This window comes from Klebsiella sp. Lac1, assembly GCF_009825425.1.
GTDB lineage: Bacteria > Pseudomonadota > Gammaproteobacteria > Enterobacterales > Enterobacteriaceae > Klebsiella > Klebsiella electrica.
Genome location: NZ_VJZJ01000001.1, coordinates 2,223,978 through 2,338,280 on the forward strand (window position 1 = coordinate 2,223,978; position 114,303 = coordinate 2,338,280).

Genomic DNA, 114,303 nt, shown 5'->3' on the forward strand with positions numbered 1-114,303 from the left:
GACCAGGAACCGTCCGGCTTAATTAAGCGAGAGGTAGACTGCCTCAGGCACACAAGCTGGCATGATGGACATGCAGATGGATACTATTTCTGTTCGGACTGCATGAGAATCATACAGCCCGCGGCATTACTAAGCCGAAGTTGCGGTCATCGCGGACATACGTCCGAACCATCCTGGTTAGTCCATTTTGATATAGTGCAATAAGTTCAAAGTATATCCTGGTGACCATTATACCTGCATAGAATAGTACTTCCCTTCATATGATTCCGGCACAGCCCCCTAAAATAGCATCCTCTAATTTTTTAATGATATATATCATATAACTATACATTATTGTAAAGCCAGATATAAGATTGCTACAATTAATTAGACCCTGATCTTAACAGGGGTACGACCTACAACGGGGCTATAAATCACTCAGAGTCTTTAACACCCTGAGGATGATAAATACTTCGGTAGTATCGTAACCTTTCCAGATAAAAATCGAATTTATCTGACGGTACATCGTCAGGTATGATATCGCTGGATATCAGCAGCCCCATATACTCTTTAAATGCCTGAGTACTTGCGAGAAAATCAACAGTTATCTCAATGACATGAGGAACTGTCTCCCCTAATTTAGCCATTTACCCTCCCCGCTTATGTCTGTAATTAGCAGAAAAAAAATTCAGCGCGTCATTCTGCCTTTCATCCTCATCACTTTATGCATGAATCGTATCATCCTGAAAAATCGTGGAAACCTTAACAATTTTCCGGGTATTTACTGCTGACTATTCCATAAACGCATGTGTCAGGGATACGCAGTAACGCCGATAAATTACTGGTCAATGGTTTCGAACATTCCAGCGAGAAATTCTTCGCGTGAACGGAACGACTAGTGGGAAAGATGGTGGATATCCACCGACTATGACGGCCTTCAAAAACGTTATAAAAATCAGAAACCATCGTATATGGATTGCAAAAATCCAGATCCACTTAAACCATTATTGTGGTACAGAGTATATGCCGTGAACACAAAAAAGGAAACCAGAAAGTTTCCATGCCATTATAATTTATTAGCTATTTAAGAGTATGTCCATGAAAGAAAAGGTCAATTATTCCCTTCTTCCGAAAAAACTTCAGATCAGTGCCAAAACATGACCTTGACCCAAAATCCTGCGCCATTCAGAAACAGAATTCCGGCATGATAATGGCTACTCTGAGCGAAGGTTGCGCCGATGAAAAAGTCACGATTCACCGAAGAGCAGTTTCACAGCGCGGAGCAATCTGTCAGATTAGATTTAGTTCTGTGCCATAGCTGTGTCAGATCAAATCTGAGCTAATACAACTCGAGATCGGTTTTCCACAGCAGCAGGTAGCGCAGCCGGTTCACTGGCCAGTCCTGGGATATAAAAAGGCCACATTCCCCTTTGTGCAGACGCACCTTCACGTCGCGTATTGAGCCCCAGGTAACTCTACGGACTGGATGCGTTTGAATGTGGGGCGTTACACATCAGGTAAATGGCTACGGCGACGAAGTTGTAAGCATACCGCTAAAACGAACCCTTCACTTTTAGAGTTCTTCCGACATACTGGTTGTGTTCCCGAGGAGATCACCATGCGTAAAGCCTGATTCACTGAGCATCCGATCATCGTTGTTTTGAAGTCTGTTGAAACCGGAAGTACCGTTAAGGATCTCTGCCTCGAAGCAGGAATATCTGTTTTTATCCGCCCGATACCCCGGGCATCCGGAGATCGAACTGGCATCGATGCGGTTACCTGTCGGCATCAGAACTTAACCTGCCGTCATATCATTGAACTGCGGAAAGGTAGTGAGAATAGAGCGGTAATATTGAGCCGGACAATTGGCACTGACAGGAGCTTCTGGTCGTTGTTAGTCTCTTTTCCTGCCGTGCGAGACGCTCCTGCCAACCAGGGGGATTTGTTCTTAAATTGTCTCGTTAAGGCATCCAATTCTGGTTATATAAAAATCGATAAATGAACGGACTTTACTGGCAACAATCTTTTTCCTGGGATACACGAACTGGATGGCGGTTTCATCGCGATAAAGGCTGAACTCCCAGTCAGAGAAAAGACGCATCAGTCGATTTTCACGTAAATCCCCGGTAATAAGCCAATCGGGGAGAATCGCTATCCCGCCCCCCTGCAGACAGGCCTGATAAAGGGCCTCATCATCATTGCAGCTAAATCGAAAGTTTGCAGGCACACGCCTCCAGGCATCGCCGGTATTTTCCCTGCGCGCATACCAGCAGCTTCTGTTGATATGGCTTAGCATCAGCAGTTCCGGCGCATTGGTACCGGTACAATCCATTGTTACCTCAGCGCCTCTACCTGCAATCCAGGCGGGTGCGGCGCAGGCATAACGATGATGAGAAGCGACTCTCCGCGCATGCATGGTGGAGTCAGGTAAGGGGCCAATGCGGATACTCAGGTCGATACTGGATTCAATCAAATCCACCAGCTCATCACTGAACAGGATCTCCAGTGAGATATCAGGATTACCCTGAAGAAATGCATTAACGTGGGGCATTATATGCATCCTGCCGAAGGATGGCGGCATACTGATCCTCAGTAATCCGGCAGGCCGCTCATTGAGCCCGGATGTCAGGCTGCGCGCTTCTTCCCACTGCTCCAACAACGCCACCGCCCGGGGGTAAAACAGCTTACCGGCCTCGGTGAGTGACAGCCCACGTGTCGAGCGGTTAAACAGCGACACACGCAAATCTTGCTCAAGCAAAGCCACATGGCGCGATACCGTCGAAGTTTCAATATTCAATTCCCTTGCCGCTGGACTAAAGCCCTTAAGCTGCACCACACATACGAATGTTCTGATAATCACGAGAAACTTCATTGCTATCGTTTTTTCCCCTAAACAGTGCCGATGAGATAGCGCAATCAGCGGAGCCGAACTGCGGGGCCAGCAACAGAATTCATGCAAAACAGTTTTGCTGGTCCTGATCTAACTGCACCAATAACCACAGAGTTACAGTGTCTTTGCTTTGCCGGGAGGCGCCGAGCGCGACGCTAGCCAACAATCAATTTATCATACAAATAAGCAGAGATGTAATGGCTTCGCACTGGTTGGTGACGTTGTCGTTGACGAGCCGCTTTGTATGGAAACGACTTCTGGATAACAAAATGAAATTCAATGCATTAACAAAAAGAGCTCTACCGATTGCTCTGGATACCATCCTCAGCCATGTCGATGAGTCAGGCCTGGAGAAAATATTTCGCTTAGGTGCCCGGATGACCAAAGATAGTAAGGCCGAACTGATTCAGTTAGCCAATATGTGCCGGGATCGCGACCCTATGGTAAAAGGCTGGATGGGCATTTTACGCTCCCTCAACCCAAGAGCCAGAAAGAAACTCATTACCAATCTGATCTTCAACCACGTTGTTTCCGGCGCGGAGTTGCGAGACATGGCGGGCGAAAAATACTCTACCCACATTCCCTTTCTGGTGCTCATCTCCCCCACCTATGAATGCAACCTCGAATGCAAAGGGTGCTATTCCGCGCTGTACGGAAATCGCTTCCACTACACCGAAGAGGAAATATTCGATCTTATTCAACAGTTTTACGATTTGGGCGTACGCTTTTTTACGTTTACCGGTGGTGAACCCTTTGTCTATCAGCCACTGATGAAGATCTTTTCCCACTTCGACGACTGCTACTTTATGGTCTTTACCAACGGAACCATGTTGACAGAGAGTCGGGTTAAGAAACTGGCAGAGCTAGGGAATGTCGCCGTGACGATTTCAGTTGAGGGATTTAAAGATATGACTGACTGGCGTCGGGGGGAAGGGACCTGGGACAAAATTATTACCGCTTACGAACGGCTTGAGCGCTTCGGGATCATGTGCGGCGCCTCTATTATGGCGACCTCCCAAAACCACGAGCAGATCTGTGGAAATGTCTTCTGGGACTTTATCATCGACACGCTCGGGGTTAAATATGCCTGGATTTTCCAGTATATGCCTATGGGTCGTGATGCTACGATGGACCTGGTTCCTGACGCCAGGCAGCGCTATGAGCGTTTTCATTTCCTCGAAGCGTTACGCAAATCGGGCCGCCTGGGGTTCCTGGCTGACTTCTGGAATCACGGTTTTCTGGTTAACGGCTGCATGTCAGGTGGGGCCAACTACCTGCACATCAATGCTAAAGGAGGTGCTGAGCCCTGTGTCTTCCAGCCGTACGCCACTGATAATGTGCGTGAAAAACGGATTATTGATATCCTGAAAAGTCCCTTTTTTGAGGGCTATAAGCAACAAATTCCCTTCAATAACAACCTGATGCGTCCATGCCCCATTATTGATAACCCCTCCAAATTTCGCGAGCATATCGAAAAACACCATGCCGTCCCCCAGCATGATGGCTCTGACAGTTACTTTACCCTCGCCGCAGAACTGGATAATCTGGCGGAAAACTGGAAGAAATATGCGATAAAAATATGGGATGAAGAGGGTTACGGCCAGGCGTATCATGCCGAACCCAGTCTTTATGCTGCTTCCGGAATAAAAAAATAGAAAAGACTATGCTGTCATGTCCGTCTTCGGTGCTGTCCCATCAATACGACGGTGATGACGGTGATATTGCGGGCCGCTGGCCCGCTGGTCACATCGGACGACTTAATAACAGGGGTGGACAGTGCTGCGCCGCCTCTCCTTCCAAAAACCAGAATCCGACTCCACTTGGACATGACACTTTTCTGCCACACCTGACTTCGTGGCCAGGCTCCGTTGATATTGGTTTTCGCTCGCCCCGAAGACTATATTCTGGCCTCCCTGCGACTGTGTGACAGTCTTCATATGTGTAAAGAAGGTTGTTTTAAAGAATTCGTCTCATTTGTATAGCAGGACGGCAAAGGAAGATATGACAATACCTTCGTCTACGCACTGCTGAAAAAAGAGCGGCTGGTATACCGATAAGGCACTCTCCATCAGCACGTTTATTATGGATGGTAACACCTTAATAGCGTGTTGGCGGTACGCCAAACATCCCGCGAAACGCGAAGGTAAACGAGGCAGGAGTTGCGTAGCCAAGCTCAAGCGCAACCTGAGTCACACTGCGATTGCGTTTTAACATCACCACCGCCTCCAGCATTCGCACCCGTTTTTTCCATTCGCTGAATGCCAGACCGGTTTCCGTTTTGAAGTGACGTGTGAAGGTCCGTACTGACATACCACTTCTGGATGCCCACTCTTCAATACTGTGCGCCTCGCCCGGTGTTTTTTGTATTTTCTGACACACCTTCATCAGCAAAGGCGACTGCGGCCAGGGGACCGACAACCCGGCATCCGGTAATCGCCTGAGTAAGGTCACCAGCACCTGGACCAGTTGTGCCTCTTCACCTTCGGGCTCATACATTTCAGGCACATGTGCCGTGGCGTAGTGAATAAATTCGCGCACAAAATCACTCACGACCACCACTTTACTGCCACTGTGTTCAATGGCAGCAAAATCCGCTTCCACATACAGGCTTTCCAGCAACACGTTGCTACTGGCAAGAATACGATGCGGTATATGGGGTGGGATCCACACGCCGTAAAGGGCAGGAACAATCATCGTCTTACCTTCAATCTCTACACGCATATTCCCTTCCCGCGCATACAGAAATTCGGCAAAAGGATGCTGATGTTGATCCACCCCCGTATCGTCCTGCAAAGGGTAGGTGCGGAAGTAAACTGGTCGTGGCAGAGACAGCAAAACGGGAGCAGGTTGTCCGCTAACAGGCTGGCATGGCGGCGAAACAAGCGTGGGAGACATAAAAACTGACCTCTATTCGATGAAGTTTGTCTTGCTAACGCAGCGCAGGCAATACGGGTTTGCTGAATAATGAACCGAAATTAAGCATGTTTTACCCGGATATGAAGACGTTATCACCCATACAGCCGATCGATAACCTTTTATAGCAAAAGGTTATTCCATTGTATTGATTTACCGCAGTATTGACAGCGCCACACTTTTTCCACACCGGTTGAGCGTAAATGACGAGCAGGTTTTTCGGCTAACAAAAGAAAACATTGAAGGAAAAAAGATGGCTAACGAATGTAACGTCGATGTTATGAGTAAAGAAAGCCATTGGCAACGAATAGCGCAGGAGCTGTTATCGCAGGCCGGCATTATGATTAATGGTACCGCCCCCTGGGATATCCGAGTCCATGACACACGTTTTTTCAGACGCGTATTACAGCAAGGCTCTCTCGGCCTTGGCGAAAGCTATATGGAAGGCTGGTGGGACTGTAAGCGTCTTGACACCTTCTTTGAAAAGCTGTTGCGAGCCGAACTGGACAAGCAGCGTCCAGCTAATCTTGCCGATCTTCTTCGTATTGCATTTGCCCGGCTGACCAATCCTCAGTCCCGCAAACGGGCCTGGCAGGTTGGTGAGGTGCACTACAATCTCGGCAACGATCTGTTTAGCCGTATGCTCGATCCGCAGATGCAATATTCCTGCGGTTACTGGAAAAACACAAAAGACTTGTATCAGGCTCAGGAGAATAAGCTGGCGCTGATTTGCGAAAAACTGCAGCTTAAGCCGGGCATGACGTTACTAGATATTGGCTGCGGTTGGGGTGGACTGGCTCAATATGCCGCTCAACATTATGGCGTAAAAGTCGACGGCATCACCATTTCCGCGGAACAAAAAGCGTATGCCGACGCCCGCAAGGCCGGTATGGATATCACTATCCTGCTTCAGGATTACCGCGACCTGCAAAAGCAATATGACCGCATCGTCTCTGTCGGGATGTTCGAGCACGTTGGTCCTAAAAATTATGCCACCTATTTTAAAGCAGTGGATCGTTGCCTCAAACCTGATGGCCTTTTTTTACTGCATACCATTGGTTCAAATCAAACCCAGCACAATGTCGATCCCTGGATCAATAAATATATTTTTCCGAACGGTTTTCTGCCCTCCGTAAAAAATATCGCCGATACCAGTGAACCTTATTTTGTGATGGAGGACTGGCACAATTTTGGCGCCGATTACGATAAAACTCTGATGGCCTGGTATAGCCGTTTTAACGATGCCTGGTCACAGTTATCAGATAACTACTCACCCGAATTTCGCCGTATGTTTAACTACTACCTCACCGCCTGTGCAGGGGCTTTTCGGGCCAGAAACATTCAGCTCTGGCAGGTCCTTTTTAGCCACGGAGTGACGGGCGGCCTTTGCGTCGCTCGCTGACACGAAAGACGAATATACCAACAGCACGACCCTGCCATTGAATGAAAAAAATATACAATTATCTCTGCTGGAAGCTAAATAATATGAACGTTAATTTTTTTGTTACCTGCATCGGCGACGCGATCAAATCGCGTATGTCCCGAAATAGTGTGCTATTGCTTGAACAACTCGGCTGTAACATTACATTTCCCGAAAAACAGAGTTGCTGCGGGCAACCCGCGATTAACAGCGGCTATATCAACGATGCCGTGCCCGGTATGAAAGCACAAATCGTGGCGTTTGAAGAGAATGACTATCCGATTGTCTCACCTGCGGGCTCCTGCATGAATGCCATTCGCCATTATCCTGACTGGCTGGTTAATGAACCAGAATGGGCTCTACGCGCCGCAAAAGTGGCCAGCAGAATGGTTGATCTGACCTCATTTATCGTCCACCAGCTTGGCGTGACGGACGTGGGTGCCCGTCTACCAGGCCGTGCCGTCTACCATCCTTCGTGCAGCCTGTTTCGCAAACTGGGTGTACGTGATGAACCAATGATGTTGCTGCGCGAGGTCCGGGACCTGGAGATTATCCCCTTCAATGCCCAGGAAACCTGCTGCGGTTTTGGTGGCACCTTTTCCGTCAAAATGGCGGAGATCTCCGGTGAGATGGTGAAGGAAAAGGTCGCACACATCATGGATGCCCGTCCCGATTATTTGATCGGCGCGGATGCCAGTTGTTTACTCAATATCGGTGGACGTCTGCAACGCGAAGACTACAACGTCCAGGTACTCCATATCGCTGATGTTCTGATGAGCCGATAAGGAAATAGTATGTCTCTTAAAACCAGCAATGTCCCCTTCTACGAGCGGATACAACATCAAATTGACGATTCTGTTATGCGTATTGCCGTCGCCAATGCGCAGGATCGCATTGGCCATAATCGGCAAATCATGATTGATGAACTGGAACACTGGGATGACTGGCGCTCCCGTGCCGCTGACATTCGGGCTCATGTTCTCAATAACCTTGATGCGTATCTTTATCAACTCAGCGAAAAGATCGCCGCTAACGGCGGTAAAGTGTTTTTCGCCGATACGCGAGAAGATGCGACCCGCTATATTTTGCAGATTGCCAAAGAGAAACAGGCCCGCAAAGTCGTCAAATCCAAGTCGATGGTGACCGAAGAAATCGGCATGAATGTCGTGCTGGAGGCCGCCGGTATTGAGGTTATCGAAACCGACCTCGGTGAATATATTCTGCAACTGGCCAAAGACGCGCCCTCCCATGTCGTTGTGCCTGCCATCCACAGGGATCGCCATCAGATCCAGCGCATTTTGCAGGAAAAAATGGGCTACGAGGGCCCCGAAACGCCAGAAGCGATGACCCAGTTTATTCGTCAGAAGATCCGCGCCGACTTCCTCAGTGCGGATATTGGCATCACCGGCTGTAACTTTGCTGTCGCGGAGACCGGGACGGTCAGCCTGGTGAGTAATGAAGGCAACGCCCGTCTTTGTACTACCGTACCCAAAACACATATTGCCGTTATGGGTATGGAACGTATCGTGCCCACATTCAATGAACTGGATACCATACTGACCATGCTGGCGCGTAGCGCTGTCGGTGCGCGCCTCACCGGTTATAACACCTGGCTGACAGGCCCAAAAAACAGCATGGAGAGCGACGGACCGGAAGAATTCCATCTGGTGATCATCGATAACGGTCGGTCACAGATACTGGGATCGCCCTTCCAGGATATTTTGCGGTGTATTCGCTGCGGTGCCTGCATGAATACCTGCCCGGCTTACCGTCATATCGGTGGCCACGGATACGGGTCAATTTACCCCGGCCCGGTTGGCGCCGTCCTGACACCCCTACTCGGTGGCTACGAGGACTTCAAAAACCTGCCATATGCCTGCTCGCTGTGCACCGCCTGCGATGATGTCTGCCCAGTGCGTATCCCCCTGTCATCGCTGATCCTTCAGCACCGGCGCACACTGGCTGAAAGCGGGATGACCCCCTCAATGGAAAGGGGCACGGTTAAGCTCTTCAACTATGCCAACCGTCATCACGGATTGTGGAAGATCGGTATGGTGGCGGGTGCACGCACAGCGAAGATGATGATCCGTAACGGTAAGTTGCCCATAAATATCTCTGCCATCGGTAAGTGGAGTGAAGCACGGGATCTGCCTGACGCTGACGGTGAAAGTTTCCGCAGCTGGTTTAAAAAACATCAACAACAGAGCAAAAAAGGAGAAAAGGCATAATGGAAAACCGTGATGCTTTTCTGCAAAAACTGGCCGGGAAACTGGGTCGTGAACCGCGCCTGGTTCCTGAACCGCTCCCGTTTAACGGACAGCCTCCGCTTAAAAGTCGGGTTGCCGGACACATTCAGCAGCATCCCTGCGAAAGTTTTGTCGAATACGCAACAAAAGTGATGCAAGCCCACTGTGAAGTGGCCCCACTGGCGACCGTTCCCCGGGTAGCTGAACGCCTGTGCCAACATTATGGCGGCGGTCCGTTACTGATTAGCGGCGATGCGCGGCTCAAAGGCACCGGTATCACGACCCATCTGCAGGATAAATTTCAGACAACGTACTGGGAGCCGTCAGACAAGGAAGATAACCTGCGTAAAGCTTCAGAGGCCAACATCGGTGTGGTCTATGCCAGGTATGGTCTGTGTGAAACTGGCGGTGTAGTGCTCTTTTCCTCTGCTTTACAGGGTCGGGCTATTAGCCTGCTCCCGACGACAACGATATTTGTCCTGTATAAAAGCCGGTTACTGCCGGGTGTGACGCAACTGGCTCAGGTTTTGCGCAACCATGTGCAATCAGGAGAGGCATTACCATCCTGTATTAATCTTATTGCCGGGCCAAGTTCGACAGCAGATATCGAGTTGATTAAGGTTGTCGGCGTGCACGGACCGTTAAATGCTGTCTATCTTATCGTTGAAGATTGTTGAATCAGCCAGACATACCCTGTTTTATGGACGGCCCACAACCGTGGACATTTCCTGTCTTCACGACGAGGACTGTACAAAGACCTCCGGACTGACGCCGCCCAGGTGACTGTGGCGGCGGGCGCTATCTGAATTCACAAAATGAATGAAATTCTTTAATCATTCCTTTCATACCTTTCGGTTTCAGTGTAAATGCTTCCGTTTTACCATTGACTGGATTGGTGACATGCACCTGTATGATTTTTTTTACGCTTTCGAGGTTGTGTATTAAGACAAGCGTATTATGAGTATCATCCGCACGACTCATCATGCCATCAGGAAAAGATTTATTTTCCTTTCTGATCGCTGAGAAACGAACAGGCGTATGTTTATCGACGGAAACATCAATATTTACCGGCGAGTTAACGGCCACGTTAAGATGATTGTCGGGCGATCCATAAGAGATACCATCAGGTTTACCGCTAATGCATTCCAGTGCAATGCTTTTGTACAACTTCCCGCTATCGTCGGCGAGATGTCCTTCGGCCGGTACAATAATGGCGACAGGTCTATCCAGTCTGCTACTCTTATTCCCGAGACTCTTTGCGCCCTGGCCAGACTGAGCAAAAACCATACTACTACAGGAAAACAACATTATAGCCGTTATAGAAATAAGTAATACTTTCATTTGATTATCCTTGCCTTTCTATCTAAAACATCACAAAACTGCAAAATAAACTGCTTATATTTTTAATTAATGACATCTGACACAACTATTTGAACAGGGCGTAAGCGCTATCCCTGCTGGGTTTCCATGAAGTTTTATCATCGTCACCCAGCTAACTTTAGCCTTTTCCCATTGGACTAAAGCGTTCTATAATCCGCTAACAAAACCCTATTTGCTTAGGCGTAATATATATTCATTAAGTGTACGTATAAAAATTACGCCAACTTAACATATACCGATAGCATATTTTGATACTAACGGGATAAATATAAACTGCGCATAAACGAAAGCCAATAAAAAGATTGACACCAGAATGAAAAATTGTCGTTCAGCAGCAGGAGGTTGACGCTTGATAAGCGATATGTTGATAGCCGCCACTGCGATGTTATTCAACACACTCGACATATTAAAAACAACAGAGAATAGTTATCATTCTTCATATATACATCGATGACAACGCTTTATATATGAAAGGTTAATTCAACAGTTATTTTTCCACATAGCACAATATCCATCAAATAATGAAAAAATCCGCATCGCCAAGCAGATAAAATCCACGTTCGCGGCGAGCCTCACCAACAGGTGTTCGAGGCCGGTTGATTTTGCGGCTCATCGCTATTCTCCAGAAACGTCATTCACTCACCGACGCAGGCTATGGCATGATGATTAGCATGATCAAACTCACCAAATGACATACAGGGGTGAAATGAAATCACCAGTCAAAACCCCGACGCTTTCCGATCTGAAAGCCTTTATTGCCGTCGCGGAACAGCGTAGCTTTCGGCGCGCTGCGGATTTTTCCGGCGTCACGCGTTCCACGCTAAGCCATGCTATTCGCGGGCTGGAAGCGCGTCTGGGCGTTCGCCTCCTGCATCGCACCACGCGCAGCGTGGCATTGACCGAGGCAGGAGAAACGCTGCTGCGGCGCATTGCGCCGCACCTGAGCGGGCTGGAGCAAGCGCTGGAAGAGATCGCCGATACCCAGGGACAGGTCGTGGGCACGCTGCGTATTAATGGCGGGGAAGAAGCTATTCATCTGCTGCTGCAGACAATGGTGCCGGACTATATGGCGCGCTATCCCGGAGTGTCGCTGGATCTGGTCGTGGATGGTCGGCTGGTAGATATCGTCGCCGAGGGCTTTGATGCGGGGATCCGACTGGCGGAAGATGTCCCTGCGGATATGGTGGCTGTACGTTTTGGCGAAGATGTGCGTTTTCTGGCGGTGGCATCGCCGTCGTACCTGACCCGGCACCCTGCTCCGGCAAGCCCGGACGATCTGGCCCGCCATCAGTGCATTCGCCAGCGTTTACCCAGCGGTAAACGCTACCGCTGGGAGTTTTCCCGCCACGGTCAAAGCATCCAGCTGGATGTGCCGGGAACGCTGACCCTAAACAGTTCGCCGCTGATGGTGGATGCGGCGATAAAAGGTCTGGGGATCGCTTATGTCGCGGACGTACACGCCCACGCCGCGCTGGCGGATGGCCGACTGGTCAGCGTGCTGGAGCCATGGTGCCCCCCGATTCCGGGTTTGTGCCTCTGGTTTCCGGCCAACCGACATATGCCCGCCAGCCTGCGCGCGCTGATCGATCTCATGAAAGAACGGGGACGATGCTCATTGCCGCGAGGGCAAACGGGCGGTGACCTTGATTTCAAAACGGAAGCCATATAGCCAGGTGACGCCGACGCCGGTTAGCGTCGGCCAGGGGGCTTCTCCCCAGTATTCCGGCAACACCTTCCAGACCGCGTCGATAGTCGATGGCGCATCGACCAGATACACGGTGACATCAACCACATCGGCAAACGTACAGTCTGCGGCGGCCAGCACCGCATTAAGATTATCAAATGCCCGGCGGATCTCCTGCTCCAGTCCGGGTTCCGCTGAACCATCCTCCCGGCTCCCCACCTGGCCGGAAACAAACAGAAAATCGCCGGATTTAATGGCCGGAGAGTAACGGTTTTGCTCATACAGCGCCTGGCGCGCGGCGGGGAATACAATATCTGCGGACTTTCTCATCTTTTCTCCAGTTCTCCAGGGGTTTCAGGGATGATAGGCGCCCGCATTCGCTGCCGCTATGCCCGCAGACTGGCATGAGCCGGTGAATATTATTCACTAGCAGAGGATGACGGTGGCTGATGGCCAGATAAGAGAAAAACCGACGCCAGCCCCCTGCACTTTTTTGTCCGCCATAACAGACAACCGCAACTTAATCCTCGCGCTGCACAAGCATTGCCAGCGGCTTCGTCTCGTCCCCGTGACACAATACGCTCTCTTATTACATCCGGCATTTGCCTCCCCGCAATCCGCTTAACGGATAAGGTAATCGAAAGATGGCGAGCTATTTCTTTTCTCTTCCTGACGTCTATTTTGGTGAAAACGCGATTCAAACCTTACGTCGGCTGAACCATAAAAAGGTGGCGATTGTGACCGACGGCTTTATGGTGACCTCCGGTAAAACACGCGACCTGATTAATGAAATGCCGCAAGCCTGCGTCTCTATTTTCAGCGAGGTGAAACCCGACCCGAGCGTTGAGATCCTGCATGCCGGGGCCGCACAATTTAAACGTTTTAAACCGGACGTCATTATCGCGCTGGGCGGCGGCTCTTCTCTGGATGCCGCTAAAGGGATCAAGGTTACGCTGGAAGAGTTCCTCCCCGACCACGCCATAGAGCTTATCGCCATTCCTACCACCAGCGGTTCCGGTTCAGAGGTCACCGCCTACGCCATCATCTCCGATCCGCAAAACGGCCGAAAATATCCGCTGATTGCCGAGGAACTGATCCCGGACTGCGCCATCCTCGATCCCAACCTGGTTCTATCCGTACCGCGCCAGGTCGCCGTGGATACCGGCATGGATGTCCTGACCCATGCCATTGAGGCGCTGGTGTCGACGGGGGCCAATGATTTTAGCGACGCGCTCGCCGAGAAAGCCATTGGGCTGGTCTGGCAACACCTGCCCGACGTTTTTAGCGATGAGAATAATCTTGTGGCTCGGGGCCATATGCACAACGCCTCTTGCATGGCCGGTATGGCGTTTAATTCGGCAGGATTGGGATTAGTGCACGGCATGGCGCACGCTATCGGCGGAATGTTGCATATCCCGCACGGCAAGATTAACGCCATGCTGCTGCCCTTAGTTATTGAACACAATGCCCGCCACGCCCCGCACGCACGGATGAGATACCTGAAATGCGCCGCCATTATGGGCATCCGGGCGGCAACGCCGGAACAAACCCTGCGCGCGTTGATCGGCAGCATTCGCGATATCAATCATCATTTTGGTATTCCACCAACGCTGCAGGCGCTGGGAAAAGAGCGGGCGGCGGTGGAATCCCTGCGCCAGGCGCTGATCGCGGCAACTTTAGAGGATGGCTGCACGCAAACCAATCCCTGCCAGCCCCGCGCCGCTGATGTAGACCACTTGCTGACCGCTATCGCCGGCTAAATCTGGACAAGATTGTCCTGTGACCGGCGGAGCGTCAAAAAAGTCCTGCGCAACCGCAAAAAGGCCAACGCGGGACTGAATATGCTTGTATCGCTCTTTTCATCACTTTCAGGTTGTTGACGCTATGAATGACACCCAGCAGCAAGCCGAATTAATCGCCCGGGAAATTCTTCAGGAGCTCAGGTCCCGTGGCGCCGGGGCGGTGACCGGTTCCCCCTGCGCCGCGCAGACCTTGCGCATCCCCGTTGGTATCTCTAACCGCCACGTTCATCTGAGCCGGGAAGATATGGACATCCTGTTTGGCTATGGCGCCGCCCTCACCCGCATGAAAGCGGTAAAACAGCCGGGCCAGTATGCCGCCGAAGAGACGGTGACTCTGCGCGGACCAAAAGGGGAACTCACCAGAGTACGTGTTCTTGGCCCGCTGCGCAGCGCCACCCAGGTTGAAATCTCCGTCGCCGACAGCTTTGTCCTCGGTGTCAAGGCGCCATTGAGAATGTCCGGCGACCTACAGGACTCGCCGGGGATCGAGATTATCGGCCCGCGCGGGCGGGTCAGCAAAACGGATGGTGCGATTGTCGCCTGGCGCCATATTCATATTTCGCCCGCCGATGCCGAACGCCACGCCCTGCGCAACGGCATGGAAATTGACGTGCGTATCGACGGCTATCGCGGCGGCATTCTCAGCCACGTGGTGGTTCGGGTAAGTGCGGACGCGGTGCTGGAAATGCATGTTGATGTTGAAGAGGCCAACGGTTTTGGCTTGCGTAACGGCGATTGCGTCCAGCGCGCGTTTGTGGAACGCCGCCATGACTGACAGCACAGCAACCCGGCGACTGAATGCATTGGCGGAGCTGGTCAGCCAGGACGGATTCCGCGCCTGGTCTGGCGCGCTAAAAGTGGGTGTCGATCCGGGCACCGCCAATATCGCCATGGTTGTGCTGGATGAAAACGATAACCCCGTCGCCAGCATCAGCCATCCTTCACGGGCGGTGAAAAACGGCGTGGTGGTGGATTTCCTGACCGCCAGGCTGGTGACGCCGCCTGGCATCGCCATGCGCAGCCGCTGAGGAGAACAACGATGGATGCACAGCGACTCTCACACCGGCTCGACCGCCTCATTGCCGACCTGCTGGCTCAACGTCGGCGGCGCCTGCAAGCCCACGGCAAGGTTATGCGCGTGGTATTAAGCGGGGAGGATCTCGCCACGCTCCCGGCGACGCTGGATTGTCTGACAGCGCTGAACGCCTGCGGCTATCTGCTGGTGATGACCTTTTCCCATAGCGCCATCCAGGCGTCGTTGCACTCCACCTGCCTGGAGGCTCTGGCGCATCGCGATGTTGAGGCGCTGTGCGACGACCGGGATCCCTGCAAGGCAGAAGATGCGTTCAGCGGCCTGTATCTGCCCGCGTTGTCCACTAACAGCCTGAGCAAAATCGCCTTAGGTATACGCGATAACCGGGTGTGCCGTTGGGCTTTTCACGCCCTGAGTCTGAACATCCCCATCATCGTCACGCTCAATGCCGAATGCCGGGACACCGCCGCCAGCCAGCTCCCCCCGGCATTGCAGGCACGGCTGACCCGTTACGTCGCCACCCTCGGGGAGTATGGCATCACGATTATCGGCCACCCCACGGCGAACCCGGCACAGAGGCGGGCAACGCGCGTCGGTAAGCCGCTGATCACCCTCAGCGATGTGCGCCAGCACCCCACAGGCGCGGTACTGTCCGTTGGACCGCGGACGCTCATCACTCCCGCCGCTCGCGATGAAATTCGCGACCGCGGTATTGTCATGGTGCAGGGTCACCAGGAGGAAATATGTATCTGGCAAAAGTAACCGGAGCCCTGGTGTCGACGACCAAGCATGCTTCGCTCAATGGTGCAAAGCTGCTGATTGTCGCCCGCCTGGATGAACACTATCAGCCCACCGGCACGGCACAGGTCGCCGTCGACTTTGTCGGCGCCGGAAACGGGGAAACGGTCATCGTCACCACCGGTAGCTCCGCGCGGATGACCACCAGCAAAGAACACTCGGTGATTGATGCTGCCGTAGTCGGCATTGTCGACTCGCTCGATCTTAACGGCCAGTAAGCGCCACGGAGGAAAGTATGCACGCCACGTTGAATGCTGAACTGGATCGCCGTATCAACGATGCCATTGCGCGTCAGTTAGCGCCGCTTCCGGCCTCGCTGACGCTGACGGATGCGGCATCGCTGGCGCACTATGCCATTGATGCGGCGAACAGCGCGAAGGTGCCCATTGTTTTTAGCCTGGTGGATGCCCACGGTCTGCAGCGCTACTTCTTTAGTCAGGATAACGCCCTGCTTATCAGCCATACGCTGGCCACGCAAAAGGCCTGGACCGCCGTGGCGCTCAGGATGCCGACCCACAGGCTCGCGGCCGACGTATTGCCTGGCGCCAGCCTGTATAGCTTGTCGCATACGCAAGGTCTTTGCTGCTTTGGCGGCGGTCTGCCCTGCTGGTGCGCCGGCGTGCTGCTCGGCGCTATCGGCATCAGCGGCGGGAGCGTCGAGGAAGATATTGCGATCGCCACGCAGACTCTGGCGCGCTTCAGCCGCGAGCGTTTTTCGCTCACACCATGCAATGAGTCTCTCTAAAGAAAACGGATACAGACAGGGGTCATCATGTCGTCAGCATCACTGGTTCTGGTTATTAACTGTGGTTCATCTTCCCTCAAGTTTTCCGTCATCCCGCGCCACCAGGAGACCCCGGTGCTCTGCGGGCTGGCCGAAAAGCTGGGGCTTCGCGACGCCTGCATCACGTTCAACGATGCGCAAGGGAATAAAACCAGCGGATGGCTTAACGGCGGCAGCCATACCTGTGCGCTAAAGGCGCTGTTCGCCCGGCTCGCCGGGCAGGCGCTGCTGCCGCAGGTGTGCGCCATCGGTCATCGGGTGGCGCACGGCGGGAATGACTTCAAACATTCTGTGCGGCTTACGGCGCCGGTTATCGAGCGTATCCGGGAATTATCGGCGCTGGCCCCGCTGCACAATCCCGCCAACCTGATTGGCATTGAAGCCGCCATGGCGCTGTTACCCGAGCTGCCGCAGGTGGCGGTGTTTGATACCGCCTTTCATCAGACGCTACCGCCGGCAGCCTATACCTACGCCATCCCGCTGGAGTATTTACACCAGCATCAGGTCCGACGTTATGGCTTTCATGGCACCTCCCATCGCTTTATCGCCGCTGAAGCCGTCGCACGTCTGGGCCTCAACCCCGCCAACCACGGCATACTGATTGCCCATCTCGGCAATGGCTCGTCGGTCTGCGCGGTGAAAAACGGGCAGAGCGTCGACACCTCGATGGGCATGACGCCGCTTGAAGGGCTGGTGATGGGCACGCGCTGCGGCGATCTGGATTTTGGCGCTGCGGTCTATATTGCCCGCTGTACCGGACAGACGATTGAATCACTTTACAAGATGGTCAATAGCGAGGCGGGATTGTTCGGTCTGTCGGGTCTGTCCAGCGATTGCCGCACCCTGCAAGAGGCGCGCAGCCACGGCGATCCCCGGGCCACTCTCGCGATTGATGTCATGGTACACCGACTGGCCCGCCACCTTGGCGCCCATCTCGCTTCGCTGCATCGCTTTGATGCGCTGATCTTTACCGGCGGCATCGGGGAGAACTCGGCGCTGGTCCGGGAGCTTACCGCCGAACGGCTGGCAATATTTGGCGTGCAGCTCGACACCGCGCGCAATGCGCAAATGGTCGCCGGCCGGGAGGGCATTATCTCACGCCCCGGCTCACCGCTTGTGGCGGTCATTGCCACCAATGAAGAGCGGATGATTGCCGAAGATGCGGCTGCGCTTGCCCCTTTGCTGGAAGGGGCCGCCTGAGCGCGTCCTCAAGGTAGTCATTCGGGGAGGATTTTATTGTCCAGCTGAAAACGGGAAAACAAGAAAGTCTCTCTGCCGGGCAAAACATTTTGTCTCTGGCACCATAACATCGTAGTGCATGAATTTATTAAGTCTATGAACTCAACCTTCGTCGGTTAATTCATAACTTGCTTTTACTCTCACCTGGAAATATTGAGGTCGTTATGCAACAAGAAGCATTAGGTATGGTTGAAACAAAAGGTCTGGTTTCCGCAATCGAAGCCGCAGATACCATGGTGAAATCCGCTAACGTCACGCTGGTGGGTTATGAAAAAATTGGTTCCGGGTTGGTTACCGTGATGGTTCGCGGCGACGTCGGCGCAGTCAAAGCGGCAACGGATGCCGGCTCAGCGGCGGCAGGTAAAGTCGGTGAACTGGTCTCCGTACATGTGATTCCGCGCCCACATATTGAAGTGGAAAAAATCCTGCCGAAAGCTGTCAGTTAATAAAGCCAGAGGATACCGACCATGAGAGATAATCTTGTTGAGCAGATTATATCTGAAGTAATGCACAAACAGACTGATGATCGCGCAAATAATAAAACGCTGGCCAGCTTTATCGGTTGCGGTTTAACTGAATTTGTCGGCACGGCCCTTGGGCATACCATTGGATTAGTTATTGCCAATGTTGATCATCAATTACATGAAGTCATGAATATCGACAAGAAATATCGCTCCATCGGTATTCTTGGCGCCCGGACCGGGGCCGGACCGCATATATTTGCCGCGGATGAGGCCATTAAAGCCACCAACAGTGAAATTCTCTCCATTGAGTTGGCTCGCGATACCGAGGGCGGCGGCGGGCATGGTTGCCTGATCATTTTCGGCGCCGCCGATGTCTCCGATGTGCGCCGCGCGGTTGAAGTCGCGCTGGGCGAAATTCAACGCACCATGGGCGATGTTTATGGCTCCCCGGCCGGTCATCTGGAGTTCCAGTACACCGCCCGCGCCAGCAGCGCGCTCAATAAAGCCTTCGGCGCCCCGCTGGGTAAATCTTTCGGCCTGACCTGCGCTTCCCCGGCGGCGATTGGCGTAGTGGTCGCCGACGCCGCGGCAAAAGCCGCCGTCATCGAACCGGTGGGTTACGCCAGTCCGGCGCACGGCACCAGCTTCAGTAACGAAGTGATCTTCACGTTCGCCGGTGATTCCGGCGCGGTACGCCAGGCGGTCATCGCCGCCAGAGACGTCGGGAAACAGCTGCTGGCGACGCTCGATCCGGCGCCCATCAAATCGACCACGACGCCGTACATTTGATGGTGGCCCCCACGAGCGAAGCGAAGTAAGGAAGATACAGCATGAACGATCTTGATATTACTCAGGCCGTCTCCCGCGTGCTGAGTAAATATACCAAAACGACGGCGCCAGCGCCCGAACAGCACGCGCCGGCAGCCACCACAGCGCTCGATCGCGGCAGCATCGACGCGATTGTCGCCAGCGTACTGGCAAGCCAGACCGCAACCGCTGTCGACGGTAGCGCCGGTGACGGGGTGTTTGCCACCATGGATGCCGCGATTGCGGCGGCGCAGCAGGCATACATCCAGTATCGCCACTGCTCAATGCAGGATCGCGCCCGCTTTGTTGAAGGCATTCGCCAGTTTTTCCTGCAGGAAGAAATTTTGCACACGCTCTCGACCATGGCGGTGGAAGAGACCGGGATGGGAAACTATGCCGATAAGATGGTGAAAAACCGCGTTGCCGCGCAAAAAACCCCAGGGGTTGAAGATCTCATCACCGCGGCAACCAGCGGCGACGGCGGCCTGACGCTGACCGAATACTCCGCCTATGGCGTCATTGGTTCAATCACGCCGACCACCAATCCGACCGAGACCATTATCAACAATACCCTCGGTATGCTGGCCGCAGGCAACGCCGTGGTCTTTAGCCCGCATCCGCGTTCGCGTCAGGTGTCGTTACACTGCATCACGCTCATCAATCAACAGCTGGCCCTGCTTGGCGCCCCCGCCAGTCTGGTCGTCACGGTCGCCAGCCCGTCAATTGACAACACCAATGCCTTAATCGGCGACGCGCGTATCAATATGCTGGTCGCTACCGGCGGGCCGGCGATAGTCAAAACCGTGATGTCGTCCGGTAAGAAAGCGATTGGCGCCGGTGCGGGCAACCCTCCCGTCGTTGTTGATGAAACCGCCAATATCGAGAAAGCCGCCCGCGATATCATCAACGGCTGCAGCTTCGATAACAACCTCCCCTGCGTGGCGGAAAAAGAGGCCATTGTCGTCAATGAGGTGGCGGACTATCTCATCCACTGCATGAAAAAAAGCGGCGCCTGGCTGCTGTGCGACAAGCAACATATTCAGCGCTTACAGGCGCTGGTGCTGAATGAAAAAGGGAACGGTCCGAGTACCGCAATGGTGGGGAAAGATGCGCGCTACATTCTGCAGCAAATCGGTATCAGCGTGCCGGAGGAGATCAAAGTTATTCTGATTGAAACCGAGCGTGACCATCCCTTCGTGGTGCACGAACTGATGATGCCGATTTTGCCGGTGGTCAGAGTGGAAAACGTCGATGAAGCGATCGATCTGGCGGTGAAGGTGGAACATGGTCATCGTCACACGGCGATGATGCACTCTACCAACGTCGATAAACTGACCAAAATGGCGCGGCTGATCCAGACCACTATTTTTGTGAAAAATGGCCCGTCGTATGCCGGGTTAGGCGTCGGCGGCGAAGGACACTCTACATTTACCATCGCCGGTCCGACCGGTGAAGGCCTGACCTCGGCACGCTCCTACGCCAGGCACCGCCGTTGCATAATGGTTGAAGCGCTCAATATTCGTTGACTGAAGCAGGATGGCTGACCCGATCATGAAAAAACGCATTATCAACGCGCCGACGGCGGAAACGCTCGCCATGCTGAAAAGGCGGATGCCTTCGGAAGCTCGCAACCGGCTGGAAAGCATCCGCATTGACGCTATCGGGTTGATGATGTTGCCAGTACCCGATCTGTACTTTTACGCCGATCTGGCAAGTAAAAGCGCACATGTTGCGGTATCGGAGATCTTTGGCAGCTGTCCGCAGCATATCACGACGCTGGCGCTGTTCGGCGAGATCGCCGCAGTGAATGAAGCCATGCGTATTATTGAGGATGATGACAGTACGTTCTGAGAGTTCGCTTATGAAAAGAATTTTGCTACTGGCAGGCGATTTCTCTGAAGACTATGAAGTCATGGTGCCGTGGCAGGCATTAAGCATGTTAGGTTTCAGAGTGGATGTGGTGTGCCCCGGGAAACGCAGCGGGGAATATATCAAGACCGCGATTCATGATTTTGAGGGCGATCAAACCTATAGCGAAAAGCCTGGCCACCTGTTCCGCTTAACCGCCTCTTTTGATGAGGTCAGAGTGCAGGAATATTGTGGGATATATCTTGCCGGCGGCCGCGCTCCGGAATATTTACGCCTCAACCGGATGGTATTAAATATCATCCACTGTGCGAATAATATTGCGCTACCGATTGCCGCGATATGTCATGGACCACAAATTCTGGTTGCCGCCGGGATATTAAAAGGTAAAACGCTGACGGGATATTTCACTTTGAAGCCTGAAGTTGAAATGGCTGGCGGCATATGGGTGAGCGCCGCGGACCACGAGGCGGTACATGACGGCAATCTTGTCACCGCGACGACCTGGATGGCGCACCCGGAAATATTACGTCAATTTATTAGTTTAATCGGCAGCAATACTATTAGCTAGCGTACCCGGCACTACCGTCAGGTAAAAAAACTCAGGTGTGGTAATACCCCACGCTTATATCATTTCGGGAGTTATTGTATGTTAGAGAAAGGCTTTACTCATCCGACCGATCGTGTAGTAAGACTTAAAAATATGATCCTGCATGCTAAACCATATGTAGAATCTGAACGTGCGGTGCTGGCAACCGAGGCATATAAAGAGAATGAACAGCTTCCCGCTATTATGCGTCGGGCAAAAGTCGTTGAGAAAATATTTAACGAACTGCCGGTCACTATTCGCCCTGACGAGTTAATCGTCGGCGCCGTCACGATTAATCCGCGTTCAACAGAAATTTGCCCTGAGTTTTCTTATGAGTGGGTCGAAAATGAGTTCGACACCATGGCGCAACGTGTTGCCGACCCGTTTATTATTGAGAAAAAAACCGCCGATGAGCTCCACCAGGCTTTTAAATACTGGCCGGGTAAAACCACCAGTTCGCTCGCCGCCGCCTATATGTCCGAAGGGACGAAAGAGAGCATGAGCAACGGCGTCTTCACCGTCGGCAACTACTTCTTTGGCGGTGTCGGACACGTCAGCGTCGACTATGGCAAGGTACTGAAAATCGGCTTTCGCGGGATCATCGATGAAGTCACCCGCGCGCTGGAGAATCTCGACCGCCGCACTTCTGATTACATCAAAAAAGAGCAGTTCTACAACGCCGTTATTCTGAGCTATCAGGCGGCAATCAACTTCGCCCATCGCTACGCGCAGGAAGCCTCGCGCCTTGCCCGTGAAGAACGCGACCCTATCCGCCAGCGCGAGCTGGAACAGATTGCCAGCAACTGTACCCGCGTGCCGGAATACGGCGCGACAACCTTCTGGGAAGCCTGCCAGTCCTTCTGGTTTATTCAGAGCATGCTGCAGATTGAATCCAGCGGCCACTCGATTTCCCCCGGTCGTTTCGACCAGTACATGTATCCATATCTGGCGGCGGATACCGCCATCGGCAGCGAATTTGCCCAGGAGCTGGTGGACTGCTGCTGGATCAAGCTTAACGATATCAACAAAACCCGCGATGAGATTTCTGCCCAGGCCTTCGCCGGCTACGCCGTGTTCCAGAACCTGTGCGTGGGCGGTCAGACGGAAGATGGTCGCGACGCCACCAACCCACTAACCTACATGTGTATGGAAGCCACGGCCCACGTGCGCTTACCGCAGCCCTCTTTCTCGATTCGCGTCTGGCAAGGCACGCCGGATGAGTTTCTGTATCGCGCCTGCGAGCTGGTCCGTCTGGGGCTTGGCGTACCGGCCATGTACAACGATGAGGTGATCATCCCGGCGCTGCAAAACCGCGGCGTCTCGCTGCATGACGCCCGCGACTACTGCATCATCGGCTGTGTGGAGCCGCAGGCGCCGCATCGCACCGAAGGCTGGCACGACGCGGCGTTCTTCAACGTCGCGAAGGTCCTGGAGATCACCCTTAATAACGGCCGCTCGGCAGACAAACAACTGGGGCCGATGACCGGCGAAATGACCCAGTACACCGGTATGGACGACTTCTTCGCTGCCTTCAAAAAACAGATGGCGCACTTTGTGCACCAGTTGGTCGAGGCGTGCAACAGCGTCGACATTGCCCACGGCGAACGCTGCCCGCTGCCGTTCCTCTCCGCGCTGGTGGATGACTGCATTGGCCGCGGTAAATCCCTGCAGGAAGGCGGCGCGATTTACAACTTTACCGGCCCGCAGGCGTTCGGCATTGCCGATACCGGCGACTCCGTCTACGCCATCCAAAAACAGGTGTTTGAAGATCGTCGCCTGACGCTTCAGGAACTGAAGGGCGCGCTGGACGCCAACTTCGGCTACCCGGTCGGCGGCACCCCGCATAGCGCGGCGGCAAAATCCTCTCTCGGCGAGCAGGATATTTACGAAGTGGTCAAACGCATTATCGACCGGCACGGTTCGCTGAATCCGGCAGAGATTAAAAACGAAGTCTATCGTCAGCTCGCCAGCACCAGTCCGGCCCCGTCGGCGGCAAATCCGCGTTATGAAGAGATTCGCCATATTCTGGAAAATACGCCGTGTTTTGGTAACGACATCGACGACGTGGATCTTGTCGCCCGCCAGTGCGCGCTGATCTACTGCCAGGAAGTGGAGAAGTACACCAACCCACGCGGCGGACGTTTCCAGGCCGGTATCTATCCGGTGTCGGCGAACGTGCTGTTTGGTAAAGACGTGAGCGCTCTGCCGGACGGTCGCCTGGCGAAAGAACCGCTTGCCGACGGCGTATCGCCGCGCCAGGGGAAAGATACCCTCGGCCCGACCGCCGCCGCCAACTCGGTAGCCAAACTGGATCACTTTATCGCTTCGAACGGCACGCTCTACAACCAGAAATTCCTGCCTTCCTCGCTGGCGGGGGAAAAGGGTCTGCGAAACTTTGGCGGTCTGGTGCGCAACTACTTCGATAAGAAAGGGATGCACGTACAGTTTAACGTTATCGATCGCAACACCTTGCTGGAAGCACAGAAAAATCCGCAGCAGCACCAGGACCTGGTGGTTCGCGTTGCGGGCTATAGCGCGCAGTTCGTGGTGCTGGCGAAAGAAGTCCAGGATGACATCATCAGCCGTACCGAACAGCAATTCTGATTTTGCCTGACCTGCCAGGGCCATACGGCGACGTATGGCCCTTTATCAGACCCGATTTTAGCGGCTGACTTGCTGTTGCCGGTGGTCGCTTTTTTGACGAGTGATGTTATGAACAGAGTCGAATACGATACCGAAGGCGTGTTATTCAATATTCAACGCTACTCCCTGCATGATGGCCCCGGCATCCGCACGATCCCCTTTTTTAAAGGCTGTCCGCTGGCCTGCAAGTGGTGCAGCAACCCGGAATCTCAGCGCCCGCAGCCCGAGTTAATCTATAAAAAAAGCGACTGTATTCGCTGCGGAAAATGCGTGGAGGTCTGTCAACAGCGGGCGCTCTCCCCTGGCAATCCGTTCTTTATCGACCGCGAACGCTGTATTCAGTGCGGCCAATGCACCGCGGTTTGCCCGACCCAGGCGCTGGAAATGAAAGGCAAACGCATGACCGTCAGCGAGGTGATGCGTGAACTGCAGAAAGAGGAAAACTTATTTCGGCGCTCCGGCGGCGGGATTACCCTCTCCGGCGGTGAACCGCTGGCGCAACCGGAGTTTGCCCGCGAGCTTCTGAAAGCCTGTAAAGCCAAGGGCTGGCATACGGCGATGGAAACGACGGGAATGACCCGCAAAGCGGTGATTGAGGAGGTCTTTCCGTGGGTCGATCTGGCATTGACAGATATAAAAGCCGTTAACCCGACGCTTCATCAACTCAATACGGGAGTTGATAACCGTACGATTCTGGAAAACCTGATTCGCATCTCCTTTATCACTCACGTTATTGTGCGCATCCCGGTGATTCCCGGCGTTAACGACAGCCCGGAGGAGATTCGCAGCATTGCTGAATTTGCCCGCCTGATGTCCGGGGTGGACACCATTCATCTCCTGCCTTATCACACCTTTGGCGAAAATAAATATACCCTGCTGGGCCGCATTTATCCCATGGGGGATGTCGGCTCGCACTCCGAAGCCAAAATGGCCGACCTGAAAAAACTCGTTGAATCGATGGGATTTCATTGCCATATCGGCGGCTAATCCTGACAACGCAAAAAATGATTTCGCGCTCTTATCCTTTGTACCCCAATCGTTAAGAGATGGCATAGCGCATCGCTTAATACAGGAAAAAAACTATGAGTGACTCTCGTGAATCAGTAACCGGACAGTGTATTGCAGAATTTCTGGGGACCGGATTGTTTCTGTTTTTCGGCACCAGCGTACTGTGTGCGGCAAAACTGGCTGGCGCCAGCTTCGGTCTTTGGGAAATCTGCATTGTGTGGGGGCTGGGGATTGCGCTGGCGGTGTACCTGACGGCGGGGATTTCCGGGGCTCATCTTAACCCGGCGGTCACCATCGCGTTATGGATGTTCGCCCGCTTTGAGGCGAAAAAAGTCGCGCCTTATATCCTGGCGCAGATGGCTGGCGCATTTTGCGGCGCCGCCCTGACCTATCTGCTGTACCACAATCTGTTCGCTGATTATGAACAGGCCCACCAGATGGTGCGCGGCAGCCAGGACAGTCTGTATCTGGCCAGCATCTTTTCGACCTATCCGGCGGCCAGCATCAGCGTCTGGCTTGCGGCGCTGGTGGAAATTGTCATTACCTCGATGCTGATTGGCTTGATCATGGCGCTGACCGACGATGGCAACGGCGTGCCGAAAGGGCCGCTGGCACCGCTGCTGATCGGCCTGTTGGTGGCGGTCATCGGTGCGGCGACCGCGCCGCTAACCGGATTTGCCATGAACCCGGCTCGTGATTTTGGCCCAAAACTGTTTACCTTTCTGAACGGCTGGGGCTCCGTTGCCATGACCGGCGGCAGAGAACTCCCCTACTTCCTCGTGCCTTTGATTGCGCCGGTCATCGGCGGGATCCTCGGCGCGGCTATCTATCGCTTCGGTATCGGGCGCAACCTCCCTGCCGCCAAAGCCGCCGGGGAGACGGCGAATCATCCGCTGTCCTGATTAACCTGACGCGCCGGCACTCCGCAACGCGCTGCGGAGTGCTCCCCCCTTTTCAGCTCCGCCCCCTCTCCCCTGGCGCCATGCGACGCTTAATTCCGATGGTTCAAACACTACTCGCCCCCTCTCGCCACCGTTTTCCTGATGCGCAACGACAAAAAAGCCACCCGCAGGTGGCTCAACTGAAACGATGGAGGTTAGCGCCGGGGGTTTTTCGCCCGGGTTCGCGCCGTTTTTTTCTCCTCCGGGCTCGTCTGCGCCGCGGGTGCAGGCTGAGGTTCAGCCTCTTTACCCACCGGCTGAACCAGCGCCGGGTCACTCTCCGCCGCGGGTGATTCTGTCGACGCAACCTCCGGGCTCTCCTCGAAGGCCAGGCAGGAGGCGACCTCTGCGCAAGAGGCAACATTGACCACCGCTATCGTCGCATCAGGGCCGTACTCTGCCGCCGGGAGGCATTCGGCGACAGGCGCTGCCGGTTCAGGAAGCACGTCGCACGTTTGCGATGAGGCAACCAGACTGTCGATCCCGGCAACGGTACGCGCAATCACTTTCCAGGCGTAGACCTGCCCGACCCGGCTGGCGGCGGCAACCCCGGCGGACACGGCGGCGTTCATGGCGCCAACCTCACCGGTTAATTTGATGGTCACCAGCCCGCCGCCCTTCGTCAGCTCGTATCCGACCAGTTCGACATTCGCCGATTTTATTGCCGCATCGGCGGCCTCTACCGCCGCCGTTAAGCCAACGGTTTCAATTAAGCCTAAGCTCTGCCCGGACATATCTCTCTCCTGTTATTTTTCATGCAAGGGGGCACACACCGACGCGCGCAGCTGGCCGGCGGCATCGTCACGCAACCGCGGCGCCTTATCCGTGCGTTCCCAGGGGAAGACCTCCCGACCAAAATGGCCGTAGCAGGCCGTCTGGCGATAGCGCGGCGCCAGCAAATCAAGCTGGCGGATAATGCCATACACGCTGATGTCAAAATGATGGTCGACCAGCTGCGTCAGCTGCTTCGCCGACAGGCGGGAAGTCCCAAATGTATTGATGGCCACCGAAACCGGTCGGGAAAGGCCAATGGCCCAGGCCAGCTGGACTTCACATCGCGTGGCGAGCCCCGCCGCAACGATATTTTTCGCCACGTAGCGCGCAGCATAGGCCGCGGAACGATCGACCTTCGAAGGATCTTTACCGGAAAACGCCCCGCCGCCGTGGCGCGCTGCGCCGCCATAGGTATCGACAATAATTTTGCGCCCGGTCAGGCCGCAATCCGCAGCGGGTCCACCGTTGATAAATGGCCCCGCAGGATTAATCAGTAGCCGCGTGGCGGGAGTCAGCCAGCGCGCCGGAATAACCGGTTTAATGACCTCTTCCAGCACCGCTTCACGCAGTGTCGCCAGCGGAAGATCGGCGCGATGCTGCGTGGAAACCACGATGGTGTCAGCATGATCGACCCGTCCGTCACGATAATGCAGCGTCACCTGGCTCTTGGCATCCGGTAATAACCCATCCAGCTGGCGCGTTTTACGCAGCTGCGCCTGACGCGCCATCAGCCGGTGGGCGTAGAGAACGGGAGCAGGCATCAGCTGCGGCGTTTCATCGCAGGCATAGCCGAAGGTGATTCCCTGATCGCCGGCCCCCAGTGAGGCCGGATCGCGGGCGCGGATCCCGTTAGCAATATCAGCAGATTGCCTGCCCAGCAGGCTGATCACCGCACAAGTTGCGGCGTCAAAACCTTTCGACGAGTGGTCGTAGCCGACAGACTTCACCGTCGCCCGCACAATCTGCTCAAGGTCGATACTGGCATCGGTCGATATCTCTCCGGCCACAATCACCGCCCCGGTTTTGACCAGGCACTCGCAGGCCACTTTGGCCCACGGATCGCTGAGTAAACAGGCATCGAGAATGGCGTCAGAAATCTGGTCCGCCATCTTATCCGGGTGCCCTTCGGCAACGGATTCGGAGGTAAAGAGGTATTCATCCATGGCAGGGCCACTGTATAAAGAAGGGTGTTCTATCTTAGCGGCGCGCGGCGCGGCGGCGAGTAAACAATCTTGCCGGGATAGCGGACTTTCTTGCGCTTACGCTGGGGCAAGCGCAAAAAAGACCGGGTGGCGATCAGCCCGCCTCGGGCGAAGCGATGCGGCGATAATCGGATGGCGCAATGCCGGTCTCTTTCTTGAAGATCCGACAAAAATAGTTCGCATCCTGCCAGGAGAGCTCCAGCGCGATGGTGTTCACTTTTAAATCGCTGAATTGCAGAAGAGATTTGGCGATGTTGATTTTGCGGCTGGTAATGTAACTGGAGAACCCGCTACCGGTACTCTTTTTAAACGCCCGGCTCAGATAGCACGGGCTGACGAAGGACTCCGCGGCGATATCATCCAGCGTCATGTTGTTAAGCATGTTTTTTTCAATATGGAAGCGTGCTCTGGCGACAAAATCCATGCCGCCGCTGGCACTTTTAAACAGCAGCTCAAAGATAGCGCGGCTGAGATTTAACAACCCCACCATCACCTGCCAGTAGCGACCGGCGGCCAGACCGTGCTGATGAATGCTCTGAATCAGATCGGTAATCTGATACCGACACGGGGTATATTTATCACCGAGCCCGGCAAGGTACTGCTGGAGCAATTCCAGCACGTTGGTCAGCCTCTTCACTCCTTCGTTATCAGACGTCTGTTGCGCGCAGGCCGCATCCAGAATAGCGAATAACCAGGTGTGCCAGCCGGGATAATCACAATCGCTCATCAGGTCGTTTATCGTCTGCCGCTGCTCCCGCGTCGCGACAGCCCCCTGCTCATCCACCAGCAAGGTTTTACGAATCGTATCGCTGAGAATACTCTGCTTAACCGGTTTTAGCAGATAGTCATCCACTTTCAGGCTCAGCATATGACGCACAATGTCAAAGTCATCATTCGCCGTGGTGACAATGACTTTGGTTTGCGTATTTTTCTGCTTGAGATACTCAATAACCTGATTGCCATTGGGTAACGGAATGTTGATATCCACCAGCATCATATCGATTTGATTAAGTTCATCGATAAGCTGAATGGCCTTTTTCCCCGTCGCCGCTTCATGAATGACAGAGTTCTCCACGCAGCGCGAGACGATGCGCTTGAGCGACTCCGACTCAATATACTCATCTTCGACAATAACAATGCTATACATTCTCACACTCCAGACTCAGCCGGTACCAGCGGAAACCGGAGTTTGACCGTGGTGCCGAGCATCGGCTTATGGGGACTGGCTATCTGCAAACCATAGTGTTCACCAAATAACAGCTGCAGGCGGTTGTTGATATTATTAATGCCGATCCCGCCTTTCTGTCGATTCTGGTTGCCGGAGAGAATATGTTCAATATCCTCGGGTGAAATACCATCCCCGTTATCGGTTATCTCGATAATCACATCTTTACCATCATCGGTAGCACGCAGAATAATGTGACTTTTGGTTTCACGCGGCTCGACAACATAATTAAAAAAGTTCTCCACCAGCGGCTGGAGAATTAAAAAAGGACAAACCGTTTCATTATATTTTTCAGGAATATCGCAAATATAGTCAAAGCGCTCATTCATCCTGACCTTTTGAATTGACATATAGCAATTAACATAATTCATTTCGCGGCCAAGGGTAATCAGACCATTGTTATTCTTACGCAGCAAATAGCGCATCATGTCGGAAAAGTCATGCACCATCGTTTCCGTACGGCTGGCATCTTCGAGAAACGCCAGCCGACCTATTGTATTCAGCACGTTAAACAAAAAGTGAGGGTTAATCTGATAAGAAAGCGCTTTGAACTCGGCCTCATGCAATGAACGTTCGATCGCCACGCGTTTACGCAGTTCGCAGGTTAGCTCCTGCTCTTTTTGCCGCAGCTCACGCTGGATGTTGTTGGCATGGGCCTGCTCGACCAGATAGGAGGCTACGTGCAGCAGCGTGTAGGCCGTCGATTCAAAGCGATCGTAGGGGATGCGCGGCGTATTCTCATGCAGATTGATAAGCCAGGGATTGTCTTGCCACAGGTGGTTATTGTTGAGGATATAGGGAATGGTTTGCTCTTTCTCCGCTTCGACTTTGACCTGCCCGGAGATGAAGGCGCCGAGATAATGATTATTGATCATAATGGGCACGGCAAATTCGACAAAACCACAGTAACAGCGGTAGACCACCGGTTCACCGGCAAGCATCGCCGCCCGCCCTCCGGCGCTGTCGCTGTCATAGCAGTGGCGGGCCAGGGTGGCATTCATTCTCGAGCGGGCGCAAAAATCAGAGAATCCGCTCGCCTGGGTAACCGGAATACCGTCCTGATCGACCACCACCAGCGCAATCATCATTGATTGACTAAAATTGTCCTGTAACGTTTGCAACCGGTCAACATCAAGGAATTCGTGTAATTTGTAGTTATTTTTCATGATATCCACCAGGTCAGATCAAAATGCCGCTAAACCATACCCTGGTTACCGTTTTAAAATGATGAAACCGCTCACAAACAAAAAAATGAGTTGTATGATAAATGTTAATTTAATGACCGTAATGCCTGTGCTTTTTATTATATTAATTAACATTATTTTGGCGAGTGATAATATCATCCAACACCATGATGAATTAATAACACAGAGACGCGCAGTAACCGGTTTCTGTTCTGCCAATTAAATTAAACCGTACAATGAAATTAATCTTTTGCGAATATTCGCTCTCTATGGCCGTAAAAACCCCGCCGTAGGCTTTTATTTGATCCGTCCTGAATAGCGTTGACACGTTCCTGACTTAAATCCGGAGAAGGTGATGATGACTGAGTTCAAACGCCCGCATTGTCTTGCGCAACGCCGCCATCTTCCCTGTTGACTTATTTTGTCAAAGGTTTACTTTTCAGGACATGAAGAAAATACTGATTATCGTCCCCGATGGCGGCATGCTGTTTGAGTCCGCCGGTATTGCCGACATTCTGATGCAGGCAAACCGACTGCATGCCGACGGCGCTCAGGCGCCGCGTTATCGCGTCGCTGTCGCCACCCCCCAGCCTCATCAGGTGATCCACGGTCAGTCCGGGTTGAACCTGCTTGCTGACCACCGCCTTCACGAAGTGGATCCGCGCGAGCCTCTCGATACCATCATCATCACCGGCAAAGGGCAAAACGAGCAGGAAGGCACCGCCGTTGTCGACTGGCTGCGTCTCGCCGCTCCCCACGCACGCCGTATCGCTTCTATCTGCGGCGGCGCGCTTTTGCTGGCGCAAAGCGGCCTGCTCAATGGCCGACGGGCCACCACCCACTGGAAGCTGCTGGAGTCGATGCAGGCGACCTTTCCCGCGATTCGCGTCGAAGGCGGGCCGCTGTATATCCAGGATGGCGCCATCTGGACATCCGGCGGCGTCAGCTCCGGTTTCGACCTGACGCTGGCGCTGGTGGAGGAGGATTACGGCTTTAGCCTCGCCCGCGATATCGCCCAGGATATGGTGATGTATCTGCGTCGCCCCGGCGGCCAGCTGCAGTTTAGCCGCTATAACCTCCAGCAAATCAACGGCCCGGGGCCGCTTGGCGAGCTGCTGAAGTGGATTCTCGACAACCTTACCGGCGACCTGTGCGTGGAGACGCTGGCGGAAAAGGTCGCCATGAGCCCGCGCAATTTCAGCCGCGTGTTTACCCGCGAAACCGGAATCTCTCCGGCGCGCTACGTCGCCGAAGCACGCCTCGCCGCCGCCAGAGAACGGCTCGAACAGAGTAACGACACGCTGGAACGCGTCGCGGAGCAAACGGGATTGGGTAGCGCCATCAACCTGCGACGCATCTTTGAAAAGCAGCTGCACCTGACGCCGGGAGAATATCGCCAGCGCTTTCACTGCCGCAAAATGGCGTAAAGTGATCGTTATTCGTCATTTACGCCAAAATGCCGACCACCTAAAGTACCACCAGAGACAACAAATAAGGAGTTGATCATGGTTAAGGTCGGTATTAATGGTTTCGGCAGAATCGGGCGTAACGTCCTGCGCGCGGCGCTGGGCAATCCGGACATCCAGATTGTGGCAATCAACGATCTGACGGACAGCAAAACGCTGGCCCACCTGTTGAAATATGACTCGCTGCTGGGCACCCTGCCGGTGGCCGTGGAGGCCGCCGACGGAAAACTTAGCGTCGATGGTCAACCGATCATCGTTTACAGCGAACGCGACCCGGCGCGTATTCCGTGGCGAGACGCCGAGGTGGACATCGTTATCGAAGCCACCGGGTTCTTCACCGAACGTGAAAAAGCGGCGGTCCACATTCACAGCGGCGGTGCGAAACGGGTGATCATCTCGGCGCCCGGCAAGAATGATGATTTAACCATCGTGATGGGGGTGAACCACGAGCTTTACGATCCGCAACAGCATGCGGTCGTCAGCAACGGCAGCTGCACCACCAACGGTCTGGCCCCGGCCGCCCAGGTTCTGCATCAGCATTTCGGGATCCAGCATGGCCTGATGAACACCACCCACGCCTACACCAACAGCCAGGCGCTACACGACCAGCCGGAAAAAGATCTGCGCGGCGCCCGGGCGGCAGCGTTATCCATCGTCCCCTACTCCAGCGGCGCGGCCAAAGCGTTGGGTAAAGTGATTCCGGCGCTCGATGGTCGTCTGACCGGCTACTCGCTGCGCGTTCCGGTGCCGGTGGTGTCGATTGTCGACCTTACCGTCACGCTGGAGCGCGCGGTGACGGCGGAAGAGGTGAACGAGGCATTCCGCCAGGCCGCGGCGGCGGGCCCGCTACAGGGTATTCTGGGCTACAGCGACGAGCCGCTGGTCTCCAGCGACTATCAGGGCGACCCGCGATCTTCCATTATCGATGGCCTGTCAACGCTGGTGATTGGCGGCAATATGGTCAAGATCCTCGCGTGGTATGACAACGAATGGGGCTTCTCAAACCGCCTGGTCGATTTGGCGCAGTTTATGGCCCGCCGCGAGCGCTAACCCTGCCCGCGCTGAACGCCCGCCCCACGCGGGCGTTCAGCGTCTACCGTCGGTTGAGGGTCGCCAGCAATACCCGGCGGGCACGCGGCGCAACCTATTCCCCTCTTTGGCAATCCCCCCACCTGCTGCAGATAATTTTCCGCCACTTTCATCGCCACCATTCGCGTTCTTCTCCCTCTTATTCCGGCACTAGTTCTGCATGCCCCAGCGTTTGGTCGTTAGCCTTTCCACGGTCGCAAACACCAGTCCTTCAACCAGCAGGCCAATGGCGGTGACCATCACCAGCCCGGCAAACACCCGGTCGGTATACATCTCATTGCGGTTCTGAAAAATGTACCACCCGAGCCCGCCGCTACCGCTCGACGCGCCAAACACCAGCTCCGCCGCAATCAGCGTCCGCCAGGCAAAGGCCCAGCCGATTTTCAGCCCCGAGAGCAGCGCCGGCAGCGCGGCGGGGATCAGGATCCACAGCACGTAGCGCCATCCTGTTAATCCATAATTACGCCCGGTCATTTTCAGCGTCTCCGGCACGCTCATAAAGCCAGACCAGGTATTCAGCGCCATGGGCCAGATAACCGAATGAACTATCACAAACACCAGGCTGGCGTTGCCCAGGCCAAACCACAGCAGCGACAGCGGCAGCAGCGCGATAGCGGGAAGCGGGTTAAACATCGCCGTCAGAGTGCTGAGTAAATCCCGCCCGATACGCGTCGAGATAGCCAGCGCGCTGATAAGCAGCGCCAGAAGCGTGCCCAGCAGATAGCCTTTTAGCAGCAGGGAGATTGACAACCACGCCCGGTGGAGCAGCTCGCCGCTCGCGATATCCTCCTGCAGGGCGGTAAAGGTTTGCCAGAAACCGGGGAACATCAGGTCATTGTTTTGCCAGCGCGCCGCCCCTTCCCATAGGGCGATCAGCACCAGCAGCAGCAGGGATTTACGCAGCCACGCCTGATTTCCCAGACGCACGAGCAGCGGCAGCGGTTCGACCAGCGTGAAATTCTCCAGCGGCGGCAGCTCGCGCTGATATTCAGGCCGGACAGGAGGTAGGTTGCTCATACTGACTCCCTGAGTGATGATGCTTTGCGCCGACCTCGGGTGATGCCGGGGACGGAAATAACAGATCGTGGATCCGCGCGACGTCGGCCTGGAACCCTTCCCCACCGGCGTCCGCCAGGGTGTACTGATGACAGTTCAGCTCGGCCTTCACCCGCCCGGGATGCGGCGACAGCAGCAGCACCCGGCTGCCGACGATCAGCGCCTCTTCGATGGAATGGGTGACAAAGAGCAGCGTAAACCGCACCTCTTCCCACAGGCTCAACAGCTCCTCCTGCATTTTGCGCCGGGTCAGCGCATCGAGGGCGGCAAAGGGTTCGTCCATCAGCAGAACCTGGGGATGCAGCGCCAGCGCACGCGCAATGGCGACCCGCTGCTTCATCCCTCCGGAAAGCGTATTGGGATAGGCATGGCGAAACGCGCCGAGCCCCACCTTATGCAGAAAGTATTCCGCACGCTCCATCGCCTCCGCTCGCCCCGCCCGACGGCTGGCGATCAGCGGGAAGGCGATGTTTTCTGCCACCGTTTTCCACGGCGGTAGCTGGTCAAACTCCTGAAAAACCATCATCCGGTCGGGGCCGGGACGATTCACCGTTTCTCCCGCCAGGCGGATCGCCCCGGAGACCGGGGGCAAAAACCCGCCGATGGCTTTCAGTAAACTGGATTTGCCGCAGCCGGACGGCCCAAGCAGCACAAACCGGTCCCCTGGCCAGACCTCAAAACTGACGTCATGGGTGGCCTGCACCAGCCGCTCGCGGGTGCGGTATTGCAGATTAACGCCCTCAACGCGCAGCAGAGGCGACGGTAATGCGGCGGATAGTTCAGACATATCAACTCCCCGGCAGGGTATGCGCTTCGCTGAAGAAATAATCTTTCCAGGATTCGGCTTTGTGTTTCAGTATTCCCAGCTGATACAACTTGTCGGCATAGACAAATGTCCGCTGAGGGGTAATGGTAAAGTTATTTTCCGGGTCCGCGATCATTTTCTCGATAAACGCCGCCGGGAGCTTAGACTGCTCCACCCGAATATAGGATTGGGCGGCTCCGGCCTTATCTGCTTTTATGATTTTCTCCGATTCCGCTAAGGCGGCGAAAAAAGCGCGATAGGTTTTGGGATTATCATCATGAAACTTTTGCGTGGTATAGAGCAAATTAAAGGTTCCCGGCCCGCCTAATACATCATAAGAACTTAATATTTTATGAATACCGGCATGTTCAAGCGCCTGATACTGAAAAGGCGGACTGGAGAAATGGGCGCTAATTTCCGATTTTCCGCCGATTAACGCCGCGCTGGCGTCCGGATGCGGGAGACTGACCGTAATAGTATCGAAGCGCTTATAGTCAGCGTTGCCAAACAGTCGCGCGGTCTCTATCTGCAGGGTCCGCGACTGAAAACCCACGCCGGCGGCAGGAACCGCGATACGGTCTTTGCTGCTCAGATCCTTGACGCTGTGCACCGCCGGATTGTTACTCAGCAGGTAATTCGGCATCGATCCCAGAGCCGCAATGGCTTTCACATTCTGCTTGCCGCGGGTGCGGTCCCACAGCGTCAGCGCGGGCGGAACGCCAGCGGCCACCACGTCCAGCGCGCCGGAAAGCAGCCCCTCATTAAGTCCGGTGGCCCCGGAAAGCGTTCGCCACTCGACTTTGATGTCCAGCCCTTGCGCCTTACCCTGCTTTTCGATGAGCTGATTATCTCTCACCACATCGAGAATCAGATAGCCAATGCCATATTGCTGGGCAATACCGATGGTGCCCTCTGCCCTGGCAGCGGTCGCCGCCAGCAGAGTACTGAACAGGAATAAAGCCGTTGCCGACCGTTTCCCTCGATAAGCGTTCCTGCTGCCTTGCCGTAAATTCATTTAAGCTCCCGTCAATAATCAACCCACCGTTCGCCATCTGGTTCTGAGGCGTATTTAAAAAGACGATTTATCCTGCCGTCATTTCCAGGGATTAATAAATTATTTATTGCTATATATTATTCCCGCACGTCTGCTGATAACAGTAAAATGACATTCGACTCTATTTTTATGTCAGGAATTAACACCCGGTTATCACTATGCGTTTTCCAGATATATAAAGTCAGTTTCTGTCGTTATGTTAAGAAATAAACGGCGCTATAGTTTGCCGCTCATATTATTGAGTGGAAAAAACAGGGAGCGGTGATGCCGGTTTTTAATCATGATGAGCTGCGTCGCTATTTACGCCAGCGCCTGCAGGACGCCGGGGTAGCAACAGCGGTTGCCGATGAAGTAGCGGATAATCTTGTCGAGTCGTCGCTGCAAGGCCATGACTCACATGGGGTGACGCTTATTCCCCGCTATATCGAGGCCATTCGCGCCGGAGAACTCGATCCGCAGGCCACCCCGCAGCTGCTGCGCGATGCCGGGCCGGTCATCTCGTTTCACGGCGGCAACGGTTTTGGTCAACTGACCGGTCGACTGGCGATGGAACAGGCCATTTTGCGGGTGCGACAGTTTGGCGTGTGCATTATGGGACTGGCGCAGACCCATCATCTCGGGCGTATCGGCGCCTGGGCGGAACAGGCGGCGGCGGCGGGACTGGTATCCTTACACTTCGCTAACGTCGGCACCCGCTCGGTGGTGCTGCCGTTCAACGGTCGGCGTCCGCGCCTGGGCACCAACCCTTTCTGCGTCGGTATTCCTGTCGCCGGCAGGCCGCCTTTGGTGCTTGATTTCGCGACCAGTACCATTGCCGGCAACAAAGCGCGGATCGCCTGGAACACGGGACGGGAGCTGCCGCCGGGCTGCGCCGTGGATAGCGCTGGCAACCCGACCCGCGATCCGCGCTGGCTGATGCAAGAGCCTCTCGGCGCGCTGCTGGCCTTCGGTGGCCATAAAGGTTCCGGCCTGGCGCTCATTTGCAGCCTGCTCGGCGCGGCGTTGACCGGCGGCGAAAGCGAAAGCGCCCCGCCCCCCGCCGGGCCCGGTATCATCAACAATATGCTGTCGATCGTCTTCGAGCCGTCCCTGCTCGGCGCGGGCGAGCGCTACGCCGAGGCGGTGGCGGACATGCTGGCATGGACCCGCACATCGCGTGACGACGACGAGCTGCTGCTGCCCGGCGAGGCGGAGCAACGGCAGCGGCAATTTCGTCTGCAGCACGGTATTGAAATTGATGAGGTCAGTTGGCAGCAGTTCAAAGCGCTGGAAGGCGCCTTATCTCCACCGCACTCTTGAACCAATAAAGCCGTAGCGCGCGTCGGTGAAGAGGGTGTTCATTACGCGATACAGCAGGAGCGGCCCCGATATTCCTCCTCCTGCGCATCGCCGCGATCGCCAGCGGGCGGAAAATTCGCTATCATCCGCCCCCACCCTTTTCAGACGCCTGCCATGTCCACCATCATCGATACGTTTATTGCACCGCCCTGCCACCAACCTATCGGGATCCTTTATCAGGACGAGCACCTGCTGCTGATCAATAAGCCCGCCGGGCTGCTCAGCCTGTCGGGGAAAAATCCGCAAAATCTCGACTCGGTGCATTATCGGCTGGCGCAGCAATTTCCCGGCTGTACCCTCGTTCACCGCCTCGATTTTGGCACCTCCGGGCTGATGGTGGTGGCAAAAAATAAAGCGATTAATGCAGCGCTGAGCCATCAGTTCAGCCAGCGTTCGGTGACTAAGGTTTACAGCGCCCTGCTGTGCGGGCATCTGCGTGAGGATGAAGGCGAGATCGATGCCCCCATTGCCAAAGATCCGGCTCGCTTTCCGCGGATGACGATTTGCGCCATCAATGGCAAGCCCGCCCGCTCCCGCTACCGGGTGACTGAGCGTCTCTCCCGCGAAGGCGCAGAGGGGACTCTGCTGCCGCTGAGCCGGGTACAGCTGTTCCCGGAAACCGGGCGCACCCATCAGTTGCGTATCCACTGCCAGTTACTGGGGCACCCGATTCTGGGCTGCGATCTCTACGGCGGTCTGACGTGGCCGGGCAGCGCGCATGCACCGCGGCTCATGTTGCATGCCAGCGAACTGCATTTTGTCCATCCTGTTAGCGGCGAGCCCGTCACCGCGCGTAACGACAGTCCGTTCTGAATCTCACGCCGGCGAACGGGGTGCCGCAGGGCCAGCCGCTGCTGGTACAGGCCGGATCATCGGAGGCAGGGTTTGACGGCATTCGCACCGCGCTGCGGATCGGCAACGCACGCGCCGCCTTGTCCGGTCCGGTGTTTCAGAGTTGCGTCACGCCCTGTTGGCGCGCCTCTTCCCGCCACGCCAGCAGCCGGGAATAGGGTTCCCGGGACACCGGGCTGAAACCGCAGATAAACTGCGCCTCGCAGCGCTCCCGATATCGTGCGTCGCTGACCAGCTGTCGCAGCGCCGCGCGCAAACCGGCCAGAGTTTGCGCTGACGTTTGCGGCCCGGTAATCAGCGGCAGCCCCGGCGCCGATGGCGTCTGGCCGATAACGCGCAAGCCGTCGAGCACGGCAGGCTCGTGACGCGCCAGCAGCGCCCAGCTCACGCAATCAATGGCGGCAATATCGCCCGCCCCCTGCTGTAAGCCGATCAGCGACTGCCGGTGGCTGCCGCTAAAATTGACCGCGGCAAAAAAACGTCCCTCGTGAGCCAGCGGCGCCACCATTTTCAGGAAGACGTTGTAGCCGGACTGCGAATCGGGCGCATTGCAGATTGCCCGCCGCCCGCGAAAATCGGCGAGCTGCCGCGCATTATCCGCCGCACGGGCCACCAGCAGGCTACGGTACTCAATCCCTGCGCAACCGGGTGCCGAATAGTGAAAACAGCCAACCGTCTGCACCTGCGGCAGCAAAGTCACCAGCGGATAGCCGCAGGTCTGGCTCAGCAGCAGATCCGGCTGACGCCAGTGCGAGAGTAAGTCCCCCGGCGGCGTCGATGGCGAACTCACGGCAATGCCCCGGGCGAGCAACAGCTCCCGCACCGCGGCTTCTAACGCCTGATTCTCCAGCGAGTGAACCGCATACATCGGCAAATTCACGCTATGACTCATCGCTCTCTCCTGCCTGTGGGGCTTTCCCGATCCCCGGATGAGCATTAACCGCCACCGCGCTAAAGAAAAAGGCGCGCAGCCACTCGCCATAGCCGCGCACCACGAACCCGTGGTTACGCTGCTGGTAGCGTTCCCGCTCCAGCAGATAGATTTTTCTCAGACCGTACCACGGCACGCCGGGCAGATCGTGATGCACGGAGTGGTAGTTAAGATTCAGAAACAGCACTCGCCACAGCAGCCCGGCCTCATTGATCACCGATCGCGCCAGCGGATCGTCAGCGGCCCGATGTTCGAAGAAGGCGCGAATTTTGGTCAGCGCCAGTGCCGGGTAGCTGATGACCACCACGAAATAGAGCGGCGAAAAATCACAGTGCGCCATCCACGTCAGGAGCGCGGCCAGCAACCCGCCGTGCACCAGCCACATGACCATCGCGCTCCCCTGCCGCTGGCGAAAGGCGTTCACCGCGCTGACCAGCGTCTGGACAATATCCAGCAGCGGCGCCAGCAGCAGACGGCCGAAAAACGTATTGCGCAGATGTATCACTTTACGCTGCCAGGGCGAGAAACGGCGCCAGCTTTCGGCGCTAAAATAGTACGATTCGGGGTCATCCACCGGCAGCGTCAGCCGGTCGTTATGGTGGTGCGCCAGGTGCGAGTCGCGATACAGCCCGTAGGGATACCACACCGCCAGCGGTAACGTGCCCAGCAGCTGATTACACCACCGCCAGGGCGTCGGGTGGCCGTGGATCAGCTCATGCTGCAACGACATATACCAGGCGGTAAACCAGATAAGCAGCACGGTCGCCGGAAACAGCCCCAGCGTCCGCCAGTAGGCCAGGGTCATAAACCAGCCGCTGTAAACCGCAATAATGACTAGCCAGGTGGGTAATTCGCTGCGCCACAGCCAGCGGCGGGAAAGCTGGCGAATCAGCTCCCGCTGCTGCTGATGCAGATACTTCGACGAGTGCTGTGTCATCGCTACCGGTACTCTCTCCGCGTCACTTTTTCCTCCAGAAGATGTGAGAAAACGCGGAAAATCACAAAGTATTTAAATCACTTAGCTTTGCCAGAAAATGGCGATGCGGCTATTTTTCCACCCGGCAGAGTCGCGCGAGCTGCCCGCAGGCCCGTGACGGCATGTTCCGCTGCGCGCGGCGGATAAAAACGGCTATCGTCTCATGACATTACAGTATAATGTTAACGGTCGGAGCTCCGTGTGAACGCGCATGAACCGACCGATTGACAGTATCGCCCGGTGGGCGCCTGAAATTGCTCGCGGAGTATAAGACCTGAAGGTCACATAATTAGACTCGCCTGATGCGGTCATTTTACAGGAGTATGTCATGTCATCGTTAAACGTCGCCTTTATCAAAGCCAACTGGCACAGTGACATCGTCAGCCAGGCGCAGAGCGGTTTTCAGCAAGAGCTGGAGCGTCAGCAGGTTGATTATTCACTCGACAGCTGGGATGTCCCTGGCGCATTTGAAATGCCGCTTCTGGCTCAGAAGCTGGCAAAAAGCGGACGCTATGATGCCATCGTGTGCGCCGCGCTGGTGGTCGATGGCGGCATCTATCGCCATGACTTCGTCGCCCAGGCCGTGGTCAGCGGTCTGATGCAAGCCCAGCTGGCGACAGAAGTCCCGATGTTCTCCGTCTCCCTGACGCCGCACAACTTCCAGCCTGCCGACGAGTTCATCGATTTTTACAGCCAGCATTTTGTCAAAAAGGGCCAGGAAGCCGCCAGAGCGGTGCTGCAGATCCACAACTTGCCGCTGGCGAAAGCGTGAATCAGCGCCTTTAAGCGCGTTGTCCGCTAACGATGAGCCCCCGCCGACGCTCTTTTGCATGTCCGCGGCGGGCCTACTTCATCAAGGCCTGAAACTGCGGGTTAAACTCATCGAAGATCGGCAGTGCGGCAGCGCCGAGGGCGGCGGTGTCGGTGCCCGTCATCCCCATTTTCACCCGCATGGCCGGGAGATAGCGCCCGCGCACCGACTGATACAGCGGCGGCAGACGGGCCAGCACTTTCTCCAGCAGCGGCGCGGGCATCATCCCGCCGACCACCACCGTTTGCGCATCGAACACGCACTCCAGCATATTAATGGCCTGGCGCAGCGGCGGTAACGCCGTCTCCACCCAGCTATCGAACAGCGACGCCTCCACCGCCAGCAGATCCTCGGGCAGCGCCCGGTAGGGGTCGAGGCCGCAAAACTCATAGGCCGCCTGTAGGGAAACGTAGCGTTCAAGGCAGCCCTGGTTGCCGCAGTAACAGGGGCGTCCTCCCGGTTGCACCACGATATGCCCGACCTCTCCGGCATTGTGGGCGTGGCCGGTATAAATATGGCCGTCGGCGAAAATCCCGGCGCCGAGCCCGGTGCCGATATACAGATAAACAAACGAATGCAGCTGTCGCGCCACGCCGTGGAAGCGCTCGCCGATAGCCGCTACCGTGGCGTCATTTTCCAGGGTGACCGGCAGACCGCTTATCCGCTCCAGCTCCGACGCCACATCCACCCCTTCCCAGCCGTTGAGAGTGGTCGGCCCGGTCGATGAAATGCCCTCCACGCCAAACGGCCCTGGCATCACTACGCCAATGCCCAGCACCCGGCTCCAGTCGAGCCCGGGTAGCGCTTTCATCTCCTGCACCACCCCGGCAATGCGGGCAAAGGTGGCACCAGGTTGGGGCTTTTGCACCAGAATGAGCCGACGGAAATGGATCTCGCCGGTGAGATCCACCAGCACGATGATTAAGGTTTGATGGTCGAGATGGATCCCGATTGACCATGCGCTGGCGGGGTTAAGACTCACCGGCACCGCCGGCTGACCGCGCCCTGCCGCGCGGCGCGGTTCATGACTGGTGAGCAGCGCCATCTGCTGTAGCTCGGCGACAATATTGGAGACCGTTTGCGGCGTCAGCGCGGTAATTCGCGCCAGCTCCGCCCGGGTCAATGTACCGTGCAGACGCACGGCCTCAATCACCACCCGTCGGTTGTGTACACGCGCATGTTCAAGGTTGGTTCCCGAGGTTTTCATTCCGTCCCTTCCTGGTCGCATCATGCTGCAATTCTAGCCCGCGTCACAATTCTCGCAACGACATTCTCCGCCCGCCTTTCGGGTGGCATAAGCTTTGCTACGCTTAGGCTAAGGGCCACGAATGACGTTTGGGCCGTATTGTCGCCCCGATTAAATCAATCAAATTGATTTAATAAATCATATTCCTCTTTTTAGTACCGCGGAGAGCAACATGAACGACTACAGTGCATTGCGGGTTAAAGCCGGTCTGCTGGCTATGCTGGTCATCAGCGGGAGTGCGGCGGCAGCCACCACTCAGGTTAACGCCCTGTTTATGACCCAGGCGGCGTACAGCGAAAATGACATTCGTGCCATGACCACCGACTTCGAAAAACAAAACCCGGATATCAAAATCAACCTTGAGTTCGTCCCCTACGAAGCGTTGCATGACAAAATCGTTGCTGCGCGTGGCGCCGGCGGCAACGGCTACGACGTGGTGCTGTTCGATGCCATCTGGCCTGCCGAATTTAGCCACTTCGATCTGCTGCAGGATGTCTCGGCACGTATTCCCGCCGCCGAACGGGAGAAAATCTTCCCCGGCGCCATGAATACCGTGGTTTACAAAGGTAAAACGCTGGGCATGCCGTGGATCCTCGACACCAAGTATCTTTACTACAACAAAGCGATGCTGGACAAAGCCGGGATCAAGCAGCTGCCGACCACCTGGCAACAGGTGCTGGATGACGCCAGAATCATCAAGGATAAAGGCATCGTTAAATACCCGCTGGTGTGGAGCTGGTCGCAGGCAGAAGCGCTGGTGTGCGACTACACCACCCTCGTCTCCGGGTTTGGCGGACAGTTTTATCAGAATGGCAAACTGGATTTTTCCACCCCGGCGTCGTTGAAAGCGGTCACGCTGATGAAGAAATCGCTGGATGACGGGTTGAGCAATCCGGCCTCGCGCGAATATCTGGAAGAGGATGTGCGCAAGGCCTTCTCCAACGGCGACGCGGCATTTGCCCTGAACTGGACCTATATGTACAACATGGCCAACGACCCGAAACAAAGTAAGGTCGCGGGCGATGTCGGCATTATGCCGGCACCCGGCGATACGCCGGACAAACCCGGGGCGGTGAACGGGTCAATGGGGTTAGGTATTGCCAAAGCCAGCCAGCATCCGGAGCAGGCGTGGCAGTATATCCACTATCTGACCTCGCAACCGGTGCAGGATAAATACGCGAAGCTGAGCCTGCCGGTGTGGAAATCCTCCTACCAGGACCCGGCCGTGGCGAAAGGTCAGGAGAGCCTGATCGCCGCAGCGGATAAATCGCTGAACGTAATGCTTTCGCGCCCGGAAACCGCGGACTACTCGCGACTCTCCAACGCGTTACAGCAGCAGCTTCAGGCGGTCTTGCAAGGTAAAGCCGCCCCGGACGCCGCGATGCAAGCCGTCGACAAAAGCGCGGCGCGCCTGCGTTAAGGACATTTGATGCTGAGTTTGCAACAACGCGAACAGCGTCAGGCATGGGTGCTGCTGGCACCCATGCTGATCGTGATGTTCCTGCTGACGGCCTGGCCACTGGCGCGCACCCTGTGGCTGAGTTTTACCGACACCGCGCTGGTGGGCAATGGCGATGCGACCAATTACCTCTGGCTGGATAACTATCTGTATGCGTTAACCGACCCGGATTTTCGCGCCGCCTTCGCCCGCACGCTCTATTTCACCGTGGTCTCCGTCGCCATTGAAGGGGTTATCGGCGTGCTGGTGGCGCTGTTGCTCAATCAGCAATTTGTCGGACGCACTCTCCTGCGGGTGCTGGTCATTTTGCCCTGGGCGCTGCCGACTATCGTTAACGCGATGATGTGGCGGCTCAACTTCAACCCGGACTACGGCAGTATTAACGCTTTGCTCAGTCAATGGGGCATTATCGACGGTTATCGCAGCTGGCTGGGGTCGCCGGACTCGGCACTCAATGCGGTGATGCTGGCGGACATCTGGAAGAACTATCCGCTGGTCACCCTGCTGGTGCTGGCCGCGCTGCAATCCATTCCGGAGGATTTATACGAAGCAGCCCGCCTTGACGGCGCTTCGTCGTGGCGGCGGTTTCGCGCCATTACCTTCCCGGCAATCGCCGCCCCGCTCGGCGTGGCCCTGATCCTGCGCACCATCGACGCGTTTAAGGTCTTCGATATTATCTATGTGATGACCCGCGGCGGGCCGCTGGACAGTACCCGCACGCTGAGTTTCTTCGTCTACCAGGAGTCCTTTAGCTATCTGCGGGCGGGCAGCGGCGCGGCGTACGCCATCCTGATGACCCTGATGTGCGCCCTGCTGATCGTCCTGTATCTGTTTATGCTGCTTCGCCAGCGCCGCCGGAGCACTGATTATGAAACGTAAACTGCGTATTCTGCTGCGCTACCTGGCGGCCCTGCTGGTCGCGCTGTCGATACTGGCCCCGATGGCGTGGCTCTTTTTGATGAGCGTCAGCGCCACCGCCGATCTGACACGGGTACCGCTGGAGTGGCTGCCGCGTCAGTGGGACTTCAGCCGCTACGCCCGTCTGCTGTCATTGGAGCCCGGCGAGCCCGGTGCGCTGTTTCTCCCCGCCCTGCGCAACAGCCTGCTGGTTGCCGTCGGCGCGACGCTGGTGTCGCTGCTGCTGGCGGTGCCCGCCGCCTTCAGCTTCTCGCGCTACCCCGGGCGCGACGGCTGGCTGTATGCCGGGCTCGGTATCTATATGGTGCCGCCGGTGGCCTTCGTACTGCCGCTCTATTTTATCCTCGAACACTTCGGGCTGCTGAATACCCGCAGCGGGTTGGTACTGGTTTACTGTTCGCTGATTATGCCGTTTCTCACCTGGATGGTGAAAAATCAGTTCGACGCGCTGCCGCAGGACATTGAGCAGGCCGCCAGGCTCGACGGTCTGCGGGTCTGGCAGGTGCTGCTACGCATCACTCTGCCACTGGTAAAACCGATGCTGGGAGCATCGGCGCTGTTCGGCTGGCTGCTGGCGTGGGATGAGTTTTTCTATGCGCTGCTGTTTACCAGCAACATTGCCGCCCAGACGCTGCCGGTCACCATTGCCGGATTTACCGCCGGGCGCGCCACTGACGATGGACTGGTGGCGGCGGTCGGCATCCTCGCCTCGGTCCCGCCGCTGTTTATCGCCATCTGGCTACAAAAAACGCTGGTCAGCGGCCTCACTCACGGTGGAAGTAAGGGATAACTATGCAAACGCTCACCGCGCCTGTGCTCTATATCGCAGGTAATTACAATATTGACCTCATTATGGGGACCCTTGCGCACTGGCCGGCTCCCGGCACCGAGGTGATGCTGGAACACAGCGCGCTGCGCCCCGGTGGTTCCGCGGGCAACTGCGCGCTGGCGGCCGCGGCCATGCAGATCCCCCACTGCGCCGTCGGCTGCCAGGGAGACGATGCCTTTAGCGCCTGGCTGGCGGCCCGCTTTCCCGGTAGCGCCGAACGCTGGCCGCAGTATCCCTGCGAGACTTCGCTGACGGTGGCGGTGACCCATCCCGACAAAGAACGTTCGTTTCTCAGCAACTACGGACATATCACCCGCCTGTCCGCCGAGGATATTCTGGCTCAGCTCCCGACCAGGGCGACGCCCGGCGATATTCTGCTGCTCTGCGGCACCTTCTTATGCACCGCGCTGCTGCCGGACTATCCGCGTCTGCTGGCGACCCTACGCGAACGCGGTTTTCAGGTGGCGGTAGATACCGGCTGGCCGCCGCACAACTGGGACCGCGCGCTGCGTGAGGCGACCCACCGCTGGCTCGGCGATTGCGACTGGCTGCTGCTCAATGAGGTCGAAACGCTTGGCCTTGCGAACCAGGACGCTCTCCCCGCAGCGGCCCGCAGCCTGGCGGCGCGTCTCAGCGGCCGGGGCGGCTGTATTGTCAAATGCGGCGCCGGGGGCGCCTGGTGGTGGACGGCAGACCAGGGGCATCACGCGCCGGTGAAACCGGTCGAGGTCATCGACACCATCGGCGCCGGAGACAGTTTTAATGCCGGGTTTCTTGCCGGTTTGTTAAACGGCCAGTCGGCCTCACAGGCGTTACGTTGGGGCAACGCCGTGGCCGCGTACGCGATCGGTTCATCCCCGCGTCGCTATCCGGACTGGCGAACCTTGCAACACCACATCGAGGAGGTCGACTATGGCCAGCGTTGAACTGCTAAACGTCGCCAAACAGTACGGTAAACAGACGGTGCTGCATCCGCTGGACTTGACCATTCCGGACGGCAGCTTTACGGTTCTGGTGGGGCCATCCGGTTGCGGGAAATCAACGCTGCTGCGCCTGCTGGCCGGGCTGGAAAGCTTGTCCGCGGGAACGATATTGATGAACAACCGCCCGATCAACGATCTCGATCCCGCGGACCGCGATGTCGCCATGGTTTTTCAGAGCTACGCGCTCTACCCCCATCTGACAGTGGCGGAAAACCTCGCCTTCCATATGCAGGTCAAAAAAGTCGACAAGGCGACGCAGAAAAACAAGGTTCAGCACATCGCCAGTATGCTGGGGATCGATAAGCTGCTCGGCCGCTATCCGCGCGCACTCTCCGGCGGCCAGCGTCAGCGCGTGGCCATGGGTCGGGCGATGGTGCGTAATCCGCAGGTCTTTCTGTTCGATGAGCCGCTCTCCAACCTCGATGCCCAGCTACGTATGGAACTGCGGGCCGAGATCAAATCCCTGCACCAGCGCTTTAACACCACCATGATTTACGTCACCCACGATCAGGTGGAAGCCATGACGCTTGCCGACCAGATAGTGGTGATGCGCGATGGCGTGATCGTGCAGCAGGGGGCGCCGCTGGAGATATACGATAGCCCCTGCAACACCTTCGTGGCGCGTTTTATCGGCTCCCCGCCGATGAATCTGCTGGAGGGGAAGATTCAGCAGCGCGATGGTCAGCCCGGCGTGCAGTGCGGCGAACTGTGGCTGGCCCTGCCTGAACGCTGGTATCCGGCGGTGATGCAGCAGGGTCAGGCGCCGGTGATTGTTGGTCTGCGTCCGCAGGATATTCAGCCTGCTGGCGAAGGGCTGCCGGGGATCGTCAATATTGTCGAGGTCACCGGCGAGTCTACGCTGCTGCATCTCGACTGGCAGGGTTTCCCGATCCACGTCCAGGTCGCCGGGCGTCTCGAGGCGACTCTCCGTCAGCCCTTGCCGCTGGCGGTACGACGCGAGAAAATCCATCTCTTCGATGCCGTCAGCGGCGAACGACTGGCGTCAACGCGCTAAGCCATGCGGGCGGGTTAGTCCGCCCGCATGTTGCGCAAACAGCAGCCGTAGCGTAACCCGGCGATGCCGCTTACCCAGGCGCACGCCATCAGCGCCTCCGCCAGCGATTGCCCCCATCCCACCGCCGCCAGCCCGAGGCCAATCAACACATAATAAGCGAGGCCGAAGATAGCCCCGGCGGTTCCCCGACAGTGACCATAGGCACCCAGCGCCGTGCCGAGCACCAGCGGGATAGCCATGGCGTAGGCGAAGGTGATGCCGATCATCGGCAACAGAAACAGCAGCGTGTCCCGCAGGCAAAACAGCGCGATGCTGCTTATCAACTGTATCAGGCAGGCGAACAGCAATATTGCCGCTTCCGCGACGGCTTTGCGCAGCAGCCAGCGATTGCACAATGCCCCGGCCAACGACCCGACGGCCAGCGCCAGACCGCTGTAGCCAAAAATCACGCTCCCCTGACGCAGTTGCGCGAAGATGAACGGCGCCAGGCTGTAATAGCTGAACAGGCTGACGTTGAAGGCCGTCACCAGCAAAACCGCCAGGGCCAGTTGCTTATCCGTCGCCATCTGGCGTAACAGCGGTAAAAAGGCGGTGTGAACAGGCTGCGGCGGACGAGTTTCCGGCAGCAGCCAACAGCACAGCAGCAGTAACACCGCGGCCAGCAGCGCGAGGGCCGTCAACACGCCGTGCATTCCCCAGCTGGCGACGATGGCTCCGCCGAGGTAAATGCCTGCCGCCGGGCTGACCGACAGCGTGAGGCCCGCCATTGAGAAAAGCGCGGCAAGCTGGCGGCCGTTAAACCGGTCCCGCAGTATCGTCTGGCTCACCACCGATCCCGTTGCCGCACCGAACGCCGACAGCATTCGGGCGGCCAGCAGTAGCGTGAAATCACGCGCCGCCAGCGCCAGCATACAGCCCAGGGCATAGACCGTGAGGCCCGCCAGTAGCGCTGGACGCCGACCATGGCGGTCGCTGAATCGGCCCCAGAACAGCACGCCGACGGCAAAGCCGATAAAGTAAAGCGACAGGGTTTGCGTCGCCTTTGCCGCACTGACGGAAAAATAGCGGCTGATATCGGTCAGCGCCGGACTGTAAATCGTCTCCACGATCTGCGGGAACATCAATAATGCGGTGACCAGCACCATGACCGAACGCCCGAGCATCAGCACCTCCTGAACAAGAAAGAGGCGCTATTGTAGGCGGAGCGTGAATCGTACATTATAAACATAATGACTTTTTATATCGGAAATCGGACATTATGGCCTGGCTCGAAGCGAAAGCGCTCTTCAATCCGGACGCTGTGCATAACAGGGTGATTGGCGTGTGCTCGGCGCTGGGCCAGCATGATTCCGGCAGCCACCGGCACCAGATGGGCCAGCTGCTGTTTACTCGTCAGGGCTGCGTGCGGCTGACTCTCAATAACGGCACGCTGCTGTGCCTGCTGCCGCCTACCCGGGCGGCCTGGATACCGGCCGGTATGGACCATCGTGCGCAGATGAAAAGCATCGTCGACTATCGCTCGGTGTGGTTTCACCCGACCCACTATCCTGCCCTCCCGCGGCATCCGGCGATCCTTAACGTTGGCCCGCTGCTACGCGAACTGCTGGAGCGAATCGCCGCCAGCCCGTGGGAAAGTGACTGGCGGACCGGGACCGGCTGGCACCTCGCCGCGCTTTGCGAGGCGGAAATATGCAGCGCGGCGCAGGAGCCAATGATGCTGGCCCTGCCTCAGGATAAGCGTCTGGCGCCGCTCGCCGACGACGCGCTGCCGCCGATGCTGCAGCAGCTTGCCGCCCGCTGCGGAGCCAGCGAAAAGACCATCAGCCGGATTTTTCGGCGCGATACCGGCATGACTTATCAGCAGTGGCGGCAGCAGTGGCGCCTGATGAAGGCGGTGGAGCTGCTGGCCACCGGGGAGCGCATTACCGCTACCGCGCAGGCGCTGGATTTCGCCAGCGACAGCGCCTTTATCTACTTTTTCCGCACCATGACCGGCATGACGCCGGGGCGCTATTTTTCACCGCTGACCGCACCTGAGCGCTCGCTGCCCGGCGTATAGGGCGGCAGGGTCAGGAATGTGTTTTGCAGCCCTTCCGACCACGCCTTGCGAATGGTATTGAAGTACGGGTCGCTTTCGGTGATGCGATGCTGGCCGGCGCCGCTCAAACTCCCGCTGCGGTACAGCAGCGTGTCCAGCGGCAGGCCAACGGAGAGATTGCTGCGCAGCGTGGAGTCAATCGAGATCAGCGCGCAGCACATCGCCTGCTCCAGCGGCGTCTCCCGGTTGAGCACCCGGTCGATAATCGGCTTGCCGTATTTGCTCTCGCCAATCTGGAAATAAGGGGTATCGTACGAGGCTTCAATAAAATTGCCTTCCGGGTAGATATGGAAAAGGCGATGCGTTTCCCCCGCAATCTGCCCGCCGAGCAGCAGGTTGCAGTTGAAATTGGTGTTGCCGCAGTGCTGCTGATTGCTGCTGTCGCGCTGAATCACCTCCTGCAGCGTTTTACCGATCAGCATCGCCGCGTCATACAACGAGCTGACCTGCATCAGATTAGGCTCCTGCTGAGTCGCAATCCGCGAACTCAGCAGGCTTATGACGCTCTGGGTGGTAGCCAGATTGCCCGCGGACTGCAGCACCATCACGCGCTTCCCCTCCTCGGCGAAGACATGGAGCTTTTTAAAGGTCGCAATATGATCTACTCCCGCGTTGGTACGGGAGTCTGAGGCGAAAACGAGTCCGTCCGCTAAACACATGGCCACACAGTAGGTCATCGTTATTTGTTCCTGCTCTATTGCTGTTGTGCCTGTTGCGAATGGTCGCGCACTTCAGCGTTGGTTAGCATTATTTCCCCGCCGCCGCCCAGCCGGGTACCGCGTACCGGGCAGGCGTCAAGATAGTCCAGCCCGGTCGCCAGCCGCAGATGCTGGTTCAGGTGACGGGTATTATTGGTGATATCAAAAGATTGCCAGCGTCCATTCACCCACACCTCTGCCCATGCGTGCATCGCGACATGCCGGGCATTATCGCTGTAAACATAGCCGCTGACATAGCGTGCCGGGATATCCAGCGCGCGACAGCAGGCGAGGAAGACGTGCGTGTGATCCTGGCAGACGCCTTTTGCCCTGGCAAAGGCGTCTGCGGCGCAGTCCTGCACCTGCGTGGCTCCCGGTGAGTATGGCATTCTCAGCAGCAGGTCCGCCATCAATTGATTCAGGCTCTCCTCCGGTTCGTCGTGGCGATACAGGCGCTGGGCAAACTCGCGGATCCGATCGTCGGCGCGAGTCAGCGGCGTACAGCGTAAATAGACCAGCGGCGAGAGCAGCTCCTCTTCCGCCACATCGCTCTGTTCGCTGTCCTCGGCAATATCCACGATCCCGCTGGCACGGATGGCAATCTCTTTGTGGGGATTGTCGAGCGTTAACACATGCAGGACATTGCCCCACGCGTCGGTGGTCGTCACCGCCGCGCCCTCCGGTAAGGTCAGCGTCCAGGAGGTAATGATTTGCCGCCCGGTGCTACGCGGCGTCAGGCGCAGGTACTGGGTGGAAAACTTCACTTCTTCATCGTAGCCATAGCGGGTCAGGTGATCGATGACCAGTTTCATAGCGCCTCCAGATAAGTTTGTCTGATGCTGTCGGACAGCGCATTAATACGCGCCAGCAGTCCGTTGAGATAACTTTGTAAATCGGCGCCCGCCAGATCGTCGCGGGTGCTGAAACGCAGATCGACATTCAGCTGATGCGCCAGGCGCAGCGGCAGGTGCGAGCGGTCGTTGGCGATGTGCTCCAGTTGACCAACCAGATCGGAGATGCAGGCGCGCAGGGAGCGCGGCACGTCGTTGCGCAAAATCAGCAGTTCCATCACCGTCTCCCGGGTGACCGGCTGGCGAAAAATACTGTTGTAGGCCTCGCGGGCACTGACCGCGTTCAGCAAGGTGTCCAGCCGATAGTATTCGCGTACTGAATCCGGATCGTTACTCAACTGCTGATCCTTGATCAACAGCAGTTGCGTGGTGGCGTAGGCCCGTTCAATCAGGGTGCCGATACCGATAAAACTCAGGGCGTCATTGCGCAGCAGCGTCCCCAGCACCGCGCCGCGAAACAGATGCACCCGCTCCTTCACCCAGTCGAAAAAGCCGTCGGTGCCCAGTTCGCTAATCCCCCGCTGGCGGAGCTGGCGCAGTTCAATCCGCGTGGCGTTGATACACTCCCACACCTCGGCGGACAGGCTGCCGCGAACCGCATGCGCGTTGTTCCAGGCCATCTCCACGCAGCTGTATATGCTGTAGGGATTGTTGCCGTCGAGCGCAAAGAAATTGAGCAAATTGCTCATGGTGAAGCGCGCATGTCGCGCCTGAAACAGTTCGTGGGTTAAGGACAGATTGAGCGGCAAGGCCAGGTCTCGCGACTGCTGGCTGTGCCGCGGAATCATCGACAGTTTCCACGTCACATCAAGCACCCGGGCATAGCTTTCCGCGCGCTCGAGGTAGCGCGCCATCCAGAAAAGTTCACTCGCAGTCCGACTCAGCATGATTCATCATCCTCCATCACCCAGGTATCTTTGGTGCCCCCGCCCTGCGATGAGTTCACCACCAGCGAGCCTTCGGTGAGCGCCACCCGCGTCAGGCCGCCGGGCACCAGGCGAATCTCCTGGCCGGAGAGCACAAACGGACGTAAATCGATATGCCTCGGCGCCAGCCCCCCTTCCACGAAAGTCGGACAGGTTGACAGCGCCAGGGTCTCCTGTCCGATATAGTTAGCCGGATTGGTCAACAGACGCTGGCGAAACATCTCCCGCTCTTCTTTGGTTGAGCGCGGCCCCACCAGCATGCCGTATCCCCCGGCGCCATGAACTTCCTTGACCACCATCCTCTCCAGATTCCCCAACACGTACTGCAAATCCTCCGGCTTGCGACACTGCCAGGTGGGAATGTTGTTCAGTATCGGCTGCTCGCCAAGATAGAAACGGATCATCTCCGGCACGAAGGGGTAGATCGACTTATCGTCCGCCACGCCGGTGCCAATCGCGTTAGCCAGTACCACGCCGCCGGCGCGATACACCGACAGCAGGCCGGGCACGCCGAGCATCGAGTCGGCGCGAAAAGCCAGCGGGTCGAGATAGGCGTCATCAACCCGTCGGTAAATCACATCCACCCGCCGCGGCCCTTCGGTAGTGCGCATGTAGACCGCGCCCGATTTAATAAACAAATCGGCGCTTTCCACCAGCTCAACCCCCATCTGCTGGGCGAGGAAGCTGTGTTCGAAATAGGCGCTGTTGAAACGCCCCGGCGTCATCACCACCACGCAGGGATCGTCCACCGGGGAGCTTTCACGCAGGGTTTGCAGCAGATAGCCCGGATAGCGCTCTACCGGCGCAATATGGTGATTTTCAAACATCTCCGGATAGAGACGCATCATCATTTTGCGGTTTTCCAGCATATACGAGACCCCTGATGGGGTTCGCAGGTTATCCTCCAGCACGTAATACTGGCCGTCGCTGTTGCGCACCATATCGACGCCGGTAATGTGGGCATAGGTATTATTGGGCAGGTTTATTCCCTGCATACAGGGCTGATATTGTTCATTGGCCAGTACCTGCTCCGCCGGAATCAGGCCAGCGCGCAGGATGTTTTGCTCGTGGTAGATATCATACAAAAAAGCGTTCAGCGCTTTGACCCGCTGACGAATACCGCGATCGATCTTTTTCCACTCTCCGCCGGGAATAATGCGCGGGACGCTATCAAACGGAATCAAGCGCTCGGTACCTTCATCTTCCCCATACACATTAAAGGTGATGCCGATGCGGTGAAAAAGCAGCTCCGCCTGCTCTTTCTTTTGCCGGATAGAGAATTGATCGGTGTTGTGAAACCATTGCCACCAGGCGTTATAGTGGTGACGCTGCTGTCCCTGCGCGGTCAGCATCTCGTCATAATAATGCCCGTCAGGAAGCGTTATTTTTATCATGGCCGTCTCCTCCGGTTATACTCACGTTGGGGTAACCCCGCAAAGAGATAAGCATTTATTATGCCAGGTAGCTGATGGCGAGAGACGAGTGCAATTCTGCGCAACGCGCCGCTTTATTGTGCAAAAAAATAATCCCCGCAATAGCCGATGCTACGCCCGGTTTGCACCACCATGAAGCAAATGCCGGGCGCCTGCGCCATCAGGGTTAGATCCCGTCCAGCCAGCGCGCGTAATGCGCCGGCCACTCGACGGTCGGGGTACCGGGGCGCCCCATGGCAAAACCGTGCCCACCGCGGGCATAGCGATAGAGACTAACCGGGACCTGATGCTGCCGACAGGCGGCGGCCATGATCAGGGTGTTATGCGGATCGGACACCGTATCGTCCTCCGCCTGGGCCAGAAAGCAGGGCGGCGTCTGCGAATTGACATAGGTCTGCACCGACCAGGCGCGGTCAACCGCCTGTGAGGCGTGGACTCCCGCCAGCATCCGGTGCGTCGCGGTATGGCTGTAGGGCGACATCAGCGAAATAATCGGATAAATCAGCGCGGCCTTATCGGCTCGCGCCGGGTGGTCATCGAGGGCATCCTGCGGCGAATAAGCAGCAAAATCGGCCCGGCAGGCGGCCATCCCCAGCAGATGCCCGCCGGCGGAAAACCCCAGTACGCTGACCTGTTTCTCCCGCGCGCGAATCAGCCGCAGCGCCCGCTGGGCGTCCTGCAACGGTGCCAGCGCCCCGGCGCCCCACCCTTCGCCGGGAAGCCGGTAGCTCAGGATGTAGGCGGTATAGCCGCGGGCCGTCAGCCAGCGCGCGGCAGGCCAGGCCTCTTTCGCCATTTCGATGCGTCGGTAGCCGCCCCCGGCTGCAATCAGCACGCCATGACCGCGAGGTACCGCCGGTCGCCACACCGCCAGCTGCGGCCGGGCAATATGGCTGAGCGCGCCGCGCGCAGAGCGCCACGGCGCTCCCGAAGGCCCGCCGCCGCCCGGCGGTTCTTCTGGCCATAAACGGAGCACCTCCTCCCGCAGGCCGCTGGCCTCAACACGTGTTGCCGCCCACAGCGATGCCACGCTGAACAGCAGAAAATGACGTCGATTCACCCATCGTTCTCCTCAAACTTTACTCAACCGCGCACCGCGTTAACCTGGCGCTCTCCACGGCTCTTTTATTCGCCTTTGCCTGCCCGTGCAAGCAGGTAAATTGTCTGTTTTCACGCAAAATGTTACCTGCGACACCCCGGATGACGGATATTCGTCTAAGGTTTTCTGATGGTCAAACGCAGTGGCAAGACCGTCTGAAATGATAAGGAGAATTCCCCATGACGAGATCGGTTTCACGTCGCCCCGCAACATTGCCTTACGCTTTACATCTGGCGATCGGCGGCGCGATCTTCGCTTTATCGATGCTGACCGCCCAGGCCGCGGAAACCAGACCCGTGCCGCCATCCCCGGATGTGATGCTCGGCCCGCTGTTTAATGATGTGCAAAGCGCCAGGCTCTTCCCCGACCAGAAAACCTTTGCCGATGCGATCCCCAATAGCGACCCGCTGATGATCCTCGCCGACTATCGCATGCAAAAAAACCAGACCAGCTTCGACCTGCGCCATTTCGTCGAGCTGAACTTCACCCTGCCGCAAGACAACGATCGCTACTTTCCGCCAAAGGGCCAGACGCTGCGTCAGCATATCGACGGCCTGTGGCCGGTGCTGACCCGCAGTACCGTTGAGGTCGAAAAGTGGGACTCTTTGCTGCCGCTGCCCAAACCCTACGTGGTGCCAGGCGGTCGCTTCCGTGAAGTGTATTACTGGGATAGCTACTTCACCATGCTGGGCCTGGCGGAGAGCGGACACTGGGATAAAATTGAGGATATGGTGACCAATTTCGCGGCGGAGATCGATGCCTGGGGCCACATCCCCAATGGCAACCGCAGCTACTATCTCAGCCGCTCGCAGCCGCCGTTTTTCTCGTTTATGGTGGAGCTCCTCGCGACCCATGATGGCGATCGTGTGTTGAAAACCTGGCGGCCGCAGCTGGAAAAAGAGTACCAGTACTGGATGAAAGGCGCCGATACGCTGGAACCGGGAAAAACCAACCAGCGGGTGGTGCGTATGGAAGACGGCGCGCTGCTGAACCGCTACTGGGATGATAACGATACGCCGCGTCCGGAATCGTGGCTCGATGATGTCACCACCGCGAAGAACAACCCAAATCGTCCGGCAACCGAGATCTATCGCGATCTGCGTTCTGCCGCCGCCTCAGGCTGGGATTTCAGCTCGCGCTGGATGGATGATCCGCAAAAACTGGGGACCATCCGCACCACCAGCATCGTACCGGTCGATCTCAACGCCCTGATGTTCCATCTGGAGAAAACCCTCGCGCGCGCCAGCAAAGCCGACGGCGACAACGCCAAAGCGGCGCAGTACGATGCCCTGGCCAACGACCGCCAGAAGGCCATGGAAAAATATCTGTGGAACGATAAAACGGGCTGGTACGCCGATTATGACCTCAAGAGCCATAAGGTGCGTAATCAGCTAACCGCCGCGGCCCTGTTCCCGCTGTATGTCAACGCCGCTTCCCGCGAGCGGGCGGCGAAGGTTGCCAGTGCGGCGCAATCGCAGTTGCTAAAACCCGGAGGATTAACCACCACCACCGTGCACAGCGGTCAGCAGTGGGACGCGCCGAACGGTTGGGCGCCGCTGCAGTGGGTTGCCGCCCAGGGGTTGCAAAACTACGGCCAGCAGAAAATGGCGATGGAGGTGAGCTGGCGCTTTCTCAGCAATGTCCAGCATACCTACGACAGTCAGCAAAAGCTGGTCGAAAAGTATGATGTCAGCTCGACGGGCACCGGCGGCGGCGGCGGTGAATATCCGTTGCAGGACGGTTTCGGCTGGACCAACGGCGTGACGCTGAAAATGCTGGATCTTGTCTGCCCGCAGGAGAAACCGTGCGATTCACTGCCGGCCTCGCGCCCGCTCGACAAGGTGGAAAAACCCGTTGCCACCGTCAGCACCCAGCCAGCCGCCAACGATGCCGTCGCCGGAGCGGATAAAAAAACGGCGCCGTAACGCTCCCCGCGGCGGGCCCACCGCCGCGTTTATTTCTCCCCTCCAGGCCCCAATCGCGTTAGTCTGCTGTTTTCAGGTCGCCCGCGTTGATGGAAGACTCTTATGTTGATTGACGATATCGATTTTGCCCGCCTCTACCAACAGCAGCTTGCTCTGGCGGGGCGAAAAGAGAAACCGCCCGCCCACTGGGATGCCCGGGCGGAACACATCGCCATCGTCGATGCCCCGGTCATCGACAGCTATCTGCGGCAACTGCTGGCAAAAATCGATTTGCACGGCGCCAGCAGCCTGTTTGATATGGGATGCGGGCCGGGTACCGTCGCGCTGGCGCTGGCCAGCCAGCTCAACGAGATCTGCGGCGTCGATTACAGCCAGGGAATGCTCGATGTCGCCGCTCGTCGGGCTACGGCGCAAGGCGTTCGCCACGCGGTCTGGCACCAGCGGGCGTGGGAAGAGAGCTGGGAGGGGCTGCCGCGCTGCGATATCGCCGTGGCCTCCCGTTCCACCCTGGTGGCGGATATGCGCGATGCGATGCAAAAGCTCGATCGTCAGGCGCGACTGCGGGTCTACACCACTCATCTGGTTAACCCTGGGTTTACCTCGTCGACTATCCTGCGCGTGCTGGGACGAGACAGCGCGACGCTGCCGAACTATATGTATGCCGTGAACGTGCTGTATCAAATGGGGATTCATGCCAGCGTCGACTTTATTGATGGTGACCCTCAGGATAACAGCAGCTATCCGCTGTTTGAGCGCAACGTGGTGGCGGCGTTCGGCGCGCTCAGCCCGGCGGAGCGGGAACGTCTCGCACGGTGGTATCCGCAGCAAAACCCGCAGACCATTCAGGTTGATGCCCGGGACTGGGCGCTGATCGGCTGGAGTTGCCGTCGCTGAACATGTTCCCCACCTGAATTCACCGGCGCGGGCTCCCCCTCTTTTCCCCGGGGCGCATAAAGCGCCCATTACGTAGCATCATCCTGATATTTATCATGGTTTTTCCCAGCGGGCGTGACAAAAACCGGCTTGATCTCGAGAAAGCAAACGATAATAATTCGCATTACATTTTTACGAAAGATGACACTTTCGTTTTTACTGCGTAGCGGCGTACAGGAGTACCAGGCTACATCAACTCAGGATTATGTCATGACCGCTCGCGTCATCTGCAAACGCCCGGCGCTGTTATACGCGCTGGCCGCCGCCTTCCCGCTTGCCAGCCTGGCGGAAGAGACGGTTATCGTCACCGCGCAACCCGTCGACTCGGCGGTCTCGCCAACGCAGGGCTATAGCGCCAGAACCTCCACCGGCGCGACAAAAACCGATCGGCCGCTGATTACCACCGCGCAGTCGGTCTCGGTCATCACCCGTCAGCAGATGGCGGATCGGGGAGCCAATACCCTCAGCCAGGCGCTGGAATATACCCCAGGGGTTTACTCCAGCTTCGGCGGCGGCGCAACCCGCTTTGATACGGTGTCGTTGCGCGGCTACCACGGCGGCGATGTTGATAACCTGTTTCTCGACGGCATGCGCCTGATGAGCGATGGCGGTAGCCACAACGTCCTGCAAATCGATCCGTGGTTTATTGAACGGGTTGACGTCATCCGCGGCCCCTCTTCGGCGCTGTACGGTCAGAGCGTGCCGGGCGGGGTGGTGAATATGACGTCGAAACGTCCGCAGTTTGCCCCGGAAGGCCATTTCCGTCTCAGCGGCGGGACGCAGAACACCAAAGGGGCCGCCTTCGATTATACCGATGCCCTCAACGATCAATGGGCTTACCGGGTTATCGGTATGACGCGCACCAGCGACACTCAATACGATAATACCCGCGAAGAGCGCTATGCCATTTCGCCTTCCCTGCTCTGGCAACCGGATACCGATACCTCGCTGCTGCTGCGCGCCTACCTGCAAAAAGATCCGTCGGGCGGTTATCACGGTTCGCTGCCGCTGGACGGCACCCGCTATGCCCACAACGGGCGTAAGCTCGCCACTGGCACCAATGAAGGTGACCCGTCAGACGGGTATCGGCGCCGCGAGCAGATCTACAGCTACGAGTTTACTCATCAGTTCAATGACGTCTGGTCGGCCTACTCCGCCGGGAGCTATACCCACACCAACGTCTCGCTGGATCAGGTGTATCAGGTCGGCTGGATTGACGGCAGCGACAGCCTGGCGCGCGGCTACAGCGGCTCGCGCGGCTCGCTGGATGCCTGGTCTACCGATAACCGCCTGCGCGCCGATTTCACCACCGGCGAGCTGGCCCATACGCTGATCGTCGGCGGGGAGTATCACCGTTTCCGCAACGATCTGTGGACCGGCGCCGGCAGCGCATCACCCCTCGACCCGTTCAGCGGCTATACCGCGCAGAGCGGGCATACCGTGACCTACAGCAATAACAATAACCGCCGCTATGAGCAGACTGGGATCTATCTGCAGGACGAAATGGTCTGGGAACGCTGGCATCTGGATGTGTCCGGTCGGTACGATCGCCTGGTTTCGCAACAGGTCAGCAATACCTTCGGCACCTCCAGCCGCCGCGCCGATGGCCATATCAGCGGCCGGGCATCGCTGCTGTATGCGCTGGAAAATGGCCTTTCGCCGTATCTGAGCTATAGCCAGGCGATTACGCCAGCCATGTTGCCGGGTGCCAACGGAACGCTGCTCAAGCCCACGACCGCAGAGCAGGTGGAAGCGGGGCTGAAATTCCAGCCGCCGGGTACCGCCGATATGTACAGCATTGCCATCTACGATTTGACGCAAAAAGATGTGGCGACGCGCGATCCAAATATTGCTACCGCGACCTTTATTCCGGCTGGAAAAGTCCATTCCCAGGGCGTGGAGCTGGAGATGCGCAACCAGATTACGCCTGAGCTGAGCACCCTTGCCTCCTACACCTGGAACCGCTTGCGCTTCCAGGACACCAAAGATGGCACCAACGCCAACACGCCGCAGCTGACGCCGGATCAGATGGCCTCGTTCTGGGCGCGCTATCAGTTCCCGGCCGGCATTAGTGCAGGGGCTGGCGTACGCTATATCGGCAAGCAGTGGGCAGATGATGCCAATACCGAGCGCCTGCCGTCGGTCACCTTACTGGATGCGATGGTGCGCGCCGACCTCGGCGTCTGGTCGCCATCATTGAAAGGAGCTTTTGTGCAGGTTAATGCCAATAACCTCGGCGATCGGGCGTTTGTCTCCGGCTGCTACGGAACCGGCAACTGTTACTGGGGAGCCGGGCGCAGCGTGATCGCCACCGTCGGCTACGACTTCTGAGAATTGTCTGAAAAGCGTTCCGCTCGCGCTGTGCTCTGCGGATAACACCGGGCGTGTCCCGGTAAACGCAGCGCGAGCGGAGGCGATTACATGGCGTCGAGCGCCTTCTGCAGCTTCCAGATATAGCGTGGGGCCTGCGGAGCCGGATGCTTTTTCACCACGTGCTCGAAGAACTCATCGGCATCCAGAGTGTTGATCTCGTCAATCGCATCCTGACGATTCGCGGAGAAGGTGCGCAGCAGCGCCCCGGCGCCGTTAGCGTAGGAGACCACTACCGCATAGCGCATCACCTGCGGATTTTTAATCCCGGCAAGCGGGCCATTTTCAAGGATACTCAGATAGGCCGCGCCCATCGAAATATTACGTTCGGGATTTTTCAGCTCGCTGACCGATGGTTCACCGCGCCAGCCCATGCGCCGATAGACATCGCGCCCGGATGTCGAGGGTTTCAGCTGCATCAGGCCAACCGCTCCGGATTTACTGATGACCGTCGGGTTGCCGCCGGATTCAATGGCGATAATCGCCGTCACCAGCTGCGGGTCAACGCCCCACGCCACGCCGGCTTTTTCACTGACAGGCATCCACTGCATCGCCCGCTTAACCGGAACTTCAGCGTTCCACGGCGGGTTACGGTAATCCTGTTTTGAGCTACAACCGGCCAACAACACAACGATAAAAACACACCATCTCAATTTCACACATCTATCCTTATTGGCTGAAGTTTGCCGCCTGGAGATGACAATAATCGCTCCAGGCGGCATGATAACCCTTTCATTCTTAGCAAGGAATTGTCATGTCTCAGTTTTATCTGGTCGCCCCTTCAGGTTACTGCGTCAACCAGGAGGCAGCGCACCGCGGCGTTCAACGTCTGCAGGAAGCCGGGCATCAGGTCCTGCACCAGGAGGTCATCCCCCGCCGCCAGCAGCGGTTTGCCGGAACTGAGCATGAGCGCCTGAACGACATAAACCAGCTGGCGACCCTCGAAGGCGCTAATCGCATCGTGATGGCGGTACGCGGCGGCTACGGCGCCAGCCGCCTGCTACCGCACATCGACTGGCAGGCGCTCATTGCGCGCCAGCGGCAAAACCCGCTAATCATTTGCGGACACAGCGATTTTACAGCGATTCAAATGGGCCTGCTGGCCAAGGGTAGCATAATCACCTTTAGCGGTCCGATGCTGGCCGGTAACTTTGGCGCCGAAGTCATGGACCCGTTTACCGAACAGCACTTCTGGCAGGCGCTGCGCAGCCCGGAATTTACCCTCGAGTGGCAGGGCGACGGACCGGATTGCCGGGCCAAGGGGACCCTGTGGGGCGGCAATCTGGCGATGATAACCTCGCTGATTGGCACGCCGTGGCTGCCGCAAATCAGCAACGGTATTCTGCTGCTGGAAGATATTAACGAGCATCCGTTCCGCGTCGAACGGATGCTGTTGCAGCTGCTTAATAGTGGTATCCTCGCCGCTCAGCGCGCCATTGTCCTCGGCAGCTTTACCGGCGCCCGGCCTAACGATTACGACGCGGGCTATGATTTACCGCAGGTCTGCGACTATCTCCGCGCGCAGCTCGCTGTTCCTCTTATCAGCGGGCTGGACTTCGGCCACGAGCAGCGGACCGTGACCCTGCCCCTCGGCGCGAACGCGCTGCTGGTGAACAACGCGGCCACCACCACCTTAACGCTCAGCGGGCATCCGGTACTGACCGAATAAAAACATCGGTTACACATTTTCGGATACTCTGCGGGTTGTTAAAATAATGTCACTTTCATAAAACCTTTACGCCAGTAAGGAGTACGTCAACTTTGGACGCCGGTGCGGTCATTAGTCTGTTTATTCTGGGTTCTGTATTAGTAACCTGTAGCATTTTATTGAGTTCCTTTTCCTCACGCCTTGGCATCCCGATTCTGGTTATTTTCCTCACCATCGGTATGCTGGCTGGCGTCGATGGTATCGGCGGCATCCCTTTTGACAACTACCCGTTCGCCTACATGGTGAGTAACCTGGCGCTGGCGGTAATCCTGCTGGACGGCGGTATGCGCACCCAGGCGAGTTCGTTTCGCGTCGCCCTCTGGCCCGCCCTGTCACTGGCGACCGTTGGCGTGCTGATCACCTCCTGTCTGACCGGGATAATGGCCGCATGGCTGTTCCATCTCAATCTCATCGAAGGGATGTTGATCGGCGCGATTGTCGGCTCCACCGATGCCGCGGCGGTCTTCTCGCTGCTCGGCGGTAAAGGGCTGAACGAGCGCGTGGGCGCCACGCTGGAGATTGAATCCGGCAGCAATGATCCGATGGCGGTATTCCTGACCATTACCCTTATCGGGATGATTCAGCAGCATCAAACCGGCCTGAGCTGGATGTTTGCCGTGCACATCGTGCAGCAGTTCGGTCTCGGCATCGTCATTGGTCTCGGCGGCGGCTATCTGCTGTTGCAGATGATTAACCGCATCGTGCTGCCTGCGGGGCTCTATCCGCTGCTGGCGCTAAGCGGCGGGATTATGATTTTTGCCGTCACCACCTCGCTGGACGGCAGCGGTATTCTGGCGGTGTATCTGTGCGGCTTCCTGCTCGGCAACCGGCCGATTCGCAACCGTCACGGGATCCTGCAGAACTTTGACGGGCTGGCGTGGCTGGCGCAAATCGCCATGTTCCTCGTACTCGGTCTGCTGCTCACGCCATCGGACCTGTGGCCTATCGCCATCCCGGCGCTGCTGCTGTCGATGTGGATGATTTTCGTCGCCCGCCCGCTGTCGGTCTTTGCCGGCCTGCTGCCGTTTCGCGGCTTTACTCTGCGCGAACGGGTGTTTATCAGCTGGGTTGGCCTGCGCGGCGCGGTGCCGATTATTCTCGCCGTCTTCCCGATGATGGCCGGTCTTGATAACGCCCGCCTGTTCTTTAACGTCGCCTTCTTCGTGGTGCTGGTCTCCCTGCTGCTGCAGGGAACCTCCCTCTCGTGGGCGGCGAAAAAAGCCAAAGTGGTGGTTCCGCCGGTGGGCTGGCCCATTTCCCGCGTCGGGCTGGATATCCATCCGGAAAATCCCTGGGAGCAGTTTGTTTACCAGCTGAGCGCCGATAAATGGTGCGTCGGCGCGGCGCTGCGCGATCTGCATATGCCGCCGGAAACCCGCATTGCCGCCCTGTTCCGCGACAATATTCTGCTGCACCCAACCGGCAGCACCCGGCTGCTCGAAGGCGATATTCTCTGCGTGATCGGCCGCGAGCACGACCTGCCGGCGCTGGGCAAAATGTTCAGCCAGTCGCCACCGGTGGCGCTCGACCAGCGCTTCTTCGGCGACTTTATTCTCGACGCCAACGCTAAATTCGCCGATGTGGCGCAAATTTACGGTCTTGACGGCGGGGAAGAGTTTCGCGAACGCCAGCAATCGCTGGGGGATGTGATTCAGGGGCTGCTCGGTGCCGCACCGGTGGTTGGTGACCAGGTGGAGTTTGCCGGAATGCTGTGGACGGTGGCGGAGAAAGAGGAAGACCACGTGCTGAAGGTCGGGGTACGCGTGGCGGAAGATGAGGCGGTGTGATCCGCCTCTGTCCGCTCGCTGACGAAGGATGATGGCACGGTGTTGATGACAGCACCACCTACCACCTGGCGCCTGAATCAGCTTATCAACGGCGTATCAGCGGCCCTGAAGGCCATTGATACGCCGTTCTTGCCTCAGGCGGTGAGCCATTTGCGGGTTAACGGTTTTTCGACCTCCACAATCAGGAACATCACAAAGCCGATAACAAAAGTGATCACCCAATAGCGGAACGGCAGCGCGGTGGTGCCAAACAGCATTTGCATAAACGGCGCGTAGATGATCAGCAGCTGCAGCGCCAGCAGAACGCCGCTGACGATCCAGATGCCTCTGTTCGCCAGTAAGCCTTTACTCAGCGAAAAGCCGTCGGAGACGCGGCAGTTGAGCATGTAAAACCACTGGGCGGTCACCAGCGTTTGCAGCAGGACGGTACGGATAAACTCCGGCGAATAGCCGCGCGGCTGGAGCCAGGCCTCCAGAACAAAGGCGCTTACGGCGATCATCGAGCCAACAAAAACCACCCGCCAGATGGCGAAACCATCCATAACATGCAGTTTAGGATCGCGCGGCGGTCGCGCCATGATGTTCTTCTCGCCAGCCTCAAACGCCAGACCAAACGACAGCGTGGCGGAGGTCGCCATGTTCATCCATAAGATGAGTACCGGGGTCAAAGGAATTAAGTTCCCCGCCAGCAGCGCGATAATGATTAATAGCCCCTGCGCCAGGTTGGTCGGCATAATGAAAAGGATGGTTTTCTTCAGGTTATCGTACACCCGCCGCCCTTCTCTGACCGCGCTGGCAATGGTGGCGAAGTTATCATCCGTCAGCACCATGTCGGCCGCCTCTTTGGTCACCTCGGTTCCCTTGATGCCCATCGCGATCCCGACATCAGCCTGCTTCAGCGCCGGAGCATCGTTCACCCCGTCACCGGTCATCCCCACGACCTCTTTTTTACTCTGCAGCGCCTGCACCAGACGGAATTTATCTTCCGGGCTGGTACGGGCGAAAATATCAAACTTCTGCGCGGCTTCGCTGAGCTGCTGGTCGTCCATCACCTCCAGCTCGCGCCCGGTAATGGCCGTGCTGGCGTTGCCGATGCCCAGCATTTTGCCGATACTCATCGCCGTTTGCGGGTGATCGCCGGTGATCATCTTCACGCGAATCCCCGCCTGCAGGCAGTCGCCAATCGCCGTAATCGCTTCCGGACGCGGCGGATCCATCATCCCGGCAATACCGAGGAGAATGACGCCCTGCTGCAGATCCTGATGGGTCAGCTCGCTTTGTCCGCTGGCCGCAGGCTTCCACGCCGCCGCGACCATTCGCAACCCTTCCCGCGCGTACTCTTCAATTTTTGCTTCCCAGTAGGGCTGATTCAGCGGCTGCAGGCCCTCCTCCGTCTGCTGCTGCTGACAAAGCCGGAACAGCACATCCGGAGCGCCGGTGATTAAGATCATCTCTTCATTACCGATCCGATAGAGCGTCGACATATATTTATATTGCGAATCGAAAGGGATCTTGCTGCGCAATTCGGTTGCCACCGTCGGCAGCGCGACTTTCGCCGCCAGCACCTTCAGCGCCCCTTCCGTCGGGCCGCCGGTAATTTTCCATAACCCGCTTTCATCCTTGATAAGCTGGCTGTCATTACATAAATCAATGGTCCTCAAATAGCGCTCAAGCAGCGTACCGGGCGCCACCACAACCGGCCCGGCCCCGTCGACCGGGTGGATATTGCCTATCGGTTCATAGCTATCGCCTTCCACCCGATAGACGGTATCCGCCGTAATGACGGCTTTAACCGTCATCTCGTTCATGGTCAGCGTCCCGGTTTTATCCGAACAAATTACCGTCATCGCCCCGAGGGTCTCAACGGTCGGCAGCTTACGAATGATCGCCTTCTGCCGCGCCATGGTCTGCACGCCTAAAGAGAGAATGATCGAGATAATCGCCGGCAAACCTTCCGGCACCGAGGCCACCGCAAGGCTAATCAGCGAGAGCATCAGCTCTGAAACCGGCATATCGCGGAACAGCAGGCTGAAGACGAACAGCGCGGCCATCATCACCAGAATAATAATAAAGATGGCTTTGCCGAGCTTATCCATCTGTACCAGCAGCGGCGTACGGTGCTTTTCAATATCCGCCATCATCTGGTTGATATGACCCAGTTCGGTATCGCCGCCGGTCGCCACCACCAGGCCTTTACCACCGCCGGAACTGACCGTCGTACCGGAAAACAGCAGGTTCGTGCGATCGCCGAGGGGAAGATCGCCGCTCAGCGCCTCGGTGCTTTTCTCCACCACCGTCGACTCGCCGGTGAGTATCGCCTCTTCCACGCGCAGGTTGTGGGCTTCGATAACCCGCAGGTCGGCAGGGATTCGGTCGCCCGCGCGGATCACCACGATATCGCCCGGCACCAGCGCGGTAGTCGCTACCGTTTCATGGTTTCCCTGGCGGATCACCACCGCCTCGCTGGCCAGCATATTACGAATGCTCTGCAGCGATTTTTCCGCATTGCTTTCCTGAATATGTCCAATCAGGGCATTGATCACCGCGACGCCCAGAATCACCAGAGTATCGACCCAGTGCCCCATGACCGCAGTCAGCAGCGCGGCCGCCAGCAGGACATAAATCAGGACATCGTTGAAATGGGCCAGGAAACGGAGCCACGCGGGTTTGCCTGGCTTTTGGGGTAGCGCATTCTCGCCGTACTGCTGGAGTCGCGAGGCCGCTTCTGCGCTGCTAATACCTTCGGAGGAACTGTTGGTGCGGGTCAGGGTTTCATCGACGGAAAGCTTATAGAACGGGCCAGCCGGTTTGTCTGTACTCATAGTTATCTCCTCACTCCTGTAACGGAAATCAGAACAGCATCAGGCCGCCCCTAACGCACGACAAAAACCGGCACATGGGCATAACGAACGATGCCTGCCGCCTCAGAACCCAGCAAATGGGTCTGAATATTGGGGTTTCGCGAGCCAATAATCACCACATCCGCCTGCAGCTCGTCAGCCAGTTTGATCACTTCATCGCGAACATTGCCGCTACGGACATGAATCTGGATGTCACTTTCCGGCAGGGTGGACTTTTTGGCCAACCCGGCAAGTTTTTCCTCAGCGTTTTTAACCAGATAGTCTTCCATTTTTCGCGCATCAGAAATAAATCCACGCGTCAGCACCGGGGAAAACAGAGGATTTACGTGCAACAGGTGAATTTTCCCGCAAGCGCTCTGCGCAAGAAACTGAGCGTGGGATAGCGCCTTGTCGGCAAGGCCAATTTCAAAGACATCAACCGGGACCAGAATATTTTTATACATACAGACAATCCTTTTATTACCAATAGAATAGATGGCGAATAACTTCCTACGACACGTGTTGCGGAAAAAATCTCAGGAACAAAGCTGGCACAATAATCGGTATGATTAAACGTAGCACAGGACGGTTAACATGATTAAGCCACCAATTAATATATTGAAAAATATCACTGAGATACCCCCCTTCAGTCAATTCGGCTGGAAACGCCGCCAAAGCGTCGACATCAGGGCGATTTTTACTCTTTTTAACATTTCCGCTTTTCTACGACTATCCTCATAATCAGGAGCTGTAACGATTGCAAAAACCACCCCATAATTAGGTATATGAGGATTTACTAACTATATATCCATCACTAAAGGAGGAGCGATGTTTGGCTATAGTCTGTTTCGCCTGAGCCTGTTTATCGCCCTGGCAATCATTGCCTGTACGGCGACAGGATTATTCACCTATCTCGTCGTCTCTGCCCTGGCTGAATAAATCCGCCGGTTGTAACCAATATGTAAAATAAATCTTTTAGCTTTGCGGGGAATACAGTGAACCGTTATTTTTCTCTCATTCCTGTTGTTATTTTGATAACAACAGCTTGCGACCAGAAAGCGCCGCAGGTTACACCGCTGCCACGGATGGTGAAAGCCGCTGAGGTGACTGCGGTCGGGGATTCACAGCAGCGTGTTTTCCCCGCGCGCATCGAATCCGGGGACTCTACGGATCTCTCTTTTAAACGCGGCGGCCTGGTGGAATCGCTCGATGTGCGCCAGGGCGCCAACATTACGCAAGGACAGGTCCTCGCCCGTCTCAACGCGCGGGAAGCCCAACAGCGTTTCAATGAACGACAAACTGCCGCCACGCTCGCGCAGCGGCAGTTTGACCGCTTTCAGACCCTCGCCGGCCGCCAGGCTATTTCGCAAGCCGAAATGGACATTCAGCGCGCCAGCCGCGACTCGGCAAATGCCGCGCTGAAAATTGCCCGCGAAGAACTCGACCAGTTGACGCTAAAGGCGCCGTTTAGCGGGGTAGCGGCCAGCGTGCCGGTGCGCAATCACCAGGTGGTGGCCGCCGGGCAGACCGTGGTGACCCTGACGCGTAGCGATCTGCTCGACGTGGTCTTTAGCATCCCGGAAAATCTGTTTAGCGCCTTTGATATTCGCAACGCGCAGTATCGTCCGCTAGTGAAAATCAACGCCCTGCCGGATCGCCAGTTTACCGCCCAGTACAAAGAGCATTCCGGCAGCAGCGACAATCATTCCCTGACGTGGCAGGTGATTTTGACCATGCCGCGCCCGGCCGATTTCCCCGCGGTGGGCGGCGTCAGCGGGACCGTGACGGTGAATCTGGCGAATCTGCCCGCCAATACCGGTCGCGAGGCGCTGGTGGTGCCGGTTGAGGCGGTGTTCAATCCCGATAATCATCCGCGCAATGAGCCGCACGTGTGGGTGATTAAGGGCGATGGCGAACAGCTGCATCTTGAGGATCGCAAAGTGAGCGTCGGGCAGGTCACCACCCAGGGGGTGGTTATTACCGACGGGCTCAGCGCCGGCGAGCGCGTTGTGGCAGCTGGCGTAAGCGAACTGCATGCCCAACAGCCGGTTCGAATCTGGACGCGTGAACGAGGACTTTAATGGATATCTCTCGTCAGTTTATTAATAATCCCGTTCGCGTCTGGTTAACCATTCTGCTGTTGGGCATTGGCGGTATTTTCGCCCTGCTCAATATCGGCCGTCTGGAAGATCCGGCCTTTACCATTAAAACGGCGGTGGTCATTACCCACTATCCTGGCGCTTCGGCGCAACAGGTCGAAGAAGAGGTCACCCTGCCGCTGGAAAATGCCCTGCAACAGCTGCCTTATCTGGATAACGTCAGCTCTATTTCGTCCAACGGGCTCTCGCAGATTACGGTGAATATCGCCTCGAATTACCACTCCAACGAGCTGCCGCAAATTTGGGATGAGCTGCGGCGCAGAGTGGGCGATGCGGCCCGTCTGTTCCCTCCGGGCGTGGTCACCCCCTTCGTGAACGATGATTTCGGCGACGTGTTTGGCTTTTTCTTTGCCATTTCCGGCGACAGTTTTACCAATCCCGAGCTGGTCCGTTATGCCGAGCAGCTGCGTCGGGAACTGGTACTGGTGCCCGGCGTTGGCAAGGTCGCCATCGGCGGTGTACTCCCCCAGCAGATTAATATTGATATCTCTTTACCCAAAATGGCCGCCCGCGGCATTACGCTTAACCAGCTTTCCGCCATTCTCAGCCGCCTGAACGTCGTGTCCAGCGCCGGGGAGATTAAATCTGGCAGCGAGTCCATTCGCCTGCATCCGACCGGGGAATTTGAGAATATCGACGAACTGGGCGATCTGCCGATCAACCCGCACGGTACGGGGGCGGCAACCCGGTTACGGGATATTGCCACCATCTCGCGCGGCTTGAGCGAATCGCCGTCCAGCCTCTACCACGCCAACGGCCGTCAGGCGGTGACCATGGGCGTCTCGTTCATTCCCGGCGTCAACGTCATCGATGTGGGCCACGCGCTGGAGGCCAGGCTGGCACAAATGTCGGCGGAAAAACCCGCCGGGATTCACCTCGATCTGTTCTACGATCAGGCGGCTGAAGTCGGCCACTCGGTTAACGGCTTTATCACTAATTTCTTAATGGCGCTGGCCATTGTCGTCGGCGTTCTGCTGATCTTTATGGGCGTGCGCAGCGGTATTATTATTGCGTTTTCGCTGGCCCTCAACGTGCTGGGCACGCTGCTGATTATGTACCTGTGGGGCATTGAGCTGCAGCGGATCTCGCTAGGCGCGCTCATTATCGCCCTCAGCATGCTGGTCGATAACGCCATCGTGATTGTCGAAGGCGTGCTGATTGCCCGTCAGCAGGGGTCAACGCTGCTGACCGCCATCAACTACGTTATCCGCCGTTCCGCCCTGCCCCTGCTGGGGGCAACCGTGATAGCCATCCTCGCCTTCGCGCCTATCGGTCTGTCGCAGGACTCGACGGGGGAATACTGTAAATCGCTGTTCCAGGTGCTGCTCATCTCCCTGATGCTCAGCTGGTTCTCGGCGCTCACCATTACCCCGGTGTTGATCAAATGGTGGCTGTTTAAAGGCGCGGCATCCCCGACGCCAGCCGCTGAGGCCGATCCTTACCGCGGACGCTTTTACCGCAGCTATCAGCAGATCCTCAACGCCCTGTTGCGGCAAAAAACCGTCACCCTTACGGTGATGGCCGCGCTGCTGGTCGGCGCGGTCTGGGGATTTGGCTCGGTACGACAGAACTTTTTCCCGTCATCCAATACGCCTGTCTTCTTTGTGGACCTGTGGCTGCCCTACGGCACCGATATCGCCGCCACCGAAAAAATGACCAGCGATATCGAAACCGCGATTAACGGCCAGCCGGGCGTGGTCACTACCGTGGCGACCATCGGTCAGGGCAGCATGCGCTTTATCCTCACCTACAGCGGCCAGCGGCAGTACAGCAACTATGCGCAGATCATGGTGCGCATGGACGACCAGCGTAGTATTGACGCCCTCACTCGCCACGTCGATGCCTATATTGCGCGCCACTATCCGCAGGTCAACGCCAGCAGCAAGCGGGTGATGTTTGGTCCGTCCAGCGATAGCGCCATCGAGGTGCGTATTAAAGGCCCCGATCCCGACAGATTGCGACTGATAGCCAGCCAGGTCAGCACGATCCTTGCGGCGGATCCGGCCGTCGGCAGCGTGCGTAACGACTGGCAAAACCGCAGTAAAACGATCCGTCCGCAGTATTCGCCGGTCCTCGGCCGCGAGCTGGGGGTGGATAAGCAAGATATCGACAGTGCGCTGCAAATGAATTTCAGCGGTAGCCGCGTCGGGCTGTATCGTGAAGGCGCCGATCTGCTGCCGGTGGTGGTACGCCCGCCCGCCGCCGAACGTCAGGATGCTAACCATCTGAAAAACGTACTGGTGTGGAGCCAGAGCCGTCAGCAGTACATTCCGCTGAGCAACGTCGTCAGCGGCTTTAACCTCGAATGGGAAGACCCGTTAATTCTCCGCCGCGACCGCAGCCGCGTCCTCACGGTGATGAGCAACCCCGACCCGCTGAGCCATCAAACCCCGGGCGATATTCTGGCGCGAGTCCAGCCGCAAATTAACGCGCTCAGTCTGCCGCACGGCTACAGTATTGAGTGGGGAGGCGATGCGGAGAACTCCAGCGAAGCGCGGCAGGGGCTGTTCACCACCCTGCCATTAGGTTATCTGGTGATGTTCGTCATCACCGTGCTGATGTTCAGTTCGCTGAAAAATGCCGTTGCCATCTGGCTGACCGTGCCGCTGGCGCTGATCGGCGTGACGCCGGGCTTTTTAATCACCGGCATTCCCTTCGGCTTTATGGCGCTTATCGGTTTGCTTAGCCTGAGCGGCATGCTTATCCGTAACGGCATCGTGCTGGTTGAAGAGATTGAACAACAAAAACAGGAAAAACCGCAGCACGAGGCAATTATCTATGCGGCAACCTCGCGCTTACGCCCTATACTGCTCACGGCCTTTACCACCGTGCTCGGGCTGGCGCCGCTGCTGCTGGACGTCTTCTTCCAGAGTATGGCGGTGGTTATCATGTTCGGGCTGGGTTTTGCGACCATTCTGACGCTACTGGTTCTTCCGGTTATTTACGCCTGTTTTCACCCTAAGGATATGCGGCAACCACAATGAACACCACCGGGTTAAATATTATTAAAACGCTGGGATGCATGACGGCGGTCACCTTCTTTACCATCTATAACACCTGGGATCGGTATGATTACGACTATCACTGGATCCTCGGCTTTCTGACCTTTATCTCGACCATCGCCACGCCGCTGTTTTTTGTGGTGGCGGGCTATCTCGATGCTCAGTCCCGACATAACGCGAGCTGGCAGATGGAGAAAATTAAAAGCGTGGTGATCGTCTTTCTTTTCTGGATGACGATTTACTACCTCTTTGAGCCCTACCAGCGCGGCTATCTTATCCAGCCATGGTTTGTCTTCGCCTTTATCGTGATTTATACCTTCCACCCGCTGGTCGAGTGGCTAAGCCTGCGCAGAAGGGTCTTCTTTAGCGTGGTGTTTGTGTTACTGCTTTTCTGCTATGGCTACGACCTGCTGGCGGTCCTTTGGCCCAACGTTCATCCGCTAACTTTGCCACCGCAGTATCGTCTGTGGACCTGGCTGTTGTTCTATTTAACCGGCCAGCTGTTTAACGACCCGCTGGTGGTGCGCTGGCTTAACCGCGATAGCGTTATCAAAGCCACGATGTGCGCCATACCCTTTATTTATCTTTTCACCTGGTTTTACGAGCGTCATTTCTTTTTCGCCCTGTTCAAGGCCGACAGAAATGCGTTCATTCTCACCGGTTCACAAATTTATATTCTGGTAGTCGCGCTGGTGATTGCGGCCAACGGCGTCCGTTTCCGTAAAAACAGCGAGTTTAAAGAGAGTATCCTGGCGGCAGTCAGCAAAACGATGACCGGGGTTTATATCCTCCATTACTCCATTTTTCATCTGCTGAGCGCCCTTATCCCTATCGGTTCGCTGACCACAAAATTAATGCTGATTGTCCTGACGTTTGTCGTCTCGGTATTGATTTCAATGCTGGCGCTATCCCACTCCGTCGCTAAAAAAGTGATCACCCTTTAAATTACCGGCGCCCTCCCTGGCGGCCGGGTTTAAAAACCATAGCGCAGCCAGGCAAACAGGACGTTACCGTTATTGTAGGTGCCGGGAATATAGGTGAACTGTACGCTCAACCGCTGATAGCTTGCGGAAAATAAGGGCAGAATTATCGGTAAGGGGACGTAATTCGCGAAATCATCACGGGCGGTGATCCCGGCGGTCACGCCGAGGCCAAGGCGGAAATCCTGGCGGCTATCCAGATACCAGCCCTTCTCCCAGCCGTAGCCGATTATCGGCTGCCACTTGTTATGCGAATCCTTAAACATCATGGCGTACAGCGAACTCCAGTCGCCATCATCGTGATAGCGAGAGACGCCGAAGCCGCCGCCCCAGGGCATCTCATTGTAGTTGTCGGTTTTCTCTTTATCGTAGGTTAAGCGGTTGTGCCAGCTGAGAAACGGCAGATACAGGTCATAATTTTGCGGCTGATTCCAGGTTTGCGAAACATCATTTTTGAGCCAGTCCCACCAGCCGCTGATGCGCTGTTCACCGTAGACATGATCTTCAGCCTGGACCGCCGTAGCGCAAATAATCAGGGTACCCCACACCACCAGCCGACAATGTTGCATAGTTTTTTCCTTAAAAAAATCAACGTTAATCATTCAGCCCGAGAAATAAACGGAACTCCTGTGCATTATAATCCCGATTCAGGCGCAGACGGCAAAGCGCCGTGAATATGTTGCTCAATACGCGCCATCATAAACGGAAAGAACGGATTAGAGGTCACGCGCATCAGCGTATCCAGCCCTACGCTGAGGGTTGCGGTCTCTCCGCGCAGCGAAATGGTACCGATACTGATGCCGTAAAGGTTCTTCTCCGTCGGCTCGCGACCGTACAGAGAATCGCTCATCGGAAAAGGTACCGCGACGTGCGACAGCGAATACATATCCTGCGGCCACGCGATGTTCAGCCGCGTCACTTGCTCCTCTTGCGCGCCCGCTGGCGTGGTTCGCGCGACGGTATCGTACGTCGTGGACGAGGTATTGGTAATCACCGTTGTGCGATAGCGGCGCGGCGCTGGCGGCAGTAGCGTGTTGAGCGCAGAGTAGACCGCAGGTCGAAACAACGCGCGCAGATTCGCCGCCTGGTTGATATCGAAAACCACCAGCTCGCTGCCGTTTTCCGGCAAATAGCGATACAGCGACTCCACCACCGCCCTGGTTCTGACGGTGGAGTCCATCACCGACTGAAAAGTCAGCACCGGGGCCAGCGCAGCAAGCCGCTGGCTGCGGGAGTCCTCGACAATTTTCTCCTGCAGCGCCTGGGTTAACAGCCACGACTGTCGGGCCGCCTTCACCGGAAATGAATTGTATTTATAAGGATTAAACTCAGGCGCCACGTTAAGCCATGCCGCGCGCGCAAAAGCGGGAAACACCGCCGGTAGCCCCGTCAGCCCGGCAAAGCGGGCAAATGCGGTCACCCCGATCATCGGCGACAGCAGGACTATCTGCTGCGGCTGAGACAAGGCGTTATCATCCAGCGCGTCGAGCGCATATTTCAGCGCCAGCGCGCCGCCGTTGGAATAGCCGATAACATGCAGCGGGACGTTCGCCCCGGCCAGTCGGGTGGCTTCGCGTACCGCCAGTCGCGTTGCCGCCATCCACTGCTGCCAGTCAACGGCGGTGAGCGAACCCGGCGCAGTACCGTGCCCCGGCAACCTCGGCACCACGGCAACGAACCCCTGCTGCTGGTAGGCTTTTGCCAGATAGCGCACGCTGTATGGCGAGTCCGTCAAGCCATGAAGCAACACCGCGGCGCCGCGCGGCGTCCCTGCGGGCAACAGCACAAAGGAGCGATTCCAGTCGGGCTGAAACTGTTGCGGATAGACCTGGCTTTGGGCATAAAAACGATTAAGCGGCGTTTTTTCATCATCCTGAAGCGCATTGGTCAGCTGACTTCTCATCTGGCGAAAAATCGTCTCTTCTCGCGCCAGATAGCCAGCGAAGGTCGCGTGGTCAATCTCCGTCGCCGACATTTCATCAGCAGCCCAGGTATGCCACGGATGCAGGGCGGGCCCACGCTGCGTTTCGTAAATACGCCCGGCCATAAAAACGGTCACCACGATAAGCAGAGCAATCGCTATTTTTTTCACCAGCGAGGCCACTTTTGAACCGGCTTTAATCAGAGGGCGGGTAAAACTCATCATTGGCATATCGCTGTCCGTTTTGTTTTCTGTACATGACGACCGTTGGCTCGCTGGGGCATTGTAGTCATGTGATGGAGGTTGTTTCCAGACCTCGTCAGTCGCTGATGTTACCGTCGGCGTTAAGCAGATCGTAGCAGGCAACGGAATCGAATCAAGGAGCAGGCGCGATTGCGAAGAGATCGTCGATGGTCAGGCGGAGGTGCGCAATATGAGGGTGCGAAGAGGAGCCGCGCGGCCGACATCCGGCTGACGGGGTGTTGCTTGAGAGGGGTTAGCGGAAAGCCAGAACTCCGGCCGCTGCCGGAAATTCTGGCTGATAAGCCCGGCCAATGACGCCGTTTACGGAAGTTACCCTGTCACGACCGGAACGCGCGGCGCCAGCGCGCACATTAATTCATAGCCGACGGTGCCGCAGGCGCTGGCGACATCATCAATTTTGATCTCCTTGCCCCACAGCTCGACCGGCGCGCCGATCCCGGCCTGCGGGCAAGGCGTTAGATCGACCGCCAGCATATCCATTGAAACCCGGCCCACCGTGTGGGTCCGAACGCCGTCCACCAGCACCGGCGTACCGTCCGGCGCCACGCGCGGATAGCCGTCGGCGTAACCGCAGGCCACAATCCCAATACGCTGCTCGCCGGACGTCCGATACCGCCCTCCGTAGCCAACCACCTCGCCCGCCTGCAGATTCTGCACGGCGATGATTTCGCTGCTGAGCGTCATTACCGGCTTGAGGCCGCTGTTGGCGACATCCTGCCATTGCCCGGAAGGCGATGCGCCATACAGCACAATACCCGGTCTCACCCAGTCGAAATGGGCTTCAGGATGCCACAGCGTCGCCGCCGAGTTCGCCAACGAACGCGGGCAATCGAGCCCTTCCGCCGCCTGCTCGATGCGGCGCATCGGCTCAATAATACCCTGCGGATTTTCCGCATCGGCAAAATGCGACATCAGCGTCATGGCGCTGACGTTATTCAGCACCCGCAGCTGCTGCCAGACGGTATGGAGGCGATCCGGCATAAAACCGAGTCGATTCATCCCGCTGTTGACCTTGACGTAGATATCCAGCGGTGCGTGGAGCTTCGCCTGCTGCAGCGCCTTAATCTGCCAGTTGCTGTGCACGCTGGTGGTCAGGCGGTATTTATCAAATAGCGCCAGCTCGTCGGCATGGAAGAACCCCTCGAGCATCAGAATCGGCCCTTTCCAGCCGTGCTCGCGCAGCAGAATCGCCTCTTCAAGGTTGAGCATCGCGAAGCCATCTGCGCCGCTCAGCGCGCTCCAGACGCGCGACAGGCCATGACCATAGGCGTTGGCTTTCACCACCGCCCACAGGCGCGAGGCGGGAGCCGCACGCCGGACAATCTGCAAATTCTGCCGCAAGGCCGGCAAATCAATGCTGGCCAATACAGGACGGGACATGAAGACTCCTTAGTTATGAACACCGTGCAGATGCTGAGGGCGTGCCGGCGTAAAACCGGGGCTATAGCGCGCGACGGCCAGATCATCATACGGGATGGCCGGTGTACGGCCGGAGATCAAATCGCTGAGCAACTGCCCGGAACCGCAGGCCATCGTCCAGCCCAGCGTGCCGTGCCCGGTGTTCAGCCACAAATTCTTATACGCCGTGCGGCCCACCACCGGCGTGCCGTCCGGGGTCATCGGACGCAGCCCGGTCCAGAACGTTGCCTGCTCAACGTGGCCACCGCGCGGGAACAGATCGCGGACCACCATCTCCAGCGTTTCCCGGCGCGGCTTCAGCAGCTCTTTATTAAAACCGACGATTTCCGCCATCCCGCCCACGCGGATGCGCTGGTCAAAGCGGGTAATGGCGATTTTGTAGGTTTCATCAAGAATAGTCGAAACCGGCGCGCCGTCTTCCTCGGCAATCGGAATGGTCAGCGAATAGCCCTTCAGCGGATAGACCGGAATGTCCACCAGCCCTTTCAGCATCGCGGTTGAGTATGAACCAAAGGCCATCACATAGGCATCGCCTTTGATGATTTCAGCGCCGCATTTTACACCGGCAATCTGTTCGCCTTCATACAGCAGCGCATCCACCGGCGTATTAAAGCGGAAGGTGACGCCCGCCTGCGCCGCCATGGCCGCCAGGCGGGTGGTAAACAACTGGCAATCGCCGGTTTCATCATTGGGCAGACGCAGACCGCCGGTCAGCTTGTGGCTGACTTCGGCCAGCGCGGGCTCCACTTCCAGCAAACGCTTCGCTTCCAGAAGCTGGTATGGAACGCCGGCATCTTCCAGCACGGCGATGTCGCGAGTGGCGTTTTCATACTGTTTTTCGGTACGGAACAGCTGCAATGTGCCGCCCTGGCGGCCCTCATACTGGATCCCGGTGCTTTCGCGCAGCGCTTTCAGGCAGTCGCGGCTGTATTCCGCCAGACGCACCATCCGCCCTTTGTTCTCCATATAATGGCGGGTATCGCAGTTGCGCAGCATTTGCCACATCCATTTCAGCTGGAACGGAGTGCCGTCAAGACCGATAGCCAGCGGCGCGTGGCGCTGGAACATCCATTTGATGGCCTTCAGCGGCACGCCCGGCGCCGCCCACGGCGCAGCATAGCCCGGGGAAATCTGTCCGGCGTTAGCGGCGCTGGTCTCTTCCGCCGCCCCGGGTTGACGATCGATAACCGTCACTTCGTGACCCGCCTGACTTAAATACCATGCACTTGCAACCCCAACTACCCCACTTCCCAGTATGACGACTCGCATAGCGACTCCGTAATAGTTAAAGAACAATCATCTGATTACAAATTGATAACTCAGATGAAAATATTATTCAACATACGCTTTATTTATGGTGACTTAACTCACAGCAAACCGCACCAGCACTGACCCCATAGATTTACTATCTCGTGCTGCGCTTCATTTTTACTCAGAATAATATTCTGCAAATATGGATTAACCAGGCCTTTAAGATTGCGAAATCGCGAAGAAAAGAAATTGTCGGGAGGCGCAGTTTGTCGTCCCCTGTTCTATGCTTGATAAGAGGCTTTCCGTACAGAGAGAGCCACCTACAACGAGGGCGCGCTAATGGCTACGATTGATTCCATGAACAGGGACACCACTCGTTTAAGCGATGGACCCGACTGGACTTTTGAACTGCTGGAAACCTACCTTGCCGAGGTTGACCGGGTAGCGAAGCTGTACCGTCTCGACACCTATCCGCACCAGATCGAAGTCATTACGTCCGAGCAGATGATGGACGCCTACTCCAGCGTCGGCATGCCCATCAACTACCCGCACTGGTCGTTCGGTAAGAAGTTTATCGAAACCGAGCAGGCGTATAAACACGGTCAGCAGGGACTGGCCTATGAGATTGTCATTAACTCCAATCCCTGCATCGCCTATCTGATGGAGGAAAACACAATAACCATGCAGGCGCTGGTCATGGCCCATGCCTGCTACGGCCATAACTCTTTTTTCAAAAACAACTATCTGTTCCGCAGCTGGACCGACGCCAGCTCGATCATTGACTATCTGATTTTCGCCCGGAAATACATTACCGACTGCGAGGAGCGCTACGGCGTTGATGAGGTTGAGAAGCTCCTCGACTCCTGTCATGCCCTGATGAACTACGGCGTCGATCGCTACAAACGCCCGCAAAAAATCTCGTTGCAGGAGGAGAAAGCGCGGCAGAAGAGCCGGGAAGAGTATCTGCAAAGCCAGGTGAATATGCTGTGGCGCACCCTGCCGAAGCGGGAAGAAGAGAAGACCATTGAGTCGGCCCGCCGCTACCCTTCAGAGCCGCAGGAGAACCTGCTGTACTTTATGGAGAAGAACGCGCCGCTGCTGGAACCGTGGCAGCGCGAAATCCTGCGTATCGTGCGCAAGGTCAGCCAGTATTTTTATCCGCAAAAACAGACCCAGGTGATGAACGAAGGGTGGGCCACCTTCTGGCACTATACGATCCTCAATCATCTTTATGACGAAGGGAAAGTGACGGAGCGCTTTATGCTGGAGTTTCTGCACAGCCACACCAACGTGGTGTTCCAGCCGCCCTATAACAGCCAGTGGTATAACGGGATTAACCCCTACGCCCTCGGCTTCGCCATGTTCCAGGACATTAAGCGTATATGCCAGTCGCCGACCGAAGAAGACCGCTACTGGTTCCCGGATATCGCCGGCTCGGACTGGCTGGAAACGCTGCATTTCGCCATGCGTGATTTTAAAGATGAGAGTTTTATCAGCCAGTTCCTGTCGCCGAAGGTCATGCGCGATTTCCGCTTCTTTACGGTGCTGGATGACGATCATCATAACTACCTGGAGATCTCCGCTATCCATAACGAGGAGGGGTATCGGGAGATCCGCTCGAAGCTGTCCGCCCAGTACAATCTCAGCAACCTTGAGCCGAATATTCAGGTGTGGAGCGTCGATCTACGCGGCGACCGCTCACTGACGCTGCGCTATGTGCCGCACAATCGCGTCCCGCTGGATAAAGGGCGTCGGGAAGTGCTCAAGCACGTCCATCGTCTGTGGGGGTTTGATATCCTGCTGGAACAACAAAATGCCGATGGCAGTATCGAACTGCTGGAGCGCAGCCCGCCGCGCCAGAACGCGCTGTAAAACGATGAAAAAATGCCCGACAGCTTGCCGGGCATTTTTATCGTAGCCGTGCGCCTTAACGCATACCGATGACTAAATCACCCGGCATGGTTTTCTGCATCCGGTGCCAGATCTCGCCGCTGTCATGACCGTAGCGACGGACAATCTCGTAAACCTTCTCGTGCAGCCCCTCTTCGCATACTTTCGTCAGCTGATGATAGAAGCCCAGCGCCAGGCTGCGCGCTTCCGGGTTGGCGAAATAGTGACGCCCGATGCGGGTATACAGCCCTTTCATTCCGTTAAGGATCAGGCCATAAATCGGGTTACCGGAGGCGAATGCCAGGCCGCGGAAAATGTTGTAATCCAGCTCGGCGAACGCGTCGGCGTGATCTGCAACTTCACGCGCGCTGGCCAGCACGTCCAGCGCCTTATCGGGATGCTGGCGGAACGCAGTGCGGATGAAGATAGTAGAGATGTTGGTACGTACCGACAGCAGGTTATCGATCAGCTGCGGAACGCTGTCATGATCAAGACGCGCCAGGGTTTCGAGAATATTCAGCCCGGACGTTTCCCAGAAATTATTCACCTTCGTCGGTTTGCCGTGCTGAATCGTCAACCAACCGTCGCGGGCCAGACGTTGCAACACTTCGCGTAAGGTAGTACGGGTTACACCAATCAGTTCAGAAAGTTCACGTTCGGCGGGAAGGATGGTGCCTGGGGGAAAACGATTATTCCAGATACTTTCAATGATGTACTCTTCCGCGAAACCCGCAGGGCTTTGCGCCTTAATGACCATAATTAGATTTCCATTACACAGCGTTGCAAATTCCACTCATCATACCAGAGCCGTTATAGAGCAGATAGCGCCTGGAAGTAATTAAAAGGGGATCGCCGTTTCATTTTCAACTTTTCGTTACCCCCCCGCCATGGGGGGAATGCCGGGCGAAGTCAGTTGCCTCGCGGCGGCCTTCCCTCCGCCTTCCTCGATGCGCTGAGCGTGGCGGCGGTGGCGGAATCAAAACTCTTTTACGTAATATTTTCGGGCTTGCTGCTGGCGTCGGTTCGGTTTTCGTTTACACTGCCATGATTTAGCTTGTTCCAGGGAAATAACTATGTTGCGATATTTAAACCAGTGCTCAAGGGGACGCGGAGCCTGGCTCCTGATGGCGTTAACCGCTTTTATCCTTGAATTAGTCGCGCTGTGGTTCCAGCATGTGATGTTGCTGCAACCTTGTGTGATGTGTATTTATGAACGTTGTGCGTTATTAGGCGTTATGGGCGCCGGTATTGTCGGGGCCATCGCGCCGAAAACACCGCTGCGCTATGTGGCGCTGGCTATCTGGCTGTACAGCGCGCTGCGCGGACTACAGCTGTCATGGGAACACACTTTGCTTCAGCTGCACCCCTCCCCGTTCCAGACCTGCGATTTCGCCGCCCGTTTTCCGACGTGGCTGCCGCTGGATAAGTGGATCCCGCAGATGTTCGTCGCCAGCGGCGACTGCTCCGTTCGTCAGTGGGAGTTTCTGACGCTGGAGATGCCGCAGTGGCTGGTGGGGATCTTCGCCGCCTATCTGCTTGTGGGGCTGCTGGTGCTGATTGCTCAGCCTTTCAAACCTAAAAAACGCGATCTTTTCGGCCGCTAAGTCGGTGAGAGTAAAACGCTCCTTCAGGGAGCGTTTTTTTTGCCTGTTGATTGACGATACCGCCCTTAAAGATGCATATTTAATGCATCTTATATATCCACTAAGGAGCTGACGATGTCTCACCTGCGTATTCCTGCTCACTGGAGAGTTAAACGTTCCACCCCGTTCTTCACTAAACAGAACGTCCCCGCCGCCCTGCTCAGCCACCATAATACCGCCGCCGGCGTCTTCGGCCAGCTGTGCGTGATGGCAGGAACGGTCATCTACTATGGCTTTGCTGATGAACAGGCGACCGAGCCGGAAGTGAAGGTGGTGATTAACGCCGGTCAGTTTGCCACCAGCCCGCCGCAGTACTGGCATCGCATCGAGATGAGCGATGACGCGCAGTTCAATATCAACTTCTGGGTTGAAGAAGAGAGCGATGGCGAAAACGGACTGTTTCACGCCAGAAAAGCCTGAACCAGCCATCCCGGTAGCGTCAGCCCGGAGGCCATTGAACAGGCCTCGTCGTGAGGGCAGGAGATGTCTACCGGGGTGGGTTCAGCCCGTACATGACTCTGAGATGTCTGTTAAACCTGTCATCATCCCCCCCTATCCCGTAGCGCGTCTCCCTGACATGCCGAAATATGCTAAAATTTATACAGCGGAAACCGAGGATAAGCTGAGATATTTTTCAGTACCTTAGTCAAGGTGAGGGAGTATGGATAGTGTGAGATACAAACAGGATATCCGGAAACGATATTCCACATGGCTGTGGTGCGGAAGTTTATATTTGGTTTCATGGCATTGTTCTGCCGATGAAATAAACCTGTACTCAATAAATACCGGCTCATACGTTTATCATTTAACGCACAATCACGGGCAGTATACTGAAAATTTTGAAAATAACTTTATCTCCGTTGAGCGAAAATTCTCGGATGACTCAAAAAATAGCTTTGTTTTAGGCACAATGAAAAACAGCTTTAATGACCGATGTCTGGCTGCCGGCGTAAGAAGAGATTGGGTCGGCTGGGATAACGGCTGGGTTTTCAAAGGGATATATGGATATGTCGGTGAGTTTTTCTTTGACGCTTTCAGTGATTGCGGCGATCATGGCTCATACCATGACTTTAAGAAAGTAACAGGAATAGGTTTTTCTCCCTATATATATCATGGGTTCCAGTATAATTTTACGTCTTATTTTGGGATGGATGTCGGTATTATCATACCCTCAGTATTTGTCATTACGGCCCAATGGAGCTTTCGATAAATTCGACAGCCGCTCTGCTGCAAGCAATCGTCGGTACAGTGTCCGCTCCTGTATTTATCGCGCACCGCCTCTCCACTGACCAACTCACCGAGCTTTCTTTGCAATAGTTTATGCGTGACGGGATCATCCTTGACCGGAGCATCGGGCATATTGATGAACTCTGCGTACTGTTCGGGGTTAACCTTGAATACACGGCCGCAAGGCTCAGGTTCTCCGCAGCCTGACAGGCCATGGGTACCAGTGCAACCGTAAGCGAGTATTATATGCAGTCGCTATAGCTAACGTATAACATACTTAGCGTATCTTCTCGTATGACAGGGCTTCAGCTCTCACTGAGGCCTAAAATTTGGCGGTCCGGCAAATTCCTCCAACAGGATAGTTTTTGATATGCATACAGATAAAAAATTTCGTTTATATCGCCCCTTAAAAGGGATTACGCATACTTTCGGCGATGAATGGTTTGCGTTGAAAGCAGAAGCCTTCGCGCGTTTTTTTGGTACGCCGACATTTCTGATTGGACAGACTATCGCGGTGATCGTGTGGATTGTTCTGAACGTTGCAGGCGCCGTGAAGTTTGACCCCTATCCCTTTATTTTACTCAACTTGGCATTCAGTATACAGGCTGCTTATGCAGCTCCGCTGATCCTGTTGGCGCAAACCCGACAGGCAGAACGCGATCAGGCGCATGCGCTGGCGGATGCGCAACACCGCGAAGATCTGGATGACGCCATGACGAAGCGCCAGATGCTCGCTGAGGAGCAGTCAGTACAACTGTTGGAATTACTGAAACAAAATACGCAGTTGACGGAACTGACCCGGCAAATGGCCGAGCGTATCGAAACGCTCACCGTGCAGCTTGCGCAGCGTGAATTTCACGGACAACAGAAATAAATGGGTTCTTCAGCGGGCAGCCCGGGCAGTGATAACCCAGAACCGCAAGGTTGTATCTGGACAATACTGGCCTTAGCAACGCTTTTTAAAGCTTCCTGTAAGGATGACATTCGTCAGCCAAAACCGGAAAGCGCCGGGGTTTAGTCGGGACGACCTTATGCGGATGTTCAGCGGCGACTGTAACGAGCTTATCGCGTCCCCGCCTTAAAAGTGGCCCGCAGGCTGTTGCTGCGCTATTGAGCCTTATTGCTGAAGCCTGATATATCACGGGAAAGCCAGCAAGCAGGTTAACAGCGCTAAAGCACCATGCGCAGGTCTTCGAACATGACGACCAATGGCATCCGCCGCCGCGGGAATAGCTGCGGCGGCGGACCTGTAAATGGGTTAAATGATAAGCGGGTGAAAAACAGGGGCCAATCCACTCGCTGTCAGCAACTCCCGGTGCGCGTAATGCCTCCTTCAAAAAATCTTCACACCACGGCGGTCGTTGCTGACCGCCCCCCAATCCTGGGCGAGTTAGCTGGTGCTGACCATAATCTCAATCAACCCTGGTTTTCCGCTGGCGATTGAGGCCTCAATGGCTGGCGCAATATCCGCGGCGCGGCGAATGCACTGTGTTGTTAACCCCATGGAGATCGCCAGCGCCTGGTAGTCTATCTTCGGCTGGGCGATATCCATGGCGACAAAAGTATTGGTCTGCGCGGAGGTATAGTGCTGCTGGCTGCGCATAAAATTTTTCAGAATGTTGTATTCCTGATTATTCATCACTACAAAGGTAACCGGAAGGTTTTCATGCGCCGCGCTCCACATCGCCTGCGGTGAGTACATGGCAGCCCCATCGCCAACCAGGCATACCACCGGTTGACGACCGCGCCCAAGGCAGTAACCAATAGCTGCCGGCATCCCCCAGCCCAAAGCCCCGCCGCGCATAAAACCGTACTGGCCGGCCTGATCGCTGGAGAGAAACTGGCGCACCAGCGAAGAAACGCATAATGCCTCATCCACAATCGCCACATCCGGGCCGATCGCACGCACCGCCTCATGGGCGGCCACCAGCGGAGCGATCGTCGGTAGTCCGAACTTCGCCTGCACCTCTTTCTCCAGCGCTTCGCGCGCCCACTGCTTCTCATCCCGCGCTCGCGCAATCAGGTCGTTATATCGTTCGCGCTGCGCGGCCGTGGCGTTCTCCAGCATCGGCAACATCGCGTTGAGCGATACCTTGATATCTCCTACTACCGAGAGCCGCGTCGCATAAGATCGCCCAAGATCGTTCACGTCCGCAGAGAGTTGGTACACCGCGCAATTATCCGGCACGGCCGGGCCTTCACTGTAGAGAATAGTAATTAACGACTTCCCGCCTAAAGCAAAAATTGCCTGATAGTTTTGCAGGATCCCGGCGATGCCGCGCGCCGTGGTGGGCATATTGCCACGCCACAGAGGGTGTGATGTCGGAAAAGGGATGCGTGAAGGCCAGGATGAACCGTAAACGTGCGCGCCCAGGAGCTCAGCAACCTGCTGAGTCTCCGCTGAAGCGTGACTGCTGTAAATCTCATCACCGGCAATCAGAGCCACTTTACCGGGTTGATATCCTGCCAGGAGCTTCGCGAGATGCGGTAGCGAGCCGCCTGTCGCTCGTCGATCTATCTGCGAGGGTTCGCCAATCGCGACATCGCAAAGCTCATCCATAATGTCCATGGGTAGCGCGAGAAATACCGGTCCGCCTGGGGCGGCATTCGCGTCGTGAAATGCCCGCCGGATCAGCACCGGCAGCTGGGCCGCATTAGAGACGTTCTCCGCCCATTTCACCGCGGGGGCCGCGATGCTGAGCAGATCGTCATACAAGAGCGGATCGCTGATGGCGTGGCGCGTATCCTGTTGCCCGGCCGTCACCACCAGCGGCGTTTGTGAAACCTTCGCGTTAAGCAGGTTGCCCATGCCGTGCCCCAGCCCCCCTGCCGTATGCAAATTGAGGAACCCCGGTTTTCCCGATGCCTGGGCATAGCCATCTGCCATCGCTACAGCGCTGGCCTCCTGCAGGGCAAGAATATATTTCAGTGCCGGATTACGTAACAGAGCGTCAATCAACGGTAATTCAGTTGTGCCTGGATTGCCAAAAATGTACTCCACCCCTTCGCTGGATAGGGTTTCCAGCAGAACATCTGCTCCGCGTCGACGTTGCAGCGCGGCCGTCGTGATAACACTCATCGCTTTGACTCCATTGATTGTTGTTCTTCGCCAGTGCCGGTAGCACGGTGGACCACAGCCCCTTTCGCTCCTACTGCGGCATCTGGTTGAGACGAAACTCAAATACCGTGTAGCCACCTTAAAATAGTCCTTTCCGCCTTTGCTGGCGATGGCCCTATGACGTTGCGGGTACAAAAACAATGCCACCGAGGATCGCGCATCGTCATTCTCTTCAGGCGTCGCCTGCAAAAGATAGCGTATTAACCGTTCGGCCAGAGTGTGTTGTAGGGCGGCGCGCAGGTCTGAACCGGGACCCAAAGCCGGGGGAATGGTTCCCCGGCTTGGGACACGGCCCGATGCCGGGAAATAATTTGTCCAGCATCTCCCCTTTCAATACCACAGCATTGCGTATTTTATCGGGAGTGGTTCCTATCTCCGCTGCAAATTTCTGAAATTGTTTATTCTGTGAGGGTTGAATAAAGAGGTTTGCCGATTTAAAGCGCTAATCGACGATAACGTCGATATTCCGCTTATCCAGCTTTTCCTGTCGTAGCCGTTAACACCAGAATGGTTGTAGCTCGTAGCACATTAACAAATAAAACAGACATAAAATCACCTTATCATATAATTTAGATAGCGACCGATAACGTTCAAACGTTTCCTGGCGTGGTGAGTATCAATGATTAAAATTTAATGACAGTTCATAATTTTTCATCCATTAGTTTGAATGTATATTTATTTTATTTTCGAAACAGGAGGTTAAAGAGTTTTGTGTCCGACAACTCCATGGCTTAAATTTATGCCGCATGATATTGGTGGACTAATGATATGTAAAATATATAATTAGTTGTACGATGATATTTTTTTCATACCTGGAAGAGGTTACCTTGGAACTTCGCCATCTGAGATATTTCGTGGCTGTTGCAGAAGAAGAGCATATGACCCGTGCGGCTCAACGCCTCGGTATTCAGCAACCCCCCCTGAGTCAGCAAATACGTGACCTGGAAACTGAACTGGGTGTTGAATTGTTTGAGCGCGCACCACGCCGGATCAAACTGAATACAGCCGGGGCAGTGTTTCTGGTCAAAGCACGCCAGTTGCTGGCACAGGCCGATGAAGCGGTGCTGCATGTCAGGAAAAGTGCGCGGGGAGAGCTTGGTCATATCGCCGTGGGTTACACAAGCTCAGCCGCAATGCATGAAGCGGTACCTGCACTGCTGAAAGCCTTCGGCACGCATTATCCCCTTATTACTCTGAGTGTCACTGAGAACAATACGCGAACATTGCTGGAAGCCGTCAGGGAGCAGAAACTGGACGCCGTATTCGTGCGTTCGACGGTCACGCGCTATCCCTCATTACTCTCGGTTTTGCTGGATGAAGAGCCCATGGTAGCGGCTTTTCCTGTGGATCATCCGATGGCGAGCGTGGCAGGACCAATGAGTATGGATATGCTCCGCGATCAGCCCTTTATACTGTACCGCCAGGCAGATGGGCCCGGCGTGCAGGACCGATTGCTGGCAGCGTGCCGATCAGCCGGGTTTGAATTGAACGTGACTGAAGAAGTTCCTCGTCTGCTCTCAGCGGTGACCCTTGTTGCTGCCGGAAAAGGGGTCTCCTTGTTGCCCCAGACGCTGAAATGCATTCTGAACAGAGACGTGGTATACCGGCCGCTGGCTGGCGAGCACGCTTTTACCACACCTCTTACCCTTGCTTACCGTGAAACACCCTCAGATTCGCCACTCGGCCGACTGGTGAGCTTAGCCAGAGAGCGAGGACTCAAGCCGCGCTGAAGAATGTCCGGGACTGAGCGGGTTCTTATTATGATACTTTTTTAGTATTAAAATAGAACTTTTAATATATTTTACAGCTCATCAATTCCCCTCTACCCTATTCCCGCCTCATACAACGAAGGAGGGGGAAATATGAATATCGACTTCCATTCAGAGCAAAATAAATACACTTATACAGGAAGGACGGCTCATGAAGACTGGACGAAAACCATTGTTCAGTTGATATCCCCTCAGGGCCTGAGGGTAGCTGACATTGGCTGTGGCGGAGGAATTTACTCCGCAGCCTGGGCAAACCTGGGGGCTGCGGAAGTGATCGGTATCGACTTCTCTGCGCAAATGGTAACAGCAGCAAACGAACACCGCCGCAACGGCCTTAATGTCTCTTTCCGGCAAGGCACAGCAGAGCATACCGGACTGGCCCCGGAAAGCGTGGATATCGTTTTTGCGCGCGCGCTGATTCACCACCTCCCTGAACTGAACGGCTGCTTTTCTGAAGCGTTCCGGGTACTCACCCCCGGAGGTCACGTGATCATACAAGACCGGACGCCAGAGGATGTGCAGATCCCTGGCTCGAAGGATCACATCAGGGGTTACTTTTTTGCGCTTTTCCCTCGACTCACAGCAATGGAGATTCAGCGCAGGCCGCAAAAGCAACGGGTATGTGATGCTCTAAAAGCGGCAGGTTTTACCGGTATTATATCCGTGACCGTCTGGGAGACACGGCGAACCTATGAGCACTTCGAACAGTTGGCGCAGGATTTACGGATGCGTACAGGCCGATCCATTCTGCATTATCTGAACGATGATGAACTCGACCAGCTTATTCATCATATCGAACAACACATTGCAGGTTCCGGGCCGATCGTCGAAAAAGATCCGTGGACAATATGGTTTGCCAGCAAAGAAGCCTAATCGCCTGGCCACCAGGATAATTTCTGACAGACCCACAACGTGGTCTGTCAGCCGCCAGATGTGTAATTTCATACCAGTGCGCCACGGCGGGTTTCAGCACGAATACAGCTTTAGGCATGAGGATCCCGTTCGTTGATAGCATGAGAATGTGCGATGGTCTCTAAGAGAGAGACTTATTTTAATAAGACACACACCATATAAATAATAAGGATATAATATTTATTTTACTCTCGCTATAAACGGTAAAACTCAACGCGGCATCAATATCTTTTTATTTAAAAAAACACAGGATGACACTATGATTTTTAATGGTATATATAACTAAAGCATGAAAAAACATGATAAAAAAAATGGTGTCAGCGCACTATCAGAAGATAATGTGTCAGAAGGGTTTTCTAAAAATGCTAAATACGAAATCCTCGCGATTCTGCGAGAGGAACTCAGAATTCAATCAAAAGTATACTTATACTGCAATGGAGAACGCTGGCAAACAACCCTCAAAAGACTTGACGGCTCCACCGGTTATCTCAACTTACCATTCTCGCCGTTTCTGTCATCGGCAAAGGCTGGCTATTACTTTATTATTTATAGCCCAACAGGCAAAATAGAGTTTACGACAAATAGTCTTTTTTTGGATAGCGCGGAGGGAATATACTTTTTTATTCCTGATACTATAAGCGTAGTCCAGCGCAGAATACCTTATAGAATAAAGGTAGATTTTAATGCCGGATTCTATTGTTCTGGCCGCTACAAAAATGGTACGACTTACAAATACGAATTAAATGATATCTCTGCCGGGGGATGCTCTTTTATATCCCCTCAGCCATTATCTTCCTTTATCAAAGAAGGCAATAACTTAAGCAATGTTGAGTTGAATCTTGGCCCTTATGGAAAAATCATCACTCATTTAAAAATAAAAAACATCCTGCCGGTGAACGATTATGAAGAGCAGAATGAAGGAAATTTTAAGGTATCATGCATGTTTTTATTTAGCGACAAGAAATGTCAAAGTAAAACAGAAAACATCGTTTTCCAGTTACTCATTGAAAGCAAATTAAAAATGAAACGTTTTTTAATCTGACTGACTTTATTATATCGCAGGGAAATATCGGATAAATATAGCCGGTAAGAACGACCGTTGCTCTCCCCGCTGTAAACAGGGCCAGTCTAAACTAAAGTCTCCGGTCTTTTGGCCCAGGTTTGCACAGGATCATCCCAGTAAAGCACCAGCGCCTCTCTGTAAGCCATACCCTGCTCCTGCGCCCAGCCAATAATTTGTTGAAAACCAACCGGCACCGTTTCGTTCCATGGCCCCCCAACGCGCACACAAACGATGCTCCTGGGAAGCGCATTTTCAAACCGTAAACTCATCACTCCTCCACACCATTATTGAAATAAACGTTTATAAACGCAGCAACCCGCCATCAACCACGTACTGGCTGCCCGTGACATAACTCGCATCATCAGATAACAAAAATAGCGCCACAGCGGCCGCTTCCTCCTGTACCCGTCTCCCAACCAAACCACGTTGTACTCGTCATGAAGATTAAAGTAAAACAATAAAAACTTATTGTAAAACGATAAACAACAGGCTAGCCTGCATCCACTTCAACCACCTTTGCCAGGAGAGGCATCGAATGAAAAGCAGTCTGCAACAGGGTGTTTTGTTCTCAGCGTTACTGATTTGTGCGCCGATACACAGCGCAGAGTTGTCCGGTTTTGCCGGGCTGGGCGTCAGCGCCCAGCCTATTTATTCGGGTTCAAACCACACGGCAGTGGAACCACTGCTGAAAGCGGGCGTGAATCTTCATAGCGAAAACTGGGGGTTGTTCGGTCTGTCTACCGACGGGCTGATATGGGGACTGACGCCGGACTCGCCCTTCAGCGTGAGCTTGCTATTAACGAAAGATGAAGCGCGAAAAGAGGTGTTTAACTACACGTTTTCCGGCGGTAAAAACCGCGATCTGCAAGGGATGGGCAACCTGTCAGCCGCAGTGATGGCTGGAGCAGACCTGCGCTACCAACAACAAAACTGGACGTTGTGGTTGCGACTGTTAGCCGCCACTGAAAATCAGCGTTATGGCGACGAATCTCCCGGCAGAAGCGTAATCATCACCAGCGGCGTGGAAACAGTGCTCTGGCGCTGGCAGCGTGCCGCGCTCTCGGTCGGCGGTGACATAAGCTGGGCGAACAGCGCCTACCAGCAGCGCCACTACGGCGTGACGACGCACCAGGCACAACGCACCGATTTTGAATTTTATTCCCCTTCATCAGGTTTCCAGCAAGGTGGTTTGTATGCCGAACTGGTGTGGCATTTCGATAAAAACCTGGCGGCAGGATTGACCAGCCGGGCGCAGTACCTGTTCGATAAAGCGGGGAGCAGCCCTCTGGTGGACAGCCGGATGCAGTACACCTTGTCGTCACTGATCCAGTACACATTCTGAGGCCGCGCCATGAACAAATGTCACTTTCGCAGCCACGCGCGGTTGCTCGCTGCGGGCACGGTATTTATCTCACTGATTACCGCTGGTATTTACCTGCAACCCGGTTTCAGCACCCCGTCTCTTCGCCAGACGGGAGATGCCAGTATGGCGTCATTTTTAACGCCGTTATTGAAAGGATCGCGAGGCAGCGTCGCCGCCGCGCTAATCACGCCACGCGGAGTTCAATACGCACTCTGGGACAGTGATTACAACAAGCAATATGAAATCGCCAGCCTGACCAAAACCATGACCAGCAGTTTACTCATGGAGGCATTTCGTCGGGGTGAAGCGACAGCGCAAACGCGCGTCGGCGAACTTATTCCTGAAATCAGCGGCCCGGCGCGAGAAATAACTCTTGAGCAACTGGCATCACATCGCTCTGGCCTGCCGCCGTTGGCCTCATCGCTGCGCCAGAAGATCCGGATAATCAGCCGGATAATCCTCCGTGAAAATTTCTGGGAGTATGACGAAAAATCGGTTATCGAAATGGTGAATCATACCCACTTAACCGCGCCCGCCAGGTTTGATTACTCCAACACCGGCTACGCCTTGCTGGGCCTGGCGCTGTCGCGAGCAGCAAATCAGCCTTTTACTACGCTATTGCAAACACGGGTTTTTGCGCAGGCGAAAATGGCAAATACCGTTGTTGCCGAAGAGTTAACCCCCGACACATCCACGTTTCACCACGGTTGGGCGGTGTCCGGGTTTGCCGAAGCGCCATGGATACAGCGCGCGTTTACACCGGCTGCCGGCGTACGCTCGACTATCATCGACATGGCGCATTATGCGCAGACTTTATTGGCCGGCGGCCTTGCCGGTAGCGCGGCAATGCCGCCACGCTTTTCCACTGACGATGCAGATTCACGCGTGGGTTACGCCTGGTTTACCACCCGCATTCATGGGCGGGACATCACCTGGCACGATGGTGAATCCTCCGGTTTTACCTCCGCCATAGCGTTCGATCCGCAGCAGCAATCGGCAGTGGTGATCCTCTCAGATACGGCCTGGCCCGTTATTGGTCCGGCCATACGCCTGTTGTTAACGCAGACGCCGGCTAAAATGGAAGCGCATCATGAACTGGATTGATATGTTGTGGGCAATATTAACCTTTGTCTCGGTCATTCTGTTTATTTGCGGCTCATGGGTTGCGCATTACAAAATACGGCTGTTGAACTACATCATGCTGGCTTTGATTGTCATTTATTGTGCCGAAATGATGCAGACAATCACGCATCTGACCATGACCGGTTACCTGTTCAGAATGTTGACATGGACCGTTCAGGCCTCATTTATCACCATAAGCGTTTATCGCGTATGGTCAGAACCCTGGTTAAGGCGCGGCCCGCGTGTGCTGGCGGGTGGCAAGATTGCCATTTCGCTGCTACTTATGTCATGCTTAAGCATGCTGATTTTAAAATAGAATCCTTAATTCAGGAAGGTCCAAAGTGAAAGGTGTACGAAATAAACTCAGTCTGGTGTTTATCTCAGGAATATTGCCGCTCTTTTTCATCTTCGCCTTAATTACCCCCCTGTGGTTATATTTTTCCGGTGAGTCGTTTTTTATTTCCAGCATGCTTAAATTTGCCGAAATGCAGCCAGAAAGCCAGCCAATGGCTACCGTATCACCGCTTAACTCGTTACTGCTATTGATTATTCTGTATGTTCCCGTTGGGTTGTTCGCTTTCGCTATCTGGCAGGGAATGCAAGTGATGCGCCTGGTGGGCAAACGGCAAATCCTCAGCCTGGCGCTGGCGCGTTGTGTGCGTAATATTGCGTTGATGATGCTAAGCCTTGGCATGATCTTACCGGTGTGCCGCTTTTTAATACCGCTGGTCGTCTGGTCGCCGGAAAAATATTTCCAGGTCACCGTGATGATTGGCGATGTGATTCTGTTGCTCAGCGGCGGCTTGTTATTTGTGACGTTTCACGCCATGCTCGCGGGGATCAGAGCGGAAGAAGAAACCAGGGAGTTTATCTGACTATGGCTGTGGTGGTTCATCTGGACAAACTGTTGGTAGAGAAAAAAATGACGTCCAGATCGCTGGCGGCTTTTATCGGTATTACTGAGCAAAATCTCTCGCTGCTCAAGTCCGGCAAAGTAAAGGGGATCCGTTTCGATACGCTGGCCAAGATTTGCGAAGCCATGGAGTGTCAGCCCGGCGACATTATCTCCTGGGAACCCGACCCCGCGACACCCGATGGAGAGTAACGCACAGACAGGCGTTTTGCCGACAATAAAAAACCGGCAACACCGCTGCTGTCGGCTTTTTTATCTGCACAGAGGGTTAACTACGTTGGCGGCAAAGGGAGGGTGGATAACCACCGTCATCAAATGGCAATGCTCAATGCAAATTACGCGGTTTGCCCCGGCGATGTCCCAGGCAAAAAATCAGTAACCACTTTCCCCGTGCCTCTTAATGCCTCACTGCGCCCAGTCGGGCTTATTGAGGATATGGTCCTGCCAGTCGCGCACCGTCTCTTCTTTTACCGCAATATGGCGCACGGAGATGCGTTCGCCGTGCATCGCCGCTTTCGAGCCGCTAAGCAGCGGGTGCCAGTGCGGCAGAGGCTGCCCTTCCGCCAGCAGACGATAGGCGCAGGTCGGCGGCAACCATTCGAACGTCGGCAGATTGTCGCGCGTCAGTTTGATGCAGTCCGGTTCATACTCGAAACGTCGTTCATAGTTACGGCACTGGCAGGTTTTAATATTTAACTGACGACAGGCGACGTTGGTGAAATAGATCTCATCCGTATCCTCATCCATCAGCTTATGCAGGCAGCACTGTCCGCAGCCGTCGCACAGTGATTCCCACTCTGCATCGGTCATTTCATCGAGTGTTTTGTGTTGCCAGAAAGGTTGTTCGCTCATAGGGGATATCCGTCATTGCCATTCAGGGTGCACCTTATAACCAGTCTGGCACGCTGATGCAAGTTTTGCCGCCGGTAAAGGCGGCAAAAGGTCGTTACAGTACGCGGGTGGTGAGCGTCAGACCATTAAAGCCAACGTCCAGTTCATCGCCGCTGCCGAGCGGCCCGACGCCTTCTGGCGTGCCGGTCAGGATGATATCGCCGGCTTTGAGCGTAAAGAAGCGCGACATATAGGCAATCAGCGGGACGATTTTATGGATCATATCAGCCGTCGTTCCCTGCTGGCGAACGCTGCCGTTCACTTTCAGGCTCAGCGGGGTATTTTGCGGGTCGCCATGAAATTCCGCCGCCGGGATAAAACCGGATACCGGGCAGGAATTATCAAAGCCCTTGGCTTTTTCCCACGGCTGGCCGGCTTTTTTCATCTTGCCCTGCAGATCGCGCAGGGTAAGATCCAGCGCTACGCCGTAACCGGCGATCGCTTTCAGGACGTGTTCTTCCGTCGCCTGGCGCAGCGTACCGCCAATCAGCACCGCCAGTTCAACTTCATGATGCACCGAACCCAATCCTTCGGGGAGCACCAACGGCTGGCGGATATCGCATAGTGCCGTCTCAGGTTTAATAAACAGCACCGGTTCTTCCGGCATTGCACTGCCCATTTCCTTAATGTGGTTTGCATAATTGCTGCCCACGCAAACGACTTTACTTACCGGGTAATCCAGTAATGCTCCCTGCCAGTTATGATGTTGGTACATTATTTTCCCTCGGTGGGTTAATCAGATTTATTCCCCTGTTCCGCCAGGTGTTTCTTCAGTAGATTCTCAGTCGGAGGAGGAAGTTGAAGATAGTAGCCCTGATCAATCAGCGACTGTTTGACTTTTTCCAGATCGGCACCAGCAAGCTTCTTCTGTCCGTCGAGCGGTAAAAGCATGGTCATCTGCGGCGAACCGAAGCTGGCCATCAGTTCGCCAGGAACGCGTGAAAAATCGTCCCTTTTTTCGACATATAAATAGGTTTGTTCACGTTTAGTACTTCGATAGATCACACAAAACATAGTTTTACTCGGAATTAGACCCGTGGTCACTTGCCTCAATATATGAGTGACTATAACATGCCTTTTAGTCTTCGGAATATCACCGCACTTCGGCGGGTGATAAACAGCAAATTGAGTAAGGCCAGGATGTCAAATACGCCAATCGAACTTAAGGGCAGTAGCTTCACCTTATCTGTCGTTCATTTGCACGACGCAAATCCCGAGGTTATTCGTCAGGCGTTAGAAGACAAGATCGCCCAGGCTCCCGCTTTTTTACGTCATGCTCCGGTCGTTGTTAATATCAGCAACGTCGAAAACGATGTTGACTGGCACCCTATGCATGAAGCCATTGTCAGCACCGGTTTACGAATTATGGGCGTGAGCGGGTGTAAAATCCCGCGGCTCAAAACGGAAATCGACCGCACCGGGATTCCTTTACTGACGGAAGGGAAAGAAAAAATCCCCCGCCAGGCGCCGCCAGAGCCGGTTGCGCCGCCGCCAGTTGTTAATCCGGTCACAAAAACGCGTTTAATTGATCTGCCGGTACGTTCCGGTCAGCGCATTTATGCACCAAACTGTGATCTCATTGTTACAAATCATGTGAGTGCCGGTGCGGAACTTATTGCCGATGGTAACATCCATGTTTATGGCATGATGCGGGGACGCGCACTCGCGGGCGCAGGCGGCGACAGAGAAGCGCAAATATTTTGTTCACACCTCACGGCGGAACTGGTTTCCATCGCAGGGGAATACTGGCTGAGTGATAATATCCCGGCCGAATTTTATGGCAAAGCGGCCCGCCTGCGTCTGGGTGATACCGCTTTGACTATTCAACCGTTGAGTTAGTCCCTTTTTAACAAGGAATTTCTATGGCACGCATTATTGTTGTGACTTCGGGTAAAGGGGGCGTTGGCAAGACCACCTCCAGCGCGGCCATCGCTACCGGTTTGGCCCAGAAGGGAAAGAAAACTGTCGTTATCGACTTTGATATCGGTCTGCGTAACCTCGACCTGATTATGGGCTGCGAGCGTCGGGTGGTTTATGACTTCGTCAACGTGATTCAGGGCGATGCCACGCTGAATCAGGCGTTAATCAAGGATAAACGCACCGACAATCTCTATATCCTCCCCGCTTCCCAGACGCGTGATAAAGATGCGCTGACCCGCGAAGGTGTCGATAAAGTTCTCGAAGAACTGAAAAAGATGGACTTCGATTTTGTGGTCTGCGATTCCCCTGCGGGCATCGAAACCGGTGCGCTGATGGCGCTCTATTTTGCCGACGAAGCCATCATCACCACCAACCCGGAAGTCTCCTCCGTTCGTGACTCCGACCGTATCCTCGGTATCCTCGCCTCCAAATCCCGCCGCGCGGAAAATGGCGATGAGCCGATCAAAGAACACCTGCTGCTGACGCGCTACAACCCTGGTCGTGTGAACAAAGGCGACATGTTGAGCATGGAAGATGTTCTGGAAATCCTGCGCATCAATCTGGTCGGCGTTATCCCGGAAGATCAGTCCGTGCTGCGGGCGTCAAACCAGGGTGAGCCGGTTATCCTGGATGACGCGTCAGACGCAGGTAAGGCTTATGCCGATACGGTAGAACGTCTGCTCGGAGAAGAACGTCCTTTCCGCTTCATTGAAGAAGAGAAGAAAGGTTTCCTCAAACGCCTGTTCGGAGGATAAATTATGGCATTACTCGACTTTTTTCTCTCGCGGAAAAAGAACACGGCCAACATTGCGAAAGAGCGCCTGCAAATCATCGTCGCGGAGCGTCGTCGCGGCGACGCTGAACCGCATTATCTGCCGCAGTTACGCAAAGATATTCTGGAAGTGATTTGTAAGTATGTACAGATCGACCCGGAAATGGTCAGCGTTCAGCTGGAACAACGGGATGGCGATATTTCGATTCTGGAGTTGAACGTGACTTTGCCAGAAACGGAAGAGTCGAAACCCTGACCCAATTAGCCCGACCGCCTTGCGCGGTCGGATTGACGGGTATAGCAGCCCGGATGCTCTGTCCGGGCTTTTTGCTGCGGCTTAGCGCGGATATTCGCTTAACAGCGCCTGCAGACGATCGGCCATCAGGTCGCTTCGCCAGCCGGAAATCAGCTCAGGTCGTCCGTTTGCGCTTTTCAGCTGCCAGTGCCAGTTCAGCAGCTGGTTAATCTGCCGTCTTGATGCCAGCAGCTCTGCGCTCAGCCCCTTCTCGGTACTCACTTCCTGCACCAGCGCTTTAATCTCTTTAAAGACCTTGCGGTAGCCCGGCATATCAATCAGGTTTTGCAGCGGCTCCGGCAGCGCCTCTTCAGGCAGCGTCTGGGCTTTCGCCACCAGACTTATCAGCGTTTTACCGTGGAAGCGAATTTCGCTGCCGGACAGGCCGAGGCTATCCAGTTCACCGAGACTCCCCGGCATATAGCGCGCCACGTTCCACAGATGCTCTTCACGCACGACAAAATTGACCGCCATATCGCGATCGCGCGCCTTACGTAAACGCCACTCCGCCAGCAGCTGCAGACAGCCCAGTTGTCGGGTGCGCAGCTGCCAGGCGTTACCGATATCACGCCACGCCTGCGCCGGGTCCTGCACTTCCTGACGACGCTGCTGCATCAGATGACATTCGTCCAGCGCGGCCTCCAGCCAGCCAGCGGCCGCGGTTTCCGCCATCAGCTTGCTGGCGATCGGCAGCAGATACCAGACATCCGCCGCCGCATAGTCGCACTGACGCGGGGTCAGCGGGCGAGCCAGCCAGTCGGTGCGCGACTCGCTCTTATCCAGCGCAATGCCGGTATACTCTTCCACCATCGACGCAAATCCCCATGACATCGGGCGCCCGCAAAAAGCGGCCAGAATCTGGGTATCAATCAACGGCTGCGGCATCAGGTTAAAGGTGTTGAGGAATACTTCCAGATCTTCACTGCCAGCGTGCAGGTACTTGGTGACGTCTTTGTTCAGCAGCAGCTCACGCATCGGCGCCCAGTCGGTTATCTCCAGCGGGTCAATCAGCGAAACCTGTTCCCCGTCAAACAGCTGGAGCAGGCCCAGCTGCGGGTAGTAGGTGCGGGTGCGGACAAATTCTGTATCCAGCGCAATCGCGGGTGCGGCGCTTGCCGCTTCGCAGATGGCGCGAAGACCATCGTCGGTGGTGATCATCTGATAGTTCAAATCATGCTCTCTTAACTTGCGCCCATAAAAAACGCCGGCTTAGCCGGCGTCTGGCGACTCTCGTATACCTTAGGCTTTATTGTCTACTTTAGCGCGGGCTTCGTCACGCAGTTCTCGCCGTAAAATTTTACCCACGTTGGATTTCGGCAGTTCATCACGGAATTCAACCAGTTTCGGTACTTTATATCCGGTCAGCTGGCGGCGGCAGAAGGCGATCAGCGCCTCTTCGGTCAGCGTCGCGTCTTTCTTCACGACGAAAATCTTCACCGCTTCACCGCTGCTGCCCGACGGTACGCCAACGGCAGCCACCTCCTGCACGCCCGAATGCTGCATCACCACATCTTCGATTTCGTTCGGATAGACGTTAAACCCGGAGACCAGAATCATATCTTTTTTGCGATCGACGATGCGCAAAAAGCCTTCATCATCCATCACCGCAATATCGCCGGTATGCAGCCAGCCGTTTTTGATGATCTCTGCGGTCGCATCGGGACGCTGCCAGTAGCCCAGCATCACCTGCGGCCCTTTGACACACAGCTCTCCGGGCATGCCCGTCGGCACGTCATTATCATCATCGTCCACCAGCTTCGCTTCGGTCGACGGAACCGGCAAACCGATGCTGCCGCTGTGATAGTCAATATCATGCGGGTTAACGCTGACCAGCGGCGCGCACTCCGTCAGGCCATAGCCCTCCAGCAGATACTGTCCGGTGAGCTTAACCCACCGCTCGGCCACCACCTGCTGCACCGGCATACCGCCGCCAGCGGAAAGATGCAGAGAGGAGAAATCGAGCTGCTGAAACTCTTTGTTGTTGAGCAAGGCGTTGAATAGCGTATTGACCCCGGTCATCGCGGTAAACGGGTATTTTGCCAGCTCTTTCACCAGCCCCGGGATATCACGCGGGTTGGTAATCAGCAGGTTCTGGCCGCCGAGTTCAATGAACAGCAGGCAGTTCATGGTCAGCGCAAAAATGTGATACAGCGGCAGCGCCGTCACGACAAACTCTTTCCCACGATGCAGCAGCGGCCCGTAGGTGGCATTCACCTGTTCAAGGTTAGCCAGCATATTGCGGTGGGTGAGCATTGCCCCCTTCGCCACGCCGGTGGTGCCGCCGGTGTACTGCAGGAAAGCCAGATCTTCACAGACAATGTCGGGTTTAACGTACTGCATACGGTAGCCGGCGTGCAGCGCGCTGCGAAAAGAGATGGCATCAGGGAGGTGATATTTCGGCACCAGGCGCTTGATGTACTTCACCACGAAGTTCACCAGGGTGCCTTTGGCCGTTGAGAGCTGATCGCCCATCCGGGTCAGGATCACATGCTTCACCTGGGTTTTCCCGACCACTTTCTCCAGGGTATGGGCGAAGTTGGAGACGATTACAATCGCCGTCGCCCCGCTGTCATTGAGCTGATGTTCAAGCTCGCGCGGCGTATACAGCGGATTGACGTTCACCACAATCATCCCCGCGCGCAGAATGCCGAAGAGCGCGATGGGATATTGCAACAGGTTAGGCATCATCAGCGCGACGCGATCGCCCTTCTGCAACCCCAGCCCCTGCTGGAGATAAGCGGCGAATGCCCGGCTGCGCTCCTCCAGCTTCCGGTAGGTCATTACCTCGCCCATGTTGATAAACGCCGGTTGGTCGGCATAGCGCGTGGTGGCATGTTCAAATAATTCAACCAGGGATTGGTAGCGGTCAGGATTGATCTCCGCCGGAACATCGGCGGGATAGCGGTTTAGCCAAACCTTTTTCACTGCATCACCTCTGAAATAGTTATTCGTCGTCATCACAGCCCCTGATCAACAAACATTCTGTTAACATTATATTAACTCAGCGTACCAGTTTATTAATTAGCCGTTTTACAGGTTGCGAAGCGCGTCACTATTTATTTTTCTTATCAGTCCAAAAATAAAGAAACAGCGGACAAGCCGCTGTTTCTTTTAGCTTACAAAACTACAAAATCATTCAGTTACAACACTTCTGACTTCCGCAGGGCCCGGGTTGTACCAGCCCCAACTGCCATAACCGTAACCCCAGGGGCGCGGGCCGAGCATCCACGGGTCGATAGGCTGCGGCGGCATAACCACCTGCTGCACTACGTTCCAGCGTTTATAGCCAGTGGCATTCATCAGCATAAATTTGTACGGCGTGCTGCCGACTTTACCGTCCACGACGCCGGTAATCGGGCCAACGACGGTCACCAACTGGCCGCGGAAATCAACCGGGTCGAGGAAGCCGTTCACATCGGCGAAGATGCGCCCGCGTGACGCTTCGTTCAGCTCAGGCCGCGCGCCGCTGTCCAGCGTAACGGTGGCGATTTCCAGACGGGTTTTACCCTGTTGATTCTGGATGTTGACGACTTTACCGCCGAAGCGGGCTTCCTGGCCAACATAGAGCTGCGGCGCCGCCATGACCCGAACTAAATCTTGCTGCGGCGTCGGGCTGGAGCCTTTAATCACATCCGGCACCGACACGCATCCACTTAACGCGACGGCAACGGCGCCCGCTAATAACCAACGTACTGCTTTGTTTTGACCCGCCATGATGCGACTCCTTCTCTCAGTCTTATGTTTACTGAGATTCATCCCCGGCCAGGAAGTTTCTTCCACGCCACGTCGTTACGCAAATAAACCGGTTCGGCCTGGTCTACGGCTACGATTTTCCTGGCGGCCAGCAGGTAGCAGGCCAGCGGCAGCATGTCTTCCGCCGCCGGTAGCATCACCTCGCCGTCGGTTAAGACCAGCGTAGTCTCCTGCGCCAGGTCGGGCCAGGCTTGCCAGCCGGTCCCTACCGTTGCCCAGCTGCCGTCCAGCTGTTGCAGACGTTCGCGAACGGCGTCAGGCTTCAGTACCGCTTCGCTCTCTTCGCCGTGCCAGACGCCCTGCTCATCGCGCTGGTATTCAGCCCAGTACACTTCGCCCATTCGGGCGTCGATGGCCGCCAGTACGCGGGTTGCGCCGGTTTTACGCCATGCGCCCTGCGCCATGGTGGCCAGGGTCGATACGCCAATCATCGGCAGTTCAGCCCCCAGCGCCAGCCCCTGAGCAATGCCTATGCCAATGCGCACGCCGGTAAAACTGCCAGGTCCGCGGCCGAAGGCCAGCGCATCCAGATCGCTCAGTGAGACATTGCTTTCGTTCAGGACATCCTGCACCAGCGGCAGAATACGTTGGGTATGTTCACGGGGACAAATTTCGAAATGAGCACAAAGGGTGCCATCATTCCACAGCGCCGCGGAGCAGGCCTCCGTGGCGGTATCGATAGCCAAAATTCGCATGAGTTGTCGCGCTCTCGCTCTAGCAGATTGACAAAATGGCGCGCAGCTTACCACATTTTGCGCCAGATTACCTCGCTGGCGGCACGGCGAGGAAACGCACCGCCCGGCGGATATCGCGGGTTCGCGGCGCTGGCGGCAGACTGGCGAGGAACACGGCGCCATAGGGACGCATCACCAGCCGGTTGTCGCAAATTACCAGCACCCCGCGATCGTCGATATCGCGGATCAGGCGCCCGACCCCCTGTTTCAGCGTAATGACCGCATCCGGTAGCTGGACTTCGTCAAACGGATCGCCGCCGCGCAGGCGACAGTCTTCCATTCGCGCTTTCAGCAGCGGATCGTCCGGTGAGGTAAACGGCAGCTTATCGATAATCACCAGCGATAGCGCATCGCCGCGCACATCCACCCCTTCCCAAAAGCTGCTGGTCGCCACCAGCAGAGCGTTGCCGGCGCTGACGAACTGCTGTAACAGCTGCCCTTTACTGGTTTCACCCTGTAACAGAACCGGTAAGGTCATGGTGGCGCGGAACTGCTCCGCCAGATCGCGCATCATCGCGTGCGAGGTGCACAGCATAAAGCAGCGGCCGTCGTTAGCTTCAATCAGCGGTTTGAGCATCGCGGCCAGATGTCGCGCGGCGCCGGGCTGATTCGGCAGCGGAAGGTTGCGCGGCACGCAGAGCAGCGTCTGATGTGCGTAATCGAACGGGCTGGGCAGCAGCAGCGATTCCGCCTCTTCGATGCCAAGGCGCGCGGTGAAATGCCGAAGATCGTCGTTGACCGACAGCGTTGCGGAGGTAAAAATCCAGCTCCCCGGCTTCTGCGCCATCACCTCTTTAAATTTTTCGGCCACCGTCAACGGCGTCAGCGCCAGGGTAAAGTGGCGGGAAGTGCATTCATACCAGTAGCTGAAGCCCGGCTGGTTGATCTCTTTCAGTCGCTTCAGTCGCGCCCGGTAGAGCGTCGCGCGTTCAAAGGCGGCATCCAGCAGCGCCGAGCGTCCCAGAGACAGTTTTGCCACGTCATAGCACAGCTCCAGCGCATCATCGAGCAGCAGCAGCGCCCGCTGAATGTTGCTGTCCGCCAGCAGATCGCGCAGGTTGCCGCGATAGCCGGGCTCGCCGAGCTGCAGGCGGAAATCCTGCGCGCTCTGGGCCAGCCGGTCGGCGCATTTTTGCAGCTGCTGGGTATCTTTTAGCTCGGTGCGGTAGGCGATAGTGATGTCTTTCGCCAGATCCAGCAGCTGACGACTGGAGAGCGACTGGCCAAAATACTGACTGGCGATATCCGGCAGCTGATGGGCTTCATCGAAGATCATCACTTCCGCTTCGGGGATCAGCTCGGCGAAACCGCTCTCTTTCACCACCATATCGGCAAGAAAAAGGTGGTGGTTAACCACCACCACGTCGGCATCCATCGCCTTTTTACGCGCTTTGACGACGAAGCAATCTTTGTACAGCGGGCAGTCGCTGCCGAGGCAGTTATCATTGGTGCTGGTCACCAGCGGCCAGGCCTGAGAGTCTTCGGCGACGCTGACGCAGGTGCTGATATCGCCATCGGTGGTTTGATTAGACCAGGATCGCAGCAAAATGACGTCGCTCAGGGTTTGCACCGGCAGATCGCCGCCGGCCAGAGCCTGTTGTTCAAGACGCTCAAGGCACAGGTAATTGGACCGCCCTTTCAGCAGCGCCAGCCTGCCGGTGAAATTCAGCGCTTTGGCCACCGTCGGCAGGTCGCGGCTGTACAGCTGATCCTGCAACGCTTTCGAACCGGTTGAGATGATCACCTTTTTGTTGGCGCGCAGCGCCGGCGCCAGGTAGGCGTATGTCTTCCCGGTACCGGTCCCGGCTTCCACCACCAGCGGCCGCGCCTCTTTTATGGCGTGGGTCACCGCCACCGCCATCTGGCGCTGCGGTTCGCGTGGTTTAAATCCCGGAATCGCGTTGGCCAGTTGGCCATCTGCTGCAAAATCGTCGATCACAATGCCCCCTGGTTATTTGGACAGTGATTATGTCAGGGAGGGCGTCGTTTCACCAGCCCGGGTAGTGACGTGGGCAGAACATTATGGCAGTCTTGCCGCTGTCTGATGGAATAAAACCGAAGGAAATGAAAATGACAATTACGCGTATCGATGCGCAAGCCCGCTGGTCAGATGTCGTCATCCACAACCAGACCCTTTACTACACCGGCGTACCGGCCAACCTGGATGCGGATGCCGGTGAGCAAACCGCGAACACCCTGGCGCAGATTGACGCCGTGCTGGAAAAACAGGGTAGCAACAAGTCGCGTATTCTTGATGCCACCATTTTCCTCGCGGACAAAAGCGATTTTGCCGCCATGAATAAAGCCTGGGACGCCTGGGTAGTCGCCGGTCACGCCCCGGTACGCTGCACCGTTCAGGCCGCGTTGATGAAGCCTGAATACAAAGTCGAAATTAAAATTATCGCCGCGGTGTAATTACTCGTCTTCGTCTTCATCTTCAAAGCGCGCTACGATCCGGTCACCGGTATGCGTGGCGCGCAGTTCGCTCGCGACCAGCGCAATAGCTTCACCGCTACTCATCCCGTTAGCCATCAGCTCCTGAATACGTTCTACCGCTTTTTGCTGCTGCTCGTGGCTCAGCGAAGGTAAACCTGCAAACATGACTCACTCCTGCTACATTGTGTGGCGTAATTATTTCATGCCGCCCGCCTGATTTTCCAGAGGACGGTGACGATTAGGATCGAGGAAGATGTTGTCCCCCGCTATTATTACCCTGCCATGGCACCCGGATGCTGCCGAGCGTTACTTTACTCCTTTAAGCACAGCCCCGTGGGCAATGCTGCTGCATTCTGGTTTTGCTGACCATCCGCATAACCGTTTTGACATTATCGTCGCCGATCCGCTCATGACGCTGCTGACCCACGGCGAGACAACCGTGGTGGATGACGGCCAGACCCAGAGCCGTTCCACGGCCGACCCACTGGCGCTGTTGCAGACACAGCTGGATCGCTGCGGGTTAAAGCCGCAGGCCCATCCCCATCTGCCGTTCCTCGGCGGCGCGCTGGGGTTATTCGGCTACGATTTGGGACGCCGTTTTGAATCCCTGCCCGCTTACGCCGCCGCGGATATCGCGCTGCCGGATATGGCCGTCGGTATCTATGACTGGGCGCTGATTGTCGACCACCAGCGCGGCGAAGTGTCGCTGCTCAGCTATGGCGATCCGCACGCCCGCCTGCGGTGGCTGCAGGCGCAGTGTGCCGCGCCAACCGCCCCGTTTGCGCTGACGTCCGCCTGGCGCTCCAATATGAGCCGCGAACAGTATGGCGAAAAATTTCGTCAGGTGCAGGCCTGGCTGCACAGCGGCGACTGCTATCAGGTCAACCTGGCTCAGCGCTTTCAGGCCAGCTACTGCGGCGATGAGTGGCAGGCATTTTGCCAGTTGAACCGCGCCAATCGCGCGCCGTTCAGCGCCTTTATTCGTCTGCCGGATGGCGCCGTACTCAGCCTTTCGCCGGAACGTTTTATCCGGCTTCACCAGGGCGAGATTCAGACCCGCCCGATTAAGGGCACGCTGCCGCGTCTGGCCGATCCGCAGCAGGACGCCCGCCAGGCTGAGAAGCTGGCCCGTTCGCCTAAAGATCGGGCGGAGAATTTGATGATTGTCGATCTGATGCGCAATGATATCGGTCGGGTTGCCGAAGCCGGCAGCGTACGGGTCCCGGAGCTGTTTGTAGTTGAGCCGTTCCCGGCGGTACACCATCTGGTGAGTACCATTACCGCCCGGCTGCCGGAACATCTGCACGGAAGCGACCTGCTGCGTGCGGCTTTCCCCGGCGGGTCAATTACCGGCGCGCCCAAAGTGCGGGCGATGCAGATAATCGATGAGCTCGAACCGCAGCGCCGCAATGCGTGGTGCGGCAGTATCGGCTATCTGAGCCTGTGTGGCAATATGGATACCAGTATTACTATTCGCACGCTGACGGCCTGGCAGGGTCAGCTGTACTGTTCCGCTGGCGGCGGCATCGTGGCGGACAGCGAAGAAGCGGCCGAATATCAGGAAACGTTTGATAAAGTTAATCGAATTTTGCAACAACTGGAGAGCTAGAACATGGCGGATGGCGCCCTTGAGCTGGACGACTTTCTTTCCCGTTTTCAATTACTGCGCCCGCAGCCCTCGCGCAATGCGCTGAATCAGCGTCAGGCGGCGGTGCTGGTGCCTATCGTTCGTCGTCCGCAGCCGGGGCTGCTGTTGACCCAACGCTCGCCGCGGCTGCGCAAACACGCCGGTCAGGTTGCCTTCCCCGGCGGCGCCGTGGATGCTACCGATGCCACGCTGATTGCCGCCGCACTGCGTGAAGCGCAGGAAGAGGTCGCCATTCCCCCCGAAGCGGTCGAGATTATCGGCGTGCTGCCGCCGGTAGACAGCGTGACCGGCTTCCAGGTCACGCCGGTGGTCGGCATCATTCCGCCAAATCTCCACTATCACGCCAGCCAGGATGAGGTCGCCGCTGTGTTCGAGATGCCGCTCGCTGAAGCGCTGCGTCTGGGGCGCTATCATCCGCTGGACATTCACCGCCGGGGCAACTCGCATCGCGTCTGGCTGTCGTGGTATCAGCACTATTTTGTCTGGGGAATGACCGCCGGCATTATTCGCGAGCTGGCGCTGCAAATCGGGACTAAACCTTAGTTTTCTTCATTATGCCTGAGGCGGCTGAAATTCCGGCCGCCCCCTCATTTCAGCCCGGTCGCCATCCCGGCCATCGGGCGGTGTATTTCGGGTATATACTCAAAATGAGAATGCGCTCTCAGCATTAGTAAATTCACCGTTATCCATTAGTTTAATTCATGTGAATAGTTAAGCTGATGGTTCGGTTCCCTCTTACACTATGCGCAGTTATCACATCGTTACCGCCGCTGCGGTAACCCTGTCAGGAGTATTATCGTGATTAGTATATTCGACATGTTCAAGGTGGGGATTGGTCCCTCATCTTCCCATACTGTAGGCCCGATGAAGGCCGGGAAACAGTTCGTCGATGACCTGGTCGAAAAGGGATTGCTTAATGAAGTGACCCGCGTGGCAGTCGATGTCTACGGCTCACTTTCATTAACCGGCAAAGGCCACCATACGGATATCGCCATTATTATGGGACTGGCGGGCAATCAGCCTGATACGGTCGACATTGACGCGATACCGGCATTTATCCGCGACGTTGAAACCCGCGGACGTCTGCTGCTGGCGCAAGGGCAGCATGAAGTGGATTTCCCGGCGGATGACGGCATGCGTTTTCGTAGCGACAATCTGCCGCTGCACGAGAACGGTATGACGATTCATGCCTGGACGGGCGACAAAGAGATCTACAGCAAAACGTACTACTCGATTGGCGGCGGTTTTATCGTCGACGAAGAGCACTTCGGCAAAGAAAGCACCGACGAACTGTGCGTGCCTTACCCGTTCAAATCGGCGCAGGAGATGCTGGCCTGCTGCAAAGCGACCGGGCTGTCGCTCTCCGGTATGGTGATGCAAAACGAGCTGGCGCTACACAGCAAAAAAGAGATTGAAGACTATTTTGCTCACGTCTGGCAGACCATGCGCGCCTGTATCGATCGCGGGATGAACACCGAAGGCGTGCTGCCCGGCCCGCTGCGAGTCCCTCGTCGCGCCTCTGCCCTGCGTCGACTGCTGGTGGCCAGCGACAAGCTGTCAAACGACCCGATGAATGTCGTTGACTGGGTGAATATGTTCGCCCTGGCCGTGAATGAAGAGAATGCCGCCGGCGGACGCGTGGTGACGGCCCCGACAAACGGCGCCTGCGGTATCGTCCCGGCGGTGCTCGCCTACTACGATCACTTTATCGAATCGGTCAGCCCGGATATTTATATTCGCTACTTTATGGCGTCCGGCGCCGTGGGTACCCTGTACAAGATGAACGCCTCTATTTCTGGCGCGGAAGTCGGCTGTCAGGGCGAAGTGGGCGTGGCCTGCTCCATGGCAGCCGCCGGTCTTGCCGAACTGCTTGGCGCCAGCCCGGAACAGGTTTGTGTCGCGGCGGAAATCGGGATGGAGCATAACCTGGGTCTCACCTGCGACCCGGTGGCCGGCCAGGTTCAGGTTCCGTGCATCGAACGCAACGCCATTGCCTCAGTGAAGGCGATCAACGCCGCACGTATGGCCATGCGTCGTACCAGCGAACCGCGCGTCTCTCTCGATAAAGTTATTGAGACCATGTATGAGACCGGTAAAGACATGAACGCCAAATATCGCGAAACTTCTCGCGGTGGTCTGGCGATCAAAGTTCAGTGTGACTAAACTCTCCCCATAGAATGCGCCCTTCCGGGCGCATTTTTCTCTGTTATTTATTTACACCCACTACACTTGCTCAATGGCGGTTGTTATTCTACTCATCACATAGAGTCGACAGGGTGTCGCGCATGCAAAATGCACAAAAGGTCATTTCGACATACCGTCGTAAGCGGGTTGTCATTTGTTTAATTGTTGCGCTCCTGACGTTGACGACCACGCTGGTGGTCCGATTTATTTCACAGCGTAGTTTAAATCAGCAGCGTGTCCAGATGACCACCAATAAAATGGTGGTGGCGATGGATAAAATCTTACGCCCGTTGGCGGAGCAACAGCTTTCGTTGCTTCAGCTGGTGGGGCAACCTTGCCAGGATGTGCGTCTGCCGCTGCGTAAACTGGCGGCCTCGCTACAGACCGTGCGTTCAATCGTCCTGGTTAAATCGAGTATTCTCTACTGCTCCAGCATCTTTGGCGACCGCAATGTCGCTATTCATAAGCTGCAACCCGAGCTGCCAAACCAGCAGGCGCTGCTGACTTTTTCAACCGATAACACGCTGCTGGTCGGCTCTCCGGTCTTAATTCAATGGTATCCCTCCGTTTTCAATAGCGCCGACGGCGTGATGATGATCATCAATATTGAGCTACTGGGAGAGTTAATTCTCAACGCAAAATCACCGTTGATTACCGGTGTTGGACTGAACGTCGGTGCAAAGAGCTTTATCAGCGGGACCGGGGTGGTGGATCACCCGGCGCTTCCCGGCGAGTCCGTGATATACCGTCAACATTCGACGCAGTTTCCTTTTACCATCAACGTCAGCGGTCCCGGCGCTTCAGCGCTTGCTCTTAACGAACTGCCGGGCGAACTGCCGCTGGCGCTGATCCTGAGTTTACTGATGACCGGAATCGCCTGGCTGGCGACCGCGGGCAGGATGAGTTTTTCCCGGGAGATCAGCCTCGGCATCAGCGCCCGCGAATTCACGCTGTGGTGTCAACCGTTGAAAGACCTGCATTCGGAAAAATGCACCGGCGTCGAGATTTTGCTGCGCTGGAACAATCCGCGGCGGGGAAACATCTCGCCGGATGTGTTCATTCCGATCGCCGAGGGCTACAACCTGATCGTTCCCCTTACCCGCTATGTCATTGCCGAAACCGCACGCCAGCTGTCGCTATTCCCCCATGATAAACATTTTCATATTTCGATTAATGTCGCGGCCCGCCATTTTGCCGATGGCGAACTGCTGCGCGATCTGCATAAACTCTGGTTCAGCGCCTACCCGGTGCAGCAGCTGGTCGTCGAACTCACCGAGCGGGACGTACTTCAGGACGGCGATCACCACATGGCGGAACATCTGCATTTCAGGGGGGTATATCTGGCTATCGATGACTTTGGCACCGGCAACAGCTCGCTCTCATGGCTGGAAAAACTGCGGCCTGACGTGCTGAAAATAGATAAATCCTTTACCAGCGCTATCGGTATCGACAGCGTGAATGCCACGGTAACGGATATGATTATTGCGCTGGCGCACCGGCTGAATATTGTGACGGTGGCAGAAGGCGTGGAGACCCCGCTGCAGGCCGAATATTTACGGCACCACGGCGTTGATATCCTGCAGGGATTTCACTATGCCAGGCCGATGCCGGTTGAAGACTTCCCGCAGTGGCTGGCCGCCCGGCGTCAGATCGAGGCGATGAGGGATAATAAAACCGGCCGATCTCCCGAGGAGACCGGCCGGTCAGTCTGAGCAAACCGGAAGGTTACTCTTCTTCCTGGTTGTCAGGCACCGTTTTTACTACCCGTACCAGATCGACGCGATAGGCGTTCGCTTCCATAACGGTAAACTGCAGCGGCGCCCGCTCAACAACATCGCCGGTACGCGGGATATGACCGTTTACCGCAATCACCAGCCCGGCAACCGTGGCGATGTCTTCGTCTTCATTGACGAGGTCATCGAGCCCCACAGCTTGCTGTAAAGCGTGCAGATCGGCTGATCCTTTAATCAGCCAGCCGTCGCCATCGGCAACGATTTCCGGCGTCTCATCGGCATCCGGGAATTCACCGGCGATAGCTTCGAGGACATCCAGCGGCGTCACCAGCCCCTGCACCACGCCAAACTCGTTAGTCACAATGACGAAGCTACCGCGGGCACGACGCAGCACACCCAGCAGATTGATAGGGTCCAGCGTTTCCGGGACCACGATTGCCGGCGAAGCCGAGGCTAATGCCGCGACGTTCTCACCGGCCTCCAGCGCCACCAGCATCTCTTTGGCCCGCACGATACCGATGATTTCATCCAGCTCGCCCCGGCACACCGGGAACAGGCTATGCGGCGAAGAGAGCAGCTGGCGGCGAATTTCTTCTTCGCTCTGCTCCGCGTTCACCCAGCTGATTTCCCCCCGCGGCGTCATAATGCTGCGCAATGAACGCTGCGCCAGGGTCAGGACGCCGTTAATCATATAGCGTTCTTCTTCCGCAAATGCTCCTTCCGGGACCGGAACCGGCGCCGGGCTCTCGCCATCGTGGCTCACGGCGTGCTGTTTGCGCCCGCCCATCATGCGCAGAATAGCGTCAGCCGTGCGTGCGCGTAACGGCAGCGTCGACTGGTGACGAATAAAGTTACGTCGTGCTATCTGGTTGAAGAACTCAATGGTTATCGAGAAGCCAATAGCGGCGTACAGATATCCTTTCGGAATATGGAAACCGAAGCCTTCAGCCACCAGGCTCAGGCCGATCATCAGCAGGAAGCTCAGACAGAGCACCACGACCGTCGGATGCTGGTTCACAAAACGGGTCAGCGGCTTCGAAGCCAACAGCATCACCGCCATCGCAATCACCACTGCCGCCATCATCACCGGCAGATGGTTAACCATCCCGACCGCAGTAATCACGGCATCCAGCGAGAATACGGCGTCAAGTACGACGATTTGTAATACCACCACCCAGAAACTGGCATAACCTTTACCCTGTCCGGCATCGTGCTGGCGGTTTTCCAGCCGCTCATGCAGTTCCGTGGTCGCTTTAAACAGCAGGAATATCCCCCCGAGCAGCATGATGAGATCGCGCCCGGAAAAAGAGAGATCCGCAATGCTGAACAGCGGTTTGGTTAAGGTCACCATCCACGAAATGACCGACAGCAGCCCCAGACGCATAAACAGCGCCAGCGACAGGCCGATCAGACGGGCTTTGTCCCGTTGTTTCGGCGGCAGTTTATCCGCGAGGATGGCGATAAAGACCAGGTTGTCGATACCGAGCACGATTTCGAGGACGACCAGCGTCAATAAACCGACCCAGATAGAGGGATCCATTAAGAATTCCATGAGTTACTCCAGTTAACGACAGACGGAGTCATCGCGATGTCACGCACGGCAGAGACAATCGTTGCGGGTACAAAAGCGTAGCAGGTAGCGGCGGCAGAAAAATGCCAGAAGGTGAAAAGACGTCGATGAGGGTCCATACAGCGGGCTATGCCCTATACTCCTGAGTAATTAAACGGAAGCTAAACATAGCAAAAAATGGAGAAAGATTGGAAAAAACTTTACCAGTCTTTGCAATAAGTAAGGCTATTTTTGCGCTGCGAAATTATTAGCCGCAGATGCGTGATTAACGGATCTTCATCACATTAATTATTTTTTCACTATCTAAAATAATTCGCGGTAGTAATTATTTTATATCTTACACCCTCACTGAATCGATTTTGTTCGCAAGAGTGATTCAGGATGTATCACCACAGATGATGCATTCACGATAATAAAGGAGGTAGCAAGTGACGATTGCTATTGTAATAGGCACACATGGTTGGGCTGCAGAACAACTGCTGAAAACCGCAGAAATGCTGTTGGGCGAGCAGGAAAACGTTGGCTGGATCGATTTCGTTCCGGGTGAAAACGCCGAAACGCTCATTGAGAAGTACAACGCACAGTTGGCAAAGCTCGACACAACTAAGGGCGTGTTATTTCTCGTCGATACGTGGGGAGGTAGTCCATTCAATGCCGCCAGCCGCATTGTCGTCGATAAAGAACATTACGAAGTGATTGCTGGCGTTAACATTCCGATGCTGGTCGAAACGCTGATGGCGCGCGACGACGATCCTTCTTTCGATGAACTGGTGGCTCTGGCGGTGGAAACCGGCCGTGAAGGCGTGAAGGCGCTGAAAGCGAAGACGGAGGAAAAAGTCGCTCCGGCTCCGGTTAAAGCAGCGGTCAAAGCGGCAGCTCCAGCAAAACCCATGGGGCCAGACGACTACATGATTATTGGTCTGGCGCGTATTGATGACCGTCTTATTCATGGTCAGGTGGCCACCCGCTGGACCAAAGAAACCAACGTGACCCGCATTATTGTCGTGAGTGATGAAGTGGCGGCAGATACCGTGCGCAAAACATTACTGACTCAGGTTGCTCCTCCGGGCGTGACGGCCCACGTTGTCGACGTTGCGAAGATGATTCGCGTCTACAACAACCCGAAATACGCAGGCGATCGCGTCATGCTGCTGTTTACCAACCCTACCGACGTCGAACGTATCGTTGAAGGCGGGGTGAAAATCACTACCGTCAATATCGGCGGCATGGCTTTCCGTCAGGGTAAAACGCAGGTGAACAACGCCGTTTCGGTCGATGAAAAAGATATTGAAGCATTTAAAAAGCTGAATGCCCGCGGTATTGAGCTGGAAGTGCGTAAAGTGTCCACCGACCAGAAACTGAAAATGATGGACCTGATTGGCAAGGTAGCGAAATAACCTTGCGGATCGCGCCCCCGTTTTCAACTTAAGACTTAATCAACAGGAGAAGTACAATGGAGATTACCCTTCTTCAGATTGTGCTGGTGTTCATCGTCGCGTGTATTGCGGGTATGGAGTCGGTACTTGATGAATTTCAGTTCCACCGTCCTCTGGTCGCATGTACGTTGATCGGCGCCGTTCTCGGCGATATGAAAACCGGTATCATCATCGGTGGTACCCTGGAAATGATCGCTCTGGGCTGGATGAACATCGGTGCGGCGGTTGCGCCGGATGCCGCGCTGGCTTCCATCATTTCTACCGTTCTGGTTATTGCGGGTCATCAGGGTATCGGCGCCGGTATCGCACTGGCTATCCCGCTGGCAGCAGCAGGCCAGGTTCTGACCATCATCGTTCGTACCATTACCGTAGCCTTCCAGCATGCGGCAGATAAAGCGGCGGAGAATGGCAACCTGACGGCGATTTCGTGGATCCACGTCTCTTCGCTGTTCCTGCAGGCGATGCGTATCGCAATCCCGGCCGTCATCGTGGCTATCTCCGTCGGAACCAGCGAAGTTCAGGGCATGCTGAATGCGATTCCTGAAGTGGTCACCAGCGGTCTGAACATCGCCGGCGGCATGATCGTGGTAGTCGGTTACGCGATGGTCATCAACATGATGCGCGCAGGCTACCTGATGCCGTTCTTCTACCTTGGCTTCGTCACCGCGGCATTCACTAACTTCAACCTGGTTGCACTGGGGGTGATTGGCGCGGTAATGGCTATCCTCTATATCCAGCTGAGCCCGAAATACAACCGCGTTGCGGGTGCGCCAGCGCAGGCTGCTGGTAATAACGATCTCGATAACGAACTGGACTAACAGGTGAGCGAAATGGTTGATATGACTAAAAATACCACCGAGAAAAAACTCACTCCGAGTGATATTCGTGGCGTGTTCATTCGTTCTAACCTGTTCCAGGGGTCATGGAACTTCGAACGTATGCAGGCGCTGGGCTTCTGCTTCTCTATGGTACCGGCTATTCGTCGTCTGTACCCGGAGAACAACGATGCGCGTAAGCAGGCCATTAAACGTCACCTGGAGTTCTTTAACACTCACCCGTACGTCGCAGCGCCCGTTCTGGGCGTAACGCTGGCGATGGAAGAGCAGCGTGCCAACGGTGCCGAGATCGATGATGGTGCCATCAACGGTATCAAAGTTGGTCTGATGGGGCCGCTGGCTGGCGTCGGCGACCCCATCTTCTGGGGTACCGTGCGTCCGGTCTTTGCGGCATTGGGCGCCGGTATCGCGATGAGCGGCAGTCTGTTAGGCCCGCTGTTGTTCTTTATTCTGTTCAACGCCGTCCGTCTGCTGACCCGTTACTACGGCGTAGCATACGGTTACAGCAAGGGTGTTGATATCGTTAAGGATATGGGCGGCGGCTTCCTGCAGAAACTGACCGAGGGGGCGTCAATTCTCGGCCTGTTTGTGATGGGGGCGCTGGTTAACAAGTGGACGCATGTGAACATTCCGCTGGTGGTGTCAAAAATCACCGGTTCAGATGGTCAGGTTCACGTAACGACCGTGCAGACCATCCTTGACCAGCTGATGCCGGGCCTGGTGCCTCTGCTGCTGACCTTCGCCTGTATGTGGCTGCTGCGTAAGAAAGTTAACGCCCTGTGGATTATCGTCGGCTTCTTCGTCATCGGTATCGTCGGTTACGCTATCGGCCTGCTGGGCCTGTAATAATCCTGTTATCCGCCGGGGGCTTGCCCCCGGCTTTTTTTTCACTGGAGGATAGATGACAATCACGGATCTGGTGCTGATTCTGTTTATTCTTGTTCTGCTGGCGTTTGCCATTTATGACCAGTTTATTATGCCCCGCCGCCACGGCCCGCTACTGCTGGCTATCCCCCTGCTCCGCCGCAGCCGCGTTGACGGGATAATCTTCGTCGCTCTGACCGCTATCCTGATTTATAACAACGTCATCAGTCACGGCGCGCTCATCACCACATGGTTATTATCTGCGCTGGCGTTAATGGGCTGGTATCTGTTCTGGATCCGGACGCCGAAAATCATCTTCAAACCAACTGGTTTTTTCTTCGCCAATATCTGGATTGAATATAAGCGAATTAAAGCAATGAATTTATCGGAAGATGGCGTACTGGTGATGCAATTAGAACAACGGCGCTTGCTTATTCGTGTACGAAACATCGACGACCTGGAAAAGATATACAAACTTCTCGTTTCAACTCAGTAAGTTATAAATATAGCCAGCGCTATATTTCAGCGATTTCTGGCAGATGGATATATAGCCGTGGCTATATTCCGTCTGCGCACTTCACTTATATTTATTAACGAATTATTCACGCATAAAACCAAATGAAAATCGTTATCATTTGGTTATTAAAATAAATAAATCCTGTTATTGTTTTATATTCTGAAAATATGTTAAGGTTGCGCCCGTCGTTGGGGAGTAGCCGGTTTCCTGCCTGCCAGGAAATGTACGTGTCAACATACTCGTTGCAAAACGTGGCACGTACGGGTTGAAGAAGGTATTCAATCAGGCGAGACCATAGACACATTACCGCTATACGCAACACCCGGCTCGT

General features: G+C 55.9%; 107 protein-coding genes and 2 pseudogenes. 65 read left to right on the forward strand and 44 right to left on the reverse strand.

All coding sequences use genetic code 11. From position 1 onward, the window contains the following. Positions 1–413 precede the first annotated feature (413 nt). Positions 414–626 carry a hypothetical protein gene (locus tag FNY10_RS10780; RefSeq protein ID WP_131047863.1) on the reverse strand — a complete coding sequence of 71 codons (213 nt, stop codon included), beginning with the start codon at positions 624–626 and terminating at the stop codon, positions 414–416. 1,301 nt (positions 627–1,927) lie between these two features. Next, complete coding sequence (locus tag FNY10_RS10785) at positions 1,928–2,851, reverse strand: LysR family transcriptional regulator (protein ID WP_160704564.1); 924 nt, start codon at positions 2,849–2,851, stop codon at positions 1,928–1,930. Between the two features lie 215 nt (positions 2,852–3,066). Here FNY10_RS10785 and FNY10_RS10790 point away from each other — a divergent pair, with 215 nt between their 5' ends. Next, positions 3,067–4,524, forward strand: coding sequence for a radical SAM protein (locus FNY10_RS10790; RefSeq protein WP_227699363.1), 1,458 nt, complete (start codon positions 3,067–3,069; stop codon positions 4,522–4,524). A 442-nt stretch (positions 4,525–4,966) separates the two neighbouring features. On the opposite strand, the gene FNY10_RS10795 is transcribed toward FNY10_RS10790, so the two are convergent. Continuing rightward, positions 4,967–5,644, reverse strand: coding sequence for a helix-turn-helix domain-containing protein (locus tag FNY10_RS10795; protein WP_266095178.1), 678 nt, complete (start codon positions 5,642–5,644; stop codon positions 4,967–4,969). A 391-nt stretch (positions 5,645–6,035) separates the two neighbouring features. Here FNY10_RS10795 and cfa point away from each other — a divergent pair, with 391 nt between their 5' ends. The 4 genes from cfa (at position 6,036) to FNY10_RS10815 (ending at position 10,125) form a co-directional block, all read left to right on the forward strand. Beyond that, the gene (gene cfa, locus FNY10_RS10800) at positions 6,036–7,184 is read left to right on the forward strand and encodes a cyclopropane fatty acyl phospholipid synthase (protein WP_160704870.1); all 1,149 of its coding nucleotides are present in this window, start codon (positions 6,036–6,038) and stop codon (positions 7,182–7,184) included. Between the two features lie 83 nt (positions 7,185–7,267). Further along, positions 7,268–7,987: a (Fe-S)-binding protein gene (locus FNY10_RS10805; RefSeq protein ID WP_141964396.1), complete on the forward strand. Its 720-nt coding sequence runs from the start codon at positions 7,268–7,270 to the stop codon at positions 7,985–7,987. A 9-nt stretch (positions 7,988–7,996) separates the two neighbouring features. Then, positions 7,997–9,430 (forward strand): LutB/LldF family L-lactate oxidation iron-sulfur protein, encoded by a 1,434-nt coding sequence (locus FNY10_RS10810; protein ID WP_160704562.1) that lies wholly within the window; start codon positions 7,997–7,999, stop codon positions 9,428–9,430. Then, positions 9,430–10,125, forward strand: a complete 696-nt coding sequence (locus FNY10_RS10815) for a LutC/YkgG family protein (protein ID WP_160704560.1) — start codon at positions 9,430–9,432, stop codon at positions 10,123–10,125. Before FNY10_RS10810 ends, FNY10_RS10815 begins: the two co-directional genes overlap by 1 nt. Before the next feature lie 121 nt (positions 10,126–10,246). On the opposite strand, the gene FNY10_RS10820 is transcribed toward FNY10_RS10815, so the two are convergent. After that, on the reverse strand, positions 10,247–10,789 hold the full coding sequence (locus FNY10_RS10820; protein ID WP_160704558.1) for a hypothetical protein: 543 nt from the start codon (positions 10,787–10,789) through the stop codon (positions 10,247–10,249). A 745-nt stretch (positions 10,790–11,534) separates the two neighbouring features. Here FNY10_RS10820 and FNY10_RS10825 point away from each other — a divergent pair. Then, on the forward strand, positions 11,535–12,497 hold the full coding sequence (locus tag FNY10_RS10825; RefSeq protein WP_100682416.1) for a LysR family transcriptional regulator: 963 nt from the start codon (positions 11,535–11,537) through the stop codon (positions 12,495–12,497). On the opposite strand, the gene FNY10_RS10830 is transcribed toward FNY10_RS10825, so the two are convergent. After that, on the reverse strand, positions 12,441–12,842 hold the full coding sequence (locus FNY10_RS10830) for a RidA family protein (RefSeq protein ID WP_131047854.1): 402 nt from the start codon (positions 12,840–12,842) through the stop codon (positions 12,441–12,443). The two genes, FNY10_RS10825 and FNY10_RS10830, sit on opposite strands and share 57 nt — an antisense overlap. 314 nt (positions 12,843–13,156) lie before the next feature. Here FNY10_RS10830 and FNY10_RS10835 point away from each other — a divergent pair, with 314 nt between their 5' ends. The 15 genes from FNY10_RS10835 to FNY10_RS10905 all read left to right on the forward strand — a co-directional run bounded on the left by FNY10_RS10835 (position 13,157) and on the right by FNY10_RS10905 (position 26,447). Beyond that, positions 13,157–14,272: a 1-propanol dehydrogenase PduQ gene (locus tag FNY10_RS10835; protein WP_131047853.1), complete on the forward strand. Its 1,116-nt coding sequence runs from the start codon at positions 13,157–13,159 to the stop codon at positions 14,270–14,272. Positions 14,273–14,396: 124 nt separating this feature from the next. Continuing rightward, complete coding sequence (gene pduL / locus FNY10_RS10840; RefSeq protein ID WP_160704556.1) at positions 14,397–15,089, forward strand: phosphate propanoyltransferase; 693 nt, start codon at positions 14,397–14,399, stop codon at positions 15,087–15,089. Next, positions 15,082–15,342 carry a hypothetical protein gene (locus tag FNY10_RS10845; protein ID WP_304623298.1) on the forward strand — a complete coding sequence of 87 codons (261 nt, stop codon included), beginning with the start codon at positions 15,082–15,084 and terminating at the stop codon, positions 15,340–15,342. Before pduL ends, FNY10_RS10845 begins: the two co-directional genes overlap by 8 nt. Positions 15,343–15,353: 11 nt before the next feature. Further along, a complete protein-coding gene (locus FNY10_RS10850; protein ID WP_160704554.1) occupies positions 15,354–16,109 on the forward strand; it encodes a hypothetical protein in 756 nt (251 codons plus the stop codon). Then, positions 16,091–16,363, forward strand: a complete 273-nt coding sequence (locus FNY10_RS10855; RefSeq protein ID WP_004863583.1) for a EutN/CcmL family microcompartment protein — start codon at positions 16,091–16,093, stop codon at positions 16,361–16,363. The genes FNY10_RS10850 and FNY10_RS10855 overlap by 19 nt, the downstream gene beginning before the upstream one ends. A gap of 17 nt (positions 16,364–16,380) precedes the next feature. Further along, a complete protein-coding gene (locus tag FNY10_RS10860; protein ID WP_131047850.1) occupies positions 16,381–16,890 on the forward strand; it encodes a GlcG/HbpS family heme-binding protein in 510 nt (169 codons plus the stop codon). A 27-nt stretch (positions 16,891–16,917) separates the two neighbouring features. Further along, entirely contained in the window at positions 16,918–18,129 is a 1,212-nt protein-coding gene (gene tdcD, locus FNY10_RS10865) for a propionate kinase (protein ID WP_131047849.1), read from the forward strand. Positions 18,130–18,332: 203 nt separating this feature from the next. Beyond that, on the forward strand, positions 18,333–18,614 hold the full coding sequence (gene grpH, locus FNY10_RS10870; protein WP_004863596.1) for a propanediol utilization system shell hexameric protein GrpH: 282 nt from the start codon (positions 18,333–18,335) through the stop codon (positions 18,612–18,614). A gap of 21 nt (positions 18,615–18,635) precedes the next feature. Beyond that, positions 18,636–19,421 (forward strand): propanediol utilization microcompartment protein PduB, encoded by a 786-nt coding sequence (gene pduB, locus FNY10_RS10875; protein ID WP_100682409.1) that lies wholly within the window; start codon positions 18,636–18,638, stop codon positions 19,419–19,421. 41 nt (positions 19,422–19,462) lie between these two features. Further along, positions 19,463–20,965 (forward strand): aldehyde dehydrogenase family protein, encoded by a 1,503-nt coding sequence (locus FNY10_RS10880; RefSeq protein WP_160704552.1) that lies wholly within the window; start codon positions 19,463–19,465, stop codon positions 20,963–20,965. Between the two features lie 25 nt (positions 20,966–20,990). Continuing rightward, entirely contained in the window at positions 20,991–21,290 is a 300-nt protein-coding gene (locus tag FNY10_RS10885) for a hypothetical protein (protein ID WP_131047847.1), read from the forward strand. A 10-nt stretch (positions 21,291–21,300) separates the two neighbouring features. Continuing rightward, positions 21,301–21,876 carry a DJ-1/PfpI family protein gene (locus FNY10_RS10890; protein ID WP_160704550.1) on the forward strand — a complete coding sequence of 192 codons (576 nt, stop codon included), beginning with the start codon at positions 21,301–21,303 and terminating at the stop codon, positions 21,874–21,876. A gap of 78 nt (positions 21,877–21,954) precedes the next feature. After that, on the forward strand, positions 21,955–24,498 hold the full coding sequence (grpM, locus tag FNY10_RS10895; RefSeq protein WP_160704548.1) for a glycyl radical diol dehydratase GrpM: 2,544 nt from the start codon (positions 21,955–21,957) through the stop codon (positions 24,496–24,498). Between the two features lie 108 nt (positions 24,499–24,606). Continuing rightward, entirely contained in the window at positions 24,607–25,524 is a 918-nt protein-coding gene (locus tag FNY10_RS10900) for a glycyl-radical enzyme activating protein (RefSeq protein WP_160704546.1), read from the forward strand. 95 nt (positions 25,525–25,619) lie between these two features. Then, the gene (locus FNY10_RS10905; protein WP_141964383.1) at positions 25,620–26,447 is read left to right on the forward strand and encodes an MIP/aquaporin family protein; all 828 of its coding nucleotides are present in this window, start codon (positions 25,620–25,622) and stop codon (positions 26,445–26,447) included. Between the two features lie 194 nt (positions 26,448–26,641). On the opposite strand, the gene FNY10_RS10910 is transcribed toward FNY10_RS10905, so the two are convergent. The 4 genes from FNY10_RS10910 to FNY10_RS10925 all read right to left on the reverse strand — a co-directional run bounded on the left by FNY10_RS10910 (position 26,642) and on the right by FNY10_RS10925 (position 30,853). Then, positions 26,642–27,220, reverse strand: coding sequence for a BMC domain-containing protein (locus tag FNY10_RS10910; protein WP_160704544.1), 579 nt, complete (start codon positions 27,218–27,220; stop codon positions 26,642–26,644). Positions 27,221–27,232: 12 nt separating this feature from the next. Then, positions 27,233–28,423 (reverse strand): methionine adenosyltransferase, encoded by a 1,191-nt coding sequence (gene metK / locus FNY10_RS10915; RefSeq protein ID WP_160704542.1) that lies wholly within the window; start codon positions 28,421–28,423, stop codon positions 27,233–27,235. 133 nt (positions 28,424–28,556) lie between these two features. Then, positions 28,557–29,609 carry a response regulator gene (locus FNY10_RS10920; RefSeq protein ID WP_160704540.1) on the reverse strand — a complete coding sequence of 351 codons (1,053 nt, stop codon included), beginning with the start codon at positions 29,607–29,609 and terminating at the stop codon, positions 28,557–28,559. 2 nt (positions 29,610–29,611) lie between these two features. Continuing rightward, positions 29,612–30,853, reverse strand: a complete 1,242-nt coding sequence (locus FNY10_RS10925; protein WP_191120900.1) for a PocR ligand-binding domain-containing protein — start codon at positions 30,851–30,853, stop codon at positions 29,612–29,614. Positions 30,854–31,317: 464 nt separating this feature from the next. Here FNY10_RS10925 and FNY10_RS10930 point away from each other — a divergent pair, with 464 nt between their 5' ends. After that, complete coding sequence (locus tag FNY10_RS10930) at positions 31,318–32,298, forward strand: GlxA family transcriptional regulator (RefSeq protein WP_141964378.1); 981 nt, start codon at positions 31,318–31,320, stop codon at positions 32,296–32,298. Positions 32,299–32,376: 78 nt separating this feature from the next. Next, positions 32,377–33,387 (forward strand): type I glyceraldehyde-3-phosphate dehydrogenase, encoded by a 1,011-nt coding sequence (gap, locus tag FNY10_RS10935; protein WP_131047838.1) that lies wholly within the window; start codon positions 32,377–32,379, stop codon positions 33,385–33,387. Between the two features lie 189 nt (positions 33,388–33,576). Here gap and FNY10_RS10940 read toward each other — a convergent pair whose 3' ends face one another. The 3 genes from FNY10_RS10940 to FNY10_RS10950 are packed head-to-tail and all read right to left on the reverse strand — an operon-like array spanning position 33,577 to position 36,302. Then, positions 33,577–34,443 (reverse strand): ABC transporter permease, encoded by an 867-nt coding sequence (locus FNY10_RS10940; RefSeq protein WP_160704538.1) that lies wholly within the window; start codon positions 34,441–34,443, stop codon positions 33,577–33,579. Beyond that, positions 34,415–35,269, reverse strand: a complete 855-nt coding sequence (locus FNY10_RS10945) for an ABC transporter ATP-binding protein (protein WP_100682394.1) — start codon at positions 35,267–35,269, stop codon at positions 34,415–34,417. Before FNY10_RS10945 ends, FNY10_RS10940 begins: the two co-directional genes overlap by 29 nt. A gap of 1 nt (position 35,270) precedes the next feature. Further along, positions 35,271–36,302, reverse strand: a complete 1,032-nt coding sequence (locus tag FNY10_RS10950; RefSeq protein ID WP_160704536.1) for an ABC transporter substrate-binding protein — start codon at positions 36,300–36,302, stop codon at positions 35,271–35,273. A gap of 303 nt (positions 36,303–36,605) precedes the next feature. Here FNY10_RS10950 and FNY10_RS10955 point away from each other — a divergent pair, with 303 nt between their 5' ends. After that, complete coding sequence (locus tag FNY10_RS10955) at positions 36,606–37,640, forward strand: malate/lactate/ureidoglycolate dehydrogenase (RefSeq protein WP_100682392.1); 1,035 nt, start codon at positions 36,606–36,608, stop codon at positions 37,638–37,640. A 153-nt stretch (positions 37,641–37,793) separates the two neighbouring features. Further along, on the forward strand, positions 37,794–38,492 hold the full coding sequence (locus tag FNY10_RS10960; protein WP_160704534.1) for an RluA family pseudouridine synthase: 699 nt from the start codon (positions 37,794–37,796) through the stop codon (positions 38,490–38,492). A 136-nt stretch (positions 38,493–38,628) separates the two neighbouring features. Here the strand turns inward: FNY10_RS10960 and FNY10_RS10965 are convergent, their stop codons facing one another. Both FNY10_RS10965 and FNY10_RS10970 read right to left on the reverse strand, forming a co-directional pair. After that, positions 38,629–39,423 carry a phosphate/phosphite/phosphonate ABC transporter substrate-binding protein gene (locus FNY10_RS10965; protein WP_141964375.1) on the reverse strand — a complete coding sequence of 265 codons (795 nt, stop codon included), beginning with the start codon at positions 39,421–39,423 and terminating at the stop codon, positions 38,629–38,631. Continuing rightward, positions 39,413–40,399, reverse strand: coding sequence for a fatty acid desaturase (locus FNY10_RS10970; protein WP_141964374.1), 987 nt, complete (start codon positions 40,397–40,399; stop codon positions 39,413–39,415). Before FNY10_RS10970 ends, FNY10_RS10965 begins: the two co-directional genes overlap by 11 nt. 367 nt (positions 40,400–40,766) lie before the next feature. Between FNY10_RS10970 and FNY10_RS10975 the strand changes: the two genes are divergently transcribed. Beyond that, entirely contained in the window at positions 40,767–41,210 is a 444-nt protein-coding gene (locus FNY10_RS10975) for a 6,7-dimethyl-8-ribityllumazine synthase (RefSeq protein ID WP_100682390.1), read from the forward strand. A 73-nt stretch (positions 41,211–41,283) separates the two neighbouring features. Here the strand turns inward: FNY10_RS10975 and FNY10_RS10980 are convergent, their stop codons facing one another. After that, a complete protein-coding gene (locus tag FNY10_RS10980; protein ID WP_100682389.1) occupies positions 41,284–42,456 on the reverse strand; it encodes an ROK family transcriptional regulator in 1,173 nt (390 codons plus the stop codon). Positions 42,457–42,667: 211 nt separating this feature from the next. Here FNY10_RS10980 and FNY10_RS10985 point away from each other — a divergent pair, with 211 nt between their 5' ends. Genes FNY10_RS10985 through FNY10_RS11005 form a run of 5 tightly spaced genes read left to right on the forward strand, consistent with a single transcriptional unit; the run spans position 42,668 to position 47,699 of the window. Then, positions 42,668–43,915, forward strand: coding sequence for an extracellular solute-binding protein (locus FNY10_RS10985; RefSeq protein ID WP_100682388.1), 1,248 nt, complete (start codon positions 42,668–42,670; stop codon positions 43,913–43,915). A 9-nt stretch (positions 43,916–43,924) separates the two neighbouring features. Next, complete coding sequence (locus tag FNY10_RS10990) at positions 43,925–44,833, forward strand: carbohydrate ABC transporter permease (RefSeq protein ID WP_141964373.1); 909 nt, start codon at positions 43,925–43,927, stop codon at positions 44,831–44,833. Continuing rightward, positions 44,823–45,662 carry a carbohydrate ABC transporter permease gene (locus tag FNY10_RS10995; protein WP_160704532.1) on the forward strand — a complete coding sequence of 280 codons (840 nt, stop codon included), beginning with the start codon at positions 44,823–44,825 and terminating at the stop codon, positions 45,660–45,662. Before FNY10_RS10990 ends, FNY10_RS10995 begins: the two co-directional genes overlap by 11 nt. 2 nt (positions 45,663–45,664) lie before the next feature. After that, on the forward strand, positions 45,665–46,627 hold the full coding sequence (locus tag FNY10_RS11000) for a carbohydrate kinase family protein (protein WP_131047828.1): 963 nt from the start codon (positions 45,665–45,667) through the stop codon (positions 46,625–46,627). Then, positions 46,614–47,699 (forward strand): sn-glycerol-3-phosphate ABC transporter ATP-binding protein UgpC, encoded by a 1,086-nt coding sequence (locus FNY10_RS11005; RefSeq protein WP_160704530.1) that lies wholly within the window; start codon positions 46,614–46,616, stop codon positions 47,697–47,699. The genes FNY10_RS11000 and FNY10_RS11005 overlap by 14 nt, the downstream gene beginning before the upstream one ends. 14 nt (positions 47,700–47,713) lie before the next feature. On the opposite strand, the gene FNY10_RS11010 is transcribed toward FNY10_RS11005, so the two are convergent. Next, on the reverse strand, positions 47,714–48,862 hold the full coding sequence (locus tag FNY10_RS11010) for an MFS transporter (protein WP_160704528.1): 1,149 nt from the start codon (positions 48,860–48,862) through the stop codon (positions 47,714–47,716). 95 nt (positions 48,863–48,957) lie between these two features. Between FNY10_RS11010 and FNY10_RS11015 the strand changes: the two genes are divergently transcribed. Beyond that, positions 48,958–49,758 (forward strand): AraC family transcriptional regulator, encoded by an 801-nt coding sequence (locus FNY10_RS11015; protein ID WP_160704526.1) that lies wholly within the window; start codon positions 48,958–48,960, stop codon positions 49,756–49,758. Here FNY10_RS11015 and FNY10_RS11020 read toward each other — a convergent pair. From FNY10_RS11020 to FNY10_RS11040, 5 genes are all read right to left on the reverse strand, one after another. Continuing rightward, entirely contained in the window at positions 49,710–50,474 is a 765-nt protein-coding gene (locus FNY10_RS11020; RefSeq protein ID WP_160704524.1) for a proteasome-type protease, read from the reverse strand. The two genes, FNY10_RS11015 and FNY10_RS11020, sit on opposite strands and share 49 nt — an antisense overlap. A gap of 17 nt (positions 50,475–50,491) precedes the next feature. Next, positions 50,492–51,307, reverse strand: a complete 816-nt coding sequence (locus FNY10_RS11025; RefSeq protein WP_131047824.1) for a transglutaminase family protein — start codon at positions 51,305–51,307, stop codon at positions 50,492–50,494. Next, a complete protein-coding gene (locus FNY10_RS11030; protein ID WP_100682381.1) occupies positions 51,304–52,233 on the reverse strand; it encodes an alpha-E domain-containing protein in 930 nt (309 codons plus the stop codon). Before FNY10_RS11030 ends, FNY10_RS11025 begins: the two co-directional genes overlap by 4 nt. Further along, on the reverse strand, positions 52,227–53,666 hold the full coding sequence (locus FNY10_RS11035) for a circularly permuted type 2 ATP-grasp protein (protein WP_100682380.1): 1,440 nt from the start codon (positions 53,664–53,666) through the stop codon (positions 52,227–52,229). Before FNY10_RS11035 ends, FNY10_RS11030 begins: the two co-directional genes overlap by 7 nt. Before the next feature lie 205 nt (positions 53,667–53,871). Continuing rightward, a complete protein-coding gene (locus tag FNY10_RS11040; protein ID WP_141964368.1) occupies positions 53,872–54,765 on the reverse strand; it encodes an alpha/beta hydrolase in 894 nt (297 codons plus the stop codon). 218 nt (positions 54,766–54,983) lie between these two features. Here FNY10_RS11040 and FNY10_RS11045 point away from each other — a divergent pair, with 218 nt between their 5' ends. The 3 genes from FNY10_RS11045 (at position 54,984) to FNY10_RS11055 (ending at position 59,993) form a co-directional block, all read left to right on the forward strand. Beyond that, complete coding sequence (locus FNY10_RS11045; protein ID WP_160704522.1) at positions 54,984–56,729, forward strand: alpha,alpha-trehalase; 1,746 nt, start codon at positions 54,984–54,986, stop codon at positions 56,727–56,729. 102 nt (positions 56,730–56,831) lie between these two features. Further along, positions 56,832–57,623 (forward strand): methyltransferase domain-containing protein, encoded by a 792-nt coding sequence (locus FNY10_RS11050; protein ID WP_141964366.1) that lies wholly within the window; start codon positions 56,832–56,834, stop codon positions 57,621–57,623. Positions 57,624–57,872: 249 nt separating this feature from the next. After that, positions 57,873–59,993 carry a TonB-dependent siderophore receptor gene (locus FNY10_RS11055; RefSeq protein ID WP_160704520.1) on the forward strand — a complete coding sequence of 707 codons (2,121 nt, stop codon included), beginning with the start codon at positions 57,873–57,875 and terminating at the stop codon, positions 59,991–59,993. Positions 59,994–60,079: 86 nt separating this feature from the next. Here FNY10_RS11055 and emtA read toward each other — a convergent pair whose 3' ends face one another. Then, the gene (gene emtA / locus FNY10_RS11060) at positions 60,080–60,691 is read right to left on the reverse strand and encodes a membrane-bound lytic murein transglycosylase EmtA (RefSeq protein WP_131047819.1); all 612 of its coding nucleotides are present in this window, start codon (positions 60,689–60,691) and stop codon (positions 60,080–60,082) included. Between the two features lie 95 nt (positions 60,692–60,786). On the opposite strand from emtA, the gene ldcA reads away from it, so the two are divergent. Continuing rightward, positions 60,787–61,701 (forward strand): muramoyltetrapeptide carboxypeptidase, encoded by a 915-nt coding sequence (gene ldcA / locus FNY10_RS11065; RefSeq protein ID WP_100682374.1) that lies wholly within the window; start codon positions 60,787–60,789, stop codon positions 61,699–61,701. A gap of 92 nt (positions 61,702–61,793) precedes the next feature. Continuing rightward, positions 61,794–63,527, forward strand: coding sequence for a potassium/proton antiporter (locus tag FNY10_RS11070; RefSeq protein ID WP_141964364.1), 1,734 nt, complete (start codon positions 61,794–61,796; stop codon positions 63,525–63,527). A 134-nt stretch (positions 63,528–63,661) separates the two neighbouring features. On the opposite strand, the gene FNY10_RS11075 is transcribed toward FNY10_RS11070, so the two are convergent. Then, positions 63,662–66,349, reverse strand: coding sequence for a cation-transporting P-type ATPase (locus FNY10_RS11075; RefSeq protein WP_160704518.1), 2,688 nt, complete (start codon positions 66,347–66,349; stop codon positions 63,662–63,664). A 50-nt stretch (positions 66,350–66,399) separates the two neighbouring features. Next, positions 66,400–66,831 carry a universal stress protein gene (locus FNY10_RS11080; RefSeq protein ID WP_100682371.1) on the reverse strand — a complete coding sequence of 144 codons (432 nt, stop codon included), beginning with the start codon at positions 66,829–66,831 and terminating at the stop codon, positions 66,400–66,402. Positions 66,832–67,362: 531 nt separating this feature from the next. Between FNY10_RS11080 and FNY10_RS11085 the strand changes: the two genes are divergently transcribed. Genes FNY10_RS11085 through FNY10_RS11095 form a run of 3 tightly spaced genes read left to right on the forward strand, consistent with a single transcriptional unit; the run spans position 67,363 to position 72,472 of the window. Further along, the gene (locus FNY10_RS11085; RefSeq protein WP_131047817.1) at positions 67,363–68,448 is read left to right on the forward strand and encodes an efflux RND transporter periplasmic adaptor subunit; all 1,086 of its coding nucleotides are present in this window, start codon (positions 67,363–67,365) and stop codon (positions 68,446–68,448) included. After that, complete coding sequence (locus FNY10_RS11090; RefSeq protein ID WP_141964362.1) at positions 68,448–71,510, forward strand: efflux RND transporter permease subunit; 3,063 nt, start codon at positions 68,448–68,450, stop codon at positions 71,508–71,510. The genes FNY10_RS11085 and FNY10_RS11090 overlap by 1 nt, the downstream gene beginning before the upstream one ends. A 38-nt stretch (positions 71,511–71,548) precedes the next feature. Further along, entirely contained in the window at positions 71,549–72,472 is a 924-nt protein-coding gene (locus tag FNY10_RS11095) for an acyltransferase (protein WP_160704869.1), read from the forward strand. A gap of 29 nt (positions 72,473–72,501) precedes the next feature. On the opposite strand, the gene pagP is transcribed toward FNY10_RS11095, so the two are convergent. The 4 genes from pagP to FNY10_RS11115 all read right to left on the reverse strand — a co-directional run bounded on the left by pagP (position 72,502) and on the right by FNY10_RS11115 (position 77,381). After that, a complete protein-coding gene (pagP, locus tag FNY10_RS11100) occupies positions 72,502–73,077 on the reverse strand; it encodes a lipid IV(A) palmitoyltransferase PagP (protein ID WP_131047814.1) in 576 nt (191 codons plus the stop codon). 65 nt (positions 73,078–73,142) lie between these two features. After that, complete coding sequence (locus FNY10_RS11105) at positions 73,143–74,654, reverse strand: alpha/beta fold hydrolase (protein ID WP_160704868.1); 1,512 nt, start codon at positions 74,652–74,654, stop codon at positions 73,143–73,145. 348 nt (positions 74,655–75,002) lie between these two features. After that, the gene (gene dadX / locus FNY10_RS11110; RefSeq protein ID WP_160704516.1) at positions 75,003–76,073 is read right to left on the reverse strand and encodes a catabolic alanine racemase DadX; all 1,071 of its coding nucleotides are present in this window, start codon (positions 76,071–76,073) and stop codon (positions 75,003–75,005) included. A gap of 9 nt (positions 76,074–76,082) precedes the next feature. Then, positions 76,083–77,381, reverse strand: coding sequence for a D-amino acid dehydrogenase (locus tag FNY10_RS11115; protein WP_160704514.1), 1,299 nt, complete (start codon positions 77,379–77,381; stop codon positions 76,083–76,085). Positions 77,382–77,702: 321 nt separating this feature from the next. Between FNY10_RS11115 and FNY10_RS11120 the strand changes: the two genes are divergently transcribed. Beyond that, positions 77,703–79,235, forward strand: coding sequence for a SpoVR family protein (locus tag FNY10_RS11120; protein ID WP_131047810.1), 1,533 nt, complete (start codon positions 77,703–77,705; stop codon positions 79,233–79,235). A gap of 55 nt (positions 79,236–79,290) precedes the next feature. On the opposite strand, the gene fadR is transcribed toward FNY10_RS11120, so the two are convergent. Further along, positions 79,291–80,010, reverse strand: coding sequence for a fatty acid metabolism transcriptional regulator FadR (gene fadR, locus FNY10_RS11125; RefSeq protein ID WP_131047809.1), 720 nt, complete (start codon positions 80,008–80,010; stop codon positions 79,291–79,293). A gap of 316 nt (positions 80,011–80,326) precedes the next feature. On the opposite strand from fadR, the gene dsbB reads away from it, so the two are divergent. From dsbB to FNY10_RS11140, 3 genes are all read left to right on the forward strand, one after another. Further along, positions 80,327–80,857: a disulfide bond formation protein DsbB gene (dsbB, locus tag FNY10_RS11130; protein WP_100682362.1), complete on the forward strand. Its 531-nt coding sequence runs from the start codon at positions 80,327–80,329 to the stop codon at positions 80,855–80,857. A gap of 114 nt (positions 80,858–80,971) precedes the next feature. Next, positions 80,972–81,316, forward strand: a complete 345-nt coding sequence (locus tag FNY10_RS11135; protein WP_131047808.1) for a DUF1971 domain-containing protein — start codon at positions 80,972–80,974, stop codon at positions 81,314–81,316. Between the two features lie 241 nt (positions 81,317–81,557). Next, positions 81,558–82,106: a hypothetical protein gene (locus FNY10_RS11140; protein ID WP_224742540.1), complete on the forward strand. Its 549-nt coding sequence runs from the start codon at positions 81,558–81,560 to the stop codon at positions 82,104–82,106. Between the two features lie 92 nt (positions 82,107–82,198). Here FNY10_RS11140 and FNY10_RS26895 read toward each other — a convergent pair. Further along, a pseudogene (locus FNY10_RS26895) lies at positions 82,199–82,341 on the reverse strand (DUF1778 domain-containing protein); the annotation flags it as partial. A gap of 152 nt (positions 82,342–82,493) precedes the next feature. On the opposite strand from FNY10_RS26895, the gene FNY10_RS11145 reads away from it, so the two are divergent. Then, a complete protein-coding gene (locus FNY10_RS11145; protein WP_131047807.1) occupies positions 82,494–82,997 on the forward strand; it encodes a DUF1003 domain-containing protein in 504 nt (167 codons plus the stop codon). Positions 82,998–83,513: 516 nt separating this feature from the next. Here FNY10_RS11145 and FNY10_RS11150 read toward each other — a convergent pair. Beyond that, positions 83,514–85,202, reverse strand: a complete 1,689-nt coding sequence (locus tag FNY10_RS11150) for a thiamine pyrophosphate-binding protein (protein ID WP_160704512.1) — start codon at positions 85,200–85,202, stop codon at positions 83,514–83,516. A gap of 833 nt (positions 85,203–86,035) precedes the next feature. Between FNY10_RS11150 and FNY10_RS11155 the strand changes: the two genes are divergently transcribed. Then, positions 86,036–86,971 (forward strand): LysR family transcriptional regulator, encoded by a 936-nt coding sequence (locus FNY10_RS11155; RefSeq protein WP_227699364.1) that lies wholly within the window; start codon positions 86,036–86,038, stop codon positions 86,969–86,971. Here FNY10_RS11155 and FNY10_RS27320 read toward each other — a convergent pair. Then, entirely contained in the window at positions 86,939–87,037 is a 99-nt protein-coding gene (locus FNY10_RS27320; protein WP_416309069.1) for a DNA/RNA-binding winged helix domain-containing protein, read from the reverse strand. The genes FNY10_RS11155 and FNY10_RS27320 overlap by 33 nt on opposite strands. Positions 87,038–87,103: 66 nt before the next feature. Here FNY10_RS27320 and FNY10_RS11160 point away from each other — a divergent pair, with 66 nt between their 5' ends. Both FNY10_RS11160 and FNY10_RS11165 read left to right on the forward strand, forming a co-directional pair. Beyond that, positions 87,104–87,883, forward strand: a complete 780-nt coding sequence (locus FNY10_RS11160; protein ID WP_160704508.1) for a class I SAM-dependent methyltransferase — start codon at positions 87,104–87,106, stop codon at positions 87,881–87,883. A gap of 328 nt (positions 87,884–88,211) precedes the next feature. Continuing rightward, the gene (locus FNY10_RS11165) at positions 88,212–88,964 is read left to right on the forward strand and encodes a PilZ domain-containing protein (RefSeq protein WP_202395490.1); all 753 of its coding nucleotides are present in this window, start codon (positions 88,212–88,214) and stop codon (positions 88,962–88,964) included. 86 nt (positions 88,965–89,050) lie between these two features. On the opposite strand, the gene FNY10_RS11170 is transcribed toward FNY10_RS11165, so the two are convergent. After that, on the reverse strand, positions 89,051–89,254 hold the full coding sequence (locus tag FNY10_RS11170) for a hypothetical protein (protein WP_202395489.1): 204 nt from the start codon (positions 89,252–89,254) through the stop codon (positions 89,051–89,053). Positions 89,255–89,285: 31 nt separating this feature from the next. After that, a pseudogene (locus tag FNY10_RS11175) lies at positions 89,286–89,384 on the reverse strand (SDR family oxidoreductase); the annotation flags it as partial. A gap of 136 nt (positions 89,385–89,520) precedes the next feature. On the opposite strand from FNY10_RS11175, the gene FNY10_RS11180 reads away from it, so the two are divergent. The 5 genes from FNY10_RS11180 (at position 89,521) to FNY10_RS11200 (ending at position 92,575) form a co-directional block, all read left to right on the forward strand. Continuing rightward, positions 89,521–90,327, forward strand: coding sequence for a MipA/OmpV family protein (locus tag FNY10_RS11180; RefSeq protein ID WP_160704506.1), 807 nt, complete (start codon positions 89,521–89,523; stop codon positions 90,325–90,327). A gap of 9 nt (positions 90,328–90,336) precedes the next feature. Beyond that, positions 90,337–91,452: a serine hydrolase domain-containing protein gene (locus FNY10_RS11185; protein ID WP_160704504.1), complete on the forward strand. Its 1,116-nt coding sequence runs from the start codon at positions 90,337–90,339 to the stop codon at positions 91,450–91,452. After that, positions 91,439–91,786, forward strand: coding sequence for a hypothetical protein (locus tag FNY10_RS11190; RefSeq protein ID WP_160704502.1), 348 nt, complete (start codon positions 91,439–91,441; stop codon positions 91,784–91,786). The genes FNY10_RS11185 and FNY10_RS11190 overlap by 14 nt, the downstream gene beginning before the upstream one ends. A 190-nt stretch (positions 91,787–91,976) precedes the next feature. Continuing rightward, positions 91,977–92,345, forward strand: coding sequence for a hypothetical protein (locus FNY10_RS11195; protein ID WP_227699365.1), 369 nt, complete (start codon positions 91,977–91,979; stop codon positions 92,343–92,345). 2 nt (positions 92,346–92,347) lie between these two features. Next, positions 92,348–92,575 (forward strand): helix-turn-helix domain-containing protein, encoded by a 228-nt coding sequence (locus FNY10_RS11200; RefSeq protein ID WP_100682354.1) that lies wholly within the window; start codon positions 92,348–92,350, stop codon positions 92,573–92,575. A gap of 213 nt (positions 92,576–92,788) precedes the next feature. Here the strand turns inward: FNY10_RS11200 and FNY10_RS11205 are convergent, their stop codons facing one another. From FNY10_RS11205 to FNY10_RS11215, 3 genes are all read right to left on the reverse strand, one after another. After that, positions 92,789–93,235, reverse strand: a complete 447-nt coding sequence (locus tag FNY10_RS11205; protein ID WP_100682353.1) for a YcgN family cysteine cluster protein — start codon at positions 93,233–93,235, stop codon at positions 92,789–92,791. Between the two features lie 94 nt (positions 93,236–93,329). Further along, on the reverse strand, positions 93,330–93,989 hold the full coding sequence (locus FNY10_RS11210) for a fumarylacetoacetate hydrolase family protein (protein ID WP_131047797.1): 660 nt from the start codon (positions 93,987–93,989) through the stop codon (positions 93,330–93,332). A gap of 17 nt (positions 93,990–94,006) precedes the next feature. Then, positions 94,007–94,288 (reverse strand): YcgL domain-containing protein, encoded by a 282-nt coding sequence (locus FNY10_RS11215; protein WP_131047796.1) that lies wholly within the window; start codon positions 94,286–94,288, stop codon positions 94,007–94,009. Between the two features lie 126 nt (positions 94,289–94,414). On the opposite strand from FNY10_RS11215, the gene minC reads away from it, so the two are divergent. From minC to minE, 3 genes are read left to right on the forward strand one after another with little or no spacing between them, the layout of a single operon-like run. Beyond that, entirely contained in the window at positions 94,415–95,113 is a 699-nt protein-coding gene (gene minC, locus FNY10_RS11220; protein ID WP_100682350.1) for a septum site-determining protein MinC, read from the forward strand. A gap of 23 nt (positions 95,114–95,136) precedes the next feature. Further along, positions 95,137–95,949, forward strand: coding sequence for a septum site-determining protein MinD (gene minD / locus FNY10_RS11225; protein WP_100682349.1), 813 nt, complete (start codon positions 95,137–95,139; stop codon positions 95,947–95,949). A 3-nt stretch (positions 95,950–95,952) separates the two neighbouring features. Next, positions 95,953–96,222, forward strand: a complete 270-nt coding sequence (gene minE / locus FNY10_RS11230; protein WP_004103270.1) for a cell division topological specificity factor MinE — start codon at positions 95,953–95,955, stop codon at positions 96,220–96,222. A gap of 81 nt (positions 96,223–96,303) precedes the next feature. On the opposite strand, the gene rnd is transcribed toward minE, so the two are convergent. The 5 genes from rnd to FNY10_RS11255 form a co-directional block, all read right to left on the reverse strand. Next, the gene (rnd, locus tag FNY10_RS11235; RefSeq protein WP_160704866.1) at positions 96,304–97,419 is read right to left on the reverse strand and encodes a ribonuclease D; all 1,116 of its coding nucleotides are present in this window, start codon (positions 97,417–97,419) and stop codon (positions 96,304–96,306) included. A gap of 81 nt (positions 97,420–97,500) precedes the next feature. Beyond that, positions 97,501–99,186 carry a long-chain-fatty-acid--CoA ligase FadD gene (fadD, locus tag FNY10_RS11240; RefSeq protein ID WP_141964352.1) on the reverse strand — a complete coding sequence of 562 codons (1,686 nt, stop codon included), beginning with the start codon at positions 99,184–99,186 and terminating at the stop codon, positions 97,501–97,503. A gap of 207 nt (positions 99,187–99,393) precedes the next feature. Then, positions 99,394–99,975, reverse strand: a complete 582-nt coding sequence (locus FNY10_RS11245; RefSeq protein ID WP_131047793.1) for a Slp family lipoprotein — start codon at positions 99,973–99,975, stop codon at positions 99,394–99,396. A gap of 38 nt (positions 99,976–100,013) precedes the next feature. Continuing rightward, positions 100,014–100,709 carry a tRNA (adenosine(37)-N6)-threonylcarbamoyltransferase complex dimerization subunit type 1 TsaB gene (gene tsaB, locus FNY10_RS11250; RefSeq protein WP_141964351.1) on the reverse strand — a complete coding sequence of 232 codons (696 nt, stop codon included), beginning with the start codon at positions 100,707–100,709 and terminating at the stop codon, positions 100,014–100,016. Positions 100,710–100,776: 67 nt separating this feature from the next. Next, on the reverse strand, positions 100,777–102,687 hold the full coding sequence (locus FNY10_RS11255; RefSeq protein ID WP_100682345.1) for an ATP-dependent DNA helicase: 1,911 nt from the start codon (positions 102,685–102,687) through the stop codon (positions 100,777–100,779). A gap of 131 nt (positions 102,688–102,818) precedes the next feature. Between FNY10_RS11255 and FNY10_RS11260 the strand changes: the two genes are divergently transcribed. Continuing rightward, positions 102,819–103,163 (forward strand): RidA family protein, encoded by a 345-nt coding sequence (locus FNY10_RS11260; RefSeq protein ID WP_160704498.1) that lies wholly within the window; start codon positions 102,819–102,821, stop codon positions 103,161–103,163. Here FNY10_RS11260 and FNY10_RS11265 read toward each other — a convergent pair whose 3' ends face one another. Then, positions 103,164–103,349, reverse strand: coding sequence for a YoaH family protein (locus FNY10_RS11265; RefSeq protein WP_004863886.1), 186 nt, complete (start codon positions 103,347–103,349; stop codon positions 103,164–103,166). It abuts the gene before it with no gap. A gap of 88 nt (positions 103,350–103,437) precedes the next feature. Here FNY10_RS11265 and pabB point away from each other — a divergent pair, with 88 nt between their 5' ends. The 4 genes from pabB to FNY10_RS11285 all read left to right on the forward strand — a co-directional run bounded on the left by pabB (position 103,438) and on the right by FNY10_RS11285 (position 108,728). After that, positions 103,438–104,793, forward strand: a complete 1,356-nt coding sequence (pabB, locus tag FNY10_RS11270; protein ID WP_141964350.1) for an aminodeoxychorismate synthase component 1 — start codon at positions 103,438–103,440, stop codon at positions 104,791–104,793. Positions 104,794–104,796: 3 nt separating this feature from the next. Continuing rightward, positions 104,797–105,375: a CoA pyrophosphatase gene (locus FNY10_RS11275; protein ID WP_100682342.1), complete on the forward strand. Its 579-nt coding sequence runs from the start codon at positions 104,797–104,799 to the stop codon at positions 105,373–105,375. Between the two features lie 255 nt (positions 105,376–105,630). Then, positions 105,631–106,995, forward strand: a complete 1,365-nt coding sequence (sdaA, locus tag FNY10_RS11280) for an L-serine ammonia-lyase (RefSeq protein ID WP_100682341.1) — start codon at positions 105,631–105,633, stop codon at positions 106,993–106,995. A 122-nt stretch (positions 106,996–107,117) separates the two neighbouring features. Next, a complete protein-coding gene (locus FNY10_RS11285) occupies positions 107,118–108,728 on the forward strand; it encodes an EAL domain-containing protein (RefSeq protein WP_131047790.1) in 1,611 nt (536 codons plus the stop codon). A gap of 13 nt (positions 108,729–108,741) precedes the next feature. Here the strand turns inward: FNY10_RS11285 and yoaE are convergent, their stop codons facing one another. Further along, positions 108,742–110,301: a CNNM family cation transport protein YoaE gene (gene yoaE / locus FNY10_RS11290; RefSeq protein WP_141964349.1), complete on the reverse strand. Its 1,560-nt coding sequence runs from the start codon at positions 110,299–110,301 to the stop codon at positions 108,742–108,744. Between the two features lie 446 nt (positions 110,302–110,747). Here yoaE and manX point away from each other — a divergent pair, with 446 nt between their 5' ends. Genes manX through FNY10_RS11310 form a run of 4 tightly spaced genes read left to right on the forward strand, consistent with a single transcriptional unit; the run spans position 110,748 to position 113,951 of the window. Further along, positions 110,748–111,716, forward strand: a complete 969-nt coding sequence (gene manX, locus FNY10_RS11295) for a PTS mannose transporter subunit IIAB (protein WP_100682338.1) — start codon at positions 110,748–110,750, stop codon at positions 111,714–111,716. 56 nt (positions 111,717–111,772) lie between these two features. Then, a complete protein-coding gene (manY, locus tag FNY10_RS11300; protein ID WP_100682337.1) occupies positions 111,773–112,573 on the forward strand; it encodes a PTS mannose transporter subunit IIC in 801 nt (266 codons plus the stop codon). A 12-nt stretch (positions 112,574–112,585) separates the two neighbouring features. Further along, positions 112,586–113,437, forward strand: a complete 852-nt coding sequence (locus FNY10_RS11305) for a PTS mannose transporter subunit IID (RefSeq protein ID WP_004863911.1) — start codon at positions 112,586–112,588, stop codon at positions 113,435–113,437. Between the two features lie 55 nt (positions 113,438–113,492). Then, positions 113,493–113,951 carry a DUF986 family protein gene (locus FNY10_RS11310; RefSeq protein WP_100682336.1) on the forward strand — a complete coding sequence of 153 codons (459 nt, stop codon included), beginning with the start codon at positions 113,493–113,495 and terminating at the stop codon, positions 113,949–113,951. The last annotated feature ends 352 nt before the right edge of the window (positions 113,952–114,303 follow it).

Excerpts from the sequence above, each read along its gene's own strand:
- FNY10_RS10780 (WP_131047863.1), bottom strand. The coding sequence starts at position 626 with ATGGCTAAATTAGGGGAGACAGTTCCTCATGTCATTGAGATAACTGTT.
- FNY10_RS10785 (WP_160704564.1), bottom strand. The coding sequence starts at position 2,851 with ATGAAGTTTCTCGTGATTATCAGAACATTCGTATGTGTGGTGCAGCTT.
- FNY10_RS10790 (WP_227699363.1), top strand. The coding sequence starts at position 3,067 with ATGGCTTCGCACTGGTTGGTGACGTTGTCGTTGACGAGCCGCTTTGTA.
- cfa (WP_160704870.1), top strand. The coding sequence starts at position 6,036 with ATGGCTAACGAATGTAACGTCGATGTTATGAGTAAAGAAAGCCATTGG.
- FNY10_RS10805 (WP_141964396.1), top strand. The coding sequence starts at position 7,268 with ATGAACGTTAATTTTTTTGTTACCTGCATCGGCGACGCGATCAAATCG.
- FNY10_RS10810 (WP_160704562.1), top strand. The coding sequence starts at position 7,997 with ATGTCTCTTAAAACCAGCAATGTCCCCTTCTACGAGCGGATACAACAT.
- FNY10_RS10815 (WP_160704560.1), top strand. The coding sequence starts at position 9,430 with ATGGAAAACCGTGATGCTTTTCTGCAAAAACTGGCCGGGAAACTGGGT.
- FNY10_RS10820 (WP_160704558.1), bottom strand. The coding sequence starts at position 10,789 with ATGAAAGTATTACTTATTTCTATAACGGCTATAATGTTGTTTTCCTGT.
- FNY10_RS10825 (WP_100682416.1), top strand. The coding sequence starts at position 11,535 with ATGAAATCACCAGTCAAAACCCCGACGCTTTCCGATCTGAAAGCCTTT.
- FNY10_RS10830 (WP_131047854.1), bottom strand. The coding sequence starts at position 12,842 with ATGAGAAAGTCCGCAGATATTGTATTCCCCGCCGCGCGCCAGGCGCTG.
- FNY10_RS10835 (WP_131047853.1), top strand. The coding sequence starts at position 13,157 with ATGGCGAGCTATTTCTTTTCTCTTCCTGACGTCTATTTTGGTGAAAAC.
- pduL (WP_160704556.1), top strand. The coding sequence starts at position 14,397 with ATGAATGACACCCAGCAGCAAGCCGAATTAATCGCCCGGGAAATTCTT.
- FNY10_RS10845 (WP_304623298.1), top strand. The coding sequence starts at position 15,082 with ATGACTGACAGCACAGCAACCCGGCGACTGAATGCATTGGCGGAGCTG.
- FNY10_RS10850 (WP_160704554.1), top strand. The coding sequence starts at position 15,354 with ATGGATGCACAGCGACTCTCACACCGGCTCGACCGCCTCATTGCCGAC.
- FNY10_RS10855 (WP_004863583.1), top strand. The coding sequence starts at position 16,091 with ATGTATCTGGCAAAAGTAACCGGAGCCCTGGTGTCGACGACCAAGCAT.
- FNY10_RS10860 (WP_131047850.1), top strand. The coding sequence starts at position 16,381 with ATGCACGCCACGTTGAATGCTGAACTGGATCGCCGTATCAACGATGCC.
- tdcD (WP_131047849.1), top strand. The coding sequence starts at position 16,918 with ATGTCGTCAGCATCACTGGTTCTGGTTATTAACTGTGGTTCATCTTCC.
- grpH (WP_004863596.1), top strand. The coding sequence starts at position 18,333 with ATGCAACAAGAAGCATTAGGTATGGTTGAAACAAAAGGTCTGGTTTCC.
- pduB (WP_100682409.1), top strand. The coding sequence starts at position 18,636 with ATGAGAGATAATCTTGTTGAGCAGATTATATCTGAAGTAATGCACAAA.
- FNY10_RS10880 (WP_160704552.1), top strand. The coding sequence starts at position 19,463 with ATGAACGATCTTGATATTACTCAGGCCGTCTCCCGCGTGCTGAGTAAA.
- FNY10_RS10885 (WP_131047847.1), top strand. The coding sequence starts at position 20,991 with ATGAAAAAACGCATTATCAACGCGCCGACGGCGGAAACGCTCGCCATG.
- FNY10_RS10890 (WP_160704550.1), top strand. The coding sequence starts at position 21,301 with ATGAAAAGAATTTTGCTACTGGCAGGCGATTTCTCTGAAGACTATGAA.
- grpM (WP_160704548.1), top strand. The coding sequence starts at position 21,955 with ATGTTAGAGAAAGGCTTTACTCATCCGACCGATCGTGTAGTAAGACTT.
- FNY10_RS10900 (WP_160704546.1), top strand. The coding sequence starts at position 24,607 with ATGAACAGAGTCGAATACGATACCGAAGGCGTGTTATTCAATATTCAA.
- FNY10_RS10905 (WP_141964383.1), top strand. The coding sequence starts at position 25,620 with ATGAGTGACTCTCGTGAATCAGTAACCGGACAGTGTATTGCAGAATTT.
- FNY10_RS10910 (WP_160704544.1), bottom strand. The coding sequence starts at position 27,220 with ATGTCCGGGCAGAGCTTAGGCTTAATTGAAACCGTTGGCTTAACGGCG.
- metK (WP_160704542.1), bottom strand. The coding sequence starts at position 28,423 with ATGGATGAATACCTCTTTACCTCCGAATCCGTTGCCGAAGGGCACCCG.
- FNY10_RS10920 (WP_160704540.1), bottom strand. The coding sequence starts at position 29,609 with ATGTATAGCATTGTTATTGTCGAAGATGAGTATATTGAGTCGGAGTCG.
- FNY10_RS10925 (WP_191120900.1), bottom strand. The coding sequence starts at position 30,853 with ATGAAAAATAACTACAAATTACACGAATTCCTTGATGTTGACCGGTTG.
- FNY10_RS10930 (WP_141964378.1), top strand. The coding sequence starts at position 31,318 with ATGAAGAAAATACTGATTATCGTCCCCGATGGCGGCATGCTGTTTGAG.
- gap (WP_131047838.1), top strand. The coding sequence starts at position 32,377 with ATGGTTAAGGTCGGTATTAATGGTTTCGGCAGAATCGGGCGTAACGTC.
- FNY10_RS10940 (WP_160704538.1), bottom strand. The coding sequence starts at position 34,443 with ATGAGCAACCTACCTCCTGTCCGGCCTGAATATCAGCGCGAGCTGCCG.
- FNY10_RS10945 (WP_100682394.1), bottom strand. The coding sequence starts at position 35,269 with ATGTCTGAACTATCCGCCGCATTACCGTCGCCTCTGCTGCGCGTTGAG.
- FNY10_RS10950 (WP_160704536.1), bottom strand. The coding sequence starts at position 36,302 with ATGAATTTACGGCAAGGCAGCAGGAACGCTTATCGAGGGAAACGGTCG.
- FNY10_RS10955 (WP_100682392.1), top strand. The coding sequence starts at position 36,606 with ATGCCGGTTTTTAATCATGATGAGCTGCGTCGCTATTTACGCCAGCGC.
- FNY10_RS10960 (WP_160704534.1), top strand. The coding sequence starts at position 37,794 with ATGTCCACCATCATCGATACGTTTATTGCACCGCCCTGCCACCAACCT.
- FNY10_RS10965 (WP_141964375.1), bottom strand. The coding sequence starts at position 39,423 with ATGAGTCATAGCGTGAATTTGCCGATGTATGCGGTTCACTCGCTGGAG.
- FNY10_RS10970 (WP_141964374.1), bottom strand. The coding sequence starts at position 40,399 with ATGACACAGCACTCGTCGAAGTATCTGCATCAGCAGCAGCGGGAGCTG.
- FNY10_RS10975 (WP_100682390.1), top strand. The coding sequence starts at position 40,767 with ATGTCATCGTTAAACGTCGCCTTTATCAAAGCCAACTGGCACAGTGAC.
- FNY10_RS10980 (WP_100682389.1), bottom strand. The coding sequence starts at position 42,456 with ATGAAAACCTCGGGAACCAACCTTGAACATGCGCGTGTACACAACCGA.
- FNY10_RS10985 (WP_100682388.1), top strand. The coding sequence starts at position 42,668 with ATGAACGACTACAGTGCATTGCGGGTTAAAGCCGGTCTGCTGGCTATG.
- FNY10_RS10990 (WP_141964373.1), top strand. The coding sequence starts at position 43,925 with ATGCTGAGTTTGCAACAACGCGAACAGCGTCAGGCATGGGTGCTGCTG.
- FNY10_RS10995 (WP_160704532.1), top strand. The coding sequence starts at position 44,823 with ATGAAACGTAAACTGCGTATTCTGCTGCGCTACCTGGCGGCCCTGCTG.
- FNY10_RS11000 (WP_131047828.1), top strand. The coding sequence starts at position 45,665 with ATGCAAACGCTCACCGCGCCTGTGCTCTATATCGCAGGTAATTACAAT.
- FNY10_RS11005 (WP_160704530.1), top strand. The coding sequence starts at position 46,614 with ATGGCCAGCGTTGAACTGCTAAACGTCGCCAAACAGTACGGTAAACAG.
- FNY10_RS11010 (WP_160704528.1), bottom strand. The coding sequence starts at position 48,862 with ATGCTCGGGCGTTCGGTCATGGTGCTGGTCACCGCATTATTGATGTTC.
- FNY10_RS11015 (WP_160704526.1), top strand. The coding sequence starts at position 48,958 with ATGGCCTGGCTCGAAGCGAAAGCGCTCTTCAATCCGGACGCTGTGCAT.
- FNY10_RS11020 (WP_160704524.1), bottom strand. The coding sequence starts at position 50,474 with ATGACCTACTGTGTGGCCATGTGTTTAGCGGACGGACTCGTTTTCGCC.
- FNY10_RS11025 (WP_131047824.1), bottom strand. The coding sequence starts at position 51,307 with ATGAAACTGGTCATCGATCACCTGACCCGCTATGGCTACGATGAAGAA.
- FNY10_RS11030 (WP_100682381.1), bottom strand. The coding sequence starts at position 52,233 with ATGCTGAGTCGGACTGCGAGTGAACTTTTCTGGATGGCGCGCTACCTC.
- FNY10_RS11035 (WP_100682380.1), bottom strand. The coding sequence starts at position 53,666 with ATGATAAAAATAACGCTTCCTGACGGGCATTATTATGACGAGATGCTG.
- FNY10_RS11045 (WP_160704522.1), top strand. The coding sequence starts at position 54,984 with ATGACGAGATCGGTTTCACGTCGCCCCGCAACATTGCCTTACGCTTTA.
- FNY10_RS11050 (WP_141964366.1), top strand. The coding sequence starts at position 56,832 with ATGTTGATTGACGATATCGATTTTGCCCGCCTCTACCAACAGCAGCTT.
- FNY10_RS11055 (WP_160704520.1), top strand. The coding sequence starts at position 57,873 with ATGACCGCTCGCGTCATCTGCAAACGCCCGGCGCTGTTATACGCGCTG.
- ldcA (WP_100682374.1), top strand. The coding sequence starts at position 60,787 with ATGTCTCAGTTTTATCTGGTCGCCCCTTCAGGTTACTGCGTCAACCAG.
- FNY10_RS11075 (WP_160704518.1), bottom strand. The coding sequence starts at position 66,349 with ATGAGTACAGACAAACCGGCTGGCCCGTTCTATAAGCTTTCCGTCGAT.
- FNY10_RS11080 (WP_100682371.1), bottom strand. The coding sequence starts at position 66,831 with ATGTATAAAAATATTCTGGTCCCGGTTGATGTCTTTGAAATTGGCCTT.
- FNY10_RS11090 (WP_141964362.1), top strand. The coding sequence starts at position 68,448 with ATGGATATCTCTCGTCAGTTTATTAATAATCCCGTTCGCGTCTGGTTA.
- FNY10_RS11095 (WP_160704869.1), top strand. The coding sequence starts at position 71,549 with ATGACGGCGGTCACCTTCTTTACCATCTATAACACCTGGGATCGGTAT.
- pagP (WP_131047814.1), bottom strand. The coding sequence starts at position 73,077 with ATGCAACATTGTCGGCTGGTGGTGTGGGGTACCCTGATTATTTGCGCT.
- FNY10_RS11105 (WP_160704868.1), bottom strand. The coding sequence starts at position 74,654 with ATGATGAGTTTTACCCGCCCTCTGATTAAAGCCGGTTCAAAAGTGGCC.
- dadX (WP_160704516.1), bottom strand. The coding sequence starts at position 76,073 with ATGTCCCGTCCTGTATTGGCCAGCATTGATTTGCCGGCCTTGCGGCAG.
- FNY10_RS11115 (WP_160704514.1), bottom strand. The coding sequence starts at position 77,381 with ATGCGAGTCGTCATACTGGGAAGTGGGGTAGTTGGGGTTGCAAGTGCA.
- FNY10_RS11120 (WP_131047810.1), top strand. The coding sequence starts at position 77,703 with ATGGCTACGATTGATTCCATGAACAGGGACACCACTCGTTTAAGCGAT.
- fadR (WP_131047809.1), bottom strand. The coding sequence starts at position 80,010 with ATGGTCATTAAGGCGCAAAGCCCTGCGGGTTTCGCGGAAGAGTACATC.
- dsbB (WP_100682362.1), top strand. The coding sequence starts at position 80,327 with ATGTTGCGATATTTAAACCAGTGCTCAAGGGGACGCGGAGCCTGGCTC.
- FNY10_RS11135 (WP_131047808.1), top strand. The coding sequence starts at position 80,972 with ATGTCTCACCTGCGTATTCCTGCTCACTGGAGAGTTAAACGTTCCACC.
- FNY10_RS11140 (WP_224742540.1), top strand. The coding sequence starts at position 81,558 with ATGGATAGTGTGAGATACAAACAGGATATCCGGAAACGATATTCCACA.
- FNY10_RS11145 (WP_131047807.1), top strand. The coding sequence starts at position 82,494 with ATGCATACAGATAAAAAATTTCGTTTATATCGCCCCTTAAAAGGGATT.
- FNY10_RS11150 (WP_160704512.1), bottom strand. The coding sequence starts at position 85,202 with ATGAGTGTTATCACGACGGCCGCGCTGCAACGTCGACGCGGAGCAGAT.
- FNY10_RS11155 (WP_227699364.1), top strand. The coding sequence starts at position 86,036 with ATGATATTTTTTTCATACCTGGAAGAGGTTACCTTGGAACTTCGCCAT.
- FNY10_RS11160 (WP_160704508.1), top strand. The coding sequence starts at position 87,104 with ATGAATATCGACTTCCATTCAGAGCAAAATAAATACACTTATACAGGA.
- FNY10_RS11165 (WP_202395490.1), top strand. The coding sequence starts at position 88,212 with ATGAAAAAACATGATAAAAAAAATGGTGTCAGCGCACTATCAGAAGAT.
- FNY10_RS11170 (WP_202395489.1), bottom strand. The coding sequence starts at position 89,254 with ATGAGTTTACGGTTTGAAAATGCGCTTCCCAGGAGCATCGTTTGTGTG.
- FNY10_RS11180 (WP_160704506.1), top strand. The coding sequence starts at position 89,521 with ATGAAAAGCAGTCTGCAACAGGGTGTTTTGTTCTCAGCGTTACTGATT.
- FNY10_RS11185 (WP_160704504.1), top strand. The coding sequence starts at position 90,337 with ATGAACAAATGTCACTTTCGCAGCCACGCGCGGTTGCTCGCTGCGGGC.
- FNY10_RS11190 (WP_160704502.1), top strand. The coding sequence starts at position 91,439 with ATGAACTGGATTGATATGTTGTGGGCAATATTAACCTTTGTCTCGGTC.
- FNY10_RS11195 (WP_227699365.1), top strand. The coding sequence starts at position 91,977 with ATGGCTACCGTATCACCGCTTAACTCGTTACTGCTATTGATTATTCTG.
- FNY10_RS11200 (WP_100682354.1), top strand. The coding sequence starts at position 92,348 with ATGGCTGTGGTGGTTCATCTGGACAAACTGTTGGTAGAGAAAAAAATG.
- FNY10_RS11205 (WP_100682353.1), bottom strand. The coding sequence starts at position 93,235 with ATGAGCGAACAACCTTTCTGGCAACACAAAACACTCGATGAAATGACC.
- FNY10_RS11210 (WP_131047797.1), bottom strand. The coding sequence starts at position 93,989 with ATGTACCAACATCATAACTGGCAGGGAGCATTACTGGATTACCCGGTA.
- FNY10_RS11215 (WP_131047796.1), bottom strand. The coding sequence starts at position 94,288 with ATGTTTTGTGTGATCTATCGAAGTACTAAACGTGAACAAACCTATTTA.
- minC (WP_100682350.1), top strand. The coding sequence starts at position 94,415 with ATGTCAAATACGCCAATCGAACTTAAGGGCAGTAGCTTCACCTTATCT.
- minD (WP_100682349.1), top strand. The coding sequence starts at position 95,137 with ATGGCACGCATTATTGTTGTGACTTCGGGTAAAGGGGGCGTTGGCAAG.
- minE (WP_004103270.1), top strand. The coding sequence starts at position 95,953 with ATGGCATTACTCGACTTTTTTCTCTCGCGGAAAAAGAACACGGCCAAC.
- rnd (WP_160704866.1), bottom strand. The coding sequence starts at position 97,419 with ATGATCACCACCGACGATGGTCTTCGCGCCATCTGCGAAGCGGCAAGC.
- FNY10_RS11245 (WP_131047793.1), bottom strand. The coding sequence starts at position 99,975 with ATGGCGGGTCAAAACAAAGCAGTACGTTGGTTATTAGCGGGCGCCGTT.
- tsaB (WP_141964351.1), bottom strand. The coding sequence starts at position 100,709 with ATGCGAATTTTGGCTATCGATACCGCCACGGAGGCCTGCTCCGCGGCG.
- FNY10_RS11260 (WP_160704498.1), top strand. The coding sequence starts at position 102,819 with ATGACAATTACGCGTATCGATGCGCAAGCCCGCTGGTCAGATGTCGTC.
- FNY10_RS11265 (WP_004863886.1), bottom strand. The coding sequence starts at position 103,349 with ATGTTTGCAGGTTTACCTTCGCTGAGCCACGAGCAGCAGCAAAAAGCG.
- pabB (WP_141964350.1), top strand. The coding sequence starts at position 103,438 with ATGTTGTCCCCCGCTATTATTACCCTGCCATGGCACCCGGATGCTGCC.
- FNY10_RS11275 (WP_100682342.1), top strand. The coding sequence starts at position 104,797 with ATGGCGGATGGCGCCCTTGAGCTGGACGACTTTCTTTCCCGTTTTCAA.
- FNY10_RS11285 (WP_131047790.1), top strand. The coding sequence starts at position 107,118 with ATGCAAAATGCACAAAAGGTCATTTCGACATACCGTCGTAAGCGGGTT.
- yoaE (WP_141964349.1), bottom strand. The coding sequence starts at position 110,301 with ATGGAATTCTTAATGGATCCCTCTATCTGGGTCGGTTTATTGACGCTG.
- manY (WP_100682337.1), top strand. The coding sequence starts at position 111,773 with ATGGAGATTACCCTTCTTCAGATTGTGCTGGTGTTCATCGTCGCGTGT.
- FNY10_RS11305 (WP_004863911.1), top strand. The coding sequence starts at position 112,586 with ATGGTTGATATGACTAAAAATACCACCGAGAAAAAACTCACTCCGAGT.
- FNY10_RS11310 (WP_100682336.1), top strand. The coding sequence starts at position 113,493 with ATGACAATCACGGATCTGGTGCTGATTCTGTTTATTCTTGTTCTGCTG.